The 100,101-nt window shown below is 41.8% G+C and carries 89 protein-coding genes, 3 tRNA genes and 3 rRNA genes (1 of these 95 only partly in view); 28 read left to right on the forward strand and 67 right to left on the reverse strand.

Annotation, left to right across the window (positions count from 1 at the left end; genetic code table 11):
- The 3 genes from spoT to gmk all read right to left on the reverse strand — a co-directional run.
- Positions 1 to 1,531, reverse strand: the 5' portion of a protein-coding gene (gene spoT / locus L5B76_RS03745; protein ID WP_265754277.1) for a bifunctional GTP diphosphokinase/guanosine-3',5'-bis pyrophosphate 3'-pyrophosphohydrolase. It extends 593 nt beyond the left edge of the window; only the first 1,531 of its 2,124 coding nucleotides appear in the window; the start codon lies at positions 1,529 to 1,531; the stop codon falls past the left edge of the window.
- Between the two features lie 75 nt (positions 1,532 to 1,606).
- The gene (rpoZ, locus tag L5B76_RS03750; protein WP_250349499.1) at positions 1,607 to 1,873 is read right to left on the reverse strand and encodes a DNA-directed RNA polymerase subunit omega; all 267 of its coding nucleotides are present in this window, start codon (positions 1,871 to 1,873) and stop codon (positions 1,607 to 1,609) included.
- A gap of 66 nt (positions 1,874 to 1,939) precedes the next feature.
- Positions 1,940 to 2,566: a guanylate kinase gene (gene gmk / locus L5B76_RS03755; protein ID WP_250363573.1), complete on the reverse strand. Its 627-nt coding sequence runs from the start codon at positions 2,564 to 2,566 to the stop codon at positions 1,940 to 1,942.
- A gap of 418 nt (positions 2,567 to 2,984) precedes the next feature.
- On the opposite strand from gmk, the gene gapA reads away from it, so the two are divergent.
- The 4 genes from gapA to L5B76_RS03775 all read left to right on the forward strand — a co-directional run bounded on the left by gapA (position 2,985) and on the right by L5B76_RS03775 (position 7,799).
- Positions 2,985 to 3,989, forward strand: coding sequence for a glyceraldehyde-3-phosphate dehydrogenase (gene gapA / locus L5B76_RS03760; RefSeq protein WP_103854106.1), 1,005 nt, complete (start codon positions 2,985 to 2,987; stop codon positions 3,987 to 3,989).
- 309 nt (positions 3,990 to 4,298) lie between these two features.
- Entirely contained in the window at positions 4,299 to 6,104 is a 1,806-nt protein-coding gene (locus tag L5B76_RS03765) for an AMP-dependent synthetase/ligase (protein ID WP_265754279.1), read from the forward strand.
- Between the two features lie 98 nt (positions 6,105 to 6,202).
- Positions 6,203 to 7,633, forward strand: a complete 1,431-nt coding sequence (gene mltF, locus L5B76_RS03770) for a membrane-bound lytic murein transglycosylase MltF (protein WP_265754281.1) — start codon at positions 6,203 to 6,205, stop codon at positions 7,631 to 7,633.
- Positions 7,634 to 7,640: 7 nt separating this feature from the next.
- On the forward strand, positions 7,641 to 7,799 hold the full coding sequence (locus L5B76_RS03775; RefSeq protein ID WP_172459087.1) for a hypothetical protein: 159 nt from the start codon (positions 7,641 to 7,643) through the stop codon (positions 7,797 to 7,799).
- Between the two features lie 65 nt (positions 7,800 to 7,864).
- On the opposite strand, the gene mutT is transcribed toward L5B76_RS03775, so the two are convergent.
- From mutT to secM, 3 genes are all read right to left on the reverse strand, one after another.
- Positions 7,865 to 8,263, reverse strand: coding sequence for an 8-oxo-dGTP diphosphatase MutT (gene mutT, locus L5B76_RS03780; RefSeq protein ID WP_265754282.1), 399 nt, complete (start codon positions 8,261 to 8,263; stop codon positions 7,865 to 7,867).
- A 121-nt stretch (positions 8,264 to 8,384) separates the two neighbouring features.
- Positions 8,385 to 11,102, reverse strand: a complete 2,718-nt coding sequence (secA, locus tag L5B76_RS03785) for a preprotein translocase subunit SecA (protein WP_265754284.1) — start codon at positions 11,100 to 11,102, stop codon at positions 8,385 to 8,387.
- 85 nt (positions 11,103 to 11,187) lie between these two features.
- Complete coding sequence (gene secM / locus L5B76_RS03790; RefSeq protein WP_265754286.1) at positions 11,188 to 11,499, reverse strand: secA translation cis-regulator SecM; 312 nt, start codon at positions 11,497 to 11,499, stop codon at positions 11,188 to 11,190.
- A gap of 106 nt (positions 11,500 to 11,605) precedes the next feature.
- On the opposite strand from secM, the gene L5B76_RS03795 reads away from it, so the two are divergent.
- Positions 11,606 to 11,920, forward strand: coding sequence for a DciA family protein (locus L5B76_RS03795; protein WP_103853757.1), 315 nt, complete (start codon positions 11,606 to 11,608; stop codon positions 11,918 to 11,920).
- Here L5B76_RS03795 and L5B76_RS03800 read toward each other — a convergent pair.
- The 8 genes from L5B76_RS03800 to L5B76_RS03835 form a co-directional block, all read right to left on the reverse strand.
- A complete protein-coding gene (locus L5B76_RS03800) occupies positions 11,908 to 12,774 on the reverse strand; it encodes a Dam family site-specific DNA-(adenine-N6)-methyltransferase (RefSeq protein ID WP_265754287.1) in 867 nt (288 codons plus the stop codon). The genes L5B76_RS03795 and L5B76_RS03800 overlap by 13 nt on opposite strands.
- A 5-nt stretch (positions 12,775 to 12,779) precedes the next feature.
- Positions 12,780 to 13,868 carry a 3-dehydroquinate synthase gene (aroB, locus tag L5B76_RS03805; RefSeq protein ID WP_265755517.1) on the reverse strand — a complete coding sequence of 363 codons (1,089 nt, stop codon included), beginning with the start codon at positions 13,866 to 13,868 and terminating at the stop codon, positions 12,780 to 12,782.
- A 20-nt stretch (positions 13,869 to 13,888) separates the two neighbouring features.
- The gene (aroK, locus tag L5B76_RS03810; RefSeq protein WP_277870321.1) at positions 13,889 to 14,437 is read right to left on the reverse strand and encodes a shikimate kinase AroK; all 549 of its coding nucleotides are present in this window, start codon (positions 14,435 to 14,437) and stop codon (positions 13,889 to 13,891) included.
- A 135-nt stretch (positions 14,438 to 14,572) separates the two neighbouring features.
- Positions 14,573 to 16,003, reverse strand: a complete 1,431-nt coding sequence (locus L5B76_RS03815) for a type IV pilus secretin PilQ (RefSeq protein WP_265754288.1) — start codon at positions 16,001 to 16,003, stop codon at positions 14,573 to 14,575.
- A gap of 29 nt (positions 16,004 to 16,032) precedes the next feature.
- A complete protein-coding gene (locus L5B76_RS03820; RefSeq protein ID WP_265754290.1) occupies positions 16,033 to 16,431 on the reverse strand; it encodes a hypothetical protein in 399 nt (132 codons plus the stop codon).
- A 10-nt stretch (positions 16,432 to 16,441) separates the two neighbouring features.
- A complete protein-coding gene (locus tag L5B76_RS03825; RefSeq protein ID WP_265754291.1) occupies positions 16,442 to 16,972 on the reverse strand; it encodes a hypothetical protein in 531 nt (176 codons plus the stop codon).
- Positions 16,965 to 17,480: a hypothetical protein gene (locus L5B76_RS03830; protein WP_265754292.1), complete on the reverse strand. Its 516-nt coding sequence runs from the start codon at positions 17,478 to 17,480 to the stop codon at positions 16,965 to 16,967. The genes L5B76_RS03825 and L5B76_RS03830 overlap by 8 nt, the downstream gene beginning before the upstream one ends.
- Positions 17,477 to 18,277: a competence protein ComA gene (locus tag L5B76_RS03835; protein ID WP_265754293.1), complete on the reverse strand. Its 801-nt coding sequence runs from the start codon at positions 18,275 to 18,277 to the stop codon at positions 17,477 to 17,479. The genes L5B76_RS03830 and L5B76_RS03835 overlap by 4 nt, the downstream gene beginning before the upstream one ends.
- 156 nt (positions 18,278 to 18,433) lie before the next feature.
- Between L5B76_RS03835 and L5B76_RS03840 the strand changes: the two genes are divergently transcribed.
- From L5B76_RS03840 to L5B76_RS03855, 4 genes are all read left to right on the forward strand, one after another.
- Complete coding sequence (locus L5B76_RS03840) at positions 18,434 to 21,001, forward strand: penicillin-binding protein 1A (protein WP_265754294.1); 2,568 nt, start codon at positions 18,434 to 18,436, stop codon at positions 20,999 to 21,001.
- Between the two features lie 100 nt (positions 21,002 to 21,101).
- Positions 21,102 to 21,605 (forward strand): transcriptional repressor MprA, encoded by a 504-nt coding sequence (gene mprA / locus L5B76_RS03845; RefSeq protein ID WP_265754295.1) that lies wholly within the window; start codon positions 21,102 to 21,104, stop codon positions 21,603 to 21,605.
- 12 nt (positions 21,606 to 21,617) lie between these two features.
- The gene (locus L5B76_RS03850) at positions 21,618 to 22,784 is read left to right on the forward strand and encodes an EmrA/EmrK family multidrug efflux transporter periplasmic adaptor subunit (protein WP_265754296.1); all 1,167 of its coding nucleotides are present in this window, start codon (positions 21,618 to 21,620) and stop codon (positions 22,782 to 22,784) included.
- Position 22,785: 1 nt separating this feature from the next.
- Complete coding sequence (locus tag L5B76_RS03855) at positions 22,786 to 24,300, forward strand: DHA2 family efflux MFS transporter permease subunit (RefSeq protein ID WP_115250091.1); 1,515 nt, start codon at positions 22,786 to 22,788, stop codon at positions 24,298 to 24,300.
- A 109-nt stretch (positions 24,301 to 24,409) separates the two neighbouring features.
- On the opposite strand, the gene glnA is transcribed toward L5B76_RS03855, so the two are convergent.
- Entirely contained in the window at positions 24,410 to 25,828 is a 1,419-nt protein-coding gene (glnA, locus tag L5B76_RS03860) for a glutamate--ammonia ligase (RefSeq protein ID WP_115250092.1), read from the reverse strand.
- Positions 25,829 to 26,144: 316 nt separating this feature from the next.
- Between glnA and typA the strand changes: the two genes are divergently transcribed.
- Entirely contained in the window at positions 26,145 to 27,995 is a 1,851-nt protein-coding gene (gene typA / locus L5B76_RS03865; protein ID WP_103854982.1) for a translational GTPase TypA, read from the forward strand.
- Positions 27,996 to 28,080: 85 nt separating this feature from the next.
- Here typA and L5B76_RS03870 read toward each other — a convergent pair whose 3' ends face one another.
- From L5B76_RS03870 to L5B76_RS03890, 5 genes are all read right to left on the reverse strand, one after another.
- Positions 28,081 to 29,421, reverse strand: coding sequence for an anaerobic C4-dicarboxylate transporter (locus L5B76_RS03870; RefSeq protein ID WP_265754297.1), 1,341 nt, complete (start codon positions 29,419 to 29,421; stop codon positions 28,081 to 28,083).
- A gap of 220 nt (positions 29,422 to 29,641) precedes the next feature.
- Positions 29,642 to 30,343 carry a LutC/YkgG family protein gene (locus L5B76_RS03875; protein ID WP_126373312.1) on the reverse strand — a complete coding sequence of 234 codons (702 nt, stop codon included), beginning with the start codon at positions 30,341 to 30,343 and terminating at the stop codon, positions 29,642 to 29,644.
- Positions 30,343 to 31,755: a LutB/LldF family L-lactate oxidation iron-sulfur protein gene (locus tag L5B76_RS03880; protein WP_115250096.1), complete on the reverse strand. Its 1,413-nt coding sequence runs from the start codon at positions 31,753 to 31,755 to the stop codon at positions 30,343 to 30,345. The genes L5B76_RS03875 and L5B76_RS03880 overlap by 1 nt, the downstream gene beginning before the upstream one ends.
- 1 nt (position 31,756) lies before the next feature.
- Complete coding sequence (locus tag L5B76_RS03885; protein ID WP_265754299.1) at positions 31,757 to 32,488, reverse strand: (Fe-S)-binding protein; 732 nt, start codon at positions 32,486 to 32,488, stop codon at positions 31,757 to 31,759.
- Positions 32,489 to 32,563: 75 nt separating this feature from the next.
- Positions 32,564 to 34,159 (reverse strand): lactate permease LctP family transporter, encoded by a 1,596-nt coding sequence (locus tag L5B76_RS03890; RefSeq protein ID WP_115250098.1) that lies wholly within the window; start codon positions 34,157 to 34,159, stop codon positions 32,564 to 32,566.
- A gap of 295 nt (positions 34,160 to 34,454) precedes the next feature.
- Between L5B76_RS03890 and der the strand changes: the two genes are divergently transcribed.
- A complete protein-coding gene (der, locus tag L5B76_RS03895; protein WP_265754300.1) occupies positions 34,455 to 35,984 on the forward strand; it encodes a ribosome biogenesis GTPase Der in 1,530 nt (509 codons plus the stop codon).
- Between the two features lie 68 nt (positions 35,985 to 36,052).
- On the opposite strand, the gene clpX is transcribed toward der, so the two are convergent.
- From clpX to L5B76_RS03920, 5 genes are all read right to left on the reverse strand, one after another.
- Positions 36,053 to 37,285, reverse strand: a complete 1,233-nt coding sequence (gene clpX / locus L5B76_RS03900) for an ATP-dependent protease ATP-binding subunit ClpX (protein ID WP_265754301.1) — start codon at positions 37,283 to 37,285, stop codon at positions 36,053 to 36,055.
- A 3-nt stretch (positions 37,286 to 37,288) separates the two neighbouring features.
- A complete protein-coding gene (gene clpP / locus L5B76_RS03905; protein ID WP_103855701.1) occupies positions 37,289 to 37,879 on the reverse strand; it encodes an ATP-dependent Clp endopeptidase proteolytic subunit ClpP in 591 nt (196 codons plus the stop codon).
- 183 nt (positions 37,880 to 38,062) lie between these two features.
- Positions 38,063 to 39,361 (reverse strand): trigger factor, encoded by a 1,299-nt coding sequence (gene tig / locus L5B76_RS03910; protein WP_265754303.1) that lies wholly within the window; start codon positions 39,359 to 39,361, stop codon positions 38,063 to 38,065.
- A 196-nt stretch (positions 39,362 to 39,557) separates the two neighbouring features.
- Entirely contained in the window at positions 39,558 to 40,001 is a 444-nt protein-coding gene (gene lysM / locus L5B76_RS03915; RefSeq protein ID WP_103855692.1) for a peptidoglycan-binding protein LysM, read from the reverse strand.
- 159 nt (positions 40,002 to 40,160) lie between these two features.
- Positions 40,161 to 40,598, reverse strand: a complete 438-nt coding sequence (locus L5B76_RS03920; RefSeq protein ID WP_265754304.1) for an RrF2 family transcriptional regulator — start codon at positions 40,596 to 40,598, stop codon at positions 40,161 to 40,163.
- A 138-nt stretch (positions 40,599 to 40,736) separates the two neighbouring features.
- On the opposite strand from L5B76_RS03920, the gene hmpA reads away from it, so the two are divergent.
- Entirely contained in the window at positions 40,737 to 41,936 is a 1,200-nt protein-coding gene (hmpA, locus tag L5B76_RS03925; RefSeq protein WP_265754305.1) for an NO-inducible flavohemoprotein, read from the forward strand.
- Positions 41,937 to 42,017: 81 nt separating this feature from the next.
- On the opposite strand, the gene udp is transcribed toward hmpA, so the two are convergent.
- Both udp and asnC read right to left on the reverse strand, forming a co-directional pair.
- Complete coding sequence (gene udp / locus L5B76_RS03930; RefSeq protein ID WP_265754307.1) at positions 42,018 to 42,779, reverse strand: uridine phosphorylase; 762 nt, start codon at positions 42,777 to 42,779, stop codon at positions 42,018 to 42,020.
- A 32-nt stretch (positions 42,780 to 42,811) separates the two neighbouring features.
- Entirely contained in the window at positions 42,812 to 43,264 is a 453-nt protein-coding gene (gene asnC / locus L5B76_RS03935; protein WP_265754309.1) for a transcriptional regulator AsnC, read from the reverse strand.
- A gap of 161 nt (positions 43,265 to 43,425) precedes the next feature.
- Here asnC and asnA point away from each other — a divergent pair, with 161 nt between their 5' ends.
- Positions 43,426 to 44,418: an aspartate--ammonia ligase gene (asnA, locus tag L5B76_RS03940; protein ID WP_103853522.1), complete on the forward strand. Its 993-nt coding sequence runs from the start codon at positions 43,426 to 43,428 to the stop codon at positions 44,416 to 44,418.
- 78 nt (positions 44,419 to 44,496) lie between these two features.
- On the opposite strand, the gene hslU is transcribed toward asnA, so the two are convergent.
- The 4 genes from hslU to ubiA form a co-directional block, all read right to left on the reverse strand.
- A complete protein-coding gene (gene hslU, locus L5B76_RS03945; RefSeq protein WP_265754310.1) occupies positions 44,497 to 45,828 on the reverse strand; it encodes an HslU--HslV peptidase ATPase subunit in 1,332 nt (443 codons plus the stop codon).
- 44 nt (positions 45,829 to 45,872) lie between these two features.
- Positions 45,873 to 46,193, reverse strand: a complete 321-nt coding sequence (locus L5B76_RS03950; protein WP_265754311.1) for a DMT family transporter — start codon at positions 46,191 to 46,193, stop codon at positions 45,873 to 45,875.
- Positions 46,194 to 46,207: 14 nt separating this feature from the next.
- On the reverse strand, positions 46,208 to 46,732 hold the full coding sequence (gene hslV / locus L5B76_RS03955; RefSeq protein ID WP_017805350.1) for an ATP-dependent protease subunit HslV: 525 nt from the start codon (positions 46,730 to 46,732) through the stop codon (positions 46,208 to 46,210).
- Between the two features lie 165 nt (positions 46,733 to 46,897).
- A complete protein-coding gene (gene ubiA / locus L5B76_RS03960) occupies positions 46,898 to 47,764 on the reverse strand; it encodes a 4-hydroxybenzoate octaprenyltransferase (protein ID WP_265754313.1) in 867 nt (288 codons plus the stop codon).
- A gap of 127 nt (positions 47,765 to 47,891) precedes the next feature.
- Here ubiA and glpE point away from each other — a divergent pair, with 127 nt between their 5' ends.
- Positions 47,892 to 48,236, forward strand: a complete 345-nt coding sequence (gene glpE / locus L5B76_RS03965; RefSeq protein ID WP_194750913.1) for a thiosulfate sulfurtransferase GlpE — start codon at positions 47,892 to 47,894, stop codon at positions 48,234 to 48,236.
- A 37-nt stretch (positions 48,237 to 48,273) separates the two neighbouring features.
- On the opposite strand, the gene agaF is transcribed toward glpE, so the two are convergent.
- The 15 genes from agaF to rpmH all read right to left on the reverse strand — a co-directional run bounded on the left by agaF (position 48,274) and on the right by rpmH (position 61,713).
- Entirely contained in the window at positions 48,274 to 48,708 is a 435-nt protein-coding gene (gene agaF, locus L5B76_RS03970; protein ID WP_265754314.1) for a PTS galactosamine/N-acetylgalactosamine transporter subunit IIA, read from the reverse strand.
- A 70-nt stretch (positions 48,709 to 48,778) separates the two neighbouring features.
- The gene (agaE, locus tag L5B76_RS03975) at positions 48,779 to 49,621 is read right to left on the reverse strand and encodes a PTS N-acetylgalactosamine transporter subunit IID (protein ID WP_265754315.1); all 843 of its coding nucleotides are present in this window, start codon (positions 49,619 to 49,621) and stop codon (positions 48,779 to 48,781) included.
- A complete protein-coding gene (agaW, locus tag L5B76_RS03980) occupies positions 49,611 to 50,387 on the reverse strand; it encodes a PTS N-acetylgalactosamine transporter subunit IIC (protein ID WP_103853840.1) in 777 nt (258 codons plus the stop codon). Before agaW ends, agaE begins: the two co-directional genes overlap by 11 nt.
- A gap of 18 nt (positions 50,388 to 50,405) precedes the next feature.
- Entirely contained in the window at positions 50,406 to 50,879 is a 474-nt protein-coding gene (gene agaV / locus L5B76_RS03985) for a PTS N-acetylgalactosamine transporter subunit IIB (protein WP_103854788.1), read from the reverse strand.
- A 237-nt stretch (positions 50,880 to 51,116) separates the two neighbouring features.
- On the reverse strand, positions 51,117 to 51,410 hold the full coding sequence (locus tag L5B76_RS03990; protein ID WP_265754316.1) for a HigA family addiction module antitoxin: 294 nt from the start codon (positions 51,408 to 51,410) through the stop codon (positions 51,117 to 51,119).
- Between the two features lie 9 nt (positions 51,411 to 51,419).
- The gene (locus L5B76_RS03995; protein ID WP_194750908.1) at positions 51,420 to 51,695 is read right to left on the reverse strand and encodes a type II toxin-antitoxin system RelE/ParE family toxin; all 276 of its coding nucleotides are present in this window, start codon (positions 51,693 to 51,695) and stop codon (positions 51,420 to 51,422) included.
- 103 nt (positions 51,696 to 51,798) lie between these two features.
- Positions 51,799 to 52,743 (reverse strand): 4-hydroxy-3-methylbut-2-enyl diphosphate reductase, encoded by a 945-nt coding sequence (ispH, locus tag L5B76_RS04000; RefSeq protein WP_265754319.1) that lies wholly within the window; start codon positions 52,741 to 52,743, stop codon positions 51,799 to 51,801.
- Positions 52,740 to 53,237 (reverse strand): signal peptidase II, encoded by a 498-nt coding sequence (lspA, locus tag L5B76_RS04005; RefSeq protein ID WP_265754321.1) that lies wholly within the window; start codon positions 53,235 to 53,237, stop codon positions 52,740 to 52,742. The genes ispH and lspA overlap by 4 nt, the downstream gene beginning before the upstream one ends.
- Positions 53,238 to 53,385: 148 nt before the next feature.
- A complete protein-coding gene (ileS, locus tag L5B76_RS04010; RefSeq protein WP_265754322.1) occupies positions 53,386 to 56,205 on the reverse strand; it encodes an isoleucine--tRNA ligase in 2,820 nt (939 codons plus the stop codon).
- A 172-nt stretch (positions 56,206 to 56,377) separates the two neighbouring features.
- Positions 56,378 to 57,325 (reverse strand): bifunctional riboflavin kinase/FAD synthetase, encoded by a 948-nt coding sequence (ribF, locus tag L5B76_RS04015; RefSeq protein WP_265754324.1) that lies wholly within the window; start codon positions 57,323 to 57,325, stop codon positions 56,378 to 56,380.
- 180 nt (positions 57,326 to 57,505) lie between these two features.
- Positions 57,506 to 58,864 carry a tRNA uridine-5-carboxymethylaminomethyl(34) synthesis GTPase MnmE gene (gene mnmE / locus L5B76_RS04020; RefSeq protein WP_265754326.1) on the reverse strand — a complete coding sequence of 453 codons (1,359 nt, stop codon included), beginning with the start codon at positions 58,862 to 58,864 and terminating at the stop codon, positions 57,506 to 57,508.
- A gap of 503 nt (positions 58,865 to 59,367) precedes the next feature.
- Positions 59,368 to 60,981 (reverse strand): membrane protein insertase YidC, encoded by a 1,614-nt coding sequence (gene yidC, locus L5B76_RS04025; protein WP_265754327.1) that lies wholly within the window; start codon positions 60,979 to 60,981, stop codon positions 59,368 to 59,370.
- Positions 60,981 to 61,241 carry a membrane protein insertion efficiency factor YidD gene (gene yidD / locus L5B76_RS04030; RefSeq protein WP_265754328.1) on the reverse strand — a complete coding sequence of 87 codons (261 nt, stop codon included), beginning with the start codon at positions 61,239 to 61,241 and terminating at the stop codon, positions 60,981 to 60,983. Before yidD ends, yidC begins: the two co-directional genes overlap by 1 nt.
- Positions 61,205 to 61,564, reverse strand: coding sequence for a ribonuclease P protein component (gene rnpA, locus L5B76_RS04035; protein WP_265754330.1), 360 nt, complete (start codon positions 61,562 to 61,564; stop codon positions 61,205 to 61,207). The genes yidD and rnpA overlap by 37 nt, the downstream gene beginning before the upstream one ends.
- A 14-nt stretch (positions 61,565 to 61,578) precedes the next feature.
- Positions 61,579 to 61,713 carry a 50S ribosomal protein L34 gene (gene rpmH / locus L5B76_RS04040; protein ID WP_005539760.1) on the reverse strand — a complete coding sequence of 45 codons (135 nt, stop codon included), beginning with the start codon at positions 61,711 to 61,713 and terminating at the stop codon, positions 61,579 to 61,581.
- A gap of 354 nt (positions 61,714 to 62,067) precedes the next feature.
- Between rpmH and dnaA the strand changes: the two genes are divergently transcribed.
- The 3 genes from dnaA to recF are packed head-to-tail and all read left to right on the forward strand — an operon-like array spanning position 62,068 to position 65,623.
- Entirely contained in the window at positions 62,068 to 63,429 is a 1,362-nt protein-coding gene (gene dnaA / locus L5B76_RS04045; protein ID WP_115248507.1) for a chromosomal replication initiator protein DnaA, read from the forward strand.
- 10 nt (positions 63,430 to 63,439) lie between these two features.
- Positions 63,440 to 64,540, forward strand: coding sequence for a DNA polymerase III subunit beta (gene dnaN / locus L5B76_RS04050; protein WP_265754331.1), 1,101 nt, complete (start codon positions 63,440 to 63,442; stop codon positions 64,538 to 64,540).
- Positions 64,541 to 64,543: 3 nt separating this feature from the next.
- The gene (gene recF, locus L5B76_RS04055) at positions 64,544 to 65,623 is read left to right on the forward strand and encodes a DNA replication/repair protein RecF (RefSeq protein ID WP_265754332.1); all 1,080 of its coding nucleotides are present in this window, start codon (positions 64,544 to 64,546) and stop codon (positions 65,621 to 65,623) included.
- A 406-nt stretch (positions 65,624 to 66,029) separates the two neighbouring features.
- On the opposite strand, the gene acrB is transcribed toward recF, so the two are convergent.
- From acrB to L5B76_RS04070, 3 genes are read right to left on the reverse strand one after another with little or no spacing between them, the layout of a single operon-like run.
- Positions 66,030 to 69,128: a multidrug efflux RND transporter permease subunit AcrB gene (gene acrB / locus L5B76_RS04060; protein ID WP_265754333.1), complete on the reverse strand. Its 3,099-nt coding sequence runs from the start codon at positions 69,126 to 69,128 to the stop codon at positions 66,030 to 66,032.
- Between the two features lie 16 nt (positions 69,129 to 69,144).
- Complete coding sequence (gene acrA, locus L5B76_RS04065) at positions 69,145 to 70,371, reverse strand: multidrug efflux RND transporter periplasmic adaptor subunit AcrA (RefSeq protein WP_265754334.1); 1,227 nt, start codon at positions 70,369 to 70,371, stop codon at positions 69,145 to 69,147.
- Positions 70,372 to 70,401: 30 nt separating this feature from the next.
- Positions 70,402 to 70,968: a TetR/AcrR family transcriptional regulator gene (locus tag L5B76_RS04070; protein ID WP_265754335.1), complete on the reverse strand. Its 567-nt coding sequence runs from the start codon at positions 70,966 to 70,968 to the stop codon at positions 70,402 to 70,404.
- A gap of 275 nt (positions 70,969 to 71,243) precedes the next feature.
- Between L5B76_RS04070 and pyrG the strand changes: the two genes are divergently transcribed.
- A complete protein-coding gene (gene pyrG, locus L5B76_RS04075) occupies positions 71,244 to 72,881 on the forward strand; it encodes a glutamine hydrolyzing CTP synthase (protein WP_265754336.1) in 1,638 nt (545 codons plus the stop codon).
- Between the two features lie 74 nt (positions 72,882 to 72,955).
- Positions 72,956 to 74,614: a bifunctional UDP-sugar hydrolase/5'-nucleotidase UshA gene (gene ushA, locus L5B76_RS04080; RefSeq protein WP_265754337.1), complete on the forward strand. Its 1,659-nt coding sequence runs from the start codon at positions 72,956 to 72,958 to the stop codon at positions 74,612 to 74,614.
- A 70-nt stretch (positions 74,615 to 74,684) separates the two neighbouring features.
- On the opposite strand, the gene ampD is transcribed toward ushA, so the two are convergent.
- Positions 74,685 to 75,245 (reverse strand): 1,6-anhydro-N-acetylmuramyl-L-alanine amidase AmpD, encoded by a 561-nt coding sequence (gene ampD / locus L5B76_RS04085; RefSeq protein ID WP_265754338.1) that lies wholly within the window; start codon positions 75,243 to 75,245, stop codon positions 74,685 to 74,687.
- Between the two features lie 157 nt (positions 75,246 to 75,402).
- On the opposite strand from ampD, the gene ppdD reads away from it, so the two are divergent.
- Genes ppdD through L5B76_RS04100 form a run of 3 tightly spaced genes read left to right on the forward strand, consistent with a single transcriptional unit; the run spans position 75,403 to position 77,629 of the window.
- Positions 75,403 to 75,834 carry a prepilin peptidase-dependent pilin gene (ppdD, locus tag L5B76_RS04090; RefSeq protein WP_265754339.1) on the forward strand — a complete coding sequence of 144 codons (432 nt, stop codon included), beginning with the start codon at positions 75,403 to 75,405 and terminating at the stop codon, positions 75,832 to 75,834.
- 12 nt (positions 75,835 to 75,846) lie between these two features.
- Positions 75,847 to 77,250: a GspE/PulE family protein gene (locus tag L5B76_RS04095; RefSeq protein ID WP_265754340.1), complete on the forward strand. Its 1,404-nt coding sequence runs from the start codon at positions 75,847 to 75,849 to the stop codon at positions 77,248 to 77,250.
- Entirely contained in the window at positions 77,225 to 77,629 is a 405-nt protein-coding gene (locus L5B76_RS04100) for a hypothetical protein (protein WP_265754342.1), read from the forward strand. The genes L5B76_RS04095 and L5B76_RS04100 overlap by 26 nt, the downstream gene beginning before the upstream one ends.
- A 46-nt stretch (positions 77,630 to 77,675) precedes the next feature.
- Here L5B76_RS04100 and L5B76_RS04105 read toward each other — a convergent pair whose 3' ends face one another.
- From L5B76_RS04105 to rpe, 4 genes are all read right to left on the reverse strand, one after another.
- The gene (locus L5B76_RS04105; RefSeq protein ID WP_265754343.1) at positions 77,676 to 78,308 is read right to left on the reverse strand and encodes a hypothetical protein; all 633 of its coding nucleotides are present in this window, start codon (positions 78,306 to 78,308) and stop codon (positions 77,676 to 77,678) included.
- 141 nt (positions 78,309 to 78,449) lie between these two features.
- A complete protein-coding gene (gene trpS, locus L5B76_RS04110; protein ID WP_046097853.1) occupies positions 78,450 to 79,451 on the reverse strand; it encodes a tryptophan--tRNA ligase in 1,002 nt (333 codons plus the stop codon).
- 23 nt (positions 79,452 to 79,474) lie between these two features.
- Positions 79,475 to 80,149 (reverse strand): phosphoglycolate phosphatase, encoded by a 675-nt coding sequence (locus L5B76_RS04115; protein WP_265754345.1) that lies wholly within the window; start codon positions 80,147 to 80,149, stop codon positions 79,475 to 79,477.
- Positions 80,149 to 80,823: a ribulose-phosphate 3-epimerase gene (gene rpe / locus L5B76_RS04120; protein ID WP_265754347.1), complete on the reverse strand. Its 675-nt coding sequence runs from the start codon at positions 80,821 to 80,823 to the stop codon at positions 80,149 to 80,151. The genes L5B76_RS04115 and rpe overlap by 1 nt, the downstream gene beginning before the upstream one ends.
- Before the next feature lie 153 nt (positions 80,824 to 80,976).
- Here rpe and L5B76_RS04125 point away from each other — a divergent pair, with 153 nt between their 5' ends.
- Positions 80,977 to 81,591: a LysE/ArgO family amino acid transporter gene (locus L5B76_RS04125; protein ID WP_265754348.1), complete on the forward strand. Its 615-nt coding sequence runs from the start codon at positions 80,977 to 80,979 to the stop codon at positions 81,589 to 81,591.
- Positions 81,592 to 81,664: 73 nt separating this feature from the next.
- Here the strand turns inward: L5B76_RS04125 and folA are convergent, their stop codons facing one another.
- Genes folA through L5B76_RS04140 form a run of 3 tightly spaced genes read right to left on the reverse strand, consistent with a single transcriptional unit; the run spans position 81,665 to position 83,429 of the window.
- On the reverse strand, positions 81,665 to 82,147 hold the full coding sequence (folA, locus tag L5B76_RS04130; RefSeq protein WP_265754350.1) for a type 3 dihydrofolate reductase: 483 nt from the start codon (positions 82,145 to 82,147) through the stop codon (positions 81,665 to 81,667).
- Between the two features lie 32 nt (positions 82,148 to 82,179).
- Positions 82,180 to 82,644 carry a threonine/serine exporter family protein gene (locus L5B76_RS04135; RefSeq protein ID WP_103853895.1) on the reverse strand — a complete coding sequence of 155 codons (465 nt, stop codon included), beginning with the start codon at positions 82,642 to 82,644 and terminating at the stop codon, positions 82,180 to 82,182.
- A complete protein-coding gene (locus L5B76_RS04140; RefSeq protein WP_265754351.1) occupies positions 82,641 to 83,429 on the reverse strand; it encodes a threonine/serine ThrE exporter family protein in 789 nt (262 codons plus the stop codon). Before L5B76_RS04140 ends, L5B76_RS04135 begins: the two co-directional genes overlap by 4 nt.
- A gap of 158 nt (positions 83,430 to 83,587) precedes the next feature.
- Here L5B76_RS04140 and proB point away from each other — a divergent pair, with 158 nt between their 5' ends.
- The 3 genes from proB (at position 83,588) to L5B76_RS04155 (ending at position 88,948) form a co-directional block, all read left to right on the forward strand.
- Positions 83,588 to 84,691 (forward strand): glutamate 5-kinase, encoded by a 1,104-nt coding sequence (gene proB, locus L5B76_RS04145; RefSeq protein ID WP_265754352.1) that lies wholly within the window; start codon positions 83,588 to 83,590, stop codon positions 84,689 to 84,691.
- A gap of 351 nt (positions 84,692 to 85,042) precedes the next feature.
- Positions 85,043 to 87,070: a BCCT family transporter gene (locus tag L5B76_RS04150; protein WP_265754354.1), complete on the forward strand. Its 2,028-nt coding sequence runs from the start codon at positions 85,043 to 85,045 to the stop codon at positions 87,068 to 87,070.
- Positions 87,071 to 87,181: 111 nt separating this feature from the next.
- Positions 87,182 to 88,948 carry a cation:proton antiporter gene (locus L5B76_RS04155; protein ID WP_265754355.1) on the forward strand — a complete coding sequence of 589 codons (1,767 nt, stop codon included), beginning with the start codon at positions 87,182 to 87,184 and terminating at the stop codon, positions 88,946 to 88,948.
- Between the two features lie 124 nt (positions 88,949 to 89,072).
- On the opposite strand, the gene L5B76_RS04160 is transcribed toward L5B76_RS04155, so the two are convergent.
- From L5B76_RS04160 to L5B76_RS04170, 3 genes are all read right to left on the reverse strand, one after another.
- Positions 89,073 to 90,461, reverse strand: a complete 1,389-nt coding sequence (locus L5B76_RS04160; RefSeq protein WP_115248528.1) for a DASS family sodium-coupled anion symporter — start codon at positions 90,459 to 90,461, stop codon at positions 89,073 to 89,075.
- A 224-nt stretch (positions 90,462 to 90,685) separates the two neighbouring features.
- Complete coding sequence (gene rraA, locus L5B76_RS04165) at positions 90,686 to 91,186, reverse strand: ribonuclease E activity regulator RraA (RefSeq protein ID WP_265754357.1); 501 nt, start codon at positions 91,184 to 91,186, stop codon at positions 90,686 to 90,688.
- A gap of 50 nt (positions 91,187 to 91,236) precedes the next feature.
- On the reverse strand, positions 91,237 to 92,142 hold the full coding sequence (locus tag L5B76_RS04170; protein WP_194750869.1) for a 1,4-dihydroxy-2-naphthoate polyprenyltransferase: 906 nt from the start codon (positions 92,140 to 92,142) through the stop codon (positions 91,237 to 91,239).
- A 103-nt stretch (positions 92,143 to 92,245) separates the two neighbouring features.
- Between L5B76_RS04170 and tsaA the strand changes: the two genes are divergently transcribed.
- Entirely contained in the window at positions 92,246 to 92,962 is a 717-nt protein-coding gene (tsaA, locus tag L5B76_RS04175) for a tRNA (N6-threonylcarbamoyladenosine(37)-N6)-methyltransferase TrmO (RefSeq protein WP_265754359.1), read from the forward strand.
- A 68-nt stretch (positions 92,963 to 93,030) separates the two neighbouring features.
- On the opposite strand, the gene L5B76_RS04180 is transcribed toward tsaA, so the two are convergent.
- Positions 93,031 to 93,768: an MIP/aquaporin family protein gene (locus L5B76_RS04180; RefSeq protein WP_265754361.1), complete on the reverse strand. Its 738-nt coding sequence runs from the start codon at positions 93,766 to 93,768 to the stop codon at positions 93,031 to 93,033.
- Positions 93,769 to 94,169: 401 nt separating this feature from the next.
- Here L5B76_RS04180 and glpK point away from each other — a divergent pair, with 401 nt between their 5' ends.
- Positions 94,170 to 95,678, forward strand: coding sequence for a glycerol kinase GlpK (gene glpK / locus L5B76_RS04185; RefSeq protein WP_265754362.1), 1,509 nt, complete (start codon positions 94,170 to 94,172; stop codon positions 95,676 to 95,678).
- A gap of 426 nt (positions 95,679 to 96,104) precedes the next feature.
- Here glpK and L5B76_RS04190 read toward each other — a convergent pair.
- The 6 genes from L5B76_RS04190 to L5B76_RS04215 all read right to left on the reverse strand — a co-directional run bounded on the left by L5B76_RS04190 (position 96,105) and on the right by L5B76_RS04215 (position 100,093).
- A tRNA-Trp gene (locus L5B76_RS04190) sits at positions 96,105 to 96,180 on the reverse strand.
- Positions 96,181 to 96,188: 8 nt separating this feature from the next.
- A tRNA-Asp gene (locus L5B76_RS04195) sits at positions 96,189 to 96,265 on the reverse strand.
- A gap of 11 nt (positions 96,266 to 96,276) precedes the next feature.
- A 5S ribosomal RNA gene (gene rrf / locus L5B76_RS04200) occupies positions 96,277 to 96,392 on the reverse strand.
- Positions 96,393 to 96,442: 50 nt separating this feature from the next.
- Positions 96,443 to 96,558, reverse strand: a 5S ribosomal RNA gene (gene rrf, locus L5B76_RS04205).
- Positions 96,559 to 96,692: 134 nt separating this feature from the next.
- Positions 96,693 to 99,693, reverse strand: a 23S ribosomal RNA gene (locus L5B76_RS04210).
- A gap of 324 nt (positions 99,694 to 100,017) precedes the next feature.
- Positions 100,018 to 100,093: transfer RNA gene (locus L5B76_RS04215), tRNA-Ala, on the reverse strand.
- Positions 100,094 to 100,101 lie beyond the last annotated feature (8 nt).

A 100,101-nucleotide genomic window follows, 5' to 3' on the forward strand; every position in this document is an offset into this window, starting at 1 on the left:
ATTCATCAATACGCTGCTCAGAAATTTGTTCTAATTTATGCGGTAGCAACGCATTAGTAAGTTGGCGTTTGCCAAGAACGATCGCCGTATCTGAACGCAGATTTTTCAAGGCGTGGCGAATATTAGAACGAGCTTTTGCGGTTACCACAAAATTCAGCCAGCCCACATCAGGCTGTGCTGTCGGTGCGGTAATAATTTCAATGGTTTGCCCTGATTGCAATGGCTGTGAAAGGGGATAAGGTTTGCGATCCACATTGGCTGCGATACAGGCATTGCCAATGCCAGAATGCACCGCATAAGCGAAATCTACTGGGGTTGCGCCCACTGGCAATTCCACAATACGCCCTTTCGGGGTGAACACATAAATCTCTTTCGGGAAAAATTCTGATTTGACACTTTCAATAAATTCAAAAGAATTACCCGCACTTTGTTGCAATTCAATCAGGCTTTGCAACCAGCGTTGCGCGCGAATTTGTGCGGTGGTGCTATCATTCTTACCACCTTGTTTATACGCCCAATGCGCGGCCACGCCCATTTCCGCAGTTTGATCCATTTCTTCCGTGCGAATTTGCACTTCCACCGGAACGCCGTGTGGGCCAATCATCGAAGTATGCAGGGATTGATAGCCATTTGCTTTTGGCACAGCGATATAATCTTTCACACGCCCCGGACGTGGCTTATATAAACCGTGCATTTGCCCTAGCACTCGGTAGCAAGTATCCACATCTTTCACTACCGCACGGAACGCATAAATATCCATAATGGAATGAAATTGCTGATCTTTTAAGCGCATTTTTTGATAAATGGCATAAAGATGTTTTTCTCGCCCAAATACGCGCGCTTCAATGCCCACATCTGCTAAACGCCCTTTGATTTCATCAGAAATCCGTTCGATCATATCTTTGCGGTTACCACGCGCAATTTGAATGACTTTTTGTAAAACAGCATAACGTTGCGGGTGCATTGCTTCAAAGCCGAGATCTTCTAGTTCATTTTTAATATGTTCGATCCCTAAACGATGGGCAAGTGGGGCGTAAATTTCCAAGGTTTCTTTCGCAATTCTACGCCGTTTGTCAGGGCGTAATGCGCCAAGGGTGCGCATATTGTGGGTACGGTCAGCCAGTTTGATCAGAACAACGCGAATGTCTTTGGTCATCGCCAGAATCATTTTGCGGAAATTTTCCACTTGGGCTTCTTGGCGGGTACGGAATTTGAGCTTATCTAATTTAGATACACCTTCAACAATTTCAGCAACACTCGCGCCAAATTCTTCTTTGAGCTGTTCTTCGGTGTAAGGGGTGTCTTCAATGACATCGTGCAACAATGCGCCCATCACTGCTTCGTGATCTAAACGCATTTCTGCAATAATTGATGCCACCGCAACAGGGTGAGTAATGTACGGCTCACCGCTGGAGCGAGATTGTCCTTCGTGTGCATCTCGTGCAATAACGTATGCACGTCTTACTAATTCAATTTGTTCAGGCGGTAAATAGCCTCGGATAATATGCTCTAAACGTTCAAATAAGTACAAAGGACACCTAACTTTTTATTCAAATTTTATTGTCAATGATAAAAATGGAACAAAAAACAACCGCACTTTTATCGCTTATGAAGATAATAAAGATACTGCGTGATGTTCTGTTGCCTCTTGCTCTAAGGCATCTTGACGCTCGTGCGCATTCATAATTTCATTATTGATCAAGCCTTTCTCAATCTCACGCAATGCAATGACTGTTGGCTTGTCATTATCTTCTGGCACCAAAGGTTGGCGAATATGCAATTGTAATTCTCTTGCACGGCGTGCTGCGGTTAAAATTAAATCAAAACGGTTACCAATTTGTTCTACCGCATCTTGCACTGTTACACGAGCCATAAATTTACTCCAATCAGTTAAACTTCTTCAATAAATAAAAGGGATCTAATGATACTAAAATGTCAATTATTTTGCCAGTAATTGATGAATTAAAGCGATATTTTGCGTTTGTTGATAGCTTTTGGTTAAACATTCGGCGCGTAAAATATGCTGTAAATCTGCCACAGCTTGTTCAAAATTATCATTAATAATCACATAATCATATTCATCATAATGAGACATTTCACTGGTGGCTTTTGCCATTCGATCCGCAATCACTTCTGCGCTATCCTGTCCACGTCCAATTAAACGGCGCTCTAATTCACTCACAGAAGGAGGCAAAATAAAAATACTTTTTACACTCGGTAATTTGGCACGAATTTGTTGCGCCCCTTGCCAATCAATATCTAAAAAAACATCAATGCCTTGCGCCAAACTTTTTTCAATCGTTGGTAAGGAGGTGCCATAATAATTTCCGCCAAATACGTTGGCATATTCTAAGAATAAATCTTGTTCAATTAAATGCTCAAATTCCGCTTTACTCACAAAATGATAATGCACGCCATCTACTTCGCCTGGGCGTGGTGAGCGGGTGGTATGGGAAACAGAAACCATCATTTTACGCCCTGTTTCTTTTGCTAATAATGCGGCAATTAAAGATGATTTTCCCGCACCACTTGGGGCAGAAATAATATAAAGGTTACCTTGGCTCATTGTTTATCCTCAATTTTCATCAAATTACGCTCATTATGCCGATAAATCAGAAAAAAATCATTAGGGGCAGGGGATATTTTTCGTGATAACTGCGTTGAATGTGGTTCGTTTAGCATAACTCAACTTCGCCACTTTCGCCTTGCTCTCACAAAAAATAGTCACTCGCTCAACAGCAAAATAAATTATCAACAATCCCTAAAAGTGCGGTGTTTTTTTTACTTAATATTGACAAAATAAAAACAAGCTAACTGGCTGATCCGCAAAGTTTTGATGTAGATCACAAATGTTTTACGGTTTTCTTGCGAGTTAGTTTCACCCTATCTAAAAAGCGTGCTATAATCCGCAACGAACGGAAAATAGAAATTCTTTCTATGCACCGTAACCCTTTTGTTTAACTTAAATTATAGGTGAAAAACTTATGGCAATTAAAATTGGTATCAATGGTTTTGGCCGTATCGGTCGTATCGTATTCCGTGCAGCACAACAACGCGATGACATCGAAGTTGTAGGTATCAACGACTTAATTGACGTTGAATATATGGCTTATATGTTGAAATATGATTCAACTCACGGTCGTTTCGATGGCACTGTTGAAGTGAAAGACGGTCATTTAGTGGTGAACGGTAAAACAATCCGTGTAACTTCTGAGCGTGATCCTGCAAACCTTAAATGGAACGAAATCGGTGTTGATATCGCAGTTGAAGCAACAGGTATCTTCTTAACTGATGAAACTGCTCGCAAACACATTGAAGCTGGCGCGAAAAAAGTTGTTTTAACTGGTCCTTCTAAAGATGCGACTCCAATGTTTGTAAACGGCGTAAACTTTGATACTTATGCTGGTCAAGACATCGTTTCAAACGCATCTTGTACAACAAACTGTTTAGCACCATTAGCGAAAGTAATTAACGACAAATGGGGTATCAAAGACGGTTTAATGACAACTGTTCACGCAACAACTGCAACTCAAAAAACAGTTGATGGTCCTTCTGCGAAAGACTGGCGTGGTGGTCGTGGTGCTTCTCAAAACATCATTCCATCTTCAACAGGTGCAGCGAAAGCAGTAGGTAAAGTAATTCCTGAATTAAACGGTAAATTAACTGGTATGGCGTTCCGTGTTCCTACACCAAACGTGTCTGTGGTTGATTTAACTGTAAACCTTGAAAAACCAGCAACTTACGCTGAAATCTGTGCAGAAATCAAACGTGCTTCTGAAAATGAATTAAAAGGCGTTTTAGGTTACACTGAAGATGCGGTAGTATCAACAGACTTCAACGGTTGCGCATTAACTTCTGTATTCGATGCAGAAGCAGGTATTGCATTAACTGATACTTTCGTTAAATTAGTATCTTGGTACGATAACGAAACAGGTTATTCAAACAAAGTATTAGACTTAGTAGCTCACATTCACAACTACAAAGGCTAATTAAAAACCCTTTAAAATTAAGCCGCACTTTTAAAGTGCGGTTTTTTTTCGCTACATTTTTATTGCTGTGATTGATTATCTCTGATTTCCCTGCCTACTTTTGCTAAGAATATAGCGTCTTTTCCACATAAAAATGAACAGCTGTTCGCTCGCTAAAACTGTTATATTGCTCACAAAATCACTGGTTATCCGTAGTTTTCAACGGATTTTTCTCGCTTTTTCTTTCATTAACGATTATATTTAGCCTTACAACTGTACGCTAAAATGCAGTAATTTGTTAAAAACGATTTGTTAAATAGGAAAAGAAGAATGACAAATACCCTTGATTTTCATTTTGTTAGCCGCTTTCAACAGCAGGCAAAAACATTAAAAAATAACACCGCACTTCGTTATTTTGAAAATCAACAATGGCACGATATCTCTTGGGCTGACTTTCAGCAGCAAGTAAACGCGCTTTCTCTTGCGTTGCTTGCCCATCATATTGATGTACAAGATAAAATTGGTATCTTTGCACACAATATGCCGCGCTGGACAATCGCTGATATTGCCACTTTGCAAATTCGCGCTGTTACCGTGCCTATTTACGCCACAAACACCGCGCAACAAGCGGCATTTATCATTAATGATGCCGATATTAAAATTCTGTTTGTTGGCGATCAAGAACAGTATGATCAAGCACTACAAATCGTTGCAGATTGCCCGCAGTTACAACATATTGTCGCGATGAAAGACAGCATTCAGCTGCACGATCACCCACAGGCTTGCCGTTGGGCAGACTTTATCGCAACAGGCTCGTGCACGAATTCCGCAGAATTACAACAGCGTCTTGATGAAAAGCAACTGAATGATCTATTTACCCTGATTTATACTTCTGGCACCACAGGCGAACCAAAAGGCGTAATGTTGGATTATGCCAACCTTGCTCATCAGCTAAAAGCCCACGATCAAGCATTGAAGCCGATTACAGAACAGGACATTTCTCTTTCTTTTCTGCCGTTCTCCCATATTTTTGAACGTGCGTGGGTGGCCTATGTGCTACATCGTGGCGCGGTGAACTGTTATATTGAAAACACCGATCAAGTGCGTGCGGCATTAAGTGAAATCCGTCCGACATTAATGTGTGCCGTACCACGTTTTTACGAAAAAATTTACACCGCAATCCACGATAAAGTGCAGCAAGCACCAAAACTGCGCCGTGCCTTATTTAACTGGGCAATGAAAGTGGGACATCGTTATTTTGATCTTAAAAGCCAAAAACAACCCATTCCATTTTGGCTTAAACAGCAATTTTTCTTAGCAGATAAATTGGTACTGAGCAAATTACGTAACCTACTCGGTGGACGTATTCGTATGATGCCGTGCGGCGGGGCAAAATTAGAACCTACCATTGGGCTATTTTTCCACAGCATTGGCATTAACATTAAACTGGGCTACGGTATGACGGAAACCACCGCCACTGTTTCATGTTGGGAAGATGATCATTTCGAGCCAAATTCTATCGGCAAGCTAATGCCGGGTGCGGAAGTAAAAATTGGTGAAAATGATGAAATCTTAGTGCGTGGTGAAATGGTAATGCGTGGCTATTACAAAAAACCAGAAGAAACAGCTGCCGCTTTTACTGCTGATGGTTTCTTAAAAACTGGTGATGCCGGTCAATTAGACGAACAAGGCCATCTTTACATCACCGATCGCATCAAAGAGCTGATGAAAACCTCAAACGGCAAATATATTGCGCCACAGCACATTGAAGGCAAAATCGGCAAAGATAAATTTATTGAGCAAATTGCCGTGATCGCTGATGCGAAAAAATATGTTTCCGCCTTGATCGTGCCTTGTTTTGCTTCTTTAGAAGAATATGCGAAAAAGCTCAATATCAAATATCAAGATCGTATGGAGTTGATCAAACATTCCGAAATTATTCAGCTTTTTGAAAAACGTTTAAATGAATTGCAGAAAGAGCTGGCGAGCTTTGAGCAAGTGAAGAAATTCACTCTGTTACCACAGGCTTTCACCACCGCAATGAATGAAATTACACCAACCTTAAAACTACGCCGCAAGGTGATTTTAGAACGTTATAAAGCGCAAATTGAAAAAATGTATCAATCAAAAAAATAGCCTATTGGCTCAACCAATAGGGAAAAAGTGCGGTTATTTCTAGCACATTTTTTCATAAATGGTAAAATGCCTCATCATTTTTAGAGGATCATATATCATTGAAAGGTTTGTTTTTACGTCTTATTAGTATCTTTGCCTTGTTGCTATGGGCCATTGATATGGCGCTGCCGTGGCGACAACTGCTGGGTACGGAAGACAATCGTTATGCGACAATTCAATCTAGCGGTAAATTGGTGGTTGGTACGTTAAATACGCCAACTTCCTATTTTATTGGCCCAGATGGTGCATCAGGATTTGAGTATGAATTAGCCAAAGCCTTTGCTGACTATCTGAATGTGAAATTGGAAATTGTTCCAATGGCAAATAATCAAGCATTATTTACCGCACTTTCCACGCAAAAGATTGATATTGCTGCGGCAAACTTATTTTATTTGCGCGAGAAATTAGATCATTATCAAATTGGCCCTGCCTATAATTCTGCGTCTTGGCAATTGGCTTATCGCAAAGGGGAAGGACGCCCTGCTTCACTAAAAGAGCTAAAAGGTAAACTAGTTATTTCTAAGGGCAACGATCTTGTTAAGCTGCTCGAAAGCTTTAAACAAGAATTCCCTGATTTACAGTGGCAAGTTGTAGATCAAAGCCAAGAAGAATTGTTGTTACAAGTTGCTGAAGGAAAAATTGATTACACCATTGCCAATTCCGTAGATCTTGCTATGGCACAGCAAATTAAGCCGCAAATTGCCGTGGCCTTTGATGTTACAGATGAATCCACCATTCACTGGTATCTCACCAACAATAATTACAGCGAGTTGCAAGCGGCGTTGTTAGACTTTATGAATAATGCCATTGAAACAGGCTTGATTGCACGCATTGAAGAAAAATATTTCAATCATTTAGCTGAATTTGATTATGTGGATATGCGCTCTTATCTCAATGCCATTGAAAACACGCTGCCAAAATATCAACATCTATTTGATAAATATAAAGGTCGTTTAGACTGGCGTTTGCTCGCTGCTGTGGCCTATCAAGAATCCCATTGGAACCCTGAAGCCACCTCCCCTACAGGGGTGCGTGGAATGATGATGCTCACCAAAGCAACAGCTGATCGGGTAAAAATCAGCAATCGTCTTAATCCAGAACAAAGTATCAAGGGCGGTTCAGAATACCTGCATTTATTGCTAGAGCAAATGCCCGATACCATTCATCAAGAAGATAAAATTTGGTTTGCGCTTGCCGCTTACAATATGGGCTTAGGGCATTTGATTGATGCCAGACGTTTAACCAAAAAATTAGGTGGCGATCCTGATAATTGGCTTGATGTGAAGAAGAATTTACCCCTACTGGCTGAAAAACGCCATTACAGCAATTTGAAATACGGCTATGCGCGTGGTTATGAGGCTTATCAATACGTTGAAAATATTCGCCGTTATATGAATAGCATTGTGAATTATCACCGCGTGCAACAAAATCAAGAACAACAGAATAGCTCTGCACAACAAAATGCAGATATTCCGATAAATAAAAACTGAGGTCAAAATGACAAGAAGACGCAAAACTTTTCTAAAGAACAATAATCGTAAGTTATTCCGCTTGGCTCAAGGGCGTGCATTACGCTTAAAAAGAATGAAACAACGAAAAACCCGTTTATGGGATCGCCACGCATTGCAATTTGTGATACAAGACATTTGTTGCTAGTTGTTGATAGAAGATAAAAAAGCATTATGTTGTCCACATAATGCTTTTTTATTGGTAATAGATTATTAATTTTCAGCCAATAAGCGTTGAATAAGCTTGCTGTTAGCGGGGGGAAATTGGCTAGCATCAAGTTCAGATTGCGCAATCCACATTCCCTCTTGCCCTTCTCGTCCAAAAGGTTCACCCACCCATTGTTCCACAAGGTAAAAAGAAAATTGAATCATCTTACTTGGATATTCAAAGGTAAAACGCTCAAATAAACTGGCATTGAGAATATGAATGCCAATTTCTTCTTCTAGCTCTCTGGCAAGGGCTTGTTCCGGTGTTTCACCTTTATCAACTTTTCCACCGGGGAATTCTAGGGCTTGGGCAAAATCTTGTCCCTCAAGGCGTTGAGTGAGATAAATCTGCCCAAATTCATTACGAATAATGCCTGCTGCTACTTGAATAATGGGTTTCGCCATTTTTTCTCCTTAGGGTCTGTTGATCATTCATTTTGCATTTGAGCTATGAATGGTCAACAAACTCTCTATAAAGTGCGGTAAAAAAATCAAAAATTTTTCACCGCACTTTATGCTTTATGGATTAACTATATTTCGCCGCGCGATTGCCGTGGCAATGTTTATATTTCTTACCAGAACCACAAGGGCAAGGTTCATTACGCCCAATCTTACGATCTGATGGTGGCAATGGTGCTTGCTCTCCTTGAGCCTGCTGATCATCAGCAGTGTTATATTGCATTTGTGCCTGCTCACGGGCTGCCATTTCTTGCTGCAATTTCTCTGCTTGCTCAATTTCTTCTTGAGTACGAATTTGAACTCGGCTTAAGGTGGTAATCACACTTAGTTTTAATGCGTCCAACATATCCGTAAACATTTGGAAAGACTCACGTTTATATTCTTGTTTTGGATCTTTTTGCGCATAGCCACGCAAGTGAATACCACGGCGTAAATGATCCATCGAAGCAAGATGTTCTTTCCAAAGCTCATCAAGGGTTTGTAGCATAATGCCTTTTTCAAAATGACGCATTGATTCCGCACCAACAAGCTCTTCTTTGCGTTCATATTCTTTTTCTGCCGCATCAATAATACGCTCACGCAAGGTTTCTTCGTGCAAGGCATTATTTTCTTCTAACCAATGTTCAATCGGTAAATCAAGGGCAAAATCCTGTCTTAAACGCTGTTCTAACCCTGGAATATCCCACATTTCTTCCAATGAATTTGGTGGAATATATTGATCGATCACGCTGTTGAAAACATCTTTGCGGATCACTTTAATAGTTTCGGCAATGTTGTCATTATCTAATAGTTCATTGCGCTGTTCATAAATAGCACGGCGTTGATCATTAGCGACATCATCAAATTCTAATAAATGTTTACGTCCATCAAAGTTATGCGCTTCAACTTTTGCTTGCGCAGAAGCGATTACTTTAGTGAGCAATTTCGATTCCATTGCTTCACCTGGTGTACTGAAGGCTTTGCGCATCATATTGAGCTTACCTTCGTTTAAGTAAATACGCATTAACGCATCGTCCAAGGATAAGTAAAAACGTGATGAACCTGGGTCACCTTGGCGGCCTGAACGTCCACGCAACTGGTTATCAATACGGCGTGATTCGTGGCGTTCCGTACCGATAATATGCAAGCCACCCGCTTGTTTTACAATATCGTGGCGTTCTTGCCATTTGGCTTTGATTTCTTCAATTTGCGCTTCTGTTGGGTTATCCAATTTTGCCACTTCGGCTTTCCAGTTACCACCAAGCACAATATCTGTACCACGTCCTGCCATATTGGTGGCAATGGTTACTGCCCCTGGATAACCTGCATTAGCAATAATTTCCGCTTCTTGGGCGTGGAATTTTGCGTTTAATACGCTATGTTTAATGCCAGCTTTGGTTAAAGCATCAGATAACAATTCTGATTTTTCAATGGACGCCGTTCCCACCAGCACGGGTTGGTTGCGCGCAATGCAATCCTTAATTTCTTCAATAATCGCAGCAAATTTGTATTGTTCATTCTCAAACATTAAATCCGTGCGATCATCGCGAATCATTGGGCGATTAGTTGGGATCACAATGGTTTCCAAGCCATAAATTTGTTGGAATTCAAAGGCTTCGGTGTCCGCTGTCCCTGTCATTCCGGCTAATTTTTCATAAAGACGGAAATAGTTTTGGTAAGTGATAGAAGCGACCGTTTGGTTTTCATTTTGGATTGGTACACCTTCTTTTGCTTCAATAGCTTGGTGTAAACCTTCTGACCAACGGCGACCTGCCATTGTACGCCCTGTATGCTCATCAACAATGATAATTTCGCCATCTTTTACGATGTAATCCACATCACGTTCAAACAATGTATGAGCGCGCAATGCGGCATAAACGTGGTGTAACAGCGTGACTTTGGCAGGAGAATACAAAGATTCAGTTTCTTGCATCAGGCCTTGATCGATCAACCATTGCTCGATTTTTTCTTGCCCACGTTCTGTGAGATACGCCTGTTTGCTTTTCAGATCTAAAGTGTAATCGCCATCACCTTGGTATTCTTCGGTGTCTTCTTTATCTTGTTTGATTAGATGAGGAATCAATTTATCAATGGCGATATAAAGTTCTGAACTGTCTTCCGCAGGCCCAGAAATAATCAACGGCGTACGCGCTTCGTCAATCAAAATAGAATCCACTTCATCAACCAAAGCATAATAAAGCTCTTTTTGGAAACGATCTTGTGCTGAATGAGCTAAATTATCACGCAAATAATCAAAGCCTAATTCACTGTTAGTGGCATAGGTAATATCGGCAGCATAGGCAGCACGTTTTTCTTCTGCAGGCAAGCCCGGCACGTTTACTCCAACGGTCATTCCTAAAAATTCAAATAATGGGCGGTTAGTTTCCGCATCGCGGCGCGCAAGATAATCATTCACCGTAACAACGTGAACGCCTTTTCCCGTTAAGGCATTAAGATAGCAAGGCAAGGTTGCAGTAAGGGTTTTCCCTTCCCCTGTGCGCATTTCTGCGATGCAACGATTATTCAGCACCATACCGCCAATGAGCTGCACATCAAAATGGCGCATACCGAGTACACGTTTACTCGCTTCACGCACCGTGGCAAAGGCTTCTGGCAATAAGCTTTGTAGGCTTTCACCATTTTTTAAGCGTTCACGAAATTCGGCCGTTTTGCCTTGCAACTGTTCATCGCTTAAGGCTTCAAACTCCGGCTCCATTTTGTTAATTTTGATCACTTGTTTGTTCAAACGGCGCAGAATGCGATCATTACGGCTACCAAAAATTTTTGTAAAAATAGTTCTAAACATAATTTTATTTCTTTTATATCAATAGGTTAAATTCAATTTCAGCCATTGCTGAAATCAGTTAAAAGGTATTTACTAGAAAGAAAGGTTAAGCCGTAGGGCCTGCACGGATCGGCGTGGCGGCACTAAGTACAGGAAAAACAAAGTGCGGTGCTTTTTTAGTGAGAATTTTCGGCGCAACAAAACTTTTTTTGCTTGGTTTTTGTTGCTGTTGAATAATTTGTTTGTGGGCAACTCGCTGATGACAAGCAAGCTGTTGCATTTGGCGCTGTTCGCTCGAATAGTTTTCACAGGCAAGCCCAGCATTTTCCACGCCTTGCGCATTAGGCAAGGCAAAGATCGCAATCATACTAAGTAGTAATTGCGACCAAAAATGCTGTGTGCTTTTAGATGAAATCATTTGCTAACTTATTTTTAATTAAAAATTCGCTGTTATTGTAGCGGAAAATCACTACAATGTCTTATTCTGATGTGTAATATTAGGGCAAAAAAGCCGAAAACAAGCGATGCGATATAGTAAACCAACCAACGTACAAGATGTGCTAGAAAATTCCAGCCTAGGCAAAATTATGCAAAAAGGCATTTTGTTACAACAGCTGAACGAGCAAGTGGAACGCCTATTTCCCAATCAATTTAAAGGCTTTTATCGCGTTGCCAATCTTTCCGAAACCACGTTGGTGATTGAAGTGGCAAATGCGATGGTGCGCCAAAGTTTGTTATTCAAAGAAAAAGATCTCTTGGCAAAAGTGCAGGGCCTAAATCCACAGATTCAGCAACTTCAATTTAAAGTCAATCCCGCTTTAATCACTCAGCCACGTTGAGTTTTTTGCCCGTGAAAGCTGGCGATCAGCTCGTTCACCTTAATCCGCTTGTGCGAAGCTTGGCTGATTGAGCGTTGCACTTTTAAGCGTTTGATTTTCGCCCCGTGGTAAATTTGACGGGTAAATTTGGTATCGTGATTAGAAATTAGCACCGGAATTTGTCGTTCCCTTGCGGTACGATGCGCCAATTCAGCCAAGGCTTGCTGATGATCTAACGAAAATTCATTGCCAGCATAACTGGTAAAATTGCTTTCTTGTTTGAGCGGTGCATAAGGCGGATCGCAATAGATCACCGAATTTTCATCGGCAAATTTAAAGGCTTCGTGAAAATCTGCGCAAATAAACACCGCACTTTGTGCTTTATGGGCAAAATAGCGTAACTCAATTTCGGGGAAATAATGGGTTTTATAGCGTCCAAATGGCACATTAAACTCATTTTTGCTGTTGTAACGACACAAGCCATTAAAGCCAAAGCGATTAAGATACAAAAACAACACAGAACGCTCAAAGTTATTGGTAGATTGGTTAAACTGGGTGCGCCGTGCGTAATAATAGTCTGCCGTATTCGCATCAGGGTGAAAAAAAACCGTTTTCACAGCTTCAATATACAAATTGACATCTTGTTTAACGGTGTTAAATAGATTGATCAAATCCGCATTAATATCCACCAAAATATAACGTTCAAATTGACTATTTAGAAAAACCGCCCCTGCTCCCACGAAAGGTTCAATAAGGCATTGTTTTTTCTTAGGAAATAATTTATTGATTTGCTCAGTAAGACGAAACTTCCCCCCCGCCCATTTCAGAAAAGGGCGGTATTTTTGTTGTGGGAAAATTGTCGCATCAGGATACATTGAGATCAGTCAGTTTGTGTGCAACGTGCAATGGCGGCGAGAACAAGATCTTTGTCGCTATCGCTCGCCACATAAGCTTGCCCGAGAGATTTTAGCAACACAAGGCGTAACTTGCCTGCTAGCACTTTTTTATCACGCATCATATGCGGTAAATAATCTTCGGGTTGCATTGTATCTGGTGAAAGGGTTGGCAAATTAGCACGTGCAAAGAGCTTTTCTAAACGCGCTACATCTTGCACCGATAAATCCCCTAACATTTCAGAAAGCGCAGCCGCCATCATTGAACCAGCTGCTACCGCTTCACCGTGTAGCCATTGACCATAGCCTAAATGGGTTTCAATGGCGTGACCAAAAGTATGACCTAAATTGAGCAATGCGCGATCGCCTTTTTCTGTTTCATCTCTTGCCACCACGTCCGCTTTAATTTGGCAACAACGAGCGATACATTGCTGCAATGGCGCTTGTTCAAGGGCAACCAATTCATCAATGTGCTGTTCTAGCCATTCAAAGAACGGATAATCTAAAATCGCGCCATATTTAATCACTTCCGCCAATCCTGCATTGACTTCACGTTTTGGCAAGGTATTCAAGGTAAGCGTATCGACAATCACGGTGCAAGGCTGATAAAACGCTCCGATCATATTTTTACCTAAAGGGTGATTAACTGCAGTTTTTCCCCCCACAGAAGAATCCACTTGTGCAAGTAAGGTAGTTGGAATTTGGATAAAACGCACACCACGTTGATAACTGGCCGCAGCATAGCCCACGACATCACCAATCACACCGCCACCTAAAGCAATTAAGGTGGTATCGCGGCCGTGATTTTTTTCTAATAAGGCGGTAAAAATTAGATTAAGCGACTCAAGATTTTTGTATTGTTCCCCATCAGGCAATAATACGTGATCAACCTGACAGCCCAATTCCGTCAAGGTTTTCGTTACCTGCGCAAGATAATGTTGTGCAATAGTTGGATTGCTCACGATCATCACTTTATCACCTGATTTTAGGGGATAAACACTCGGATCAGAAAGCAGGCCTGCGCCGATATAAATAGGATAACGGCGTTCTTTTAATTCAACATTTACGCACAACATCATTTTTTCCTTTTGCTTAATTAGCCGTTGATATTTTCAATTAAATCAACAATTTGATTTGCCATTACTTTGGCACTTTGATCATCAGTAGGTAAGGTAATATCCGCCACTTCTTGATAAAGCGGATTACGAATTTTTGATAGATCTTCTAACACTTGACGCGGATCTTCCACATCTTGCAATAATGGACGTTTTTTATCACGTTGAGTACGTTGGAATTGTTTTTCCACCGTGGTTTCTAAATAGATCACGATGCCACGGGCAGAAAGGTGATTGCGGTTTTCTTTTGACATCACCGCGCCGCCGCCTGTAGAAAGCACAATGCCTTGTTTTTGTGTTAATTCATTAATAATACGTTCTTCGCGTTTGCGGAAGCCTTCTTCACCTTCAACATCAAAAATCCAGCTAATGTCAGCGCCAGCACGTTGTTCAATTTCCGCATCTGTATCAATAAAATCCATTCCTAACATTTGCGCTAATTGACGACCAATAGTGCTTTTCCCTGCTCCCATTGGGCCTACTAAGAAAATATTACGTTTCTCTGCCATTTTTCGTTGTTCTTCTTTAATAAAATTTAAAATAATTGATCTTTCCGACAAATAAAAAGACAACCACAAAATCAAATATGGTTGCTAAAAGATCACCCAAAAAATAATGGGGATTATCTCAATAAATGCCCACCTTTTTCAACCGTCAAAGCAGATTTATTTACCAGATTTGTGCGAAATCTTACTAGAAGATGACGAAGTGCGGTGATTTTTTGGCGGATTTTTCACCGCACTTTGTTTTTCGGCCTGTTGCCCTTTTTTGATCAAATGTGGTGTGACGAAAATCACTAATTCCCGTTTTTGATGACGCTCTACTTCTTTGCTAAACAACCGTTTAATCACAGGAATATCACCTAGCACAGGCACTTTATCTAAGGCTTTGGTAATGGTATCGTGGAAGATGCCGCCTAGCACAATGGTTTCTCCATCTTGTGCGAAAACTTGCGTGTTAATCTCTTGCTTATCAATAGAAATCACTTCGTTTTCACCATAAGCCACGCGCCCACCAGGAGCATTTTGACTCACCACCAAATCCAACAAAATGCCGTTATTTTTGGATAAATGTGGCGTTACTTCTAGCCCCAGCACCGCTTCACGAAACTCAATGCTCTGGCTGTCATTTTTATTATTATTCACCACATAAGGAATTTCCGTCCCTTGCTTGATGCTCGCACTTTTCTTATTGGTCGTGAGCAAACTTGGGCTGGCGATAATTTCTACGCTGTTCTCTCGCTCCAAGGCGGTTAATTCTAAATCAAGCAATCTTCCATTAATTTTGGCAATCTGCAACGCCACCGAGCCTGCGGGGGTATTGGTGGTAGCGAAATTGACGTTGAGATTATCAGTAATATTGGCAAAACCGTTCGCATTCAGGCTCCCCATTACTTTATGGCTTGCATCTGTTGGCGTAAAAATCCCCCAACGTACGCCAAGTTCTTTCAGACTTTCATCACTAATGGTTACAATGCGCGCTTCAATGGCGATCTGTTCAATGGGCTTATCCATTTCCGTAACCAAGCGTTTCATTTGGTTTAATACGGCCTTTTCATCTTTAATAATCAATAGGTTACTGCGATCATCAAAACTCATACTGCCATTTGCTGAAAGCAACGAGCCACTGCCCGAAGTGAGTGTTTTCATCACTTCAGAAGCTTTGGCATAGTGCAGTTTTATTGTCATTGTTGATAATGTGGGTAAGGCTGGTGCGCTGATATAAGATGTGTTATCCACAAACTCGATTGGTGCATTATCAAGGGGTTCTGGCATAGTCAATGGAGAAGTTTTGCTGAGATAATAGATGTCATTTTCTTTGTGCAAATGGATTCCCTTAATTTTCGTTACCGCGTTGAGAAACTGTTCCCAATCGGCATCTTTCAAGCGTAAAGAAAGCGAGCCTTCCAGCTCATCATCAATCACCAAATTGATATTTTGTTGATCCGCAATTTGTTGCAAAGTGCTAACCAAAGGCGCTTGTTTAAGATAAATAGAAAATTTTTCCGCACTAAATGCGAACATTGAAGCAACTAAAAAACAGCTTAAAAATACACCGCACTTTATCCAATAACGCCAAGATAATACTAATTTCATTTCTCCACCTAACCATTAAACGCCATTATTTATAAGGTTAATTCAATCATTTTTGCATTTCGGCAATCACCGCTATCATTATGTTTCCCATCAATAATTTTGACTTTATTTAAGGAAATCATCTCAAGTTTTAGCGCCTCTTTAGTAAACACATCACGTTCAGAAAACAGCCAAATTTTTTGTGTTGAATCAAGAAAAAATGCTTGTTTATATTGAGGATTTTCTATCACACCAATTAAAGTTAATTGTTCAAAATCAATATGGCTAGCCAATATGGTTTCTGTTTTATAACAATTATTTTTCGTTTTTTGCACAGTAGGCACTTGTTCCGTATTTTTTAGTTTACGCTGTTTGTGATCAAAGGGATCATTGGCATAACCTACTAATGCCATTGAACAATAAAAGAAAAATATTATTCTTTTTAACACCGCACTTCTCCTATTTATTTTCTCTGTTTAATTGCAAGGATAGTTCAGCCGAAATAGAATGAGAACTTTCACCCTGTTCTATTTTTTCAATCTTCATACTTAATAAATTTAACTCAAAATCTGGGGATAGAAGATACTTTAAGAAGTCTGAAAAAATGGCATAATCCGTTGTTAATTTAATCTCTATTACAGGTGGATTGGAATATATCCATTCACTGGTTAAAATTGCTAACTGATCACTATTAGAATGAGAAATAAAGGTATTAATTTTTGCCGTCTTAGCAATAATTTCATCACCTAATTTTTGATTAGTCATATTTTCTAACTGTTGAATAATCTTTTGCTGATGCATAATTTCTTTTTCTTTTAAAGAGATTTTATCTTGAATATGTTCTTTTTCCTGTAAAAGCGCAAAGCCATTTACCATTAAATAGAAAGGCACACATAACGCCAGAAAGGCTAGAATTGCCATTTGCTGGAGTCTAGGTAAAAATACAATTTTCCTGATTAATTCGTTAGGTTGATTAAGGATCTCAGTCATTTTTTTCTCTCAGCTGTAAACTAAATTCAAACCAAAAGGCGGAATGATTAAGTTGTAAATTAACTAATTCTTGTTGGCTAAAAATCTCGGCTTGTTGAATAAAGTTTTTAATATCATCAAATTCTTTCTGATTTTTCGACCGCCCTTTTAGGTGTAAGTGTTGAGAAGAAAGAGATAATTCAGACAATTCGCCTTCTTCAAATGGTAAGTTAGACAACCATTGCATAAGCTCAATGACTTGCGAATAAGAAGCTCCCTGTCCTATTTCCTTTGGCTGATATTTGCTGCGTAAGCCAACCAATTTTTGTGCTAATTGCGCATAGTCTTTTTCTTGCTTTTGTAATTGCACTTTTTGTTCAACTATTATTATTTTTTCACTGCCAATCCATTGGTTAAGCATTACACTTAACAATAAAGAAATAATAAATGCGATACTTAAGAAAATAAGAAATTGCTTTCTCTTTTGCTGAAAAAGTGCAATGCGCCAAGGTAACAAATTAATACTCATAAACTAGCAAATTGATTTTTATAAAAAAGTTGTTTCCATAGGGCGTTACCAAGGGCAATTATTGGTATATCTGTATTAATCTTCACCCAATCTGGTGGGAGATCTTCAAACTGTTGGGACTGACTGAGAACATAAACTTTTTTCGGTGTAAGGTGATAACGTTGGCAAAAATCTTGATAAAGTGCGGTTAAATTTGTATCGATTTTTTGCATAAAAGACATTCCTTGAAAATGCAACTGAATGGCTAAACTTTGCTGTTCATCTTGATAAAGTAATAATGCGTCATTTTCTAATTCATTCTGATGCAAATATTCAAATGCGCGAATAATGCTATTAATGGCACTATCTAATACATCAATAGAAATAGTTTGATATTCACTCACATAATCTTTTGCAATCTGTTTTTTAATTGCAAAAATATCTAATTTGAAGCCTTGTTTTAATACACTAGAAGCATAATCAAACCAAATCTCCGTTAATGGTATTGGCAATTCTTTGGATAATAAAAAACGGCATTGTTGCTCGCATTCATTCGGTTTTAGCGGATAAGGTAAAATCAGGGTTTTAAACCAGGTATTTTGTGGGGCAATCGCTGTAACAAAGCTAAAATATTTCAAGTTATTCTCTGGAAAAAGCTGGGCTACCCATTGATTTATTTTGTTACTGTCTAGTCCAGATTTTAGCTGCAAATAATGCGCTTGATATTGCCCATCAAAACAAACACAATCATAGCCTTGCGCTGATTTCCATATTCCAATTTGAATCTTTTGATAAGATTTTTGCTTTATGTTAATCATTCTCATTTCCTTAATTTTCCACGAATAATTGAATTTTTAGCTTTCGATTTGAAGCGCTACTCTTTATACTTAAGGTTTACCTAAGAAACCTAAGCATTTGCATAGATAGTTTTCTGATTTTTTCTCAAATTGCACTAATCAAGAGAGTTTTTTACGATGCGGATCGCAAAATTAATATTAAGCAGCCTATTAACCATCATTATTCTAGGTTGCATTGTTTTAGCTATTTTATACACGCAGATTAAAGCCGGGCTGCCAAGTGTTGATTCTTTGAAAACCGTTGAATTGCAACAACCGATGCAAATTTATACGGCAGACGGCAAACTCATTGGTGAAGTGGGCGAACAGCGCCGTATTCCAATGAAACTGAATGAAATTCCACCCAAATTAATCGAAGCCGTTCTGGCCACTGAAGACAGTCGTTTTTACGATCACCACGGTTTAGATCCTATTGGTATTGCGCGTGCAATTAGTGTTGCGATTACCAAAGGCGGGGCTTCACAAGGGGCAAGTACCATTACCCAACAGCTCGCGCGTAACTTCTTCTTAACGCCAGAAAAAAATATTGTGCGTAAAGCAAAAGAAGCCATTTTGGCGATCGAAATTGAAAACACCCTAAGCAAAGATGAAATTTTAGAGCTATATTTGAACAAGATTTATCTTGGCTATCGTGCTTATGGGGTGGCGGCGGCGGCCAAAACCTATTTCGGGAAATCCCTCGATCAGCTCACCTTATCAGAAATGGCGGTGATCGCAGGCTTGCCAAAAGCGCCTTCCACAATGAATCCGCTCTATTCTCTTAAACGTGCAACCGCACGCCGTAATGTGGTGCTAGGGCGAATGTTAGAAATGCAATACATCAGTAAAGCGGAATATGATGAAGCCATCAATGAGCCTATCGTAGCCCGTTATCACGGTGCGCAGTTAGATTTTAAAGCAGATTATGTTACCGAAATGGTACGCCAAGAAATGGTGAAACGTTTTGGTGAAGAAAACGCCTATACCAGTGGTTATAAAGTTTATACTACGGTGCTTTCTGCCGATCAGGCGGAAGCACAAAAAGCCGTGCGTGATAATTTGCTCGCTTATGATATGCGCCACGGCTACCGCAGTGCAGCAGTTTTATGGAAAAAGGGCGAAACCGCGTGGGACGAAGATAAAATTATTGATGCGCTAAAAAAATTGCCTAATTCAGCGCCTTTAGTACCCGCTGCCGTATTGGAAACCAGCAAAGCGGGCGCAAAAGTATTATTAGATGATGGCAACAGCATCGTGCTTTCCCCTGCTGCAATGCGCTGGGCAGGCAAAAGACAACCAAAAGCAGGCGAACAAATTTGGTTGCGTCAGCGTGGCAATGGCGAATGGCAACTTTCTCAAGTGCCAGAAGTGAACTCTGCCTTGGTTTCATTAAATAGTGATAATGGTGCGATCGAAGCCTTAGTGGGCGGCTTTAGCTTTGAGCAAAGCAAATTTAATCGTGCCACTCAATCTTTAGTGCAAGTAGGGTCATCGATTAAACCATTTATCTACGCAGCCGCAATCGAAAAAGGGCTAACCTTATCAAGTGTGCTACAAGATTCCCCGATCGTGATTAAAAAACCGGGACAAAAAGTGTGGACACCGAAAAACTCGCCAAACCGTTATGACGGCCCAATGCGCTTGCGTGTGGGCTTAGGACAATCAAAAAATATGATTGCCATCCGTGCTATTCAAATGGCTGGCATTGATTTTACTGCCGATTTTTTACAACGTTTTGGCTTCCAACGAGATCAATATTTCGCCAGCGAAGCCCTCGCTTTAGGCGCTGCGTCATTTACCCCTCTTGAAATGGCGCGTGCTTATGCGGTGTTTGATAATGGTGGTTTCTTGATAAACCCTTACCTTATCGAGAAAATCCTTGATAATACCGGTAAAGAACTGTTTGTTGCGAACCCACAAATTGCGTGCGTAACCTGTGATGATATTCCTGTGATTTATGGGGAAACTGAAAAATTAGATGGGTTTAAAAATATTGATTTAACACCACCTGACAATTTAGTGAAAGCAAATGTGGAAGATGAAGATCAAGAAAATGATGCCATTGATGATGATTTACCTGAATTAAATCAACAAAATAGCAAACTTGATGAAAATGCTGTAGATATTATGGCGCAAGATAAAAAAGCGAACGATGAGATACAATATGCACCGCGCGTAATTAGTGGTGAGTTAGCTTTTCTTATTCGTAGTGCTTTGAATACGGCGATCTACGGTGAACCAGGATTAGGCTGGAAAGGCACAAGTTGGCGAATGGCGAATCAAATCAAGCGTAAAGATATTGGGGGCAAAACAGGGACAACCAATAACTCAAAAGTGGCTTGGTATGCAGGTTTTGGCGCTAACATCACCACCGCTGTTTATGTAGGTTTTGATGATAACAAACGCGTACTTGGCCGCGGTGAAGCGGGTGCGCAAACCGCAATGCCAGCTTGGATTGCTTATATGAAAGCAAGTTTAAAAGACACCCCAGAACGCCAATTAGCCTTACCAAAAAATATTGTGGAAAAACGCATTGATACAGGCTCTGGTTTACTTTCTAGCAATGGTGGACGCAAAGAGTACTTTATCAAAGGCACAGAGCCTAAACGTGCTTTTGTACAGGAAAGAGGTTACTACGTTCCGCCTGAATTACAACGCCGTTTAAACGGTGGCGCACCAAGTTCAGAACCACAAGAATTATTCTAAAAATTTCTACCGCACTTTTACACTAAAGTGCGGTATTTTTTTGACTTAAATAGTAACTCAAGTTACTATTACGCAGTTTATTTTCTACTTAGTTATTATTATGTCTATGCCGATTTCGTTTTCAGAACAAGAAAAGTTAATTCGTCAATCAGCACAAAATAATCCCGCAATGCCTGTGGAGCAAATTTTGCTGGCACGTTTGTTGCTACACAACAGCAGCCATTACGTGGAAAGACGCAATCAGTTATTAAAAAAATATCAACTCAACGACACCCTATTTATGGCGTTGGCCGTGCTGTATTACCAGCCTAATCATTCTTTGCAGCCGAGCAAATTAAGTGAGATTTTTGGTTATTCTAAAACCAATGCCACACGCATTGCCGATGAATTGGTGAAGCGGGAATGGTTAGAACGCACGGAAGTAGCGGGCGATCGCCGTGCTTTTTCCTTAAAACTCACGGCGCAAGGTGTACAGTTTTTGGAGCAACTGTTGCCAAATCAATGGAAACAAGTCGATGACATTTTTTCCGTGTTAGACAAGCAAGAACAACAGCAGTTAAAACAATTATTGCTCAAACTGCTCAGCAATTTAGAAAATCTTTAATGGGTAAATAAAATGACCGAACAAACAGAATACAAAAAACCAGCTTCACCAAAAGCCAAACGTAAAAAAGCCCTTGGCTATTTCATTACGATTTTGTTGCTGATCGCAATTATCACGGGCGTGTATTGGTTTTTCTTTGTGCGAAATTATGAAGAAACGGAAGATGCTTATGTGGCAGGTAACCAAGTGATGATTTCGGCACAAGTGAGTGGCAATGTGAGCAAAATTAATGTGGACGATATGGATTTTGTCCACGCAGGCGATGTGTTGTTACAACTTGATGATACGGATCTCAAACTGCATTTCCAGCAAGCGCAAGATAATCTCGCCAGTAGCGTGCGCCAAATTGAGCAGTTAGATTTTACGGTGAAACAATTACAATCCATTTTGAACGCAAAAAGCACCGCACTTAATAAAGCTAAAGGTGATTTGCAACGCCGTGAGCAATTAGCCAAAACCGGCTCCATTGATAAAGAAACCTTACAGCACGCCAGAGAAGCGGTGAATATGGCGCAAGCAGATCTGCAAGCCACGCAAAATCAATTAGCTGCCAATCAAGCCTTATTAAAAGATTTGCCGTTGCGGGAACAGCCTGCAGTGAAAAATGCGGTGAGTGCTTTAACCCTTGCTTGGTTGAACTTACAACGCAGCCAAATTGTCAGCCCTGTTGATGGTTATGTGGCGCGCCGTAATGTGCAAGTGGGGCAAAAAGCCGCGGTGGGCAGCCCGTTAATGGCGGTGGTGTCCAATCAACAAATGTGGGTGGACGCGAACTTTAAAGAAACCCAACTCGGCAAAATGCGCATTGGTCAGCCAGTGAAATTAGTCTTTGATTTATACGGTGATGATGTGAAGTTTGACGGTAAAATTAGTGGCATTTCAATGGGAACGGGCAGTGCATTCTCTCTTTTGCCTGCACAAAACGCCACAGGGAACTGGATCAAAGTGGTGCAACGTGTGCCAGTGCGCATTGATCTCGATCCTAAACAAGTGGAAAAATATCCGTTGCGCATTGGGCTTTCTGCCACGGTGGAAGTGAATGTGGCAGACACGCAAGGCAAGGTGCTGCGTGAATCTCGTCCAAGCCAAGTGCTATATGAAACCAAGGTGCTAGATTACGATTTAAGCCCTGTGCATCAATTAGCCGAACAAATTATTCAAGCCAATGCAGGTGAATAAAATGCAAAAACCGATTCAGGGCGCAGCCCTTGCGGTGATGACCATTGCCCTATCCTTGGCAACCTTTATGCAAGTGCTGGATTCCACCATTGCCAATGTGGCAATTCCCACCATCGCAGGGGATTTGGGCGCATCGTTCAGCCAAGGCACTTGGGTGATTACCTCATTCGGCGTGGCAAATGCGGTGTCTATTCCCATTACAGGCTGGCTGGCTAAACGCTTTGGCGAAGTGCGCTTGTTTTTAATCGCCACAGGATTATTTGTGCTGGCTTCTTGGCTATGTGGCATTTCTCATAGCCTAGGAATGTTGATTTTATGCCGCATCTTCCAAGGGCTAGCAGCAGGGCCGATTATTCCCCTTTCACAAAGTTTATTGCTTAATAATTATCCCCCTGCAAAACGCAGTATGGCGCTGGCGTTTTGGTCTATGACTGTGGTAGTTGCGCCAATTTTTGGCCCGATTCTTGGCGGTTGGATCAGTGATAACCTGCACTGGGGCTGGATTTTCTTCATTAATGTGCCGATTGGGCTATGTGTGATTTTTCTCAGTTGGAAAATCTTAGGCAAGCGAGAAACCAAAACTTTCCAACAACCTATTGATATGATGGGCTTAATTCTGCTTGTGGTAGGCGTGGGCTGTTTGCAATTAATGCTCGACCAAGGACGCGAGCAGGATTGGTTTAACTCCACTGAAATCGTGGTGCTAACTATCGTTTCCGCCATCGCCTTAATCGCGTTGATTATTTGGGAATTGACGGACGAGAACCCTGTGGTGGATATTTCCCTGTTCAAATCACGCAATTTTAGTGTTGGTTGCCTGTGTACCAGCCTTGCGTTTTTAATCTATCTCGGCTCGGTGGTGCTGATTCCTTTACTGTTACAACAAGTGTACGGCTACACCGCCACTTGGGCAGGGCTGGCCGCTGCGCCTGTGGGCCTATTCCCGATTTTGCTTTCGCCAATTATCGGACGTTTTGGCTACAAAATTGATATGCGCATTTTGGTTACAATCAGTTTTATGGTGTATGCGCTAACTTTCCATTGGCGTGCCGTAACCTTTGAACCTGCGATGACTTTTGCCGATGTTGCCCTGCCGCAGCTGATTCAAGGGATTGCCGTAGCGTGCTTTTTTATGCCGCTCACCACTATTACGCTATCAGGTTTACCGCCAGAAAAAATGGCGTCTGCATCAAGTTTATTTAATTTTCTGCGTACCCTTGCCGGTTCAATCGGTACATCGCTGACCACCTTTTTATGGTATAACCGTGAAGCAGTGCATCACACCCAATTCACCGAGGCGATTAATCCTTATAACCCCAATGCGCAAGCCTATTACGACACAATGGCGCAAGTTGGTTTGAATGACACGCAAACATCAATGTCCTTAGCACAAAGTATTACCGCACAAGGATTTATCATCGGCGCAAATGAAATTTTTTGGTTGTCCGCCATAATGTTTATGTTGCTGTTTATTGTGGTGTGGTTCGCCAAACCGCCTTTTGGAAATAAGCATTAAGCGAACAAAATCTAATGAAAAAGTGCGGTGAAAAATAGGGAAATTTTCTGCAAAAAAAGAGCGATTTTTCAACCGCTCTTTTTTATTTACTGTTAAGCACTATTTACTTTTATGCATAATACATTTCAAATTCCACTGGGTGTGGGGTCATATTTAAGCGTTCCACTTCTTTGCGTTTAATCGCAATAAAGGCATCAACAAATTCTTTGCTGAACACGCCGCCTTGGGTTAAGAATTCGTAATCTTTTTCCAATGCGTTTAATGCTTCTTCCAATGATCCTGCTACGGCTGGAATTTCTTTTAATTCTTCTGGCGGTAAATCATACAGGTTTTTATCCATTGCATCGCCTGGGTGAATTTTGTTCACAATACCATCTAAGCCAGCCATTAATAATGCCGAGAAAGCTAAATATGGGTTTGCCATTGGATCTGGGAAACGCGCTTCAATACGAATTGCTTTCGGGCTAGTTACCGCTGGAATACGGATTGATGCAGAGCGGTTACTTGCTGAGTAAGCTAATAATACAGGCGCTTCAAAGCCCGGTACTAAGCGTTTGTATGAGTTGGTTGAAGGGTTAGTAAAGGCATTCAATGCTTTGGCGTGTTTGATGATCCCGCCAATGTAGTAAAGTGCGGTTTCAGAAAGCCCGGCGTATTTATCCCCTTGGAAGATATTTTTGCCGTCTTTGCTTAAGGACATATTACAGTGCATTCCTGAGCCATTATCGCCAGTGATGGGTTTTGGCATAAAGCAGGCGGTTTTGCCGTGTTCTGCCGCTACATTTTGCACCACATATTTATAAATTTGCGTTTCGTCCGCCTTTAAGGTGAGCGAATTAAATTTGGTGGCAATTTCATTTTGTCCTGCGGTGGCCACTTCGTGGTGGTGCGCTTCAATCACCAAGCCCATTTCTTCTAGCAATAAGCACATTTCTGAACGAATATCGTGCGCGGTATCATTTGGCGCAACCGCACAGTAACCGCCTTTGGTGAGTGGACGGTAACCATTGTTGCCACCTTCATAAATCTTGTTGGTATTCCACGCGCCCTCAATATCATCGACCACATAAGAATTGCCATTCATTGCTGAGCCAAAACGCACATCATCAAATAAGAAAAACTCAGGTTCTGGGCCGAAAAACACATCATCTGCAATGCCTGTTGAGCGCATATAATTTTCCGCTCGGATCGCAATAGAACGCGGATCGCGATCATAGCTTTGCATTGTGGTTGGTTCATAAATACTGCAACGAAGAGATAAAGTTGGGATTTGTGCGAAAGGATCTACTACGGCGGTTTCAGCGATTGGCATTAATAACATATCTGCTTTATTAATAGCTTTCCAACCTTCCACCGATGAGCCGTCAAACATTTTACCGTCTTCAAATAAATCTTCATCAATTAGGCTGACTGGTAAAGATACGCCGTGCTCTTTTCCTTTAATATCGGTAAAGCGAAGAAGAACAAACTTAATGTCATTTTCTTCGATTAACTTAAACACATTGGCAACGGCCGCTTCATTTGACATAGTGATAATCCTCATAAATATGATTGCTAGAGTTGAGATGCTGTGTGCTTAATGCACGCTGGCTAAAATATCACATCACCTGCAAAATTCAAGGGGCGAGCGTGATTTTAATTTCACTCAAGTGCGGTAAAAAAATCATGAATTTTTACTCCGCACTTGATGAAATTCTCTCCAAAAGATAAGAAATCGACTTATTTCCAATTATTCATAGCTCAACATAGGAAAACGTTGTATAATCTGCGACCTTTTCGTGCAATCTTACGAACAACATTGCACATTATTCAAACATCATTATTGATAACAAAAGACTTTTCAAATGACAGATACCATTGATATTAACAAATTGCGTAACATCGCAATTATTGCTCACGTTGACCACGGAAAAACCACACTTGTTGATAAATTATTACAGCAGTCAGGCACGCTTGAAGCAAGCCGTGCAGATGCTGACGAACGCGTGATGGATTCCAATGATCTTGAGAAAGAACGTGGCATTACCATTCTTGCAAAAAATACCGCAATTAACTGGAACGATTACCGTATAAATATTGTAGATACCCCAGGACACGCCGATTTTGGTGGTGAAGTAGAACGCGTGCTTTCTATGGTGGATAGCGTATTGTTAGTAGTGGACGCCTTTGACGGCCCAATGCCACAAACCCGTTTCGTAACGCAAAAAGCTTTCGCCCACGGCTTAAAACCTATCGTGGTAATTAACAAAGTGGATAGACCAGGCGCACGCCCTGATTGGGTGGTGGATCAAGTGTTCGATTTATTCGTGAATCTTGGCGCCACAGACGAACAGCTCGACTTCCCTATTATTTACGCTTCTGCGTTAAATGGTGTAGCAGGCTTAGAACACGAAGATATGGCACAAGATATGACGCCATTATTTGAAGCCATTGTACAACACGTTGAGCCGCCAAAAGTGGAACTTGATGCGCCATTCCAAATGCAAATTTCTCAACTTGATTACAGCAACTATGTAGGCGTAATCGGGATTGGTCGTATCAAACGTGGTACAGTAAAACCAAACCAAGCGGTAACCATTATTGATAGCGAAGGCAAAACACGCAACGGCAAAATCGGCCAAGTGTTAGGTCATTTAGGCTTACAGCGCTATGAAGAAGATCTTGCGCAAGCGGGTGATATTGTGGCGATCACCGGTTTAGGCGAACTCAATATTTCTGACACCATTTGTGATGTAAATAATGTAGAAGCCTTGCCAGCCTTAAGCGTTGATGAACCAACGGTAACGATGTTCTTCTGCGTAAATACTTCTCCATTCTGTGGTAAAGAAGGGAAATTCGTCACTTCACGCCAAATTTTAGAGCGCTTAAACAAAGAGCTTGTGCATAATGTTGCATTGCGTGTAGAAGAAACCCAAAACCCAGATGAGTTCCGTGTTTCAGGACGTGGTGAATTGCACCTTTCTGTATTAATCGAAAATATGCGCCGTGAGGGCTATGAGCTTGCGGTATCGCGTCCGAAAGTTATCTTTAAAGAAGAAGACGGTCGCAAACAAGAGCCATTTGAGCAAGTAACCATTGATATTGAAGAACAACATCAAGGTGCGGTAATGGAAGCCTTGGGTATCCGCAAAGGTGAAGTGAAAGATATGATTCCAGACGGCAAAGGACGCACCCGTTTAGAATATATTATCCCAAGCCGTGGCTTAATCGGTTTCCGTAATGAATTTATGACAATGACGTCAGGAACGGGCTTACTCTACTCCACATTCAGCCATTATGACGATGTAAAACCAGGTGAAATCGGTCAGCGTAAAAACGGCGTGTTGATTTCTAACGGTACGGGCAAAGCCCTTGCTTATGCGCTATGGGGCTTACAAGAACGTGGTAAGCTGATGATCGATCACGGTGTGGAAGTGTATGAAGGACAAATCATCGGTATTCACAGCCGTTCAAACGATTTAACGGTAAACTGTTTACAAGGGAAAAAACTCACCAATATGCGTGCTTCAGGAAAAGACGATGCTATCGCTTTAACCACGCCTGTGCGTTTCTCTCTTGAGCAAGCCATTGAATTTATTGATGATGACGAATTAGTGGAAGTTACCCCAACCTCAGTGCGTATTCGTAAGAAATTACTCACTGAAATGGAACGCAAACGCGCTAGCCGTACAACAACTAGCACAAGCACCCATTAATTCTGATTATTACTAATAAAAAGTGCGGTGGTTTTTTAACAAGTTTCCACCGCACTTTTTTATTATATGATGAGAATAATCTTGATTATCTAATCACAATTTCTGCCATTACATACCCCACCATACAGGCTACCACGACCCCAATTAGACCCGGCACCATAAAGCTGTGGTTGAAGTAGTATTTCCCAATTTTGGTTGTCCCTGTTACGTCAAAGTTCACCGTTGCGATGTCTGACGGATAATTTGGAATGAAGAAATAACCGTAAGTGGCTGGCATTAATCCCACCAATAACGGGGCAGGTAAACCTAGCCCAATTCCCACTGGCAACATCATTACTGCGGTGGCAGCTTGGCTGTTAATCACCACGGATACGGCAAACAATGCAAAGGCAAATGTCCAAGGATAAGCACTCACCATTTCGGTAATCCCTGCTTTAAATTGTGGCATTGCGAATTTGAAGTAAGTATCGCTCATCCACGCAATCCCGAAAATCGCGATGGCTGCCACCATACCTGATTTAAACACTACGCCATTTGGCACGATTTGCGGATTGGTTTTAGTCACCAATAAAATAATCCCACCAAAACATAGCATCATCATTTGAATGATGTAAGACATTGAAATCGGTTTGATTTTTTCACCCACGCCAACCGTACGAATTTCTGGGAACATTGCGATGAACACAATCACAACAAGGGCTAATAAGAATAAATAAACCGATTGTTTCGCCGCCGGTGGCAAGGTTTCATTTAAGGTGGTGCTAGTGGTATTCAAAATACGCTCACGCCAAATTGGATCTTGCAAACGGCGTTGATATTCTGGATCTTGCTCAAGTTCTTTACCACGGCGCATACTATAAAGCGATAAGGCGATAGTTCCCGCTAAGGTTGCTGGCACAGTTACGCAAATAATATCCAACAAGCTGATATGGTCGAAGCCCGGTAACTCCGTGATACGCCCTAAATAAAACACCACAGCCGCAGATAATGGGCTAGAAGTAATCGCCAATTGCGACGCCACAGAAGCTGCTGCCATTGGGCGTTCTGGACGAATTTTATTTTTCAATGCAACATCACCAATAATCGGCATAATAGAATACACCGAATGGCCTGTTCCAAGCATAAAGGTCATTAAATAGGTTACCAATGGCCCGAGCAAGGTAACCCGTTTTGGATTATTGCGCAGAATTTTTTCCGCCACTTGCAGCATAAATTTCAGCCCGCCTGCTGCTTCTAATACGGAAGCACAGGTTACCACGGCTAAGATGATCAGCATTACATCAATCGGCGCTTTTCCTAATGGCATACGCAACACGAAAACTTCGATGGCTAAGCCAATTCCCGATACCACCCCTAAACCAATACCACCGTATCGGCTACCGATATAAAGCATTAATAATAGAAATAAAAATTCTAAATAAAGCATAGTCTATCCCTAAAATGAGTTATAAAAATTTCCGTTAGTAATCATACTTTATTTACAATTTTCTACAATATTATCAACGGAATTATTTGATGAAAATGTTACCTAAATCAAATTTTGCGAGCAAAAATCACAAAAAAACCACCGCACTTTTTCGCTAAAACAGCCCAATAAAAAAGCCGAACGGAAATCCATTCGGCTTGTTATTCTCTATCAGTGGCGATCAAGCAAGATCGTCAATCACCACATACACCTTGGTTGTCGGGCCGTGTACACCGACCACTTTAACTAGCTCAATATCCGCAGTAGAACTTGGGCCTGAAATGATGTTTACACAAGATGGCATTCTTTCCCCTAACACGGCTTTATCGTGCAGAATTTTGGCAAGTTGTGCCACACGCGGTAAAACAAGGCTTTTGCGCACCACAACAATGGATTTTTCTGGCAATAAGCTCACTGAACGGCCTTTGTCTTTGCCCGAAAATAGCACGACACCGCCTGATTCAGCCAAGCCATATTCTGCATAGTTAATGCCGATATTGGCTTGTTCTGCGTGTTTTAAGTTTTCATCGCCATTTTGCGGTAACCAAATATCCGCATCATAATTGGCTTGTACATCTTGCGTAATGCCAAGTTGCGCTAAGCGTTCATCGCCTGTAAGGATAATTGGCCCACCGCCATATTTTTCACAGGCAGAAAGCACCGCACTTTTTGCTTCCGCTTCGTTGGTTTCGATCACATCAACCATCATTGCTTTTGCCGATTCAATAAAAGTTTGGCATAAGGCTTGCGGATCAAGATCAGTTAAACGCGTTGTGGCGTAATCATTTAGCGGCGCAGGCATTGGCTCTGGCACAAGCTGGCGTGGACGTCCCATTCGTTCCGCAAGTTTGTTTAGGAAGTTTTCTCTATTTTGTGCGTCCATTATTTTGCCTCTCTTTTGTTAAACCATTCACGGAAACTTTCGCCATCAGCACTTGGCAGATCGCGCGCTTTTGTCCATTCGGCCAATGCGCCAAATTCAAGCGGTGCTTTACCATTTTTGATGAATTTGCTTGCCACTTTCGCACCCACATTCACGCCCACTTTCCATAAGGTTGGGTGAGAATTGGCAAAGTTGAAACCAAAGATAGATAAACGCTCTGCGGTTGGTGTCATACCACTTTGGGCAATATGCTCACGGTGTTTTAAGATGAGCTGTGCCAATGGAATTTTCACTGGGCAAACGGAGTTACAGGCAGTACATAACGAGCAGGCATACGGCAATTCTTTGAAGTCTTCATAACCGCCTAATAATGGTGAAATAACCGATCCGATTGGGCCGGGATAAATTGAGCCATAGCCGTGTCCACCAATTTGACGATAGGCTGGACAAGTATTTAAGCACGCACCACAACGGATACAACGCAATACTTCTTTAAATTCGCTTTCGAGAATTTTAGAACGTCCATTATCCACGATAACCAAATGGAATTCTTCAGGGCCGTCCGTTTCGCCGGCAAGACGCGGGCCAGTGAGCCAAGTGTTATAACCAGTTAATTTTGCGCCGACTGCACTTCTGGCAAGCATTGTGATTAAAACATCGACTTCCTCAAAGGTAGGCGCAATACGTTCCATTCCCATCACGGCAATGTGCGTTTTCGGTACCGTGGTGGCAAGACGCAAGTTTCCTTCGTTGGTAACCAAGCAAAGGCTACCCGTTTCTGGCACAGCAAAGTTACACCCACTCACGCCGATGTCTGCTTCTAAGAAGTCTTGACGAATTTTTTCGCGAATGAACAAGGTCATTGCTTCTGGCGTTTCTGGGCCGTCATAGCCTAATTTTTCGTGTAAATCTTTACGGATTTGATGGCGATCTTTGTGAATGGCTGGCACAACAATATGAGAAGGGCGATCCCCTGCAATTTGTAGGATATATTCCCCTAAATCCGTTTCAATCACCTTGATACCTTCGGCTTCCAGCACTTCGTTCATACCAATTTCTTCGGTTACCATTGATTTGGATTTCACGATTTTTTTGGCATTTTTCTCAAGGGCAACTTGGCGAATATAATTGGTGGCATCTTCTGCAGTTTCAGCAAAATACACTTTCCCGCCATTTTCCATCACTTTTTCGCTTAATTGATATAAGTAAGCATCAAGATTGGCTAAAACGTGGTTACGAATATGCTTTGCCTCATCACGCCATTCTTCCCAATGACCAAGTTCGTCCACCATTTTTTGGCGATTTGTACCAATGCGTTCTTGCGCCATTACAATGGCTTTACGCATAATGTCATTGTGAATTTCATTATCTACACGTTTTTTAAATGCAAGATTGCTGGTTTTTAATGACATCTTATTTTCCCTCCTGCATTAATACTTCGGCAATGTGCATCACTTTCACTTTTTTGCCTTCACGACTTAAACGTCCGCCAATATTAAGCAAACAGCTTACATCAGCCCCGATTAAATAATCAGGGTGAACCTCTGTGATATGTTCCACTTTTTCCGTTACCATTTCGCCAGAAATTTCCGCCATTTTCACCGAGAATGTTCCACCAAAACCGCAACAAGTGCTTTGGTTGTGAATTGGCAATAATTCTAGCCCTTTCACATTTTGTAATAAGGCTAAAGGCTCGTTCACAATGCCTAATTTACGGCTTAAGCTACAAGATGGGTGATATACCGCTTTTCCTGTTAAAGTCGCGCCCACATTGGTTACGCCTAATTTATTGACGATAAAATCGGTTAAATCATAAAAACGATCAGCCACTTTCTGCGCGCGTTCTGCCCATTCTGGCTCATCAAAACGGTTAAAATATTCAGGATAGGTTTTAATCGCGTAAACACAAGAACCCGCAGGGGCAACGATCGGATAATCATTGACTTCAAAGGTTTCTACCAAGTTTTTCATTCCAGCTAAGGCTTGTTTGGTATAACCACTGTTCAGAGAAGGCTGACCGCAGCAACCTTGTTTTTCAAGGAATACAATATTACAGCCGAGCTTTTCTAGTAATAATACGGTGTTTTTTGCAACGCCTGCTTTTACCACATCAGCGATACAAGTAACGTAAAAATTTACGTTCATAAATTACTCCAACATAATCAAATAGAAATGAGAAATCAGGCAAAGTTGCCTCTGCCTGATTTGTAATAATTCACACTAAACGTTAAAGAAAAGTGGAATAATAAAGAGTGCAACAAGTGCGGCAATAATACCATAAACGATCATTGGAACGATGGTTTTCTTAATGATTGTGCCTTCTTGTTTATCAATATTTAATACCGAGCTTACCGCAACGATGTTGTTGATACACACCATATTCCCCATTGCGCCGCCAACAGATTGCAAGGCAAGAACAAGGGTCGCAGAAAGACCAGTAATTTCCGCAGTGGAAAGCTGAACACTACCAAAGGTTAAGTTAGAAACAGTGTTTGAACCAGAGAAGAACGCACCCACCGCACCTAAGTAAGACGCAAATAATGTCCAATATTCGCCTGTGGCTTCCGCAAAACTTCTACCGATAATTTTCACCATTGAATTATCGCCACCCACAAGCATTAAGTTCACCATAATTAATGCACCAACAAGGGCTAAGAATGGGTTGCGAGTTTGTCTTAAGCTGCCCATAAAAATATCTTTGGTTTTGCTTGCAGATAATGCGAACAATGGAATTGAAATTAATACCGTTACCACAAATGGAATTAATGCTGGCACATAAAGCAATTTATAGCTAGCATTCACCGATGTACCAAAAATTTGTTTTAAGCTGAAAATTAAACCGTGGCTAATTTCAAATAAACCTAATGAGCCTAATTGTACGCTAAACCAAGTTGTCGCATCGTTCATCATTGCTTTGAATGGCAATTGTTGTAAACGTGTTACGATTAAAATCGCAATTAATAAGCCTGTTGGCAATAAGGCTTTCACTACTTGGCCTGTGCTTACTGCGTTATCGTCAAGGTTATTTTCTACTTTGGCTAAACCAATGCCTTTATTTGCTACAAACACAGACACCAATAAACCAATTGCACCACCCACTAATGATGGGAACTCATAGTTCACTTGGGCCAATAAGAAATAAGGCACAACACAAGCGAAAATGCTGATATAAATAAACACAAGGTTTTTACGAATTTCACTCCAACCTACGATTAAACGTAACGCCATTAATGGAATAATTAATGCAGCAAAAGAGTGAATAAGCGCTGACATTGAACCAATTTCAAGAATTTGGTTATCCGTTAAATTTAATGGGCCGAAACCAAACCAAGTTGGCGTCCCTACCGCCCCAAAGGAAACCGGTACAGAGTTCATAATTAAGGCAAGCATTGCCACTTTTAATGGCGGAAAGCCTAAGCCCACTAAGATCGGTGCAGCGATCGCCGCTGGCGTCCCGAAGCCACTCGCCCCTTCAATCATAAAGGCAAATGCCCAACCGATAATCATAATTTGTGCAACAGGGTTTGGATTAATATTACCTAACCATTTACGCAAGGTATTCGTTGCACCTGAGATTTCAGAAAAACGGTTAAATAAAATCGCACCAAAAATTACCGTAATTGGCGTTTGAACCGCCACCAATGCGGCTGTTACATTGGCACTCACAATAGAAATATCTGTGCCAAAGAAAATAAATTGAATAATTAATACCACTACCGCAATCCACGGCAATGCCACATAAGATGGCAACGCATTGCGTTTTACCATTAAATAAATTAATAAAACAATCGGAAAAATACTAAGAAAAAGAGCCATACAAACTACTCCATCAATAATTAATGTTATGACTTAAATGAGATCGCCATTCTATGCTGATTTAAACGTTTTAGTAAAACATTTGTTAAGAAATTATGACAACGATCACAAAAAATTTTAACATTTTGCTAAAAATACTTCCTTATGGTTAGCCTTTAGCCAGCCTGATAAGTCATTTCTCATTAAGGGCAAAATCCGCTATAATTAGCCAATTTTGCAAAAAACTTATTATTTTTTCACCGCACTTTGCTTTTGCTGTGAAAGAAAATTTGCCCTAACGAATATAGAGGTTTTTATGACAACTCCCGTAGTTGCCCTTGTGGGTCGCCCAAATGTAGGAAAATCCACCTTATTTAATCGCCTAACGCGCACCCGTGATGCCCTTGTAGCCGATTTCCCCGGCTTAACTCGCGATCGCAAATATGGCCAAGCCAATATTGCTGGCTATGATTTTATCGTGATTGACACTGGCGGTATTGACGGCACAGAAGAAGGCGTAGAAGAAAAAATGGCCGAGCAATCCTTGCTTGCCATTGAAGAAGCAGACATCGTGTTATTTCTGGTGGACGCACGTGCAGGGCTGACTTCCGCCGATATTGGCATCGCCCAATATTTACGCCAACGCCAAAACAAAACCACCGTGTTAGTTGCCAATAAAACAGACGGTATTGATGCAGATTCCCATTGTGCAGAATTTTATCAGCTTGGTTTAGGCGAAGTGGTTCAAATCGCTGCTTCACAAGGCCGTGGCGTAAATGCCTTAATGGAACAAGTACTTGCGCCACTTGCTGAGCAAAATGCTGAAAAAGAGGCCGAGCAAAACCAAAATGCGGTGCAAAATAACGAAGAAAATCAAGAAGATGAATGGGATCACGAATTTGATTTCAACAACGAAGAAGATGGCCAGCTATTAGATGAAGCCCTTGCGGAAGAAGAAAGCGAGCAAGAGCAAAACATCAAAATTGCCATTGTAGGCCGTCCGAACGTAGGGAAATCCACCCTAACCAACCGTATTTTAGGCGAAGATCGCGTGGTGGTTTACGATCTTCCCGGCACAACGCGCGACAGCATCTCCATTCCAATGGAACGTGATGGTCAGCATTACACCATTATCGACACTGCTGGCGTGCGTAAACGCGGCAAGGTGCATTTGACGGTAGAAAAATTCTCTGTGATCAAAACCTTACAAGCCATTCAGGAAGCCAATGTGGTGCTACTCACCATTGATGCGCGTGAAGGCATTTCCGATCAAGATCTTTCCTTACTCGGCTTTATTCTCAATGCTGGGCGTTCTTTAGTGATCGTGGTGAACAAGTGGGACGGCTTAGATCAAGAAGTAAAAGATCGCGTGAAATCAGAATTAGATCGCCGTTTAGACTTCATTGATTTTGCTCGCGTCCATTTTATTTCTGCCTTGCACGGCAGTGGTGTGGGCAATCTGTTTGATTCCATTAAAGAAGCCTATGCTTGCGCCACGCAAAAAATGACAACGTCAATGCTCACGCGTATTCTACAAATGGCAACAGATGAACATCAACCGCCAATGGTTAGCGGTCGCCGTATTAAATTGAAATACGCCCACCCTGGTGGTTATAATCCGCCAATTATTGTGGTACACGGCAACCAAATTGACCGCTTGCCAGATAGCTATAAACGTTATTTATCAAACTATTATCGCCGCAGCCTGAAAATTATTGGCTCTCCAATTCGTTTGATTTTCCAAGAAGGCAGCAATCCATTCTCGGGCAAACGCAATAAACTCACGCCAAATCAGCTGCGTAAGCGTAAACGTTTGATGAAGTTTATCAAAAAATCGAAGAAATAAAATTGGCTGATAATTGCGATAAAAAAAGTGCGGTAAAAATTACCGCACTTTTTTGTTAGTAAATGAAATTAACTGCGAAACACCATTTTCGGCGGTTCATTATCCACAACGGTATTTTCATCAATAATCACTTTTTCAAGATTTTCGATTGATGGCAAGTCATACATTGTGTCAAGCAGCAAGCCTTCTACGATAGAACGCAAGCCGCGCGCGCCTGTTTTACGTTCTAACGCTTTCTTCGCCATTGCCACTAAGGCTGCGCGAGTAAATTCAAGGGTAACATTTTCAAACCCAAACAAGGCTTGGTATTGCTTGGTGAGAGCATTTTTCGGCTCGGTAAGAATTTGAATCAAGGCTTCTTCATCTAATTCTGCAAGGGGTGCAATCACAGGTAAACGTCCGATAAACTCTGGAATTAAGCCAAATTTCATTAAGTCGTCTGGCTCAACTTGAGTGAATAATTCGGTCAGTGTGGCTTTATCGTTCTGCCCTTTTACTTCCGCGCCAAAACCGATGCCACTGCCAACGTGAACACGTTTTTCTACAATTTTTTCTAAGCCTGCAAACGCGCCACCACAAATAAACAAGATCTTAGACGTATCAAGGCGTAACATTTCTTGCTGTGGGTGTTTGCGTCCGCCTTGTGGTGGAATGGAAGAAATTGTGCCTTCAATTAATTTAAGCAAGGCTTGTTGTACACCTTCCCCTGATACATCACGGGTGATTGAGGCGTTTTCAGATTTACGCGTGATTTTATCAATCTCATCAATGTAAATAATGCCTTTTTCTGCTTTTTCGATGTCATAATCACAATTTTGCAATAATTTTTGCAGCACGTTTTCCACATCTTCCCCCACATAACCGGCTTCGGTTAGCGTGGTGGCATCTGCCATTGCGAAAGGCACATTTAAGGTTCTGGCTAAGGTTTCCGCGAGCAAGGTTTTTCCGCTTCCTGTTGGGCCAATTAGCAAAATGTTACTTTTACCTAATTCCACATCATCTGATTTATACCCTACTTGCTGGCGTTTGTAGTGGTTATATACCGCTACCGCTAGCACTTTTTTGGCATAATCTTGCCCGATAACATAATCATCTAAATGGGCGCGAATTTGGTGTGGGGTTGGTAATTCTGTGGTTTGATTTGCTTCCGCTTGCTCTTGCTTTTCGGCATCAACCAGCAAATTATGGCAAAGCTCGATACATTCGTTACAAATCGCGCCGTCTTCACCTGCGATCAATTTTTGCACTTCACTGCGTTCCTTGCCGCACATTGAGCAATGGAGCTGTTGTTCTGTTGTCATAACTTATTCCGTTTCTCTTTTCACTAATACTTCATCAATTAAACCGTATAATTTCGCTTCTTCGGCGGTCATAAAATTATCGCGGTCAGTGTCTTGTTCCACTTTTTCAAAAGGCTGCCCTGTGTGGAACGCTAATCTTTCATTTAAGGTGTGTTTAATTTTTAAGATTTCTTGTGCGTGGATTTGAATATCCGAAGCTTGTCCACGATAGCCACCTAACGGTTGGTGAATCATCACGCGTGCATTTGGCAATGCTGCACGTTTACCCGGTGCGCCGCCCGCTAACAAAAATGCCCCCATTGAGCAGGCTTGCCCAATACATAGGGTACGCACATCAGGTTTGATGAATTGCATTGTGTCATAAATTGCCATTCCTGCCGTTACCACACCGCCCGGTGAATTAATATACAGGCTAATATCTTTATCTGGATTTTCTGATTCTAAAAACAGCAGTTGAGCCACGATTAAATTCGCCATATTGTCCTCAACTTGACCGCTTAGAAAAATAATACGCTCTTTTAATAAACGTGAATAAATATCGTAAGAACGTTCGCCACGCGCGGTTTGTTCAACCACCATAGGAATTAAAGCCATTGTATTCTCCATTGGTTTTCCTTTTCTATCAAGGGGTTATAAAAAGTTATAGTAAATTGAATTTAAACCATTGCTTTGCACTGAGTTAAGTTCAAGCCACTTGAAGGGTGAATTATATAACAAAAGTGCGGTCATTTTTGTGAAAAAAACGACCGCACTTTGAAATCAATGAGTTACAGCAAATTATGCTTGTGGATTCATTACTTCATCAAATGATGCTGGTTTTTCGGTTACCTGTGCTTTCGCTAACACGGCATCAATGGCTTGATCTTCTAAAACAACGTTACGAATATTGTTCATTAATTCTTTGTTGTTTTTGTAGTATTCCACCACTTCTGCTGGTTGTTCGTAAGCAGAAGCAATATCTTGAATCATTGCGTCAGCGCGTGCTTCGTCCGCTTTTAATTCATTTGATGCGATCACTTCAGAAAGCAATAAGCCAACTTGAACGCGGCGTTTTGCTTGCTCTTCAAATAATTCGCGTGGTAATTGTGCCGCTTGTTGTGCATTGCCACCAAAACGTTGCGCAGCTTGTTGGCGTAACACTTCAATTTCTTGTTCAACGGCTGCAGCTGGTACATCAATTGGGTTTTGTTCAATTAACCCTTCGATAACTTGATTTTTAACGCGTGCAGTTAAAGCATTTTTCAATTCACGTTGCATATTTTTCGCGATTTCTGCGCGTAAATCTGCCACAGTTTTGGTGTTCGGGCCGAATTTCGCCACGAATTCATCTGTTAATTCAGGCAATACCATTACTTCTACTTTTTTCAAGGTAATCGCGAATTTCGCTGCTTTACCTTTTAAGTTTTCTGCGTGATATTCTTCAGGGAAAGTGACATCAATATCAAATTGATCACCAGCTTTGTGGCCAATGATACCTTCTTCAAAACCAGGGATCATTCTGCCTTGGCCCATTGCTAATACGAAGTCTGTTGCTTTGCCGCCTTCAAATTCTTCGCCATCAACCGTACCAACGAAATCAATGGTTACACGATCATCGGCTTTTGCTGGCTCTTGGGTTTCTTCCCAAGTTGCTTGTTGTTTGCGTAACACATCAACCATTTTGTCAATGTCTGCTTCGCTGATTTCAACAACAGGTTTTTCTACTTTAATTTGATCTAAACCTTTTAATTCTACTTCTGGATACACTTCAAAGGTTGCTGTGAAAACAAGATCTTTACCAGCTTCAAACTGTTCAACGTTGAAACTTGGACGACCAGCAAGATTCACTTTGCTATCTACAAGCACGTTGAAGAAGTGTTTTTGTAATAAATCACCTAACACATCTTGACGCACAGATGCACCAAAACGTTTTTCAATAATATGTGGTGGTACTTTACCTTTACGGAAACCATCTACGCGTGCATTTTTTGCGACACGTTTTAATTCTTCACGCACCGCTTGATCTACGGTTTCAGCAGGAACGGTGATAGTTACACGACGCTCAAGACCTTGAGTTGTTTCAATATTAAATGACATTATGTTACCTCAAAATGAATTTGCACTCGGCGAACACTAACACCGAACACGTTAGTAAAAAGTTAAAAAGACACCAAATTATAGCGATACAACGCTCGCCAGTCGAGATATTGAGAAATAAAAAACCACAACTGGCTATTTTTTACGCTAAAAAAAAGAAAAGCCTTACAGAATAAGGCTTTTGCTACGCGGTTAATTAAAGTGATTTTGGTAAACGAATTTTCTGACCTGGGAAGATCTTATCCGCATCTTTGATCACTTCTTTATTGGCTTCAACGATAGCGGTGTATTTCGCCCCATTGCCATAGGTTTTTTCTGCAATTTTCCAAAGAGTATCGCCTTTTTGGATCACATAAAATTCTTCATCAGTTGCTAGGCTCTCACCGTTTTCAATGGCTACACCATCAACATTCACTGAATTAATGCCTACCACGTTACCTGCCATTAAAATCGCCTTTTCTAAGGCTTCCGCAGAGGCCGCATTCCCTTCAATTTTAGCCACGCCATCTTCCACTTTAACAGAAAGATTTTCCACCCCTGGATTATCTTCCGCAATGTGTTTTTCCACGGCTTCCGAGGCTTCTTCTTTTTTAGAGAAAAGTTTTCGACCAATATCGCCAACAAAATCAAATAAACCCATTTTTAGCTCCTTACGTTAAGTAAATGTTGAATAAAAGGTTAAAGGATAACCTTAGCGAATTATCGGAAATAAGTCTAGATATTACTAATAAAACAAGGAAATTTTTCGCAATTTTCGTCAAAAAATCACCGCACTTTTGCCACTAAAAAAGTGCTAGCATTAAGTGAGCTGTGTAATAGCAATAGAAAGATCGTCATTCAAATTGCCGCGATTAACCACCATTGCCAAGTTATATTGATTTAACGATTGATAAAACTGTGCCAGCGCATTATCTAACAAATGCTTTAATTGACATTGGGGGTGCAAGGTACATTGCGGTGAAAGGCAATTCACAATCTGTACATCACCTTGCAAGGTGCGCAACATATCTCCTAAGGGCAAACCTAATGTGCTTTCCGCCAAACGAATACCGCCGCCTTTGCCACGACTGGTAATCAGCCATTGTTGTTTCGCCATAAAATGGACGATTTTGACCAGATGATTTTGTGAAAGGTGAAGTTGCTTGGCAAGGCTGGCGATTGTGTGCGTGTATTCCTGCTGACGCGCAAGATAGATCAGCACACGAAAACCATAATCAGTAAATTTATTAATTTGCATTGCAACTCCTTAGGTGGTGCATTGTAGTCTATTTCACCACTCCTTGCTAGATTATGGCTTATTGATAAATAATCACTTGCCAGCCTAGCATTAAAAATGTATTTTAAATACATCTTTAATAAACCAAAAGGACTTTCTATGTCATTAACAGCAAATCAAATTGAATTAGTGAAAGCCACTGTGCCAGTGCTACGCGAAAACGGTGTTGCGCTCACTTCTTATTTTTATAACAGAATGCTTACCAATCACCCTGAGTTAAAACAAGTGTTTAACCTTGGACACCAACGCAGCGGTGCGCAAGCGCGTTCTTTAGCAAATGCAGTATTAGCTTATGCGGAAAATATTGAAAATCCAGCCGTGCTATTGCCAGCAGTTGAATTAATGGCGCATAAACACGTCAGTCTTGATATTCAAGCCCCTGACTATGCCATTGTGGGCAACAACTTACTTCATTCGATTAGTGAAGTATTGCAAATTTCAATGGACGATCCATTAATTGAAGCTTGGACAGCGGCCTACAATCAATTAGCGGATATTTTGATCAGCACAGAAAAAGCCATTTATGACGAACATCAGCAAACTAAAGGGAGCTGGTTAGGCTGGCGTAAATTCAAAATTGCTAAGAAAGTGGAAGAAAGCAGTGAAATTACCTCTTTCTATTTACAGCCTGTTGATGGTGGCGATTTACCAACTTACAAAGCAGGACAATATATCTCGGTGCGTGTTTTCGTTCCTGAATTAGGCTTAAAACAGCCGCGTCAATATACCCTTTCTGATAATCCAAAATCAGACTATTTACGCATTTCAGTAAAACGTGAAGATCCAAAAGGTGAGCTAGCAGGCGGCTGGGTTTCTACCACCTTGCACGGATTAAATGAGGGCGATGAAATTGAAGCCACTGCGCCAACGGGCAACTTCTTCTTAATTGATAGCCAAAAACCAAATGTGTTTATCAGTGGTGGTGTGGGCTTAACTCCTATGATTGCAATGCTTAACCAGTTAGTAGAGCAAAATGTACCTTCGCCTGTGAGCTTTATCCACGCTTGTCGTAATGCCGATGTACACGCAATGAAAGCGCACGTTGATGAGGTAAAAGCGCAATATCCAAATGTTAGCACCTTTACCGTTTATGAAGTGGAAGATGCGCAAGCAGACGCCACAGGGCGTTTAGATTTAAGCCAAATTCCAACCGCACTTTTACCGAAAGACGCGGATTACTACCTGTGTGGCCCAATGGCATTTATGCAAGCGCAGTACAAATCTTTAGTAGATTTAGGTGTGCCAGCAGAGCAAATCCATCTTGAAGCCTTTGATACAGGCGGGATTAAATTAAGCTAATTTCGCGAAAATATCACAAATAAAAAATCTGCATCTTAGATGCAGATTTTTTTATTTTTTCGTTCAAGAAATAATGGCAGATTATTCCACCAAATAGCTCGCTGCTTTCACCACAATATCAATGGCGTTTTGTTCCGTTTGATGAATGGTTTCTTCATTTGGGATTTCTTGCTGTGTACGGTTTACAATCGCACCAGCCACCATACCAGCACGCAAGCCTAGGGCGGAACACATTGTAAATAAGGTGGCACTTTCCATTTCATAGTTCATTACATTTAGCTCTTGCCATTGTTTTAATGAGCCTTGATAGTGGCGGTAAATTTTGCCAGTGTAAGTATCGTAGCGCTCTTGCCCTGGGTAGAACGTATCTGATGACGCGGTGATACCAATATGCACTTTCGCTTTATCACTTTCTAATGCTGCTTTGTGAAGCATTGAAGTACAAGTAAAGTCCGCTACCGCTGGATATTCTAATGGCGCGAAATGACGGCTTGCTCCATCTAAACGCACCGCTCCTGTGGTGATCAAAATATCACCTACATTAATATGCGGCTGAATTGCCCCTGTTGTGCCAATGCGTAGGAAAGTGCGCACGCCTAGTTGAGCCAATTCTTCCACAGCAATAGAAACCGAAGGCCCACCAATCCCTGTGGAACAAACCACTACGGCTTTGCCATTAAGATAACCAAGCCAAGAAGTAAATTCTCTGGTCGCGGCTAAAAATTTTGGATTGTCCAATAAACGAGCAATACGCTCAACACGTTCTGGCGCACCGGGAACAATGGCAAGTTGCGCGCCATCTAACATTGCTTTCGTTAAGCCTAAGTGAAAAACATCAGACATAATGACTCCTATTTTAGTTATAAATGAATGAGTTATGGAGTAATATCACGCAAAATTGGATTTTGCATTGAAATCAAGGTTTCGGTAGATTGAATTTCATCAATCAACTGAATTTTGGTGGCTAACACCGCGTGAAGCTCCGCAATAGTGTGGGTCATCACCTTAATAAAAATGGAATAATTCCCCGTGGTGTAATAAGCTTCCACCACTTCTTCAAATTTTTCTAATTTCGCGATCACCTTATCGTAATCTTTCGCGCTTTTGAGAATAATGCCAATGAAACAACAGACATCATAGCCTAGTTTACGCTGATCAATGCGGATCTTTGTGCCTTGAATAATACCCGCTTGACGCATTTTTTCTACACGAACGTGAATTGTCCCAGGGCTTACGCCAAAATTTTTCGCCATTTCAGCGTAAGGGGTACGCGCATCTTTGAGCAACACACGCAGGATTTGTTTATCTAAATTATCAATATTGTGCATTTTCTCTTTCCAAAATTAGATTTATTTTAAAATTATAGCCGATTTTTTAATGAAAAACCATTTGCAGTGCTATTTTTATTTATAGGTATTGAATTTCACTCCCACATCATTAAATAATATGCAACGAAAAATCAAAACCAATAATAAACAAGGTTCATAAAATGGAAAAATCATTTATTTTACAACAACAAGAAATTAGCTTTGCTAAAAACACGTTTACCCAAAAACTTTTGGAACATTTAGGTCTTGTAGAAGTTCAAGGCCCTATCCTAAGCCAAGTTGGCAATGGTATTCAAGATAATCTTTCAGGAACAGAGAAGGCAGTTCAAGTAAATGTGAAGCAGATCACAGATGCCACCTTTGAAGTGGTTCATTCTTTAGCCAAATGGAAACGCCACACCCTTGCGCGTTTTGGTTTTGCGGAAGGTGAAGGCTTATTTGTGCATATGAAAGCCTTGCGTCCAGATGAAGATAGCCTTGACCAAACACACTCTGTGTATGTTGATCAATGGGATTGGGAAAAAGTGATCCCAGCAGGTCGCCGCAACCTAGATTATTTAAAAGAAACCGTGCGTGAAATTTATCAAGCAATCTTAGAAACAGAAGCGGCAGTAAGTGAAAAATTCGGTTTGACTCGTTTCTTACCGCAAGAAATCACTTTCATTCACAGTGAAGATTTAGTGAAACGCTACCCAGGAATGAACGACAAAGAACGTGAAAACGCCATTTGTAAAGAATACGGTGCAGTATTCTTAATTGGTATCGGTGGCGAATTATCAGACGGTAAACCACACGACAAACGTGCGCCAGATTATGATGACTGGACAACCGTTTCTGAGGGCGAATACAAAGGCTTAAACGGTGATATTTTAGTTTGGAACCCAACCTTAGAACGTGCTTTCGAGCTTTCTTCAATGGGTATCCGTGTTGATGAAACCGCTTTACGCAAACAGCTTGCCATTACAGGTGATGAAGATCGCTTGCAATTTGACTGGCACCAAGATTTAGTAAACGGTCGCTTACCCCTTTCTATCGGCGGCGGTATCGGTCAATCACGTTTAGCGATGTTATTGTTGCACAAAAAACACATTGGTGAAGTGCAATCAAGCGTATGGCCAAAATCTGTAATGGAAGAGTTTGCCAACATTCTTTAATTCATTAAGACAATAAAATAAGAGCGGTGAAAAATCTTGAAATTTTCCACCGCTCTTTTTATTTATAACATCAATGTATTACAGAATAAAACGACTCAAATCTTCGTTTTCTACCACTTCGCCGAGGGCATCTGCAACGTAAGCACCGTCAATGATAACTTGTTCGCCATTCATATCGCTGGCGTTGAAGGAAATTTTATCCATTAAACGCTCCATTACCGTATGCAAACGGCGCGCGCCAATGTTTTCAGTTTTCTCATTGACACGGAAAGCGGCTTCGGCAATTTTCTTAATCGCATCTTGAGTGAAGGTGATATTCACGCCTTCTGTTGCCATTAGGGCTTTGTATTGCTCTGTCAAAGACGCGTTTGGCTCGGTTAAAATTCGCTCAAAATCTTCCGCACTTAAGGCTGAAAGTTCTACGCGAATTGGCAGGCGGCCTTGCAATTCAGGGATTAAATCGGAAGGGCGCGCCACTTGGAATGCACCAGAGGCGATAAATAAAATATGATCGGTTTTCACCATTCCGTGTTTGGTGCTAACCGTTGAGCCTTCCACCAATGGCAGTAAATCACGCTGTACGCCCTCACGCGAAACATCTGCGCCACTGTATTCCCCTTTTTTACAGATTTTGTCGATTTCATCAATAAACACAATGCCGTTTTGCTCTACCGCTTCAATGGCTTTTTGTTTGAGTTCTTCAGGATTAATTAATTTCGCCGCTTCATCATCAACAAGGGCTTTGAACGCGTCCTTAATTTTCATTTTGCGGGTTTTGGTTTTGCCGCTCGAAAGATTTTGGAACATTGACTGCAACTGGCTCGTCATTTCTTCCATTCCTGGTGGTGCCATAATTTCCACGCCCATTGATGGTGCAGCAACATCAATATCAATTTCACGATCATCAAGCTGTCCTTCACGCAATTTTTTGCGGAACACTTGACGTGTGCTGCTATTGGTATCGTGATTTTCCACTTCACCCCATTGGTTTTTTGCTGGGGGTAATAAGGCATCTAAAATGCGATCTTCTGCCGCTTCTTCTGCACGGAAACGATTTTTTTCGATTTCTGTTTGACGCACGAGTTTCATCGCACTGTCAGTCAGATCGCGGATAATGGAATCCACCTCTTTCCCTACATAACCCACTTCGGTAAATTTTGTGGCTTCCACTTTGATGAAAGGGGCATTGGCTAATTTCGCTAAACGGCGCGCAATTTCTGTTTTACCCACCCCAGTCGGCCCGATCATTAAGATGTTTTTAGGGGTAACTTCGTGGCGTAATGGCTCTTGTAATTGCATTCTACGCCAGCGGTTACGCAGGGCGATAGCCACTGCTCTTTTTGCATCGGCTTGACCGATAATATGTTGATCTAATTCAGAAACAATTTCACGAGGTGTCATTTCAGACATAATCTAATCCTTTTTTCTAAACCATTTATTCAAAATAAATGGGATTAATGTGATGTTAATTTTAACACGATAACACCACCTACAATCATCATTGCCCCTAATGCTCGCCAAAATGTGAGTGCATCATCATAAAACAGCACGCCAACAATAAAAGCACCAGCAGCACCAATTCCTGTCCATACGGCATAGGCGGTTCCCATTGGCATGGTTCGCTGTGCAAGGTAAAGCAATGTGCCACTGCCGATCATAAAAATAATCGCAAGCAGTGATCCCAACAGTGCTTTGTTAGGCTGGGTAGCCATTTTCAAGCCAATTGGCCAGCCAATCTCAAGCAAGCCTGCACAAACTAAATAAATCCACGCCATTTTAACTCTACGCGTTAAGGCAATTCTTCAATGGTGAAATTTGTGTTGGTATAAACGCAAATATCCCCTGCAATTTTGAGCGATTTTTCTACGATTTCACGGGCTGAAAGATCGGTATTTTGCACTAACGCGCGTGCCGCAGACATTGCGTAATTGCCGCCCGAACCAATGGCCAAAATCTGATCTTCTTCAGGCTGTACCACATCACCAATTCCGGTAATGATCAGGCTTTCTTTCTCATCTGCCACAATCAACATTGCTTCAAGTTTACGCAACGCACGATCGGTACGCCAATCTTTAGCTAATTCCACCGCACTTTTAAGCAAATGCCCTTGGTGCATTTCCAGCTTACGTTCAAATAATTCAAACAGAGTGAACGCATCTGCGGTGCCGCCAGCAAAACCAGCCAACACTTTATTGTTATATAAACGGCGCACCTTGCGCGCATTACCTTTCATTACTGTGTTGCCAAGGGAAACCTGACCGTCTCCGCCCACAACCACCTTGCCATTACGGCGTACACTTACGATCGTTGTCATAGAAGTTCCTTTTATTTTGGATAAAAATTTATCAGAGATATGGGGATAAAAAAGACAATTTCAAGGAGAAATAAGCAGATTATTTTTTGATAACCAAATTGCGCTGATCATTTAGAGTAAAAACAGCGGAAAAAATCGCCTTCGATGGCTTAATTTTACTCCAAATTAGGCAAAAAAGATGCCTGCAAGAAAAGCGATAAACACGCCCATTCCCACATAATTGTTATTTAAAAAGGCTTTGAAACAATCTTCACGGCGGCGATGGCGAGTGAGTTTACATTGATAAACGAAAAGCAATGCCGTAAGCGCAAGTAAAATAAAATAACTATAATGCAAATGGGATTGGTAACCGATGAGAACGAGCAATCCTAAGGCAATAAATTGCAATAAAGCAATGATTTTATTGTCATATTGCGCAAACAAAATGGCGGTGGATTTCACCCCGATGCGCAAATCATCATCACGATCCACCATCGCATATTGCGTGTCATAAGCCACTGTCCAGGCTAAATTCGCCACAAACAGCAGCCAACATTCTAAGGGCAGTTGTTCGACTAACGCGCCATAGGCCATTGGGATAGACCAACCAAAGGCCGCGCCTAAGAAAAATTGCGGAAGATGGGTATAGCGTTTCATAAAGGGATAAATAAAGGCCAACAGCACCGCAATAAAAGACAAGCCAATGGCATAATAATTCAGAAATAGCACCAAAATAAAGGCGCAGAATATCAGCCCTGCAAAAAGTAATTTGGCTTCTTTTTCGCTGACTTTTCCCGTTGCTAAAGGACGCTGTGAAGTGCGTTTTACTTTACCGTCAATGTGGCGATCCGCATAATCATTAATCACGCAACCTGCGGCACGCATAATGATCACGCCAAGCACAAACACCATTAGCACCGAAATAGGCGGAAAATTTTTCTCTGCCAAAAACAATGCCCAAAGCGTTGGCCACAATAACAATAATGTGCCAATGGGTTTGTCAAAACGCATTAATTGTGCGTAAGCAGTGAGTTTTTCCGAAAGTTGAGGCATAGTCCTAAATCAGCTAAATCAAAAGTGCGGTTATTTTACTTGAAAAAATCGCAAAGGTCTTGAACAAATTGATCTATGTCAATAAGATAGCGCATTATTTCACGCATAAATAAAAATAAGGAAAAAAATGACCGCACTTAAAGAAATCACGCCACAGCAGGCTTGGCAAATGATGAACGAAGAAAATGCCACGCTGGTGGACATTCGCGATTTCCCCCGTTTTACCCATAGCCACCCAAAGGGCGCGTTTCACTTAACCAACCAAAGCTATGGCGAATTTCAGCAAAAAGTGGATTATGACGATCCCATTATCGTGAGCTGTTATCACGGTATCAGCAGCCGCAACGTAGGCGCATTTCTTATCGAGCAAGGCTACGATAATGTGTATAGTATGCAAGGCGGTTTTATGGGCTGGGAACAAGCAGACTTACCGCTCGAAGGCGAAGCGGTGCAAGGGGAAAATGCCGCTTAATCCTGCGCTGATCCGCTATCATCTGGTGAATGTTAGGTTAAATCCCATCATCTTCTGCGTGCGCTGTTCTTTTTGTTTTCTGTTGTGCTGAAAGTGTGGTGATGCCTTGATTGGCGCTGGTGAGAGCTTGTGTGACTAACTCAAAAAACTCAAGCTCATCTTTCGCCATTATGGTTTCAATCAGCATTTGTAAATTCGTGCCAACAATCACCTCTGCGTGCTCAAACTGTTGTGCAATCATTGCACATTGGCGAAATGGCGTGCCCCCTAAAATATCACAACAAAAAAGCACCGCACTTTCCTGCTCCGCATTAAGATATTGTTCGATATTTTGGCGTAATTGTTCTGGCGTGATTTGCTTATCATCAAAATCAAAAAAGGCCACCTTTGGATATTGCCCAATAATTTGCTCCAGCGCACTTTGTAGCCCTGTGGCGAAATGTCCGTGTCCGCTCACGATCAAGGTTGTCATCTTTTTCTCCTTATTGATCTAAAATAGATAAAAATGCCGAGCAAACACTCGGCATTCATCACAATAATATTTATAGGATACCTGCAAAACGTCCACCGATACCAATCACTACGGTGAGAATGATTAAGCGTAACGGCGACCAGTTACGTTTCACTAAATAGTACATCAATAAGGTGTACACCAATGGTAAAAAGGCTGGCATTAGCTTGTCTAACACATCAGCTTGCACTTTCACCACGGCATCACCAGCGGTGATTTCTGCGGTGGTTTGGAAACGAATGTAAGTGGCAACTAATGCGCCAATCACGGTCATACCAATCATTGATGCGGCGTGTGACACTTTTTTCGTGTTAGCCTTAATGGTTGGAATAGCTGCTACCCCCATTTTGTAGGCATAATGGGCTAAACCAAAACGTAAACCAAAATGCACGATATTGAATACCACAAAGAAGAAAATCGCCCCAAGGATCGAGCCTTGTAATGCCAAACTTGCGCCAATACCGCCGCAGATTGGCAATAAGGTGAACCAGAATAAGGCATCACCAATGCCGCCTAATGGGGCACCCACGGCGATTTTTGTGCTTTGAATGGCGTTCACTTCCTGTTTGGAACGTTCCATTGCTAGTACAATGCCCATTACGAATGTAACAAGGAACGGGTGAGTGTTGAAAAAGCCCAAATGCCCTTTCATTGCCTTGCTTAAATCCGCTTTGTTGGTGTGAATTTTTTTCAATGCGGGGCTAATTCCATATAACCAACCTGCCGCTTGCATACGCTCATAGTTAAAAGAAGCTTGTAGTAATAAAGAACGCCACGCCATCATATTAATATCAGATTTAGTGAGTTCTGTACCCATTGTTTGATCTTCGTACACATTGTCATTTTGTACGTTTTGACGTGCTTTAGATTCCATCTTGAAACTCCTCTTTTTGCGTTGCTTTTGTTTCAGTATTGCCTTTACGCATATAATCAATCAATGCCATTGCAACTGCCGCTGCAGCAATTGCTAACACTGGCAGATTAAGCCAAGCAGCGCCCACAAAACCTAGGATAAAATAAGGGATATAGGCATTTTTCATCATAATTTTCATTAATACCGCAAACCCGATAGCTGGCATAATGCCCCCTGCCACGCCTAAGCCATCAATCACTTCTTTTGGCAACATTGCAATGATTTTACCGGCATATTCCGCACCAAAGTAAGTTGGCAAGAACGCACAGAAGAAATAGAACGTACCCAGCACTAACAAACCAAGATAGTTCACATAATCAATGCCTTTGAGATTGGCTTCTTCCGCCATTTGATCACAACGGGACATAACCGCTGACATTACGGAGAATAAGAAGGTGATCCCCATTTGCACCGCAATGGCAAACGGCACAGCAACCCCAACGGCCACTTTTGGATCGGTTTTGGTAGTGATGGCAAATGCCGTTCCCACGATTGTGCCAATAATCACATTCGGTGGTTGCGCGCCTGCTAATGGTGCAAGCCCCATCCAGACTAATTCAAGGGTACCGCCAACTAAAATCCCTGTTTGTAAATCCCCTAAAATCGCTCCCACAATAGGCCCTAATACAACTGGTCTATGAAAATGCGTTAAACCATTATAGAGGTCAAGACCTGCAAAGAATGCAAGTACACCCAATAAGAGTGCCTGTAAAAGTCCAATTTCCATAGTTTCCTCGCTTCTTTCTTACAATAATTTAAACAAATCTATTGCATCTTCGGTTGGCACACCTTGAATAAAGCACTGCACACCAAGCTGGCGTAGCTGTTCAAATGCCGCTCTGTCTTTATCATTTACGGATACGGTTTTATGGATCTGTGTTTTGCCCTCCTCATAATGCATATTGCCTACGTTAATTTTGTCAATTGGCACGCCACCTTGCACTAAGGTTAAAAAATCACTCGGTGTTTTGCACACAAGTAAAATTTTTTGTCGATCCGCGGCGCGATGGATATTGTCAATCACCTTTTGCAACGGCCAAAAGCGCACATCAATGCCTTCTGCCAGCACCATTTCCATTAGGTTTTGTTGCATTGGATCTTCAGCCACTTCATCATTGGCAACGAGTACTAAATTCGCCCCAGCAAAGCCAACCCATTGCACGCCCACTTGACCGTGGATCAAACGTTCATCAATTCGATTTAACACAATATTTGGCATAACACTCTCCTTGCTAACCTGTTTTATGTATTTTCTTTTTACGCCTAAAAAATAAGGAAAGCAAAGAGTAAAATAAAGAAGTGTGACAGAGATCTAAAAATATTTTTTGGAGTGTAATTGAAGTAATTGAGTAAAAAGAAAAGAAAGAAATGATCAAATATACGCAAGATCATTTGCGAAAATGATTAATCTAAAACCCAATAATGTTGCAAAATGATCTTGTCAATTAAAAGAAAATCAAGCCATTGCGGCTCGTTCAAAATTGAAAGGCTTTATATGGCGAGTTCGATGTTGTTTTAATTCCCAGACATCATAGGCTGATTGTAAGCCCAACCATAATTTGGCTGTACTAATGCCAGCATCTTCTAATGCTAATGCAATATTTGCCGTCATTGGTGCTTTGCCATGCACAAGACGAGAAATAGTTTCTCTTGCAAAACCAAGATGATTAGCCAAATCTTTAATTTGAATGTTATGTGGTTCAATAAAACCATCGTAGAGTACAATTCCTGGGTGGGTTGGTTTTCTCATCTTGTTCTCCTAATGATAATCTTCATAATTCAAAATATATGCATCACCGTTAATAAACTCAAAAGTAATCCGCCAATTTCCTGATACCGTCATTGACCAGATTCCCTCTCTATCCCCTTTAAGTTTATGACATTGATACAACATTTGAAAATCAGCCACATCTGTTGAGCGATCAATTAAATCTAATATACCGCCGATTTTGCGTAGATGATCTGCTCGTAAACCTTTTGTTATGCCCTTTTCAAAGTATTGCTGTAGGCCTTTATGTTTAAAACTCTTAATCATCGCTATACTCTCATCGTGTGACAATATTACATCACACAATCAAACAAAATCAAAAATAAAGTGCGGTGATTTTTTCGAAAATTTACAGGGTAAAACTGAATGATTAATTCACTGCCTTAATCCGTAACTCTTTCGGTACTTCAAACACGGTGTTTTCTTCGCAGCCTTGTAACTCTTCCACTTGGGTTACGCCTAATTCTTTTAAGCGATTAACTACCGATTGCACTAATACTTCAGGGGCAGAAGCGCCTGCGGTAATGCCGATGGTGGAAACCTCTTTGAGCCACGCGATGTCAATATCATTGGCGTCATCAATCAGTTTCGCGGTTACGCCCATTCTGGTGGCAAGTTCTGCTAACCGATTGGAATTGGAAGAGTTTTTTGAACCAACAACAATCACTAAATCAGCAATTTTGGCTAATTCTCTCACCGCTTGCTGGCGGTTGGTGGTGGCATAGCAAATATCGTTTTTGCGTGGGCCTTGAATGGCGGGATATTTTTCTTTTAACGCTGCAATCACTTCACTAGTATCATCAATGGAAAGGGTGGTTTGCGTCATAAAGGTAATATCATCTTCTTTCGTTAGCGCAAGTTTGGCGATGTCTTCCACATCTTCCACCAAATAAATACCGCCTTGTGCATTATCATATTGCCCCATTGTGCCTTCTACTTCAGGGTGGCCTTCGTGTCCAATTAGCACCGCTTTTGTGCCTTTTCGGCTAGCACGTGCCACTTGCATATGCACTTTGGTTACGAGTGGACAGGTGGCATCAAACACTTTCAGCTCGCGTCTTTTGGCTTCTTGGCGAACAGCTTGAGAAACGCCGTGGGCAGAAAAAATCACTATCGCGCCGTCTGGCACTTCATCTAATTCTTCCACAAACACCGCACCACGTTCACGCAATCCATTTACCACAAAACGGTTATGTACCACTTCGTGGCGGACATAAATCGGCGCGCCGTGAATTTCTAAGGCTAATTCGACAATGCTAATGGCACGATCTACCCCTGCACAAAAGCCACGCGGGTTGGCTAAGATAATTTTCACTGGGCTTTCTCCGTTTTTTTCTCGTTATTTTTGATGGCATCAATGGCAAGCAATGCGGCACCAATACAAATGGCAATGTCCGCCACGTTAAAGACTGGATAATGCCATTGTTGCCAGTAGAAATCGAAAAAATCCACTACAAAACCGTGATACGCACGATCGGCCATATTCGCCAGTGCTCCGCCAATAATTAGCGCATAGGCGGTGTTTTGCAGCCGTTGGCTCACTTTATTTTTGGCTAAGAAAATCACGAGCATTGCGGAAATTCCAATGGCAAGTAGGATAAAAAAGCTTTTCTGCCAGCCTGAGTGATCCGCTAGAAAACTAAATGCTGCGCCATAATTTCGCACATAGGTGAGATTAAAAATAGGCAAAACTTGGACACTTTCGTACAGCTCAAAATGGTTTACCACTAAATATTTGGTAAACAAATCTAAGCAAAATGCCACCGCACTTAGCCAGAGAAATGATAAACCTGATTTAGATTTTGACATCTATTTGTTCCAAAATGTAGGTTGTTTCCAAATGTAAGGACACACAGGCAGCCCTACAAATTCAATTACGCCAAACAAAAAATTCGTGAAAAAAGCACCGCACTTTGTGATTTCGGTAAATCAAAGTGCGGTGGAATTTTTTCACATTTTACGCAAAACGTCTTACTTCACCTTCGCCGTCCACGTTTTCAACGCAGCGTGAACATAGGGTTGGGTGTGCTGGATTTGTGCCGATGGTGTCAGAATAATGCCAGCAACGCGGACATTTTTCATTGGCGGAACGAACCACTTTCACTTTAAAGCCTTCTATTTCGCCTGCTTCCACATCTGCTTCAGCTAATGGCTTCACTTGTGCTTTTGAGGTGATCAGCACAAAGCGTAGTTCATTTTCTAGCTGCGATAAAATCTTCGCGTATTCATCGTTCGCATAAAGGGTAACCTCTGCTTCCAATGCAGCGCCAATGGTTTTATCTGCACGGGCTTGCTCTAACACACGGTTTACTTCATCACGCAGTTTCAACACTTGTTGCCAGTAAGCATCATTCATTGTTTCTTCTGCGTTTAATGGGAATAAGCCGTTATAAAATTCCTCTGTAAACACAAATTCCGCACGTTCACCCGGGATATATTGCCAGATTTCATCGGCAGTGAAAGATAAAATTGGCGCAATCCAACGAACCAACGCCTCGGCAATATGCCATAAGGCTGTTTGACAGCTACGACGTGCAAGGCTGTCCGCTTTGGTGGTGTATTGACGATCTTTGATAATATCTAAATAAAACGATCCCATTTCAATGGAACAGAATTTCATTAAACGCTGAACAACGGCGTGGAATTGATAATTATCATACGCTTCTTGGATTTCTTTTTGTGCATTTAAAGCACAATCCACCGCCCAACGATCTAGCACGATCATTTCCTCTGGTTTCACTAAATCACGTTTCGGATCAAACCCATTTAAGTTCGCCAAAAGGAAACGTGCGGTATTACGAATACGGCGATAACTATCGGCTGCACGTTTTAAGATTTCGTCTGAAACAGACATTTCCCCTGTATAATCCGTTGAAGCCACCCATAAACGTAAAATATCGCCACCAAATTTATCCATCACTTCTTGTGGGGTAACAATGTTACCGATAGATTTAGACATTTTACGCCCTTTGCCATCAACGGTGAAACCGTGGGTTAGTACTTGCTTATAAGGGGCTTTGTTATCCGTTGCCGTTGAAAGCATTAATGATGACATAAACCAGCCACGGTGCTGATCCGAGCCTTCTAAATACATATCGGCTTCCTGCCCATTAAATTCTGGACGTGCTTTCACAACCGAAGAATACGTTGATCCTGAATCAAACCAAACATCAAGGGTATCTGGCACTTTTTTATAATGTTCAGCATCTTCACCAAGCAAATCTTTTGGATCCAGATCCCACCACGCTTGAATGCCTGATTGTTCCACGAGTTGCGCGACTTGCTCAATAAGTTCAAGTGTGCGAGGGTGCAATTCTTCTGTGGTTTTATGGATAAATAACGCCATTGGCACGCCCCAAGTACGCTGACGAGAGATACACCAATCTGGGCGGTTTTCCACCATAGTTTCAATGCGTGCTTGCCCCCAATCTGGAATCCAACGTACTTTTTTGATTTCGCTTAACGCTTGCGGACGTAAGCCATTTGTTTCCATTCCAATAAACCATTGCGGTGTCGCACGGAAAATAATTGGCGTTTTGTGTCGCCAGCAATGCGGATAACTATGACGAATTTTTTCTAATTTCAATAAGTTACCTGTTTCTGTAAGTTTTTCAATAACCAAATCATTGCTTTCAAACACGCCTTTACCCGCAAAAAATGGCGTTTCAGCTTTAAATACGCCTGCATCATTAATTAATGCTGCCATTTCTAAACCATATTTCAAGCCAACCAAATAGTCGTCTTGACCGTGATCTGGTGCGGTATGCACTAAACCTGTACCGCCATCGGTGGTAACGTGATCGCCTAAAATCACTGGCACACTATACTCATAGAACGGGTGATTAAAACGGAGAAGTTCTAAGTCAGCCCCTTTTGCTTCACCTAGCACTTTCACGTTTTCTTCACCTAAGGCTTTTTGCACGCTTTCGACCAACGCTTTCGCTAAAATTAAACGCTTATTGCCAAATTGTAATAATTGATAAACCAGCTCTGCATTCACTGCAATAGCACGGTTTGATGGCAATGTCCAAGGGGTGGTTGTCCAGATCACCGCAGCTACTTCACCGCTGCCTGCTTCGCTTAAATTAAATTTATTTAGTACCGCACTTTCATCGGTAGCTGGGAATTTCACATAGATAGATGGTGAAGTTTTATCTTCATATTCCACCTCGGCTTCTGCTAAAGAAGATGCGCAATCCAAACACCAATGCACCGGTTTATAACCTTTGTAAAGATGGCCGTTTTCGACCACTTTAGCCAAAGTGCGAATAATGTTCGCCTCGGTGTCGTAATTCATTGTTAAATAAGGATTATCCCAATCGCCCAAGACACCTAGACGGATAAAATCTTTCTTTTGCCCTTCCACTTGTTCACGGGCATAGTTACGGCATTCTTGGCGGAATTGTGCAGCAGAAATTTTATCGCCCGGTTTTCCTACCAAACCTTCTACTTTCAATTCAATCGGCAAGCCGTGGCAATCCCATCCCGGGATATAAGGACTGTCAAAACCTGCGGCGGTTTTGGATTTTACAATAATGTCTTTCAGAATTTTATTTACAGCGTGTCCAATATGAATTGAGCCGTTAGCATAAGGAGGCCCATCGTGCAAAATAAAGGATTTTTTTCCTTGAGCAGATTGTCTGATTTTTTCGTAAAGTTTTTTCTCATACCAATTTTTTAGCATTGCTGGCTCACGTTTTGCCAGATCACCACGCATCGGAAAACCTGTTGCTGGCAGGTTTAGCGTATTTTTGTAATCTACGTTTTCATTCGACATTTTGTTTTTTCCACGTTGTATAAAATAAAATCTTGCATTAAATGCACAATAACTTTGGCATTATACGCATAAATAACACAATATTAAAGAATAGGAGTGGCGGAATTATGATTCAATCCCTAATGAAAGTGCGGTGATTTTTTGATAACTTTTTTACCGCACATTAAGCCCTTTAGCTCGTTCTTTTAGCTTGGCGAAAATACGCCTTTGCCACGTCCACATCTTTTACAATTTGTGCTTTAAGATCCTCAAAAGAGGGAAATTTGACTTCATCACGAATTTTATGACACAGTTCCACCTTAAGCGGCAGTCCATAAATATCTTGTTTAAAATCAAATAGATGAACCTCTAACAATTGTTTAACCCCATTAATGGTCGGGCGACGTCCAATATTTGCCACCCCTTCATATTCTGTACCATTAGGCAATTTAGCTCTTACTGCATATACCCCTTTCACGGGATTAACTTGGCGTTGTAAGCGAATATTTGCTGTTGGAAAGCCAATAGTTCGCCCTAGTTTATTGCCTTGTACAACACGCCCATAAATGCAATAAGGCTTGCCCAAAAGTTGCTTAGCAAGGGCTAAATGATCATCAGCAAGGGCTTGTCGAATCGCCGTGCTACTGATACGTTGTTCATTTAAACGAAAACTGCAATTATCTTCTACACGGAAGCCGTATTGCTCCCCCGCTTGTTGTAGCAGAGCAAAATCCCCTGTACGCCCAACCCCAAAACGGAAATCATCACCAATACTTAAAAATTTCACATTGAGTTTCTGTACCAAGTATTGTTGAATAAATTGTTCAGCAGAAAGCTGGGCAAAAGTGCGGTCAAATTTTATGCGAATCACATAATCTACGCCTAATTCAGCCAATGCACTCAATTTATCACGCAACCGCATCAAACGCGGCGGGGCGTTATCTGCCATAAAATATTCGCTTGGTTGTGGTTCAAAAAGCATCACCACCATTGGTAAAGAAAGGTTGGTGGCTTTTTCACGCAAGTGGCGTAACACCGCCTGATGCCCTAAATGCACTCCATCAAAATTACCAATCGTTAAGGCACAGCCTTGCTGTCGCAAAGTGGCTGGTAGTTGTTTTAACCCTTGAATTAATTGCATTAAAAATTCCGTACTCTTTCATTTTTCGCCATACACACCGTATGGCGCTGATTTATTCAAGTCCTCTGTGGCTTATCTGTGAGGAAATGCTCACCCAATTTGTGTTAGCTATCATTTTGTCACTAAGTTACTTCAGCTAAAAAATTGGCAAAATCACACCGCACTTTGATTTTCACTCACTTATTTACCAATACAAAATGAACTGAAAATATTGCCAAGCAGATCATCAGAGGTAAATTGTCCTGTGATCTCGCTCAGGTGATTTTGTACCATTCGCAATTCTTCAGCGAGCAGTTCACCGGCATAAAACTCCGTCAGCTGAATGAGTCCTGCTTGCAAGTGAATATCCGCTTGTTCTAAAGCCTCTAAATGGCGACGGCGTGCAAGAAAACCACCTTCTGTACTGGTGTTATAGCCCATTGATTGTTTGAGATGTTCACGCAGTAAGTCCACACCAACTTGTGTTTTCGCCGAAAGGCTGATTGAGGTTTGTCCATTTTGTTCGCGAATGGTTTCCGCTTCACCACTTAAATCCGCTTTATTACGCACAATGGTTAAAGGGATATTGTTCGGCAATTTTGCCAAAAATTCTGACCGCACTTGCGCGAGATTTTCTTCGCTATCGGTGCTGTCTAACATCAGAATAATGCGATCTGCTTGCTCAATTTCGTCCCACGCACGGCGAATCCCAATGCGTTCTACTTCATCGGTCGCATCACGCAAACCTGCGGTATCAATAATATGTAACGGCATTCCGTCAATGTGGATATGCTCACGCAGCACATCGCGAGTTGTGCCTGCAATGTCGGTAACAATCGCCGCTTCGCGTCCTGCGAGAGCATTGAGTAGGCTAGATTTTCCTGCATTTGGTCGCCCTGCGATCACCACTTTCATTCCTTCACGCAAAATCGCCCCTTGCTTGGCTTCCGCTCGCACGGCAGCAAGTTGAGCAATAATCTCACGCAATTTGGCTTCAATTTTTCCGTCCGCCAAGAAATCAATTTCTTCATCAGGGAAATCAATCGCCGCTTCCACATAGGTGCGTAGATAAATCACATCATCAACAAGCTGGTTGATTTTATTAGAAAATTCCCCTTGTAAGGATTTCAATGCTGAACGCGCCGCTTGTTCAGAGGTCGCATCAATAAGATCGGCAATGGCTTCCGCTTGAGCGAGATCCAATTTATCATTCAAAAACGCCTGTTCAGAAAATTCTCCTGGGCGAGCCAAACGCACGCCTTTGACTTGCAAAATGCGTTTGAGTAAGAGATCTAAAATAATCTGTCCGCCGTGGCCTTGTAGCTCTAATACATCTTCACCAGTGAAAGAATTTGGGGCTTTGAAAAATAGCGCGATCCCTTGGTCTAACACTGTGCCATCGCTATCTTTAAACGGTAAATAATTCGCTACACGCGGCTTCAGACTTTTGCCTAGCACCGCTTCTGCTACTTGTTGGGCAAGCGGCCCTGATACCCGTAAAATACCGACACCGCCACGTCCAATCGGGGTGGCTTGGGCGACTATGGTTTCTTTTGACATAATTTTTCCTAGAAAAAAGACCGCACTTTTAGAAACGCTCAAATATTATCTCGAGCAATAAACGGTGCGGTGGATGACCTTTATTTCATTAAATTTCTTCAACAACTGATGAACCAGTTTCCTGCTCACCGTCCAGCCATTGCCATTGTTCATTCAAGCGTTACCATAAGGCAATTTTTCAATTCAATAGCTAGGGCGAACACATAGGTTCGCCCCTACAAGGGGATAATTGTATTACAGATTAAAAGCAATCACTAACGTTCTTTTCAAACAGCCAGTCATATAACAAAATCAATAAATTAAAGGGATTTTTTGATCTAAAATGGGCGAACACTTAGGTTCGCCCCTACACGGGGATAATTGTATTACAGATTAAAAGTAATCACTAACGTTCTTTTCAAACAGCCAGTTAGATAACAAAATCAATAAATTAAAGGGATTTTTTGATCTAAAATGGGCGAACACTTAGGTTCGCCCATAAATAAAGTATCTACTCTAGCTAGTTATTTTTTACGGGAATGTAATCCTTTTTTCTCTAACCCACGATAAATCCATTGTTGTTGGGCAATAGTGATAAGGTTGGAAACTAACCAGTAGAGTACCAAACCTGCTGGGAAGAATAGGAAGAATACCATAAAGATCAATGGCATAAATGTCATAATTTTTTGTTGCATTGGATCTGCAACTGGTGTTGGTGACATTTTTTGTAATAAGAACATTGATCCGCCCATTAAAATTGGCAAGATGAAATACGGATCTTGTGCCGATAAATCTTGAATCCAACCGAAGAATGGCGCGTGGCGTAGTTCAACCGCTTCCATAAATGTCCAATATAAGGCGATGAAAATTGGCATTTGTAAAAGAATTGGTAAACAGCCACCGAGTGGGTTTACTTTTTCTTCTTTGTATAATTTCATCATTTCTTGGCTCATACGCTGACGATCTTCCCCGTAACGCTCACGCATTTCTTGGATTTTCGGTTGTAGCATACGCATTTTTGCCATTGAGGTGTATTGGGCTTTGGTTAATGGATAAAGCAAGCCTTTCACCACGAGAGTTACGCCAATAATCGCAAGCCCCCAGTTTTTCACTAAATCGTGAATGTGGGTAAGTAGCCAGAATAACGGTTTCGCAATAAACCACGCCCAACCGTAATCCACGGTTAAATCTAAGTGGTTTGCCACCTCTGCCATTTGATTTTGTAATTTTGGCCCTGTCCATAATTTGCTGGTGATGGTTTCTGTTGCACCTGCTGGAATATCCACCACGGGCCCACGATAACCAATTGCCCCTAAATTACGCGCTTTGTCTGTAGAAGTATATAAAAGATGAGTGCTGTCTTGATTTGGAATCCACGCAGACACGAAATAATGTTGTAATACCGCTACCCAACCTGCTTTAGTTTGGATAGAAAGATCTTTTTCTTCCATATCTTGGAAGCTGTATTTTTTATAATTCGTTTCAGAAGAAGAATACGCGCCACCAGTATAAGTTGGCATTGCCATACTGCCTGAGCTTTCTACCAAAGTATGGGTTAATTTTGCATAAGGCTCAACTTCAATAGCTTGACCGCTTTGGTTCGTAATTTCAAAGTTCACTGCCACATCATATTCGCCACGTTTTAATACGAAAATTTTGCGATACGTTACGCCATCTTTTTCAAATACTAATGGCACAACAAGCTCATTTTGTCCATCAGCCAGTTTGAAAGTATCCCCTTCTACTTGGTAATTTGCACGGCCTGCTTTAGTGTCAATCCCGTTTTTGCCAACTAAACCACTTTGCGCAATATAAATATGCTCTGGTGTATCGTTCAATAAAACAAATGGTGTATGGGAATCTAATTCTGCATCATATTTTAATAATTCAGAACGCACTACGTCCCCACCTAATGTATTTACTTTTAAACGGAATACATCATTTTCTAAGGTAATGACTTTACCTTGAGCAAGGTTAGCAAGGTCTGAATTTGCTGTTAATTCGCCTTGAGAATTAGAAGTTTGCGCTTGTTCAGTGGCAACAGGCTTTGGTGAATGGTAATCCACTTGCCATTGCTGATAAACAAGAAAAGAAATAAAGAGTAGTGCTAGCACTAACAGGCTACGTCTTGAATCCATTATTTGTTCTCTTTGTTGTTATTGATCTTCGGCGGAACAGGATCGTATCCACCAGCGTGTAAAGGATGACATTTTAATATACGTTTTAACGTAAGCCAACCACCTTTTAACGCACCGTGCGTTTTTAATGCTTCAATGCCGTAGCAAGAACAAGTTGGCGTGAATCGGCAACGCGGGCCAATTAAAGGACTAATAACGAGCTGATAAAATCGAATAAGCGCAATTAAGACTTTCGAGCCAAGCGAATGTGGCGTTGCCATAATTTATCCAATGAATTGAATATGTGCTGATTATCTAACCGCCCGATACCCTGTTTAACCACAATGACAAAATCATAATGCGGTAGATCGTGCTGTAATTGACGAAAACGTTCACGGCATAAGCGTTTAATGCGATTACGATCGTGGGCGCGTTTTAAATGCTTTTTTGCTACCGCTAAACCTAAACGTGGAACAGATTCCTGATTAGGACGGGCTAGAATAGTAATTTCAGGGGAACTCGCACGTTGCGGATCTTGGAAAACGTATTTGAATTGAGCGGGAGTTAGCAGACGTAACTCCCGAGAAAAGTTTAGCTTAATCACAGCGAAGGGCTGGATTATGCAGATAAACTTTTACGACCTTTAGCACGACGACGAGCTAAAACTTGACGGCCGTTTTTAGTTGCCATACGAGCACGGAAACCGTGAGTACGGCTACGTTTTAATACAGAAGGTTGAAATGTACGTTTCATAATTATAATCTACCTAAATCAACATTGTTTAACTATTGCCTTTGACATTTAGATAGCCAAAAACGAATTGAAACAAGGGTTACTAAAATAAGGAACGGAATTGTAATCACAAATGAGCCGTTCGTCAAATAAGAATAAGAAAAATCGCAACATAATCTGCATTTTTCTTATTTGAAAGCATAAAAGCGGGGTGAATTATACTTTTTTTGGCAGAAATCTCAAGCAGCCTTTTTCGATTTTTTTGATCCTTTTATAAAGATCTTTTCTCAACTTTATTGTAAAATTAGCCGAATTCTCACCGCACTTTTCTGCGGACGATTCAAACGTTTAACTAATAAACTAGACATAATAACAATGAAAACCACGCTCGCATCACTTTGGCAGGATTGCCTTTCACAACTGCAAGATCAAGTTTCACCAACGGATTTCAGCACTTGGTTGCGCCCATTGCAAGCTGATATTGTAGGTGAAAACAATATGGTGTTATATGCCTCCAACGTTTTTGTTAAAAACTGGGTGGAAACCCATTATCTTGAATTAATCAGCCGTTTAGCCCAACAATTTTCTGGCAATGCGGATTTTAGTGTGAAAGTGCAAGAGGGTTCAAAACCTGCAATGCGTAAAACCACACCGCCACCTGCTGCTGCTCAAAATAATGCACCAGCGCAGCCAAGCGAGCAAAAAACAAGCTATCGTTCTAACTTAAATACCAAGCACATTTTTGAAAACTTTGTGGAGGGGAAATCCAACCAACTGGCCCGAGCCGTGGCACAAAAAGTGGCGATTAACCCTGGGGAGCAAAGCGCCAATCCGCTATTTCTTTATGGTGGCACAGGGCTTGGTAAAACCCACTTATTACACGCTGTGGGCAATGGTATTTTAACTACCAAGCCTGAAGCACGCGTGATCTATATTCACGCCGAACGTTTTATGCAAGAGTATGTCCGCGCCTTGCAAGAAGACAAAATGGAAAACTTCAAAAAATTCTACCGCACTTTAGATGCTTTGCTGATTGATGATATTCAATTCTTCGCCGGCAAAGATGGCACGCAAGAAGAATTTTTCCATATTTTCAACTCCTTATTTGAAAGCAGTCGGCAAATTATCTTAACCTCAGACCGCTATCCAAAAGAGATCGAAAAGATCGAAGATCGTTTAAAATCCCGTTTTGGCTGGGGATTAAGTGTTGCCATTGAGCCGCCAGAGCTTGAAACTCGTGTCGCCATTTTATTGAAGAAAGCGGAAGAAAAAAATATGCGCTTACCAGAAGAAGTGGCGCTGTTTATAGGTGAAAAACTACGCACCAACGTGCGTGAATTAGAAGGCGCGCTCAACCGCGTACACGCTAATGCAGAATTTACCGGCAAGCCGATTACTATTGACTTTGTGCGCGAAACCCTCAAAGATATGCTGGCATTGCAAGAAAAATTAGTAACCGTGGAAAATATTCAAAAAGTAGTGGCGGAATATTACCGCATCAAAGTAGCGGATCTTAAATCGAAAAGCCGCGCCAGATCGGTGGCTCGCCCACGCCAAATTGCAATGGCGCTGTCGCGCGAACTCACCAACCGCAGTTTCCCTGAAATTGGCAGCAGCTTTGGTGATCGCGATCATACTACCGTGTTGCACGCTTGTCGCAGTGTGGATAAACTCAAACAACAAGACCCAAGCATTCAAGAAGATTGGTCTAATTTAATCCGAACCTTATCAGCTTAAGGACGCAACTATGCAATTTACTGTATCAAGAGAAAATCTGTTAAAACCTTTACAACAAGTATGTGGCGTATTAGGCAGCCGCCCAACCTTACCAGTATTAAGCAATGTATTGCTCAACATTAGTGGGCAAACGCTAACAATGACTGGAACGGATATGGAAGTAGAGCTTTCAACTCAAGCGCAATTAAATAGCGCAACACAAGACGGACGCTTTACCATTCCAGCGAAAAAATTTCTTGATATTTGCCGTAGTTTTCCTGATGGCTCAGACATTACCGTGAATTTTGAAGAAGAAAGAGCGTTAGTTCATTGTGGACGCAGTAAATTTAACCTCACCACACTGCCTGCCGATGAGTATCCGAATCTCATTGATTGGCAAGCTGAGGTGGATTTCACCACCACCCAAGCCACCTTACGCCGTTTAATCGATGCCACCCAATTTTCGATGGCAAACCAAGATGTGCGTTATTTCCTAAATGGAATGAAATTTGAAACTGAAGGAAATTTAATCCGCACCGTAGCCACAGATGGACACCGCCTTGCTGTTTGCACCATTGCCTTAGAGCAAGATTTACAAATTCATTCTGTTATTTTGCCACGCAAAGGGGTGCTTGAACTAGCTCGTTTGCTTGAAGCCAATGATTCGCCTGCACAAGTACAAATCGGCACGAATAATCTGCGCATTGATTTAGGGCAAATTATCTTCACCTCAAAATTAATTGATGGCCCATTCCCTGATTATCGCCGCGTGTTGCCACGCAATGCGCAACGCATTATGGTAGGTGATTGGGAAAGCCTAAAACAAGCCTTTGCTCGTGCAGCTATTTTGTCTAACGACAAAGTTCGCACCGTGCGTTTACAGCTTGCTGGAAATCAACTTACCATTACAGCAAGCAACTCAGAACAAGAACAAGCCGAAGAAGTGATCGATATTCAATATGAAGGCGATGAATTAGAAGTGGGCTTTAACGTGAGCTATTTGCTCGATGTGCTCAATGCACTCAAATGTAAGCAAGTGCGTATGCGCTTAACAGATGCCTCATCAAGCTGTTTAATTGAAGATGTGGACGACAACAGCGCAGAATATGTGATTATGCCGATGCGTTTATAATCTATGGCAATTTCACGCTTAACTGTTGAAAACTTTCGCAATTTAACCGCCGTGGATCTGGAATTTGACCACGGCTTTAACTTTTTAGTGGGCAATAATGGCAGTGGCAAAACTAGCCTGCTTGAAGCGATTTTTTATCTTGCTCACGGCCGCTCTTTTAAAAGTGCGGTGGCAAATCGCATTATTTCTTATGAACAGCCCCACTTCACCCTGTATGGCAAAATTCAAGAGCAACAGCATCAATGGTCAGTGGGTTTGCAAAAACATCGTCAAGGTAATACACAGGTTAAAATTAACGGTGAAGAAGCGAAAAAAATCGCTGATCTTGCCCATTTATTGCCAATGCAAATGATCACCCCAGAAGGACTCACCTTGCTTAACGGTGGCCCAAGCTATCGCCGCGCTTTTTTAGATTGGGGATTGTTTCACCATCACAGCCAATTTCACCCTGTGTGGAGCCAGCTTAACCGCTTATTAAAGCAACGCAACGCTGCTTTGCAACAAGCCTTTCGCTACGAACATATTCATATTTGGGATAAAGAGCTGGTCAATCTCGCCAACCAAGTGAGCCAATGGCGCGCCGATTATGCCGAAGCCTTACGCCCTGAAATTGAGCGCACTTGCCAACTGTTTCTGCCTGAATTAGAAATCAGCGTGATCTTTCACCAAGGTTGGGACAAAAATAACGATTACGCAGAATTGTTACAGCAAAACTTTGAGCGTGATCGTGCCATTGGCTACACCGTATCTGGCCCGCAAAAAGCCGATTTTCGCTTTAAAGCCAATGGCTTACCCGTAGAAGATGTGCTTTCGCGCGGACAATTAAAACTGCTAATGTGCGCCTTGCGTTTGGCACAGGGAGAGCACTTAACCCAACAAAAAGATCGCCATTGCATTTTCTTAATTGACGATTTCGCCTCTGAATTAGATAAAACGAAACGCGCCTTACTTGCCGAACGCTTACAACAAAGCGGCTCGCAAGTATTCGTAAGCGCAATCACTCACAACCAACTCAAAGAAATGCAACCAGAAAAACACCGCACTTTTAGCGTGCAAAATGGTGTGCTAACAGAAAAATCGTAATTTTATTTCATTTTTTCAACAGGTTACGCAAATCAGACATCACTTCTTGGTACGAATAGGTTTTGATTTTACCGCTTAAAATACCTTGCAAGAAATGTTGTTGCTACGTCAAAGAATGTTCAAATGAAGATAAAATTTCTCGTTCAAATACTGATGACGGTTGCTGCTGCAGCTAACGTTCTCTCATTATTTTCATAAGCTGCTTTTCCTATCATTCAAACATTCAACATTTTTCTACATAATTTATCCTTTTTAATTATCTCACCTAAAATCCTTGGGGGAAAATAAAGTGCGGTACGTTTTTCTTCTCTTTTTTGGAAAATTCTGCAAAATCTCACCGCACTTGTGCTGGTGTTCTGCCAATAAAAAAGCTACCCGAAGGTAGCTTTTGATTTTTAATACTTAATTAATGCTGTGCATTATTTTCTAATGCAGGCTGATTTTCATCAAACTCTGGCAATGGTTTGTGTTCGCTTGCGATGTAAGTATAAATGACTGGCAAGATGAACAAGGTAAATAGCGTACCAATTGCCAATCCAGCCACGATCACAATACCAATACTAAAGCGAGACACTGCACCTGCGCCTGTCGCATATAGCAATGGAATTAACCCTGCAATCATCGCGGCGGTTGTCATCAGAATTGGGCGTAAACGCACGGTCGCGGCTGCCATAATAGCTTCTCGACGGTTTTTATGGTGATAAAGCTGCTCTTCTTTCGCTACTTCACACATTAAGATACCGTGTTTCGTAATTAAGCCTACAAGTGTAATCAAGCCCACTTGTGAGTAAATATTTAAGGTTGTTCCAGCAATGCCGAAGAAACCAAATAAATTTAAGGCAAATAACGCGCCACTCACAGCAAGTGGTACAGAAATCATAATCACTAATGGATCGCGGATAGATTCAAATTGAATTGCTAACACAAGGAAGATAATAATCACTGCTAAGGCAAAAGTAACGCCTAATGAATTGCCTTCTTGTACAAGCTGACGTGCTTCACCTTTGAAGTCGTAGTTATAGCCTTGTGGTAAATCCTGATTTGCTGTGTCTTGTAACCATTTTACCGCATCACCAATACTGGTGGTTGGTGAAGGCACCGCACCAATAATCGCAGAATTTAACTGGCTAAAACGAGGCAATGAACTTGGTTGTGATTCAAGTGTGATCGTTAAGAAACTGCTTAACGGTACAGATTCGCCATTGCTTGCTTTTACGAAGTAATTATCCATACTTTCTGGCGCAAGGCGATCTTTACGCTTAACTTGTGAAATCACTTTATACGCACGGCCATCAATGTCCACACGGGTGATGGTGGCGGCAGAAAGATAGCTACCTAACGTCTGGCTAATTTGTTGCATTGATACACCGTAAGTTCCCGCTTTCTCTTTATCGATGGTAACTTTCATTTGTGCGGTATCAAATTTCAACGCTAAAGACGTGTACACAAACTGTCCAGAGTTTTTCATTTTATCAAGGAAAGCACCAGCCACTTCAGCCAACTCTTTGTAATCTTTCGCGGTACTAATCACAAAGCTCACTGGTGGGCCTTGTTCCCCTGTTTCAATTTCAGGGAAGGCGAAACCACTCACCGAAATTTCAGGAATAGCTTGGGCTTTTTGATTTAATTCAGCAAGCACTTCACTTTGTTTACGGCTACGATCCTTCCAATCCTTTAACGTGACTACGTTTAATGATTGATTAGATGCTGGCGCACCAGAAATGACCATTGAAAAATCGACTTCTTCGGTATTTTTCAAAATATCTTCATAGCCTTTCATTGCCCCTTGTACATAATCCACATTCACATTCGCAGGCGCTGTCCCTAAGGCAAGAAATGCGCCTTTGTCTTCCGCAGGGGTTAATTCACTGGAAAGGGAATTAAACAACATTGGCAAGGTGGCAAAAATCACCACGGCAAAGGCCAGCACAAATTTGCGGCTATTCATTACAATGCCAAGCAAATATTCATAAGTGCGGGTCAATTTTCCTAAGGTATTTTCAATACGTTGCTCAAGTTTTGATGGCTCAGTATGCGGTTTGAGCAATTTACTACTCATCATTGGGGAAAGGGTTAATGCCACAATCCCTGAAATAAACACCGCACCTGCAAGGGTGAGAGCAAATTCTTTAAACAATGAACCTGTGATCCCACTCATTAATGCCATTGGGGAATATACTGCAATCAAGGCGATAGTCATTGAAATAACTGGCGTTGCAATTTCTCTTGTACCGATGATCGCAGCACGGAACGGCGTTTCACCCAGTTTAATATGGCGATCCACGTTTTCTAGCACCACAATGGCATCGTCCACCACCAAACCGATGGCCAGAATTAAGGCCAGCAAGGTCATCAAGTTGATGGAGAAATCAAAGGCTTGCAACATCATTATTACCCCGATCAAGGAAATCGGAATGGTAATAACTGGGATCAAAATAGCACGGAATGAACCAATAAATAGCGTGATCACCACCAATACGATAATGGTTGCTTCTAAAATGGTTTTTACCACTTCATCAATGGAGCTGTTAATCGCAATCGTACGGTCGTAAAGAATGTCTGTTTCAATGCTATCTGGCAAATTGCGTTTAATGCTTTCGTATAACGGACGAATATTTTCTGCCACCGTTAATGGGTTTGCCGTTGATGCAGGATCAATAGCTAATACCACAGAATCCGAACCATTCGCCACCGCGCGGCTGTCATCACTTTCTTTGTTTAATTCCACATCGGCAATATCACGCAAACGCACGAGGTTATCGCCTTTTGAATACACGATCAGATTTTGCAACTGCTCTACGGTTTTCGTGGTGGTTTCTACTTTGTTTTTATACACCGTGAAATAGCCGTTATCATTCCCCGCAGCGGTTTGCACGTTATTGGCTGATAACGCCGCCATCACTTCTGGTGCAGAAAGGTTTTGCGATGCCATTTTTTGCGGATCTAACCAAATACGCATTGCATATTGTGATGCACCAAAAATTGACACTTTTGCCACTCCTTCTACGGTAAAGAACTGCGGTTTCACCACACGTTCAATATAGTCGGTAACTTGGCTTGCATCTAACTTGTTGGAACGGAAACTGATGTACATAATCCCCGATCCCCCTGTTGAAGAAGTAATCGTAGGATCATCAATCCCAGTCGGCAATGCAGAACGCACGGAATTCACCTTCGCCAACACATCAGCTAGCGCCGCGTTGGGATCGGTGTTGAGTTTCATTTTTACCGTAATAGAAGAGGTATTTGGACGACTTTCTGAAGACATATAATCAATATTATCAGCCTGTGCAATCGCTTCCTCTAGTTTTGAGGTAATAAAGGCTTGGATCAGATTGGCATCCGCCCCCGGATAAACCGTGGTAACGCTGATTACCGTGGTTGTCATTTTAGGATATTCACGCACCGTCAATTTTGAAATGGCTTGCAAACCTAAAATCACAATCAGCAAGCTAATCGAAACCGCTAAAATGGGGCGACGAATAAAAATATCTGTAAATTTCATTCACACACTTCCTAAATTAAAGATTGGTTTTCTTCACAGGTTCAGCTGTACCAACACCCGCTTTATCCGTCACAAAAACTAAGCTGCCGTTACCGATGCGTTGCTGACCGCCTGTGATGATTAAATCACCCACTTTCACATCATCGCCTTTTAATTGGGCATAAATACCTTGGCGATCTTTGGTGAATACAGTGATTTGTTTGGCACGATAGACTTTATCAATGTCATCTTTATGCGGGAATTTATCGTTATCTAATAACTTCTGTTTATCTTCATCAGAAAGTGCGGTTAAAACGTAGGCGATTTCTCCGTACATATTGTAGCTCACCGCCACTTGTGGCACGACAACTTGGTTGCGCTCTGTTGGCAAGGCAATGCGTAAACGGGTGAACATTCCTGATAATAATTTTTCGCCCTCAGGCTGATCAAAGGTCGCTTGCACATCAATTAAGCCTGTTGAACCATTAATTGCTGGCTCAATCGCGGTGATTTTTGCCCCAAAGGTTTCCCCTAAAAGGGCGTCTGCCGTTGCAGTAACTTTTTGCTCTAAGTGTAATTGCTCTAAAGAATTTTGTGCCACGGAGAAATCCACTTTCATTTGGCTACGATCTTCCACGCGTACAATTGGGCTACCTAAAGTAACGTATTGCCCTACGTTGACTTTCACAATCCCCGCTACGCCATCAAAAGGCGCAACAATTTGGCGGCGTTCAATGGTGGCTTTTAGCGCATCAATATTGGCAACTAAGGCATCGTAACTGGCTTTGGCATTATCCAATTCCTGTTGCGACACGCTTTTAGTTTTATAAAGATTGAGATAACGTTGATAGGTTTGTTTCACCGAAGAAAGCTGAGCTTGCGAAGCAGATAAATTTGCCTGTTCCACTGAGCTATCTAACTGTACTAACACATCGCCTTTTTTCACGGCTTGGCCTGATTGCACCAACACTTTCGACACCATACCTGCGGTTTGTGCGCTTAACATTGCCCCTTGATTTGGACGAACTAAGCCTGTGGTTTCAATCACCGGCGTCCATTCTTTCGCTTCAACACGCTCTGCCGTTACTGGGTTTGCAGGCTCAGGCATTGACGCTAAATATTTACCAATGGCCATTCCTTTGAAAATATTGGCGGCGATCATTCCAATAAAAATTAATGCCACCACGATGAGGATCAACTTCACCCAAAAAACGTGCGAACGCTTTTGTGCTTTAGGTTGAACGGGTTGAGTATTAAGACTCATAAAAAAACTCCATAAAACAAAATCACTAAACTATTTTTGAATTGAACGCCAAGTTCTTGCGATCACTTCTTCTAACATATCGTCTTTCATTTCAGTTTTGAAAAAGGCTTGATCTAAGGCTAGATTAATCGCACTTTCTAAACCTAATGAAAACAAAATCTTATGCGGTAAATCGCATAGCACCCCAGCTTTCTTTGCCTTTTCACAAAAGGCATACCAAAGGCTTTCTGTTTCCAGCTCCGTACAGACTTCATAAAAATCAGGTAAGGACTGATATTGGCTCATATTCACCACAATCATTGGATTGTTTTGTAAATGATGCCAAATGTTCCACCACATTTGACGATATTGTTCAAAGTGCGGTTGGTTTTCATCGTAATTTTTTTCTAATTGCTTAGAAAAAAGGGTGAACACCCTGCGAGCAAATTCCTTTAGCAATTCTTCTTTACTTTTGAAGTAAATATAAATTGTTCCCGCAGAAATATTGGCTTCTTTGGCAATTTTGTGCATCGACAAATTGTGCAATCCACCTGCTGCCATCAGCCGTTCTGTGGCCAAAAAGATTTGCTCGGTCATCTCATTTTCAGATTGACGCATTGAAATAACCTTAAAAAAATTGAGAAAAAGAAGTACAAACAGTAAAAAGAATGGACTGAATGAACGTTCGTTCATTTTAATGATTTTTTATTTTAACGCAATAAATAAATCAAAAAATAAGCGAAAAATTTTCTTTTTTTCACCGCTCTTTTGTGTCTATTCTCAGGATAAAAATCTTTGCTTGATGATTGAGTTTAAACGCCCTTTGCTGTAAACTAACGTCCCGTCTTATTACAATGATTATCAACTTTCATCTCAACAAATTAGGTTCGATTATGGCTACCAATTATATTTTTGTAACGGGCGGTGTTGTTTCTTCCCTAGGTAAAGGTATTGCTGCGGCATCGCTTGCAGCAATTTTAGAAGCCCGTGGTTTGAATGTAACCATTATGAAGCTGGATCCTTATATTAATGTGGATCCCGGCACAATGAGTCCAACCCAGCACGGTGAAGTGTTTGTAACCCAAGACGGTGCAGAAACCGATCTCGATTTAGGACATTATGAGCGTTTCATCCGTACTAAAATGACCAAACGCAACAATTTCACTACAGGGAAAATTTATTCTGAAGTGCTACGCAAAGAGCGTCGTGGGGATTATCTTGGGGCGACCATTCAAGTGATTCCACATATTACCAATGAAATTAAAGCCCGTGTGATTGACGGTGCTGCCGGCCACGATGTCGCGATTGTCGAAGTGGGCGGCACGGTGGGGGATATTGAATCCTTACCTTTCTTAGAAGCCTTGCGTCAGCTTGCGGTGCAAGTGGGGCGTGAGCGCACGATTTTTATGCACTTAACCCTTGTGCCTTATATTCCAACGGCAGGGGAAGTGAAAACCAAACCAACGCAACACTCGGTGAAAGAATTGCTATCTATTGGTATTCAGCCTGATGTGTTAATTTGCCGTTCTGATCGTATGGTTCCACCGAATGAGCGCGCCAAAATCGCCTTATTCTGTAATGTGCCAGAGCGCGCGGTGATTTCGTTAAAAGACGTGAACTCCATTTATCAAATTCCAGCCTTATTGAAATCGCAAGGCTTAGATGAGTTTATTTGTCAGCGTTTCCATTTAGATTGTCCTGAAGCAGATTTAAGCGAATGGGAACAAGTGCTTTACCAACAAGCCAACCCAACTGGCGAAGTAACCATCGGTATGGTGGGCAAATATACCGAATTGCCTGATGCCTATAAATCGGTGAACGAAGCGCTCAAACACGGTGGCTTGAAAAACCGTTTAAACGTGAATATCAAATACATAGATTCCGAAGATGTCGAAACCAAAGGTACCGATGTGCTGAAAGGCTTAGACGGTATTTTAGTCCCAGGTGGCTTTGGTTATCGTGGCGTAGAAGGCAAAATTCGCACCGCACAATATGCGCGTGAAAACAACATTCCTTACTTAGGTATTTGTTTAGGAATGCAAGTGGCGTTAATTGAATACGCACGCCATAAAGCGGGATTAACCGAAGCTAACTCCACAGAGTTTGATAAAGACTGCAAGCAGCCTGTGGTTGGTTTGATTACCGAATGGCAAGATGCGGAAGGCAATATTGAAACCCGTAGCGACAATTCCGATCTTGGTGGCACAATGCGTTTAGGCGCACAACAATGTCATCTCACAGAAGGTAGCCGTGCCCGTGAACTCTATGGTGCGGAAACCATTGAAGAGCGTCATCGTCATCGTTACGAAGTAAACAATACCCTACTGCCACAAATTGAAAAAGCAGGCTTAAAAGTAACGGGATTATCTGCGGATAAAAAATTGGTGGAAATTATTGAAGTGCCTGAACACCCTTGGTTTGTGGCTTGTCAATTCCACCCAGAATTTACTTCAACCCCACGCGATGGACACCCATTGTTTGAAGGTTTTGTAAAAGCAGCATTTGCTGAGCATAAACAAAAAAATCATTAATTTTGAAAAAAATGACCGCTCTTTTTGCGGTTATTTTTTCAGCTAAAATTATTTCATCATAATCAGGAGAAAAAATGAAACGCACAACATTATTTACTTTCTCGGCGCTAGCTTCATTGTTCACGCTATCTAACGTGAGCTATGCCTATGAACAAGACAAAACCTATCAATTCACCCTTTTACACACTAATGACTTACACGGTCATTACTGGCAAAACAAAAATGGCGAGTACGGTCTTGCTGCGCAAAAAACCTTGATTGATCGCATTCGTAAAGAAGTGGCCGAAAAAGGTGGTGAAGTAATTTTACTCAACGCGGGGGATTTTAACACTGGAGTGCCAGAATCGGACTTACAAAATGCCAAACCCGATATTGAAGCTTTAAATATGATGGGCTATGAGGCGCTCACCTTAGGAAATCACGAATTTGACAATCCATTACAATTATTAGATATGCAAGAAAAATGGGCGCACTTCCCATTCTTGGCAGCCAATGTTTACAATAAAAAAACCGGTGATTTATTGGTAAAACCTTATACCATTTTACAAAAGCAAGGATTAAAAGTAGCTGTTGTCGGCTTAACCACCGAAGATACGGAAAAATTAGGCAATCCAGAATTTATGTCCGCCGTAAGATTTGAGCGTCCTGCTGAGAGCGCCAAAAAAGTGCTTACTGAATTAGCCAATAAAGTACAACCTGATGTCAAAATCGCCTTAACGCATATGGGCTACTATCACAATGCAAAATTTGGTTCAAATGCACCGGGCGATGTATCAATGGTGCGAGAATTGCCACAAGGCGCGTTTGATGTCGTTATTGGTGGACATAGTCATGATGCAGTTTGTATTAATGATGATGGAAGTTTTAACGATAAATTTAAACCTGGTGATAGCTGTAAACCCGCCTTAGAAAAGAATACGTGGATTATGCAAGCGGGTGAATGGGGTAAATATCTTGGCCGTGCTGATTTCAGTTTTAAAAATGGTAAACTTACCCTTGAGCGCTATGAGCTGATTCCAGTGAACTTGAAAAAGAAAGTGAAAAAAGAAGATGGTTCAAGCGAATATGTGCTTTATCAAGAAGAAATTCCTGCAGATAAAGCCCTACTTGCCCACTTAAAAACTTACCAAGATAAAGGGGATAAACTTCTTGGTCAAGTGGTCGGAAAAGTAAATGGTAAGTTAGAAGGGGATCGCAATGTAATCCGTTTCCACCAAACTAACCTTGGTCAGCTCATTGCTCGCTCACAAGCTGAACGTGCCAAAGCTGATGTAGGGATTATGAACTCAGGCGGTATCCGTGCTTCTATCGAAGCGGGCGATGTAACCTATAAAGATATTCTAACTGTTCAACCATTCGGCAATATCATTAGCTCTTTTGAAATGAATGGCAAAGACTTACTTGATTATCTAAAAGTTGTTGCACTGAAATCTGTTGATTCAGGCGCTTACCCACAATTCTACGGCGTTACAATGATAGTGGATCGCAAAGCGCAAACTATTTCTGATGTCAAAATTGGCGGTAAAGCAGTTGATCCAAATAAAACCTACCGCGTGTCATTACCAAGCTATTGTGCCGCTGGTGGCGATGGCTACCCAGTAGTTAGCAACCTTGCAAGCTATGTAAACACTGGATTTGTGGACGCCGACAGCCTGAAAAACTACTTTGAAGAAAATTCACCAATCAAAATTGAAGACTTCAAAGCAAACGAAGGTATTGTTTATAAAGACTAATTCAATTTAGTTTTTTAAACTTTGCGTAAAAACGTGCTTATATCCGCATAAGCACGTTTTTTTATGCCAACTATTGGTCTAACAGCGCTAAATAACGTTGCCAATCAAAATACTGGCCAGGATCAATCTTTCTATTTGGCGCTATCTCATTATGTCCAACAATTCGCTCCTTAGTAATTTTTGGATAAGTATGCATAATCGCCTTAGTTAAGATAGCCAATGCCTGATATTGCCTATCCGTAAAAGGCTGATTATTACTACCTTCCAATTCAATCCCAATGGCAAAATCATTGCATTTCTCTCGCCCCTGAAATTGTGAAACGCCTGCGTGCCAAGCGCGCTGATTAAAACTCACATATTGGGTAATCTCACCTTCACGATTAATCAGACAGTGCGCCGAAACTTTCAAATCTTTAATTCCTTCAAAATAAGGATCTTGCTGAATGTCTAACTTACCTTGGAAAAAATCATCAATATAACGTCCGCCAAATTTCTCTGGAGGCAAACTAATATAATGAATCACCAATAAGGAAATATCCTGAGAGTCTGGACGCTCATCTTGATGCGGAGAAAGACATTGCCTGCTTCCTGATAACCAACCCTGTGGCGTAATAATGCAATTTTGTGTCATAAAATGCCTTGTTTATTTCTATTTTTGCGATCGAGATCGAGAAAAAGAGCGGTGCTTTTTGCCTTTATTTTTTACTTTGCACAAAATTCTCACCGCAATCTGATGTTGCTCAATTGTAATTAAGAATTTTATCACAAGTCATTATTAAGGAGCCAAAATGTCTTTCGCTTACCGCCCTATTTATAAAAAAGGATTTACACTCATTGAACTGATGATCGTTATCGCCATTGTTGCCATTCTTGCCACCATCGCAATACCCTCTTATCAAAATTACACCCGAAAAGCCGCGATCTCTGAATTATTGCAAGGCGCTTCTCCCTACCGTTCAGAAGTGGAATTATGTATTTACAACACAGGAGATGCGCAAAACTGTAATGCTGGCACAAATGGGATTCAATCAGCTCTAAGCAATCGCGGAAAAATCGCCTCAATTACCGTGCAAGGCGGCGCAATTAGCTTAACAGGGCAAGGTTCACTTGAAGGCATTAGTTATACCCTAACTCCATCAGGCAATGCTGCAAGCGGGATCAGCTGGTCTGCGAGTTGTGATAATTCAAGTGAATTATTCCCAGCTGGATTTTGTAGCTAGAAAGGAAAAACAATGAACTCATACGCCTTTGAAACAAGCCGTATCGTACAAAGTGCGGATGGAAAACAAATTAAAATTCCACCGCACTTATGGGAGAAAAATCAACAACAAAAAGAATTGCTGTTACGCTATTTCGCCTTGCCGCTAAAAGAAGACGAACAGCATTTGTGGCTTGCTATTGATGATCTAAAAAACCTTGCCGCGTGCGAAACTTTCGCTTTTATGACGGGTAAAATCATTGAGCCAATTCTCTTTGAAAGCAATGAGTTAAAACGGCTGCTCAAAGAGCTATCGCCACAGGTTGAAGAAAATTCGCCTGTACTAAATTTCTATATGCCGAAAAATGATGTGCTAAGGTCAGAAACGGAAAGTGAGAATCAAGATGAACCTGTTATTCAGCTGCTTAATCAAATTTTCGAGCAAGCCTTGCAAAAAAATGCCTCAGATATTCATATTGAGCCACAATCTGAAACACTACAACTTCGCTTCCGCGTTGATGGCGTATTGCAATGTCAGCCGACACTCTCTGAGGGATTAGCACAGCGTATTATTTCTCGCTTAAAACTGCTCGCTCGGCTAGATATTAGCGAAACCCGCCTACCACAAGATGGACGCTTTCAATTCAAAACTCATTTTGCTGATGTGCTAGATTTTCGTCTTTCAACCTTACCCACCGCTTATGGTGAGAAAGCGGTACTCAGATTACAAAAAAATAAGCCCATTTCATTAGATTTTACCCAACTTGGTATGACAGAAACACAGCAACGCACTCTGCAACAAGCCTTATCGCAACCGCAAGGACTTATCTTAGTAACAGGCCCAACAGGAAGCGGAAAAAGTATTACACTTTACACCGCACTTGATTGGCTTAATGGCACTGAAAAACATATTCTCACCGCCGAAGATCCCATTGAAATTACCGTACCGGGTGTAATTCAAACCCAAATCAATCCACAAATAGGGTTAGATTTCAATCGCTTATTGCGTACCTTTTTACGCCAAGATCCCGATATTATTATGCTAGGTGAAATCCGTGATAGCGAAAGCGCATCTATCGCCTTAAGAGCCGCTCAAACAGGCCATCTTGTGCTTTCAACCCTGCACACCAATGACGCACCGTCAGCCATTGCTCGTTTAAAACAACTCGGCATTGCCCAATACGAAATTGAAAACAGTTTATTATTGGTGATCGCACAGCGTTTAATTCGCAAAAAATGCACACACCAAATACCTTGTGATTGCCATCAGGGTTATGCTGGCCGCTGCGGAATTTATCAGTTTTTACAACCGCACTTTGAAAATCAACAATTTTCTTATCAACTAGATTTTCCTACGCTGAAAGAAAGCGGCTTACAAAAAGTACAACAAAATATCACTGATCTAGCTGAGCTTGAGCGAGTGTTGGGGAGAAGTTAGTAAACGCATATTAGACGCAGATTTTTATTGTTTACAGAAAGATATTGAACCTGATGAGTTAGCTATTCTGGAACAATTTTCAAACGTGAACGTCTTGAACAATGAAATCAACTCATTCTTTGATACGTCTGCGATTATTGAAAATCTTGATTTAGTCATTTCTGCGGATACATCTGTTGCGCATTTGAGTGGAGCAATACATAAACCTACTTGGATTTTAATCAATTATGCACCAGATAACCGCTGGTTGCTCAATCGAGATGATAGCATTTGGTATGATAGCGTACGATTATTCCGCCAAGATATCGACTATAACTGGCAAACTGTCATTAAAAATGTAACAAAAGCGTTGAAAAAAGAAATTAAAAATCACAAATAAAGAAATAGCCCTACGGGGCTATTTTTATTTGTGATGCGATCTAGCCTTATTTCACAAACTCACTAAAGGTTAATTCGTAATGATCGCCATCTTTGTCGTAGGAAATATAGCGTGGGAATTGTTCGCCTGCGTATTTTTTCACTACAAAAGATTTTTCACCCGTGCGAAATTGATAGGTGATTTCGGTGTGCGATTGATTATCTCGCGTTACTTTTCGTTCGCTTTTTTTCACCAATACATTTTTCATTGGATACAATTTTTTGCCGTTAGTAATTTGGAAATTTTGCGGCAATTTATCGTAATAGCTAAGCTGGAACGCCACAGTGAATAAATCAAAGGTTGGCATTTCAAGTGGCTCGCTTTTCAAACCGTTTTTCACTTTACCATAAGCAATTTCATTGCCTTTGATGATCGTTTTGGCATAAGGCTTACCATTACGCACATCTTGGTAATTGATCATTTTAAAATCCGTTTTGCTTTGTGTCCCAACGGATTTGAATTCAATGTTATACAGCGGAATATTGATCTTAGCATCAACGCGATATTGCGATCCGTTGGCGTTAAAATGCACATAAGCGGGCATTAAATAATTTGAGCTGTATTTGATATTGGTATCTAAATTTGCCCAGGCATTAGGCAAAGCAAACAAGCTAAGCAAAAGCACTTTGAATAGTTTCATTAAAATTCCTTCTAATACTAATTAAATGAAGTGTTTATTTAGATTGCATTGCAGAACAATAGTTCATTGCAAAAGAAAGTGCGGTGAAAATTAGGCGAATTTTTCGCCTAATTTATGATTAAAATGAAATCGCGATAAGCATTAAGGCGCAACAAAACCGATAGCTTTGTACACTGCATCTAATGTGGCTTTCGCGCGTGCTTGTGCTTTTTTTGCCCCTTCGGCAGCGATTTTATGCAATAAAGCTTCATCATTACGGAAATGGTGATAGCGCTCTTGCAACTGGGTGAGCATTGCAGACACTTCATCGGCAACGGCGGTTTTTAAATGACCGTACATTTTGCCTTCAAACTCTGCTTCTAATTCAGCAATGCTTTTACCGGTAATACCCGCCAAAATATCTAACAAGTTAGACACGCCTGCCTTGTTTTTTACGTCATAACGAATCACAGGCGGCTCGTCAGAATCCGTTACCGCACGTTTAATTTTTTTCACCACAGATTTTGGATCTTCTAACAACCCGATCACGTTGTTGCGATTTTCGTCTGATTTCGACATTTTTTTCTCTGGCTCAAGTAAGGACATTACGCGTGCACCCGCTTTCGGAATAAATACTTCTGGAATAGCAAAATGCTCACCATAAAGGGCGTTGAAGCGCTGTGCAATATCACGGGTGATTTCTAAATGTTGTTTTTGATCTTCCCCCACTGGCACTTGATTGGTTTGGTAAAGCAAAATATCTGCTGCCATTAAAACAGGATAGGTAAATAATCCAACGTTTACATTTTCGGCGTGGCGTGCGGATTTATCCTTAAACTGAGTCATACGCCCCATTTCACCAAAATAGGTGTAACAATTTAGCACCCACGCAAGCTGAGCGTGTTCTGGAACGTGCGATTGAATAAAAATCGTGCTTTTTTCAGGATCAATCCCACAAGCCAAATATAAGGCTAGCACATCAAGGGTGGCAGAATGTAATTTTTGCGGATCTTGGCGCACTGTGATGGCGTGTTGATCCACGATACAAAACAGGCATTCATAATCTTCTTGCATTTTTACCCATTGGCGTAATGCGCCTAGGTAGTTACCGATGGTTAATTCACCAGAGGGCTGAACGCCACTAAATACGATAGGTTTGGTCATTGTTATATCCTTTTTGAATCACATTAAACAATTTGCAGAATTTGTGCGAAGTCGTCAAACACCCAATCAGGGTGGGCTTCTGCAATAGGAATATTATAATTGTAGCCGTAAGTTAATCCTACCACTGGGCAACCTGCAGAAGTGGCAGCGATAATGTCATTTTTTGAATCCCCTACAAATAACATTTGTTTTGGGTATAAGCCAAATTTACCGCATAAATAATAAAGGGGAGCAGGGTGCGGTTTGATTTGTGGTAAGGATTGTCCCCCCAAGGTTTCGCTAAATAAATGATCAATGCCAAAGGCTTTTAGCACAGGGAGAACGTGTTGCGTTGGCTTATTGGTTACCACAGCTAAAATAAAGCCACGTGCTTTTAACGCAGTCAGCGTTTCTTTCACATTAGGATATAAACGGCTGAGATTACACAGGTTTTCGCCATAATAAAAATTAAAACGCGTTTTTACTTGCTCAATTTCTACCGCACTTAATGTTTTGCCTGTTTGTGCCACAGCCCATTCTAACGCTCGTGCAATTAATACGCCAGCACCATTGCCGATCCAAGTGAGTACCAATTCTTCCGGCGCGGAGGGTAAATTCACTTCGTTTAAAGCTGAATTGACTGAAAGGGCTAAATCGGGCAGGCTGTTCACCAACGTGCCGTCTAAATCGAAACCAATAAGTTTAAATTGTGATGTCATTATTTGCTTACCTTACTTAATTCTTGACGCATTTGGTCAATGACTTTTTGATAATCGGGTTGATCGAAAATGGCTGATCCTGCCACAAAGGTATCTGCGCCTGCGCGTGCAATTTCTGCAATGTTATTCACTTTCACACCGCCATCGACTTCCAAACGAATATCGAAACCGCTTTCATCAATGCGTTGGCGTGCTTGTTTTAATTTTTCAAGGGTAGAAGGAATAAAAGACTGACCGCCAAAACCGGGATTGACTGACATCAGTAAAATCATATCGACTTTATCCATAACATAGTCTAAATAGCTTAATGGCGTAGCGGGATTAAATACCAAGCCCGCTTTACAGCCATTATCACGGATAAGTTGTAACGATCGATCAATATGCTCTGTGGCTTCAGGGTGAAAGGTGATGTAATTTGCCCCAGCTTTAGCAAAATCAGGGATTAAACGATCTACCGGTTTCACCATTAAATGCACATCAATGGGCGCACTGATACCATAATCTCGCAAGGCTTTACACACTGCAGGGCCAAAGGTTAAATTCGGCACATAGTGGTTATCCATTACATCAAAATGAATTAAATCTGCACCGCACTTTAGCACGTTTTCCACGTCTTCGCCTAAGCGCGCCAAATCCGCTGATAAAATAGATGGTGCAATTAAAAAAGGTTTCATTTTATCCCTCAAAAATCACAAAAAACGATGGCGGATAGTGTACTACTTAATAAGGCAAAGTTTAAGGAAATTTGCCCTTTGTGATTGATTATTTTCACCTGTGGCTTTTATAATCGCCGTTTTAAATCATTAGGGAATAACTAGAGGAAAGCAATGGAATTTTATCTACAAGGCTTTTTAATGTGCTTTGGGCTTATCGCCACCATTGGCGCGCAAAACACATTTTTACTGAAACAAGGCTTGCTCAAACAGCACGTTTTCGTGCTTTGTGTACTATTTTTTCTCTGTGATTGCTTGTTGTTTTCCCTTGGCGTGTTTGGCTTAGGGCATTTCATCAGCCAAGAAAAAATCGCCAGTGTGGTATTAGCCTTAGTGGGAGGATTATTTTTGCTGGTTTATGGTGGCCGCGCTTTCCTTTCCGCTTATCGCAACAACACCGCGCTCGCCTTAGAACAAGGAGCAAGCTTATCCCTTAAAAGAACGGTGGCGATCGCCCTCGCGCTCACTTTTCTTAATCCGCACGTTTACTTGGATACCATTGTTATCGTAGGCGGTATTGCTGGCACCTTAAGTCTTGAGCATAAAACCGCGTTTCTGCTCGGCACGATTTCCGCGTCAGGGTTGTGGTTTTTCAGTGTAGGTTATGGCGCAAGATTGCTGATTCCCTTTTTCCAAAAACCAATCACTTGGCGTTTGTTGGATTGCTCAACTGGGATCATTATGTGGTTTATTGCCTTTAGCTTGCTAGGTTACGCTTTATCTGCTTAATTTATATAAATAAAATGCAAAAAGTCGAGCAAAATGCACCGCACTTTACTCTTCTTTGCTAGAAAGAAAGCCACTAAATCCGTTGCAAAATTAAAAACCGACAATCATAAGGATTATTTTCATCCGCGGGGCGATATTGTTCAAATTCAATTTGCCATTCTGCCCAATCAATGTGTGGGAAAAACGTATCGCCGTCAATTTCTGCTTGAATTTCAGTAAGATAGAGTTTATCCGCGATAGGAAGATATTGTTTAAATAGCTCACCGCCGCCGATAAGCATTATTTCGGGAAAATCTTTGACAGAATCCACCGCACTTGCAAAATCACTTTTCCAAATCACGCCCTCGTGCTGAAAAGAGGAACGGGAAAGCACAATATTGGTGCGTTTTGGCAACGGGCGACCAATGCTCTCAAAGGTTTTTCGCCCCATAATTACGGGTTTGCCTTGCGTATTTTGGCGAAACCACGCAAGATCCGCAGGCAAGTGCCAAGGCATTTGGTTATCTTTACCGATCACATTATTTTTCGTTATTGCCACAATTAAACTCAGGGTCATTTGCTTTCCTTTTGCTTACCTTACTTTGTCTATTATATTACAGGTTTTTGTCGATAGAACAATAAGCCCGGTAGCGCCAGGCCAAAAACCAATGCGCCTAAAATAAAGCCTGTTTTAATAAAATAATCAATCATTTGGGCAAATAACACATCGGAAAAGCCATAATGATGAATTTGCACAATGGCGATCATCGCTTTATAAGCATAAACACCCGGGATCATCGGAATAATCGCCGCAACGGTAAATACTTTTGGGTGAGCAAGATAACGATGGGATAAATGCACGCCGATAAAACCAATTAAACTTGCGCCTGCAAAGGTAGCAAACACTAAGGGCACATCAAAATGTACTAACAGAGTTCGTAAGCCGTGTCCTAATGCGCCTAAAATGGCACAATATTTCAAGGCCTTAGGCGGAACATTAAAAACTAAAGCAAAGCCCACCGCAGGAATGGCGGCGAATAGCATATCATCGAATAAATTCAGCAATAAGGTCATTTTAATTCTCCCCAATAGGGAATATTCAAAAGCGCAAGGGCAAAAACAATGCCCAAACACGCACCAAAGGTGAGAATGGTGGCAATCGTCCAACGCCCTAAGCCCATACCAACGTGGCCTTTGAGAATATCCGCCAGTGAATTAATCAATGGAAAGCCCGGCACGAGCAACAGCACGCTAGAAGCAAGGGCGATTTGCGGATCATTGCCTAACTGATATTTCAGCGCCATTCCTGAAATAATTGATGCGATAAAGGCGGTAATGGAAAACACAATAATCGGATTGTAATGCCGATGGGCAAGAGCTTGGCGAATAAACATCGCAACGGCCGCGGCAACAAAGGTGATGAGTGAAATCCGAATATCGCCGCCAGATAAATGGGCAAAACAGGCGCAGGATAAGCCTATCATCAGCACCACGAGATAGCGGTTATATTTAAACGGTTTAATTTGCTCAAGGCGTTTACGTACTTGATGAATATCATAAATGCGATGCTCGGCAGTAATCACCACCCGCTGCACTTCCGTAACAATATGCATATTTATACCCTGATCCACATTTTTGCGTGCGGTGGTAATGCAATGATTATGATATAGCGTGGTGATAATCACAGCGTTGGGCGTTAATGCACATTCCACACTATCCATTCCCAAGGCGCGTCCTAATCTATGCGACATTTGTACCACAACGGCACTTTCTGCCCCGTGTTGAAGTAGCATTAATGCGACTTTTATACATAACCTTGTTACTTCACGTTGGCGTTCAATACGACTTTGCTCTGACATTTTGGCTAAGATGAGTTGATTAAAAAATGTCGATATTATAACGCTTTTTAGGTAATAAAGATTGTTTTAAATCATAGAAAGTGCGGTGAAAATTTAATGAAATTTTTCTCATTTAATGGTAGGGTTTCGGGCATTCAACATTAACAGGAAAATTTCGTATGGAACAAAAGAAAACCATCGTGGTGAAGTTTGGCACAAGCACCTTAACCCAAGGCACAACCAAGCTTCATCGTCCACATATGATGGAAATTGTGCGACAAATCACCCAACTGCACCAAGCAGGCTTTCGCATTATTATTGTTACTTCTGGCGCAATGGCGGCAGGGCGCGATTATCTCAACCACCCACAACTTCCGCCTACCATTGCCTCAAAACAATTATTAGCCGCCGTGGGGCAAAGCCAGCTTATTCAAACGTGGGAACAGCTTTTTTCTATTTACGATATTCATATTGGGCAAATTTTGCTTAGTCGAGCCGATATTGAAGATCGCGAGCGTTTTCTCAATGCACGAGACACCCTTAACGCCTTATTAGATAACGGCATTATTCCCGTGATTAATGAAAATGATGCAGTAGCCACTGCCGAGATTAAAGTTGGTGATAACGATAATTTATCGGCGCTTGTGGCGATTTTGGCACAAGCTGAACAACTTTATTTGCTCACGGATCAGCAAGGCTTATTTGATAGCGATCCAAGAAACAATCCGCAAGCGAAATTGCTTTCAGTGGTAGAAAAAATCACCGATGCTATTCGCCAAATCGCAGGCGGAAGTGGCACAAATCTTGGTACAGGCGGAATGTCCACAAAAGTGATCGCCGCAGATGTTGCCACCCGTTCAGGCGTGGAAACCATTATCGCACCGGGTAATCGCCCAAATGTAATTGTGGATCTGGCTTACGGCGAAAATATTGGCACCAAATTTACCGTGCAAACGGATCGCCTTGAAAGCCGTAAACAATGGCTTTTTGCCGCGCCATCAGCAGGCACGATTATCATTGATGAAGGTGCAACAAGTGCGGTGCTAATTCAGCATAAATCCTTACTTCCAGCAGGCATTGCACAAATCGAAGGGCGTTTTTCTCGTGGCGAAGTGGTGAAAATCCAACAGCCTAACGGCAACATTATCGCCCTTGGAATTCCACGCTACAACAGCGATGCGTTAAATTTAATTAAAGGCAAAAAATCACAAGAGATTCCACAAATTTTGGGCTATGAATATGGCGCTGTCGCGGTACATCGTGATGATATGATCGTATTATAAAAATTATCGCTTTATAAGGAATAATCAAGATAATGATTATTCCTTTTTTATTCTTAAATTTTCTCTCACCTTTTCTTTTTCAGCATTTCATATCTCATTGATTTTTAAAGGTAATTTATACTAATTTTTAAAATTCGATATTTTATGCTACAATGTATCAGTTTTTAAGGATTTCATATCAAAAAACTATGTGTTTTCCTACTATTTGTACTGCTATGTACGCCATCATAAAATGTTGAAAAAATTTTCAATACAAAAACAATATTGCTTTAATTCATATCATCGCTTTTTCACAAAAAGTGCGGTGGTTTTACATTAATAAAAACACAGACTGAGAGGAGAATAATTGTTGTGTCTTTTTCTGCTTTTATTCATAAAAGATCATCGTTTAACCCCTTTGTTATAGGGGCAACTTTATTACTGGTTATTTTGTTGCTCGCGGCAACGTTAATTTTGCCAGAAAAAACCACCGCACTTTTAGATTGGGCGAAAGCGGGAGTATTCGCTAATTTTAGTTGGTTTTACATTTTGGCATTTTCTATTTTTCTCTGCTTTTTGTTTGTGCTGTCTGTCAGTAGTTTGGGCAATATCAAACTGGGGAGCAATGAAGAAGAACCTGAATTTTCTTTCCTTTCTTGGCTAGCGATGTTGTTTGCCGCTGGGATGGGGGTGGGGTTGATGTTCTTTGGAGTGGCTGAACCGCTCACCCATTATTTTTCCACCATCACCACAGGATCTGCCGAACACAAACAACAAGAAGCCTTATTGCATACCTTTTTCCACTGGGGCATTCACGCTTGGGCAGTGTATGGCGTGATTGCCTTAGCGCTCGCTTATTTTGGTTTCCGTTATAAATTGCCGTTGGCGTTGCGTTCTTGCTTTTATCCTTTATTGAAAGATCGTATTAACGGCAAGATCGGAGATGTGATTGATATTATGGCGTTAGTCGCCACCCTATTCGGGATTATCACCACCCTCGGATTTGGTGCTGCGCAGCTTGGTGCGGGGCTAACGGAACTTGGCGTGGTGCAAGAAAATAGCTTCGGCCTACAAACCATTATTATCGTTGTAGTAATGTCCATTGCTGTGTTTTCCGCCATTTCTGGGGTGGGAAAGGGCGTGAAATTACTCAGTGAAATCAATCTAGGCTTAGCCTTAACCCTGATGCTGTTTATTTTAGTTACAGGCCCAACGCTCTATTTATTAACCACATTTAGCGATAACATTGGAATTTATTTAAGCAATTTAGTGCGTTTAAGTTTTAAAACCTATGCGTACGAAACAGAAAACACCGCGTGGTTCACGGGCTGGACAGTGCTTTATTGGGCGTGGTGGTGTTCTTGGGCGCCGTTTGTGGGCTTGTTTATCGCGCGTATTTCCCGTGGTCGCACTATTCGTGAATTTATCTTCGGTGTGCTAGCCGTGCCAAGTTTATTCAGTATTCTATGGTTTACAGTGTTCGGTGATAGCGCCATTTGGTTAGAATTAAACGTTGCCAACGGTGCATTGCACGAATTTACTTCTGCGCCAGAAAAATTATTGTTTAAATTCTTAGATTATTTACCGCTCTCTGCCCTCACTGGCACGTTAGCCTTAGTGATTATTTCGCTCTTTTTCATCACTTCAGCAGATTCAGGAATTTATGTGCTAAATAATATGGCATCGCGCGATAAAAGCCTTTCCGCACCACGTTGGCAAGCGATGATGTGGGGCTTAGTGATGATGGTGCTTGCCATTGTGTTAATGCGTGAAGGCGGGCTAGGCACGCTACAAACAATGACTTTACTGGTGGCGCTGCCCTTTGCAATGCTGATGTTAGTGATGTGTGTGAGCCTATGGAAAGGCTTGAATGCGGATCAAAAATACTTCGCCGCCAAAGTCACCCCAACCAGTTTGTTATGGACAGGGGAAAAATGGAAAGATCGCTTAGGGCAAATGCTCAACCAAACGCAGGAAAAGGATATTGTGAAATTCCTAAAACGCACCGCCTTGCCTGCAATGCGTGAGCTACGCCAAGAGTTAGTGGAAGTTTACAGCCTGAATGTGGACGTTGTGCCATCGCTTGAGGCAGAAGAACCAAGCGTGGAACTGATCATCAAAAAAGAATCGATGCGTGATTTTATCTATGGAGTGAAATCCGTAAGCCACGAAATTGCCTCGCAGTTGGTTGATGATGAAAATCTCCCGCATATTCAGCATTCCGTCACTTACCAGCCGATGACTTACTTCGCTGACGGTCGTACGGGCTATGATGTGCAATATATGACGCGAGATGAACTGATCGCCGATATTTTGCGTCAATACGAACGCTATATCAGCCTGCTTGGCGATGTGGGGCAAGAGCTAATGTCGCACGAGCAAACGGAGCTGGCGGAATAATTTAAGCGATAGCAATGAATAAAAACAAAGTGCGGTCAAAAAAATGATAGAATTTTGCACCGCACTTTTTTACGCGAGCTTTTCTCGCTTTTGATGTTTATGGAGAACTTTATGGATACCGCATTTATCTTATCTGCCATTGTTGGCTTGGGTATTGTGGCACAATGGCTAGCTTGGTATTTGAAACAGCCCTCAATTTTATTTTTATTGCTGATTGGGATTATTGTCGGCCCTGTGCTGAACTTGTTTAATCCCGATGTGATTTTGGGCGATTTGCTCTTTCCGTTTATTTCCCTTGGCGTTGCCGTGATTCTTTTTGAAGGGGCGCTGACGCTGGAATTTGACGAAATAAAACAACACGGCAAGGTGGTGCAACTTTTGGTTTCGCTCGGAATGCTCATCACCGTTAGCGTGATTTCTGTTGCCACTTATTTTCTGTTTGATGTGGATTGGCGCATTGCCCTGCTTTTCGGTACATTGGTGTGCGTAACAGGCCCAACAGTGATTGTACCATTGCTGCGTAGCGTTCGCCCAAACAGCAACATCGCCAATATTCTCAAATGGGAAGGCATTATCATTGACCCAATTGGTGCGATTGCAGTAGTCTTAGTCTATGAATACATCATTTCAGGTGGGCAATCTAGCGAAATTGGTACCTTTGCAAAAATTATTGCAGTGGCAAGTGTGATTGGAATGGCGGGCGCGTGGTTGCTGGCTAATCTGATTAAACGCCATATGATCCCTGAATATTTACGCAACGTGTTCGTACTCGCTTACATTTTATTGTTATTCACGGCATCAAACCATTTCGCCCACGAGTCAGGGTTATTAACGGTAACCGTGCTAGGTGTGGCATTAGCTAACTGGAAAGGTTTTCCTAAAGATCATATTTTAGAATTTAAAGAATCTCTGACTGTTTTACTCATTTCCACTCTATTTATCATTTTAGCTGCACGAGTTAATTTGGCACATCTGGCTAGCGTGGGAATGGCAGGCATTTTGCTGTTATTCGTGGCAATGTTTATCGCCCGTCCGCTTGCCATTTGGTTTTCCTCTATTGGCTCAAGTTTAACCTTAAATGAAAAGTTGATGATTAGTTGGATTGGCCCGCGCGGGATTGTCGCCGCAGCCATTTCTTCTCTGTTCGCGATTAAATTGCAAGAAACCCAAATTCAAGGCGTGGAATTGCTCGTGCCGTTAGTATTCACGATTATTATTGGTACAGTGCTAATTCAAGGCTTAGGGGCAAAAACCATTGCAAAATTGCTGAATGTGCAAGAATCGGTGTACAAAGGCGTGTTGATTATTGGTTCAAACCCTGTGGCGTTGGCAATTGCGAAATCATTAAAAGATCAAAATGTGGACGTGTTGGTGGCAAGCCGCCATTATAACGAAGTGGCGAAAGCCAGAATGTTGGGGCTGCGCACTTACTACGGCAACCCGGTTTCCACCCACGCCGATGGGCATTTGGATCTTATCGGGTTGGGCAATATGTTCGCTATTAGTACGGACAAAGAACTCAACACCTTGTCGGAAATTCATTATCGCCACGAATTTGATAAAGAAAACATTTACCGTATTCGTTTCAGTGATGATAGCAATCAAACGGAGCGTTACGATATTCAAGATAACTACCGCTCCAACTGGCTATTCGGTAAAAACGTTACCTACGCGAAGCTCGCCAGTATGCTAGCAAGAAATGCCCGAATTAAAGTAACCAACCTCACTGATAGCTATACCTATCAAGACTATAAAGCGACCAACAAACAATTTGTCCCGCTCTATACCATTGATGATAAAGGCTTTATTTCTATTATCAATGAGGAAAATAGCGTGCCAACAAATTGTCGTATTGTAGCGCTGGTAGCGGAAGAATAATTACAATATGAGATAAGAAAAAGTGCGGTGGAAAAATGGAAATTTTTCACCGCACTTTTCTATTTAGATAAAGAATGCACAACGCATCTTGCTATCAGGGGGAATCAATCCCCCATTTTTGTCGTTAATTAAACCACATTAAATAAGCCACTGTACCAATCACAAATACGCTAATGAGATTGAGCAAGATACCTGCGCGGATCATTTCACGTTGTTTCACTTCGCCAGTACCAAATACAATGGCGTTTGGCGGTGTGGCGACTGGTAACATAAAGGCACAAGATGCCCCTAAGCCGATGATTAACGCAAGGCCAAGCTCTGGCATTCCTAAAGATTGTGCAATGGAGATAAAAATCGGTACTAGTAAGGCCGCACTTGCGGTGTTAGACGTAAATTCCGTTAAGAAGATGATAAATGCTGCCACCAATAAGCCGATGAGATAGAAATGTCCGCCTTCAATTAAGAATACGATACCATCAGCCAAAATGCGGCTCGCGCCTGAATCACGCAATACGGAACTTAGGGTTAAACCACCACCAAACAGCATTAACACACCCCAGTCCGTGTTGTTTTGTAATTGTTTCCAAGAAGCAACTCCTGTGGCACAAATCACCACCGCAGCGAAGAGCGCAATCACACTATCAAAGCTGGCAATTTTTTTCTCAAGCCCTAACAAAGAAGAAAGCATTGGGTTAATTTTGCTGCTGAACACCCAGCATAGTGCGATTAAAACGAAAATCGCAAGGGTAATAATACGTTTAGAATTAAACTCAATTTTTTCAAAATCTTGTTTGAAATGGAGATTTAGTTTCGGGCGGAATACCATATATAGCGTACCAATCATAATTGGCATTAATAGAATCATCACCGGTAAACCGTAACTTAACCAATCGGAGAAAGTGAGTTTTAATTGAGTTGCCACAATGTTATTTGGTGGGCTACCCACGAGCGTTCCCATACCACCGATACTTGCACTATAAGCAATCCCTAATAGTACGAAAACATAGGTATTATGCTCACGCTCTTTATCCATTTGGCTTAAAATCCCCATTGCTAATGGTAACATCATTGCTGCGGTTGCAGTGTTACTCATCCACATTGATAAAAATGCGGTAATGGTAAAGAGATAAAGCACCGCCACCAACAAACGCCCGCCAGCTAATGCCATAATTTTGTTGGCAATCATACGGTCAATATTTTGTTGGTGTAGGGCTGTGGCAAGCGCAAATCCGCCAAAGAATAGGAAGATATTTGGATCAGCAAAGGCAACCAGCGCCTGCTTGGTGGTAACCAAATCCAACACAATGGCCAATAGCGGCACTAAAAGCGCAGTGATGGTAACGTGCAAGGCTTCAGTGAGCCATAACACGGCGATAAATGCCAGCATTGCTAAGCCTTTGTTCGCTTTGGCATCAAAAGGTAAAAAATGTAATAAAACAAAGAAAAGCACCATATCCACAAGGAGAATAATTCCATTGCGATGTGATGTAGAATTGTTTGTTGCTGCGTTCATAATAATCCCTCTTTATGAAGACGTGGATACTAACTTTTTTGGGTTAGTCATAAAGACAAGCTAACGTTATCAACTTGTTAATAAAAAGCAACAAAAAATTTGTGGTTTTGTGAGGCAGGTCAGAAAAATAATTGGGGAAATCGCACAAAGGGATAAGAAAAGGAAAAACAAGGACAAAAAATAATGGCAAGAAAAACTTGCCATTATCTTAATCCTTAATCAAATTATTCTTCTTCGGTATCTTCTAACTCTAACGGCTCTTGCGAAAGAATAATGCCGGTTAAATCTGCATACACATAGTCTTCTGGGTAGAAAGTAACACCACCAAAATTCACTGGCACATCGACTTCCCCTTGCGTATCATCACTTGCGCCCACTGGAATTGGTGCAAGGGCTTGAATACCGATATCTAAATTTTCTAACTGTTGAATTTGACGGACCGCACCGTAAACGATAATCCCTTCCCAGCCATTATCTACGGCAAGTTGAGCAAGTTCAGCATCAATCAAGGCTTGACGCACTGCACCGCCGCCGTCCACTAATAACACGCGACCTTCACCGTTTTCTTCCAAAATTTCGCCAATTAAGCCATTGCTTTCAAAGCATTTTACGGTGGTAATTTTGCCGTAAAAGGAAGTTAAGCCACCGAAGTTAGAAAAAATTGGTTCTACAACATCAACTTGATCTAAATAAATATCGCAGAGAGTAGAAGTATCAATACACATAAGTTCACCTGTTATACGCTGAAAATGATTGTTCTAGTATATGCCTATTGCTAGCCCACTAGCAAGCCGAAACTAAAAAGTAAGTTGGTTAAAAGCGCTAACATTGACATTTGCCCGAGCATTGGACGCAATAACAGGGGATCTTGGCTACGATAAACATACAAGGCGTGCTTAACCAATAAAGGATAGGCCAAAAGAAAAATAAAGCTCAATAAATGGTGGAAATTCGCTAAGGCAAAAATCACATAACACAATGCGCCTACGGCTAATAAAGTGCAGTGATAAATTCGTCCATTTTTCGCCCCAAGACGAACGGCAAGGGTGTTCTTACCTGCTTTTTTATCTTGCTCAATATCGCGTAAATTATTGATATTTAATACCGCAGTAGCAAAAAGCCCGGTTGCAAGTGCGGGTAAAAAAATCATTAAATTTAATTGGTGAGTTTGCAAATAATACGTACCGCATACGCCCAAAATACCAAAAAACAGCAGCACGGAAATATCGCCCAATCCCATATAACCATAGGGCTTTGCGCCTACGGTATAAGTAATCGCGGCAATAATGGCAAGCCCACCTAAAAGAGAAAATGCCAAGAGATCTGCATAACTTTGATACGCAATGCCAATTAACAGAAAACCGAAAAATAAACTTGCTAAGATCACCGCAATAAGCCCTTTTTTCAGCTGCTGCGCACTAATCACGCCGTGTTGAATGCCACGCAATGGGCCGATACGCTCTGCGGTATCACTGCCTTTTTGGTGATCGCCATAATCATTGGCAAAGTTAGAAAGAATTTGTAGCAACAAGGTGGTAATCAAACATAACAGACTGATTTGCCAGCTAAATTTATGATCCCAATAGGCAAGTGCTGCCCCCATAACAATCGAAGCGGCGGCTAAAGGCAGGGTTTTTGGTCTTGCGGTTTCCACCCACATTTTAACAACTTGTTTATCCATATTTTTCACTTATCTTTCTAAATCCTGATTTTGGCGTAAAATATCCCAAAGAATGGGCTATTGTACTCATTTATTTTCGCCATTTTAACTGTTTAAGGAAAATATGTCGCAACTTAATTTAACCCTTTCCCCCATCGGGATTATTCACACGCCTTATAAAGAGAAATTTTCCGTACCACGCCAGCCCAATTTAGTGCAAGACGGCATTGGCACAATCCGCTTACTCGCACCTTATAACCAACCTGAAGCCGTGCGTGGTTTGGAGCAATTTTCTCACTTATGGCTTATTTTCCAGTTTGATAAAATCCCCACAGGCAAATGGCAGCCCACCGTTCGCCCACCACGCCTTGGCGGTAATCAACGTGTTGGGGTATTTGCCTCACGCGCCACACATCGCCCCAATCCTTTAGGGCTTTCCAAAGTAGAATTGAAACGCGTTGAAATCAATCAAGGTGAAGTGTTGTTGCATTTAGGATCGGTCGATTTAGTGGACGGCACCCCTATTTTTGACATAAAACCCTATATTGCCTATGCCGACAGCGAACCCAATGCCAATTCAGGCTTTGCCCAACAGCCCCCCGAAGCAAAGCTACAAGTGTGCTTTTCCCCACAGGCTCAAGCGCAATTAATCAAGTGCGGTGCAAAATATCCAAATTTTCAGCGTTTTATCACGGAAGTGCTACAACAAGATCCCCGCCCCGCTTATCAACAAGAAAAAACATCTGATCGTATTTATGGAATGAAATTGCATGAATTTAATGTTCGGTGGTGGGTGAAAGGTGATGAGTGGGTGGAGGTGATTGAGATTGCAGAAGAATAAGGCTAGCCTCACATAAAAAAGCGTCCAAATATCCCCAATTTGAACGCTTTCCTTTTTCCTATTCGTGTTTACATTAAGGCGTTGTACAGTAAACCTGCCAACACAGCCCCTGTAACTGGGCCTAAGACAGGTACCCAGCTGTATTGCCAGTCTGCACCTGTATTTAAGGTTTTACCTAATAAACCAAGGGTTAGACGAGGGCCAAGATCACGGGCAGGATTAATGGCATAACCTGTTGTACCACCTAAGCTCAAGCCAATTGCCCACACTAAGATCGCTACCGGTAAGGCGCCAAGCGAACCTAAACCAATAGGGGTTGGGTTTCCTTCTGGAAAATTCAGGCTTGCGCCAGTGATGTAGAAAATCACGAATAATAAAACAAAGGTGCCAATGAGTTCGCTAATAAAGTTGCTAGCATAGTTGCGAATGGCTGGTTCTGTACAGAAACACGCGCGTTTTGAGCCTTGATCTTCAGTAGCTGCAAAATGATCTTTATAGAAAATATACACAAGTAGCGCGCCGAACATTCCTCCTGCAATTTGCGCGGCTACATAGCCTAAAATCATTGAAGGCGCAAAACTGCCAATTACCGCCAAGCCAAGGGTTACCGCAGGGTTAAGATGTGCGCCACTATAAGGCCCTGTTACGACCACCGCCACATAAACCGCAAACGCCCAAGCGGTGGTGATCACAATCCACCCTGAACTTTGCCCTTTGGTTTTATTTAAGCAGACATTTGCAACGACACCATTTCCCATTAAAATCAGTAATGCCGTACCAATAAATTCAGCCAGATAAGCATTCATAATGCACTCCTTTTTAATCCATTTTATGAGATCTGTAATTTTCTTTCGTTTAGATCCAAAAAGTGTTCTTTTGAATATTATTGGTGCGTATTTCATTATTAATAGAAAATCTTATAAAGCAATACTTTTTGTAAGGATTTATCTACTTTTTCTCCAATTTGTTAGCTTGATCACATTTTTAATTTATTGATTCTTATTGAAATCTATCAAACACCCCATAATGGGTAGCGATAAAAATATTTTGTGAGGTGGATCAAAAATTTGAATATTGCTCATTTTAAACTTGAGTGTTTTCGATTATTTTCTTTTAGGTAATTCTTTCGTTTTAGCTCAAAACTAATGTTCTCGCGAGTAAAAAGGTGCAACATTTTACTTATCTAACAGACAAAAGAGGATCGGTTATGACAGAGAAAAAATATATCATCGCCTTAGATCAAGGCACAACCAGCTCTAGAGCGGTATTGCTTGATCATAATGCCAATGTGGTTGAAATTGCACAGCGTGAATTTACTCAAATTTACCCGCAAGCTGGCTGGGTGGAGCATAATCCAATGGAAATTTGGGCAACACAAAGTTCCACCTTAAACGAAGTGGTGGCGAAAGCAGGTATTTCTTCTGATAGCATTGCCGCGATAGGGATCACGAATCAGCGTGAAACCACTATTGTATGGGAAAAAGAAACGGGTAAACCTGTGTATAATGCCATTGTGTGGCAATGCCGCCGCACTGCGGATATTACGGATAAACTCAAAGCGGACGGCCACGAAGATTATATTCGCAAAACCACAGGCTTGGTGGTAGATCCTTACTTTTCTGGCACTAAAGTGAAATGGATTTTGGATAATGTTGAAGGGGCAAGAGAAAAAGCTGAACGTGGCGAATTGCTTTTTGGTACGGTGGATACTTGGCTTGTGTGGAAACTCACCCAAGGACGTGTACACGTTACGGATTACACCAATGCTTCTCGCACAATGTTATTTAACATTCATACCAAACAATGGGATGACAAAATGCTCGAAATTTTGGACATTCCAAAATCAATGTTGCCAGAAGTGCGAAATTCTTCCGAAATTTACGGGCAAACCAACATCGGCGGTAAAGGGGGCGTGCGTATCCCCGTGGCAGGGATTGCAGGCGATCAGCAAGCAGCCCTTTATGGACATTTATGCGTACAAGCAGGGCAAGCAAAAAATACCTATGGTACAGGCTGCTTTATGTTAATGCACACGGGCGATAAAGCCGTACAATCGCAAAATGGCTTGCTCACCACCATCGCTTGTAATGCCAAAGGCGAACCTGAGTATGCTTTGGAGGGTTCAATTTTTATGGGCGGGGCTTCCATTCAATGGTTGCGTGATGAACTAAAAATTGTTCACGATAGTTTCGACAGCGAATACTTCGCACAGAAAGTGCCTGATTGTAACGGCGTTTATGTTGTTCCTGCTTTTACTGGGCTTGGTGCACCTTATTGGGATCCTTATGCCAGAGGAGCTATTTTCGGTTTATCTCGAGGAGCGAACCGTAATCACATTGTGCGAGCAACCCTAGAATCTATCGCTTACCAAACCCGTGATGTGCTTGAAGCAATGCAATCTGATTCAGGGGAAAAACTTAAATCTTTACGCGTGGACGGCGGTGCGACAGCCAACAATTTCCTAATGCAATTCCAAGCAGACATTCTCAACACCCCTGTTGAACGCCCAGTGGTGAAAGAAGTTACCGCACTGGGTGCTGCTTATCTTGCTGGGCTTGCCACCGGATTCTGGAAAGATTTAGACGAATTGCGTGATAAAGCCGATGTTGAACGCACCTTCCTGCCAGATGATGATGAAGCTAAACGCATTAAACGTTACAAAGGCTGGAAAAAAGCCGTGAAACGTGCATTAGAATGGGAAAAAGATGAAGATTAATCACTAAACATTATTGAATAACAAATCTGCTCCTTATCACAAACTATGATTTAAGGGGCAGATTTTCCCACAGCAACTAACTATTCTCCTTAACCCCCACAGAAGACTCGAATGTATTTTATGACTGTATTAGATTAACAGTTACGCTAGCCTATAAAATAAAGATAATTCATTGTGCTAGGTGTAAACGAATTTAGATAATTCAGAATTAATCACTAACCGATTTTGCAGAAACGAGAAATTACATTAATGGGAATTGAAAATTTCTAGAATCAGGCTAAATTTCGTTTTAACTTTGGAACACCAAAAAATTGCTAAAGGCACTGTGCTTTTAGTGTAGAATTTAGAACTAATCTAATACAGAACCAGATATAATAACGGAAGAATAATAACACACCTGTAAAAATGTATTATAGAAATAATTAATGGCAGGGGCGGAGAGGCTCGAACTCCCAACACCCGGTTTTGGAGACCGGTGCTCTACCAATTGAACTACGCCCCTAAATGAATTGGCGGAACGGACGGGACTCGAACCCGCGACCCCCTGCGTGACAGGCAGGTATTCTAACCAGCTGAACTACCGCTCCGCAAAATTGATAATTGGCAGTGACCTACTCTCACATGGGGATTCCCCACACTACCATCGGCGTTATAGCGTTTCACTTCTAAGTTCGGCATGGAATTAGGTGGGTCCGCTACACTATAGCTGCCAAAAAATTTTATTTTGTTAATTTACTTAAACAAAAATAAATTAACAAAATAAAACCTGGCGGTGTCCTACTCTCACATGGGGATTCCCCACACTACCATCGGCGTTACAGCGTTTCACTTCTAAGTTCGGCATGGAATTAGGTGGGTCCACTGCACTAGCGCCGCCAAGATAATTCTTTAGATTCTTTATATCTTTTCTCTTAGTCGATAACTTCGCTTATTTCTATTCCATTATCCGACTAAGTGTCTTTATTCTTACTCTTTCTTTTCAATCAAAAACAAGCCAAAACCCTTGAGCGTTGTATAGTTAAGCCTCTCGGGCAATTAGTACTGGTTAGCTCAACGGCTCACACCGCTTACACACCCAGCCTATCTACGTCTTAGTCTCAAACAACCCTTACAGTCTTATAGACTGGGAGAACTCATCTCAAGGCAAGTTTCGTGCTTAGATGCTTTCAGCACTTATCTCTTCCGCATTTAGCTACCCAGCAGTGCCTCTGGCGAGACAACTGGTACACCAGTGATGCGTCCACTCCGGTCCTCTCGTACTAGGAGCAGCCCCTCTCAATTCTCCAACGCCCACGGCAGATAGGGACCGAACTGTCTCACGACGTTCTAAACCCAGCTCGCGTACCACTTTAAATGGCGAACAGCCATACCCTTGGGACCTACTTCAGCCCCAGGATGTGATGAGCCGACATCGAGGTGCCAAACACCGCCGTCGATATGAACTCTTGGGCGGTATCAGCCTGTTATCCCCGGAGTACCTTTTATCCGTTGAGCGATGGCCCTTCCATTCAGAACCACCGGATCACTATGACCTGCTTTCGCACCTGCTCGACTTGTCTGTCTCGCAGTTAAGCTTGCTTATACCATTGCACTAACCTGACGATGTCCGACCGTCATTAGCAAACCTTCGTGCTCCTCCGTTACGCTTTGGGAGGAGACCGCCCCAGTCAAACTACCCACCAGACACTGTCCGAACACCCGTTTCAGGCGCTTCGTTAGAACATCAAACGTTAAAGGGTGGTATTTCAACAACGACTCCACGATAACTGGCGTTACCGCTTCATAGTCTCCCACCTATCCTACACATCAAAATTCAAGGTTCAGTGTCAAGCTATAGTAAAGGTTCACGGGGTCTTTCCGTCTAGCCGCGGGTACACCGCATCTTCACGGCGATTTCAATTTCACTGAGTCTCGGGTGGAGACAGCCTGGCCATCATTATGCCATTCGTGCAGGTCGGAACTTACCCGACAAGGAATTTCGCTACCTTAGGACCGTTATAGTTACGGCCGCCGTTTACTGGGGCTTCGATCAGGAGCTTCTCTTTCGATTACACCATCAATTAACCTTCCAGCACCGGGCAGGCATCACACCCTATACGTCCACTTTCGTGTTTGCAGAGTGCTGTGTTTTTAATAAACAGTTGCAGCCAGCTGGTATCTTCGACTGGTTCATGCTCCATTCGCAAAGAACTTCACACTACGCCAGCGCACCTTCTCCCGAAGTTACGGTGCTATTTTGCCTAGTTCCTTCACCCGAGTTCTCTCAAGCGCCTGAGTATTCTCTACCTGACCACCTGTGTCGGTTTTCAGTACGGTTTAGATAAACCTGAAGCTTAGTGGCTTTTCCTGGAAGTGTGGTATCAATTACTTCAGCACCTTAGTGCCTCGTCATCATCTCTCAGTGTTTACAGTGAACCGGATTTGCCTAGTCCACCCACCTACCAACTTAAACGTACATCTCCAACAGTACGCTAACCTAACCTACTCCGTCCCCACATCGCAGTTTATCCAAGTACGGGAATATTAACCCGTTTCCCATCGACTACGCTTTTCAGCCTCGCCTTAGGGGCCGACTCACCCTGCCCCGATTAACGTTGGACAGGAACCCTTGGTCTTCCGGCGAACGGGTTTTTCACCCGTTTTATCGTTACTTATGTCAGCATTCGCACTTGTGATACGTCCAGCAATCCTCTCAAATCACCTTCTTCCGCTTACACAACGCTCCCCTACCCAACAGGCGTATCACTAATATCCCTCTTCGATTTTTTGCCATTACACTCAACGTGTTTTTCGCTTTACCCACTTGCTTCGCAAGTGGTTAATCGTTAAGGCGTATTAGTGATACGCCTGATGCCGCAGCTTCGGTACTATATTTTAGCCCCGTTACATCTTCCGCGCAGGCCGACTCGACTAGTGAGCTATTACGCTTTCTTTAAATGGTGGCTGCTTCTAAGCCAACATCCTAGCTGTCTAAGCCTTCCCACTTCGTTTCCCACTTAATATAGATTTTGGGACCTTAGCTGGCGGTCTGGGTTGTTTCCCTCTCCACGACGGACGTTAGCACCCGCCGTGTGTCTCCTGAGTATCACTCTTCGGTATTCGGAGTTTGCATCGGTTTGGTAACCCGGGATGGGCCCCTAGCCGAAACAGTGCTCTACCCCCAAAGGTGTCCGCTCAAGGCTCTACCTAAATAGATTTCGGGGAGAACCAGCTATCTCCCGGTTTGATTGGCCTTTCACCCCCAGCCACAAGTCATCCGCTAATTTTTCAACATTAGTCGGTTCGGTCCTCCAGTTAGTGTTACCCAACCTTCAACCTGCCCATGGCTAGATCACCGGGTTTCGGGTCTATACCTTGCAACTCAACGCCCAGTTAAGACTCGGTTTCCCTTCGGCTCCCTTATTCAGTTAACCTCGCTACAAAATATAAGTCGCTGACCCATTATACAAAAGGTACGCAGTCACCCTTTCGGGCTCCCACTGCTTGTACGTACAGGGTTTCAGGTTCTATTTCACTCCCCTCACCGGGGTTCTTTTCGCCTTTCCTTCACAGTACTGGTTCACTATCGGTCAATCAGGAGTATTTAGCCTTGGAGGATGGTCCCCCCATCTTCAAACAGGATTCCTCGTGTCCCGCCCTACTTCTCGTAAGCTTAGTACCACAGCCTGGATTTTAAATACGGGGCTATCACCCTGTGTCGCTTGCCTTCCCAGACAATTCTTCTATCTCTGCTGCTATCACTCACTGGCTACTCCGCTTTCGCTCGCCGCTACTCACAGAATCTCGGTTGATTTCTTTTCCTCGGGGTACTTAGATGTTTCAGTTCTCCCGGTTCGCCTTGTTTACCTATTTTATTCAGTAAACAATGATAGGTTCTTCACCTATCGGGTTTCCCCATTCGGACATCGTGGGTTAAACGCTTCTTATCAACTCACCCACGCTTTTCGCAGATTAGCACGTCCTTCATCGCCTCTGATTGCCAAGGCATCCGCCCTGTACGCTTTCTCACTTAACTATACAACCTCAAGGATTTTTCTCCCTGAAGTCTCTTCATTCTCGTTGAGAACGCTTACTTGCTTTTGTTCAAGTAAGTCTTTCTACTCAGACTAATTCAATTTAATAAGAAAATGGCTCTATCACGATGACCACTCTCTCATTAGCTTGAAAGTCTCTTCAGTTTTCAGCTTGTTTTTACATTGTTAAAGAGCAAATTAGATATGACGCTTTGCGTCTTATCATTACTAAATTCTTTCTAGTTTCCTTTCACTCTATTCCCTAAACTAGATTTAGATGTTTAAGGAAGTTAAGGTAATTAATTTAAAAGAGCTTACTAATGATTTGGTGGAGATAAGCGGGATCGAACCGCTGACCTCCTGCGTGCAAGGCAGGCGCTCTCCCAGCTGAGCTATATCCCCAATCATTC

The organism is Avibacterium sp. 21-594, from assembly GCF_026226815.1.
GTDB classification, from domain to species: domain Bacteria; phylum Pseudomonadota; class Gammaproteobacteria; order Enterobacterales; family Pasteurellaceae; genus Avibacterium; species Avibacterium avium.

Excerpts from the sequence above, each read along its gene's own strand:
- rpoZ (WP_250349499.1), bottom strand. The coding sequence starts at position 1,873 with ATGGCTCGTGTAACAGTGCAAGATGCGGTAGAACAAATTGGTAACCGT.
- gmk (WP_250363573.1), bottom strand. The coding sequence starts at position 2,566 with ATGAGCCAAGGTAACCTTTATATTATTTCTGCCCCAAGTGGTGCGGGA.
- gapA (WP_103854106.1), top strand. The coding sequence starts at position 2,985 with ATGGCAATTAAAATTGGTATCAATGGTTTTGGCCGTATCGGTCGTATC.
- L5B76_RS03765 (WP_265754279.1), top strand. The coding sequence starts at position 4,299 with ATGACAAATACCCTTGATTTTCATTTTGTTAGCCGCTTTCAACAGCAG.
- L5B76_RS03775 (WP_172459087.1), top strand. The coding sequence starts at position 7,641 with ATGACAAGAAGACGCAAAACTTTTCTAAAGAACAATAATCGTAAGTTA.
- mutT (WP_265754282.1), bottom strand. The coding sequence starts at position 8,263 with ATGGCGAAACCCATTATTCAAGTAGCAGCAGGCATTATTCGTAATGAA.
- secA (WP_265754284.1), bottom strand. The coding sequence starts at position 11,102 with ATGTTTAGAACTATTTTTACAAAAATTTTTGGTAGCCGTAATGATCGC.
- secM (WP_265754286.1), bottom strand. The coding sequence starts at position 11,499 with ATGATTTCATCTAAAAGCACACAGCATTTTTGGTCGCAATTACTACTT.
- L5B76_RS03795 (WP_103853757.1), top strand. The coding sequence starts at position 11,606 with ATGCGATATAGTAAACCAACCAACGTACAAGATGTGCTAGAAAATTCC.
- L5B76_RS03800 (WP_265754287.1), bottom strand. The coding sequence starts at position 12,774 with ATGTATCCTGATGCGACAATTTTCCCACAACAAAAATACCGCCCTTTT.
- aroB (WP_265755517.1), bottom strand. The coding sequence starts at position 13,868 with ATGTTGTGCGTAAATGTTGAATTAAAAGAACGCCGTTATCCTATTTAT.
- L5B76_RS03815 (WP_265754288.1), bottom strand. The coding sequence starts at position 16,003 with ATGAAATTAGTATTATCTTGGCGTTATTGGATAAAGTGCGGTGTATTT.
- L5B76_RS03825 (WP_265754291.1), bottom strand. The coding sequence starts at position 16,972 with ATGACTGAGATCCTTAATCAACCTAACGAATTAATCAGGAAAATTGTA.
- L5B76_RS03830 (WP_265754292.1), bottom strand. The coding sequence starts at position 17,480 with ATGAGTATTAATTTGTTACCTTGGCGCATTGCACTTTTTCAGCAAAAG.
- L5B76_RS03835 (WP_265754293.1), bottom strand. The coding sequence starts at position 18,277 with ATGATTAACATAAAGCAAAAATCTTATCAAAAGATTCAAATTGGAATA.
- L5B76_RS03840 (WP_265754294.1), top strand. The coding sequence starts at position 18,434 with ATGCGGATCGCAAAATTAATATTAAGCAGCCTATTAACCATCATTATT.
- mprA (WP_265754295.1), top strand. The coding sequence starts at position 21,102 with ATGTCTATGCCGATTTCGTTTTCAGAACAAGAAAAGTTAATTCGTCAA.
- L5B76_RS03850 (WP_265754296.1), top strand. The coding sequence starts at position 21,618 with ATGACCGAACAAACAGAATACAAAAAACCAGCTTCACCAAAAGCCAAA.
- L5B76_RS03855 (WP_115250091.1), top strand. The coding sequence starts at position 22,786 with ATGCAAAAACCGATTCAGGGCGCAGCCCTTGCGGTGATGACCATTGCC.
- glnA (WP_115250092.1), bottom strand. The coding sequence starts at position 25,828 with ATGTCAAATGAAGCGGCCGTTGCCAATGTGTTTAAGTTAATCGAAGAA.
- typA (WP_103854982.1), top strand. The coding sequence starts at position 26,145 with ATGACAGATACCATTGATATTAACAAATTGCGTAACATCGCAATTATT.
- L5B76_RS03870 (WP_265754297.1), bottom strand. The coding sequence starts at position 29,421 with ATGCTTTATTTAGAATTTTTATTTCTATTATTAATGCTTTATATCGGT.
- L5B76_RS03875 (WP_126373312.1), bottom strand. The coding sequence starts at position 30,343 with ATGGACGCACAAAATAGAGAAAACTTCCTAAACAAACTTGCGGAACGA.
- L5B76_RS03880 (WP_115250096.1), bottom strand. The coding sequence starts at position 31,755 with ATGTCATTAAAAACCAGCAATCTTGCATTTAAAAAACGTGTAGATAAT.
- L5B76_RS03885 (WP_265754299.1), bottom strand. The coding sequence starts at position 32,488 with ATGAACGTAAATTTTTACGTTACTTGTATCGCTGATGTGGTAAAAGCA.
- L5B76_RS03890 (WP_115250098.1), bottom strand. The coding sequence starts at position 34,159 with ATGGCTCTTTTTCTTAGTATTTTTCCGATTGTTTTATTAATTTATTTA.
- der (WP_265754300.1), top strand. The coding sequence starts at position 34,455 with ATGACAACTCCCGTAGTTGCCCTTGTGGGTCGCCCAAATGTAGGAAAA.
- clpX (WP_265754301.1), bottom strand. The coding sequence starts at position 37,285 with ATGACAACAGAACAACAGCTCCATTGCTCAATGTGCGGCAAGGAACGC.
- clpP (WP_103855701.1), bottom strand. The coding sequence starts at position 37,879 with ATGGCTTTAATTCCTATGGTGGTTGAACAAACCGCGCGTGGCGAACGT.
- tig (WP_265754303.1), bottom strand. The coding sequence starts at position 39,361 with ATGTCATTTAATATTGAAACAACTCAAGGTCTTGAGCGTCGTGTAACT.
- lysM (WP_103855692.1), bottom strand. The coding sequence starts at position 40,001 with ATGGGTTTATTTGATTTTGTTGGCGATATTGGTCGAAAACTTTTCTCT.
- L5B76_RS03920 (WP_265754304.1), bottom strand. The coding sequence starts at position 40,598 with ATGCAAATTAATAAATTTACTGATTATGGTTTTCGTGTGCTGATCTAT.
- hmpA (WP_265754305.1), top strand. The coding sequence starts at position 40,737 with ATGTCATTAACAGCAAATCAAATTGAATTAGTGAAAGCCACTGTGCCA.
- udp (WP_265754307.1), bottom strand. The coding sequence starts at position 42,779 with ATGTCTGATGTTTTTCACTTAGGCTTAACGAAAGCAATGTTAGATGGC.
- asnC (WP_265754309.1), bottom strand. The coding sequence starts at position 43,264 with ATGCACAATATTGATAATTTAGATAAACAAATCCTGCGTGTGTTGCTC.
- asnA (WP_103853522.1), top strand. The coding sequence starts at position 43,426 with ATGGAAAAATCATTTATTTTACAACAACAAGAAATTAGCTTTGCTAAA.
- hslU (WP_265754310.1), bottom strand. The coding sequence starts at position 45,828 with ATGTCTGAAATGACACCTCGTGAAATTGTTTCTGAATTAGATCAACAT.
- L5B76_RS03950 (WP_265754311.1), bottom strand. The coding sequence starts at position 46,193 with ATGGCGTGGATTTATTTAGTTTGTGCAGGCTTGCTTGAGATTGGCTGG.
- hslV (WP_017805350.1), bottom strand. The coding sequence starts at position 46,732 with ATGACAACGATCGTAAGTGTACGCCGTAATGGCAAGGTGGTTGTGGGC.
- ubiA (WP_265754313.1), bottom strand. The coding sequence starts at position 47,764 with ATGCCTCAACTTTCGGAAAAACTCACTGCTTACGCACAATTAATGCGT.
- glpE (WP_194750913.1), top strand. The coding sequence starts at position 47,892 with ATGACCGCACTTAAAGAAATCACGCCACAGCAGGCTTGGCAAATGATG.
- agaF (WP_265754314.1), bottom strand. The coding sequence starts at position 48,708 with ATGACAACCTTGATCGTGAGCGGACACGGACATTTCGCCACAGGGCTA.
- agaE (WP_265754315.1), bottom strand. The coding sequence starts at position 49,621 with ATGGAATCTAAAGCACGTCAAAACGTACAAAATGACAATGTGTACGAA.
- agaW (WP_103853840.1), bottom strand. The coding sequence starts at position 50,387 with ATGGAAATTGGACTTTTACAGGCACTCTTATTGGGTGTACTTGCATTC.
- agaV (WP_103854788.1), bottom strand. The coding sequence starts at position 50,879 with ATGCCAAATATTGTGTTAAATCGAATTGATGAACGTTTGATCCACGGT.
- L5B76_RS03990 (WP_265754316.1), bottom strand. The coding sequence starts at position 51,410 with ATGAGAAAACCAACCCACCCAGGAATTGTACTCTACGATGGTTTTATT.
- L5B76_RS03995 (WP_194750908.1), bottom strand. The coding sequence starts at position 51,695 with ATGATTAAGAGTTTTAAACATAAAGGCCTACAGCAATACTTTGAAAAG.
- lspA (WP_265754321.1), bottom strand. The coding sequence starts at position 53,237 with ATGTCAAAATCTAAATCAGGTTTATCATTTCTCTGGCTAAGTGCGGTG.
- ileS (WP_265754322.1), bottom strand. The coding sequence starts at position 56,205 with ATGTCGAATGAAAACGTAGATTACAAAAATACGCTAAACCTGCCAGCA.
- ribF (WP_265754324.1), bottom strand. The coding sequence starts at position 57,325 with ATGCAATTAATTCAAGGGTTAAAACAACTACCAGCCACTTTGCGACAG.
- mnmE (WP_265754326.1), bottom strand. The coding sequence starts at position 58,864 with ATGTCAAAAGAAACCATAGTCGCCCAAGCCACCCCGATTGGACGTGGC.
- yidC (WP_265754327.1), bottom strand. The coding sequence starts at position 60,981 with ATGGATTCAAGACGTAGCCTGTTAGTGCTAGCACTACTCTTTATTTCT.
- yidD (WP_265754328.1), bottom strand. The coding sequence starts at position 61,241 with ATGGCAACGCCACATTCGCTTGGCTCGAAAGTCTTAATTGCGCTTATT.
- rpmH (WP_005539760.1), bottom strand. The coding sequence starts at position 61,713 with ATGAAACGTACATTTCAACCTTCTGTATTAAAACGTAGCCGTACTCAC.
- dnaA (WP_115248507.1), top strand. The coding sequence starts at position 62,068 with ATGAAAACCACGCTCGCATCACTTTGGCAGGATTGCCTTTCACAACTG.
- dnaN (WP_265754331.1), top strand. The coding sequence starts at position 63,440 with ATGCAATTTACTGTATCAAGAGAAAATCTGTTAAAACCTTTACAACAA.
- recF (WP_265754332.1), top strand. The coding sequence starts at position 64,544 with ATGGCAATTTCACGCTTAACTGTTGAAAACTTTCGCAATTTAACCGCC.
- acrB (WP_265754333.1), bottom strand. The coding sequence starts at position 69,128 with ATGAAATTTACAGATATTTTTATTCGTCGCCCCATTTTAGCGGTTTCG.
- acrA (WP_265754334.1), bottom strand. The coding sequence starts at position 70,371 with ATGAGTCTTAATACTCAACCCGTTCAACCTAAAGCACAAAAGCGTTCG.
- L5B76_RS04070 (WP_265754335.1), bottom strand. The coding sequence starts at position 70,968 with ATGCGTCAATCTGAAAATGAGATGACCGAGCAAATCTTTTTGGCCACA.
- pyrG (WP_265754336.1), top strand. The coding sequence starts at position 71,244 with ATGGCTACCAATTATATTTTTGTAACGGGCGGTGTTGTTTCTTCCCTA.
- ushA (WP_265754337.1), top strand. The coding sequence starts at position 72,956 with ATGAAACGCACAACATTATTTACTTTCTCGGCGCTAGCTTCATTGTTC.
- ampD (WP_265754338.1), bottom strand. The coding sequence starts at position 75,245 with ATGACACAAAATTGCATTATTACGCCACAGGGTTGGTTATCAGGAAGC.
- ppdD (WP_265754339.1), top strand. The coding sequence starts at position 75,403 with ATGTCTTTCGCTTACCGCCCTATTTATAAAAAAGGATTTACACTCATT.
- L5B76_RS04095 (WP_265754340.1), top strand. The coding sequence starts at position 75,847 with ATGAACTCATACGCCTTTGAAACAAGCCGTATCGTACAAAGTGCGGAT.
- L5B76_RS04105 (WP_265754343.1), bottom strand. The coding sequence starts at position 78,308 with ATGAAACTATTCAAAGTGCTTTTGCTTAGCTTGTTTGCTTTGCCTAAT.
- trpS (WP_046097853.1), bottom strand. The coding sequence starts at position 79,451 with ATGACCAAACCTATCGTATTTAGTGGCGTTCAGCCCTCTGGTGAATTA.
- L5B76_RS04115 (WP_265754345.1), bottom strand. The coding sequence starts at position 80,149 with ATGACATCACAATTTAAACTTATTGGTTTCGATTTAGACGGCACGTTG.
- rpe (WP_265754347.1), bottom strand. The coding sequence starts at position 80,823 with ATGAAACCTTTTTTAATTGCACCATCTATTTTATCAGCGGATTTGGCG.
- L5B76_RS04125 (WP_265754348.1), top strand. The coding sequence starts at position 80,977 with ATGGAATTTTATCTACAAGGCTTTTTAATGTGCTTTGGGCTTATCGCC.
- folA (WP_265754350.1), bottom strand. The coding sequence starts at position 82,147 with ATGACCCTGAGTTTAATTGTGGCAATAACGAAAAATAATGTGATCGGT.
- L5B76_RS04135 (WP_103853895.1), bottom strand. The coding sequence starts at position 82,644 with ATGACCTTATTGCTGAATTTATTCGATGATATGCTATTCGCCGCCATT.
- L5B76_RS04140 (WP_265754351.1), bottom strand. The coding sequence starts at position 83,429 with ATGTCAGAGCAAAGTCGTATTGAACGCCAACGTGAAGTAACAAGGTTA.
- proB (WP_265754352.1), top strand. The coding sequence starts at position 83,588 with ATGGAACAAAAGAAAACCATCGTGGTGAAGTTTGGCACAAGCACCTTA.
- L5B76_RS04155 (WP_265754355.1), top strand. The coding sequence starts at position 87,182 with ATGGATACCGCATTTATCTTATCTGCCATTGTTGGCTTGGGTATTGTG.
- L5B76_RS04160 (WP_115248528.1), bottom strand. The coding sequence starts at position 90,461 with ATGAACGCAGCAACAAACAATTCTACATCACATCGCAATGGAATTATT.
- rraA (WP_265754357.1), bottom strand. The coding sequence starts at position 91,186 with ATGTGTATTGATACTTCTACTCTCTGCGATATTTATTTAGATCAAGTT.
- L5B76_RS04170 (WP_194750869.1), bottom strand. The coding sequence starts at position 92,142 with ATGGATAAACAAGTTGTTAAAATGTGGGTGGAAACCGCAAGACCAAAA.
- tsaA (WP_265754359.1), top strand. The coding sequence starts at position 92,246 with ATGTCGCAACTTAATTTAACCCTTTCCCCCATCGGGATTATTCACACG.
- L5B76_RS04180 (WP_265754361.1), bottom strand. The coding sequence starts at position 93,768 with ATGAATGCTTATCTGGCTGAATTTATTGGTACGGCATTACTGATTTTA.
- glpK (WP_265754362.1), top strand. The coding sequence starts at position 94,170 with ATGACAGAGAAAAAATATATCATCGCCTTAGATCAAGGCACAACCAGC.